104 protein-coding genes and 2 tRNA genes (2 of these 106 only partly in view) are annotated in these 111996 nt (G+C 72.2%); 51 read left to right on the top strand and 55 right to left on the bottom strand.

Translation table 11 applies throughout. The annotated features are described in order from the left end of the window. Positions 1-336, bottom strand: partial view of a flavin-containing monooxygenase gene (locus tag IF28_RS0108510; protein WP_030216205.1) — the 5' end (the start) only. The gene continues 1221 nt to the left of window position 1, outside the view; only the first 336 of its 1557 coding nucleotides appear in the window; its start codon is at positions 334-336; the stop codon falls past the left edge of the window. Positions 337-508: 172 nt separating this feature from the next. On the opposite strand from IF28_RS0108510, the gene IF28_RS0108505 reads away from it, so the two are divergent. Beyond that, positions 509-1129 (top strand): MerR family transcriptional regulator, encoded by a 621-nt coding sequence (locus IF28_RS0108505; protein WP_030216204.1) that lies wholly within the window; start codon positions 509-511, stop codon positions 1127-1129. A gap of 6 nt (positions 1130-1135) precedes the next feature. Here IF28_RS0108505 and IF28_RS0108500 read toward each other — a convergent pair whose 3' ends face one another. After that, positions 1136-1939, bottom strand: coding sequence for an exodeoxyribonuclease III (locus IF28_RS0108500; RefSeq protein ID WP_030216203.1), 804 nt, complete (start codon positions 1937-1939; stop codon positions 1136-1138). A 49-nt stretch (positions 1940-1988) separates the two neighbouring features. Between IF28_RS0108500 and IF28_RS0108495 the strand changes: the two genes are divergently transcribed. The 3 genes from IF28_RS0108495 (at position 1989) to IF28_RS0108485 (ending at position 3265) form a co-directional block, all read left to right on the top strand. Further along, entirely contained in the window at positions 1989-2465 is a 477-nt protein-coding gene (locus tag IF28_RS0108495; RefSeq protein WP_030216201.1) for a GNAT family N-acetyltransferase, read from the top strand. 102 nt (positions 2466-2567) lie between these two features. Beyond that, positions 2568-2666: an RICIN domain-containing protein gene (locus IF28_RS37600; protein ID WP_234325035.1), complete on the top strand. Its 99-nt coding sequence runs from the start codon at positions 2568-2570 to the stop codon at positions 2664-2666. A gap of 89 nt (positions 2667-2755) precedes the next feature. Then, positions 2756-3265, top strand: a complete 510-nt coding sequence (locus tag IF28_RS0108485; RefSeq protein ID WP_030216200.1) for a tetratricopeptide repeat protein — start codon at positions 2756-2758, stop codon at positions 3263-3265. A 117-nt stretch (positions 3266-3382) separates the two neighbouring features. Here the strand turns inward: IF28_RS0108485 and IF28_RS0108480 are convergent. The 7 genes from IF28_RS0108480 to galU all read right to left on the bottom strand — a co-directional run bounded on the left by IF28_RS0108480 (position 3383) and on the right by galU (position 8944). After that, a tRNA-Ala gene (locus IF28_RS0108480) sits at positions 3383-3456 on the bottom strand. Between the two features lie 60 nt (positions 3457-3516). Next, positions 3517-4722: a gephyrin-like molybdotransferase receptor GlpR gene (glpR, locus tag IF28_RS0108475; protein ID WP_030216199.1), complete on the bottom strand. Its 1206-nt coding sequence runs from the start codon at positions 4720-4722 to the stop codon at positions 3517-3519. Between the two features lie 173 nt (positions 4723-4895). Next, a complete protein-coding gene (locus tag IF28_RS0108470; RefSeq protein ID WP_037892843.1) occupies positions 4896-5555 on the bottom strand; it encodes a GNAT family N-acetyltransferase in 660 nt (219 codons plus the stop codon). A gap of 20 nt (positions 5556-5575) precedes the next feature. Beyond that, positions 5576-6118 (bottom strand): MogA/MoaB family molybdenum cofactor biosynthesis protein, encoded by a 543-nt coding sequence (locus IF28_RS0108465; RefSeq protein WP_051713679.1) that lies wholly within the window; start codon positions 6116-6118, stop codon positions 5576-5578. Continuing rightward, complete coding sequence (gene moaC, locus IF28_RS0108460) at positions 6115-6627, bottom strand: cyclic pyranopterin monophosphate synthase MoaC (RefSeq protein WP_030216192.1); 513 nt, start codon at positions 6625-6627, stop codon at positions 6115-6117. The genes IF28_RS0108465 and moaC overlap by 4 nt, the downstream gene beginning before the upstream one ends. A gap of 86 nt (positions 6628-6713) precedes the next feature. After that, entirely contained in the window at positions 6714-8036 is a 1323-nt protein-coding gene (gene glp / locus IF28_RS0108455; RefSeq protein WP_030216191.1) for a gephyrin-like molybdotransferase Glp, read from the bottom strand. Further along, positions 8033-8944 (bottom strand): UTP--glucose-1-phosphate uridylyltransferase GalU, encoded by a 912-nt coding sequence (gene galU / locus IF28_RS0108450; protein WP_030216190.1) that lies wholly within the window; start codon positions 8942-8944, stop codon positions 8033-8035. Before galU ends, glp begins: the two co-directional genes overlap by 4 nt. A gap of 92 nt (positions 8945-9036) precedes the next feature. On the opposite strand from galU, the gene IF28_RS0108445 reads away from it, so the two are divergent. Next, positions 9037-9651 (top strand): 5-formyltetrahydrofolate cyclo-ligase, encoded by a 615-nt coding sequence (locus IF28_RS0108445; protein ID WP_030216189.1) that lies wholly within the window; start codon positions 9037-9039, stop codon positions 9649-9651. A gap of 99 nt (positions 9652-9750) precedes the next feature. Here the strand turns inward: IF28_RS0108445 and IF28_RS0108440 are convergent, their stop codons facing one another. Then, a complete protein-coding gene (locus IF28_RS0108440; protein ID WP_030216188.1) occupies positions 9751-12576 on the bottom strand; it encodes a penicillin acylase family protein in 2826 nt (941 codons plus the stop codon). 237 nt (positions 12577-12813) lie between these two features. Between IF28_RS0108440 and IF28_RS0108435 the strand changes: the two genes are divergently transcribed. The 6 genes from IF28_RS0108435 to mscL all read left to right on the top strand — a co-directional run bounded on the left by IF28_RS0108435 (position 12814) and on the right by mscL (position 18518). Next, on the top strand, positions 12814-14346 hold the full coding sequence (locus IF28_RS0108435; RefSeq protein WP_030216187.1) for a potassium/proton antiporter: 1533 nt from the start codon (positions 12814-12816) through the stop codon (positions 14344-14346). A 226-nt stretch (positions 14347-14572) separates the two neighbouring features. Next, the gene (locus IF28_RS0108430) at positions 14573-15856 is read left to right on the top strand and encodes an MFS transporter (protein ID WP_030216184.1); all 1284 of its coding nucleotides are present in this window, start codon (positions 14573-14575) and stop codon (positions 15854-15856) included. A gap of 67 nt (positions 15857-15923) precedes the next feature. After that, a complete protein-coding gene (locus IF28_RS37595; protein ID WP_030216182.1) occupies positions 15924-16259 on the top strand; it encodes an FmdB family zinc ribbon protein in 336 nt (111 codons plus the stop codon). Positions 16260-16337: 78 nt separating this feature from the next. Beyond that, entirely contained in the window at positions 16338-17180 is an 843-nt protein-coding gene (locus IF28_RS0108420) for an S-methyl-5'-thioadenosine phosphorylase (RefSeq protein WP_030216181.1), read from the top strand. A gap of 144 nt (positions 17181-17324) precedes the next feature. After that, complete coding sequence (locus tag IF28_RS0108415; RefSeq protein ID WP_078621001.1) at positions 17325-17906, top strand: hypothetical protein; 582 nt, start codon at positions 17325-17327, stop codon at positions 17904-17906. 129 nt (positions 17907-18035) lie between these two features. After that, entirely contained in the window at positions 18036-18518 is a 483-nt protein-coding gene (gene mscL, locus IF28_RS0108410; protein ID WP_030216171.1) for a large conductance mechanosensitive channel protein MscL, read from the top strand. 22 nt (positions 18519-18540) lie between these two features. Here mscL and IF28_RS38540 read toward each other — a convergent pair whose 3' ends face one another. Next, the gene (locus IF28_RS38540; RefSeq protein WP_106982015.1) at positions 18541-18717 is read right to left on the bottom strand and encodes a hypothetical protein; all 177 of its coding nucleotides are present in this window, start codon (positions 18715-18717) and stop codon (positions 18541-18543) included. Between the two features lie 44 nt (positions 18718-18761). Here IF28_RS38540 and IF28_RS0108400 point away from each other — a divergent pair, with 44 nt between their 5' ends. Next, complete coding sequence (locus IF28_RS0108400; RefSeq protein ID WP_030216168.1) at positions 18762-19790, top strand: P1 family peptidase; 1029 nt, start codon at positions 18762-18764, stop codon at positions 19788-19790. Positions 19791-19997: 207 nt separating this feature from the next. Continuing rightward, positions 19998-20744: a DUF6227 family protein gene (locus IF28_RS0108395; RefSeq protein WP_030216166.1), complete on the top strand. Its 747-nt coding sequence runs from the start codon at positions 19998-20000 to the stop codon at positions 20742-20744. Between the two features lie 10 nt (positions 20745-20754). On the opposite strand, the gene IF28_RS0108390 is transcribed toward IF28_RS0108395, so the two are convergent. The 5 genes from IF28_RS0108390 to IF28_RS0108370 all read right to left on the bottom strand — a co-directional run bounded on the left by IF28_RS0108390 (position 20755) and on the right by IF28_RS0108370 (position 26682). Next, positions 20755-21036 (bottom strand): hypothetical protein, encoded by a 282-nt coding sequence (locus IF28_RS0108390; protein ID WP_030216164.1) that lies wholly within the window; start codon positions 21034-21036, stop codon positions 20755-20757. Between the two features lie 116 nt (positions 21037-21152). After that, positions 21153-23177, bottom strand: a complete 2025-nt coding sequence (locus tag IF28_RS0108385; RefSeq protein ID WP_030216162.1) for a PTS fructose transporter subunit IIABC — start codon at positions 23175-23177, stop codon at positions 21153-21155. A gap of 82 nt (positions 23178-23259) precedes the next feature. Then, positions 23260-24207: a 1-phosphofructokinase gene (gene pfkB, locus IF28_RS0108380; protein WP_030216160.1), complete on the bottom strand. Its 948-nt coding sequence runs from the start codon at positions 24205-24207 to the stop codon at positions 23260-23262. Beyond that, the gene (locus IF28_RS0108375) at positions 24204-24965 is read right to left on the bottom strand and encodes a DeoR/GlpR family DNA-binding transcription regulator (protein WP_030216158.1); all 762 of its coding nucleotides are present in this window, start codon (positions 24963-24965) and stop codon (positions 24204-24206) included. Before IF28_RS0108375 ends, pfkB begins: the two co-directional genes overlap by 4 nt. A gap of 202 nt (positions 24966-25167) precedes the next feature. Next, positions 25168-26682 carry an MFS transporter gene (locus IF28_RS0108370; RefSeq protein ID WP_030216153.1) on the bottom strand — a complete coding sequence of 505 codons (1515 nt, stop codon included), beginning with the start codon at positions 26680-26682 and terminating at the stop codon, positions 25168-25170. Between the two features lie 63 nt (positions 26683-26745). On the opposite strand from IF28_RS0108370, the gene IF28_RS0108365 reads away from it, so the two are divergent. Then, on the top strand, positions 26746-27732 hold the full coding sequence (locus IF28_RS0108365; RefSeq protein ID WP_030216152.1) for a helix-turn-helix transcriptional regulator: 987 nt from the start codon (positions 26746-26748) through the stop codon (positions 27730-27732). A 153-nt stretch (positions 27733-27885) separates the two neighbouring features. Here the strand turns inward: IF28_RS0108365 and IF28_RS0108360 are convergent, their stop codons facing one another. After that, positions 27886-28584 carry a TetR/AcrR family transcriptional regulator gene (locus IF28_RS0108360; protein WP_030216151.1) on the bottom strand — a complete coding sequence of 233 codons (699 nt, stop codon included), beginning with the start codon at positions 28582-28584 and terminating at the stop codon, positions 27886-27888. 565 nt (positions 28585-29149) lie between these two features. Further along, entirely contained in the window at positions 29150-30148 is a 999-nt protein-coding gene (locus IF28_RS0108355) for a sigma-70 family RNA polymerase sigma factor (protein WP_030216150.1), read from the bottom strand. 193 nt (positions 30149-30341) lie between these two features. Between IF28_RS0108355 and IF28_RS0108350 the strand changes: the two genes are divergently transcribed. After that, positions 30342-30860: a GNAT family N-acetyltransferase gene (locus IF28_RS0108350; RefSeq protein ID WP_030216146.1), complete on the top strand. Its 519-nt coding sequence runs from the start codon at positions 30342-30344 to the stop codon at positions 30858-30860. A gap of 16 nt (positions 30861-30876) precedes the next feature. On the opposite strand, the gene IF28_RS0108345 is transcribed toward IF28_RS0108350, so the two are convergent. After that, positions 30877-31638, bottom strand: coding sequence for a dioxygenase (locus tag IF28_RS0108345; RefSeq protein WP_037892891.1), 762 nt, complete (start codon positions 31636-31638; stop codon positions 30877-30879). Between the two features lie 132 nt (positions 31639-31770). On the opposite strand from IF28_RS0108345, the gene IF28_RS0108340 reads away from it, so the two are divergent. After that, positions 31771-32292: a MarR family winged helix-turn-helix transcriptional regulator gene (locus IF28_RS0108340; protein WP_030216142.1), complete on the top strand. Its 522-nt coding sequence runs from the start codon at positions 31771-31773 to the stop codon at positions 32290-32292. 88 nt (positions 32293-32380) lie between these two features. Here IF28_RS0108340 and IF28_RS0108335 read toward each other — a convergent pair whose 3' ends face one another. Further along, the gene (locus IF28_RS0108335) at positions 32381-33934 is read right to left on the bottom strand and encodes an MFS transporter (protein ID WP_030216140.1); all 1554 of its coding nucleotides are present in this window, start codon (positions 33932-33934) and stop codon (positions 32381-32383) included. 158 nt (positions 33935-34092) lie between these two features. Then, complete coding sequence (locus IF28_RS0108330; protein WP_030216139.1) at positions 34093-34734, bottom strand: TetR/AcrR family transcriptional regulator; 642 nt, start codon at positions 34732-34734, stop codon at positions 34093-34095. 325 nt (positions 34735-35059) lie between these two features. Here IF28_RS0108330 and IF28_RS0108325 point away from each other — a divergent pair, with 325 nt between their 5' ends. From IF28_RS0108325 to IF28_RS0108315, 3 genes are all read left to right on the top strand, one after another. Next, positions 35060-36334, top strand: coding sequence for a M6 family metalloprotease domain-containing protein (locus tag IF28_RS0108325; protein WP_030216138.1), 1275 nt, complete (start codon positions 35060-35062; stop codon positions 36332-36334). Between the two features lie 65 nt (positions 36335-36399). Beyond that, positions 36400-36531 carry a hypothetical protein gene (locus IF28_RS40150; RefSeq protein ID WP_267883052.1) on the top strand — a complete coding sequence of 44 codons (132 nt, stop codon included), beginning with the start codon at positions 36400-36402 and terminating at the stop codon, positions 36529-36531. Between the two features lie 70 nt (positions 36532-36601). Then, positions 36602-36677: transfer RNA gene (locus tag IF28_RS0108315), tRNA-Arg, on the top strand. A gap of 118 nt (positions 36678-36795) precedes the next feature. Here the strand turns inward: IF28_RS0108315 and IF28_RS0108310 are convergent. Next, positions 36796-37329 carry a CbrC family protein gene (locus IF28_RS0108310; RefSeq protein WP_030216136.1) on the bottom strand — a complete coding sequence of 178 codons (534 nt, stop codon included), beginning with the start codon at positions 37327-37329 and terminating at the stop codon, positions 36796-36798. Positions 37330-37403: 74 nt separating this feature from the next. On the opposite strand from IF28_RS0108310, the gene IF28_RS38530 reads away from it, so the two are divergent. The 3 genes from IF28_RS38530 (at position 37404) to IF28_RS0108295 (ending at position 39165) form a co-directional block, all read left to right on the top strand. Continuing rightward, positions 37404-37637 carry a hypothetical protein gene (locus tag IF28_RS38530; RefSeq protein ID WP_106982014.1) on the top strand — a complete coding sequence of 78 codons (234 nt, stop codon included), beginning with the start codon at positions 37404-37406 and terminating at the stop codon, positions 37635-37637. Between the two features lie 305 nt (positions 37638-37942). Then, positions 37943-38749 carry a hypothetical protein gene (locus IF28_RS0108300; RefSeq protein ID WP_030216133.1) on the top strand — a complete coding sequence of 269 codons (807 nt, stop codon included), beginning with the start codon at positions 37943-37945 and terminating at the stop codon, positions 38747-38749. 62 nt (positions 38750-38811) lie between these two features. Then, positions 38812-39165 carry a hypothetical protein gene (locus tag IF28_RS0108295; RefSeq protein WP_030216131.1) on the top strand — a complete coding sequence of 118 codons (354 nt, stop codon included), beginning with the start codon at positions 38812-38814 and terminating at the stop codon, positions 39163-39165. A 129-nt stretch (positions 39166-39294) separates the two neighbouring features. Here the strand turns inward: IF28_RS0108295 and IF28_RS0108290 are convergent, their stop codons facing one another. Further along, a complete protein-coding gene (locus IF28_RS0108290) occupies positions 39295-40104 on the bottom strand; it encodes a DUF1963 domain-containing protein (protein WP_030216130.1) in 810 nt (269 codons plus the stop codon). A 217-nt stretch (positions 40105-40321) separates the two neighbouring features. On the opposite strand from IF28_RS0108290, the gene IF28_RS0108285 reads away from it, so the two are divergent. From IF28_RS0108285 to IF28_RS0108275, 3 genes are all read left to right on the top strand, one after another. Further along, the gene (locus tag IF28_RS0108285) at positions 40322-40834 is read left to right on the top strand and encodes a DUF6584 family protein (RefSeq protein WP_030216129.1); all 513 of its coding nucleotides are present in this window, start codon (positions 40322-40324) and stop codon (positions 40832-40834) included. 419 nt (positions 40835-41253) lie between these two features. Further along, complete coding sequence (locus IF28_RS0108280; protein WP_006143946.1) at positions 41254-41457, top strand: cold-shock protein; 204 nt, start codon at positions 41254-41256, stop codon at positions 41455-41457. Positions 41458-41731: 274 nt separating this feature from the next. After that, on the top strand, positions 41732-43222 hold the full coding sequence (locus IF28_RS0108275) for a DEAD/DEAH box helicase (protein ID WP_030216128.1): 1491 nt from the start codon (positions 41732-41734) through the stop codon (positions 43220-43222). Between the two features lie 186 nt (positions 43223-43408). Here the strand turns inward: IF28_RS0108275 and IF28_RS0108270 are convergent, their stop codons facing one another. From IF28_RS0108270 to IF28_RS0108255, 4 genes are all read right to left on the bottom strand, one after another. Continuing rightward, positions 43409-43747, bottom strand: a complete 339-nt coding sequence (locus IF28_RS0108270) for a MerR family transcriptional regulator (RefSeq protein ID WP_030216127.1) — start codon at positions 43745-43747, stop codon at positions 43409-43411. A gap of 594 nt (positions 43748-44341) precedes the next feature. Beyond that, on the bottom strand, positions 44342-44785 hold the full coding sequence (locus IF28_RS0108265) for a nuclear transport factor 2 family protein (RefSeq protein ID WP_030216125.1): 444 nt from the start codon (positions 44783-44785) through the stop codon (positions 44342-44344). A gap of 208 nt (positions 44786-44993) precedes the next feature. Beyond that, positions 44994-45344: a hypothetical protein gene (locus IF28_RS0108260; protein WP_030216124.1), complete on the bottom strand. Its 351-nt coding sequence runs from the start codon at positions 45342-45344 to the stop codon at positions 44994-44996. Positions 45345-45348: 4 nt separating this feature from the next. After that, the gene (locus IF28_RS0108255) at positions 45349-46098 is read right to left on the bottom strand and encodes a TetR/AcrR family transcriptional regulator (protein ID WP_030216120.1); all 750 of its coding nucleotides are present in this window, start codon (positions 46096-46098) and stop codon (positions 45349-45351) included. A 226-nt stretch (positions 46099-46324) separates the two neighbouring features. Between IF28_RS0108255 and IF28_RS0108250 the strand changes: the two genes are divergently transcribed. Together IF28_RS0108250 and IF28_RS0108245 are read left to right on the top strand one after the other, a co-directional pair. Continuing rightward, positions 46325-48556, top strand: coding sequence for an MMPL family transporter (locus tag IF28_RS0108250; protein WP_030216118.1), 2232 nt, complete (start codon positions 46325-46327; stop codon positions 48554-48556). Between the two features lie 122 nt (positions 48557-48678). Then, positions 48679-48966 carry a DUF4190 domain-containing protein gene (locus IF28_RS0108245; protein ID WP_030216115.1) on the top strand — a complete coding sequence of 96 codons (288 nt, stop codon included), beginning with the start codon at positions 48679-48681 and terminating at the stop codon, positions 48964-48966. A 59-nt stretch (positions 48967-49025) separates the two neighbouring features. Here the strand turns inward: IF28_RS0108245 and IF28_RS0108240 are convergent, their stop codons facing one another. Genes IF28_RS0108240 through IF28_RS0108230 form a run of 3 tightly spaced genes read right to left on the bottom strand, consistent with a single transcriptional unit; the run spans position 49026 to position 52101 of the window. Continuing rightward, positions 49026-50018, bottom strand: coding sequence for a TAXI family TRAP transporter solute-binding subunit (locus tag IF28_RS0108240; protein ID WP_030216113.1), 993 nt, complete (start codon positions 50016-50018; stop codon positions 49026-49028). Further along, positions 50015-51427 carry a sensor histidine kinase gene (locus tag IF28_RS0108235; RefSeq protein WP_030216111.1) on the bottom strand — a complete coding sequence of 471 codons (1413 nt, stop codon included), beginning with the start codon at positions 51425-51427 and terminating at the stop codon, positions 50015-50017. Before IF28_RS0108235 ends, IF28_RS0108240 begins: the two co-directional genes overlap by 4 nt. A gap of 11 nt (positions 51428-51438) precedes the next feature. Further along, on the bottom strand, positions 51439-52101 hold the full coding sequence (locus tag IF28_RS0108230) for a response regulator transcription factor (protein ID WP_030216109.1): 663 nt from the start codon (positions 52099-52101) through the stop codon (positions 51439-51441). Positions 52102-52309: 208 nt separating this feature from the next. Between IF28_RS0108230 and IF28_RS0108225 the strand changes: the two genes are divergently transcribed. From IF28_RS0108225 to IF28_RS0108210, 4 genes are read left to right on the top strand one after another with little or no spacing between them, the layout of a single operon-like run. Next, the gene (locus tag IF28_RS0108225; protein WP_030216107.1) at positions 52310-53335 is read left to right on the top strand and encodes an amidohydrolase family protein; all 1026 of its coding nucleotides are present in this window, start codon (positions 52310-52312) and stop codon (positions 53333-53335) included. A 52-nt stretch (positions 53336-53387) separates the two neighbouring features. Next, entirely contained in the window at positions 53388-54308 is a 921-nt protein-coding gene (locus IF28_RS0108220; protein WP_030216105.1) for an amidohydrolase family protein, read from the top strand. A gap of 3 nt (positions 54309-54311) precedes the next feature. Then, on the top strand, positions 54312-55685 hold the full coding sequence (locus IF28_RS0108215) for an MFS transporter (protein WP_030216102.1): 1374 nt from the start codon (positions 54312-54314) through the stop codon (positions 55683-55685). A gap of 33 nt (positions 55686-55718) precedes the next feature. Then, positions 55719-56408, top strand: a complete 690-nt coding sequence (locus tag IF28_RS0108210) for a nucleotidyl transferase AbiEii/AbiGii toxin family protein (RefSeq protein WP_030216100.1) — start codon at positions 55719-55721, stop codon at positions 56406-56408. Between the two features lie 31 nt (positions 56409-56439). Here the strand turns inward: IF28_RS0108210 and IF28_RS0108205 are convergent, their stop codons facing one another. From IF28_RS0108205 to IF28_RS0108185, 5 genes are all read right to left on the bottom strand, one after another. Beyond that, positions 56440-57792, bottom strand: a complete 1353-nt coding sequence (locus IF28_RS0108205; protein ID WP_030216098.1) for a DUF4407 domain-containing protein — start codon at positions 57790-57792, stop codon at positions 56440-56442. Beyond that, positions 57779-59302, bottom strand: coding sequence for a hypothetical protein (locus tag IF28_RS0108200; RefSeq protein ID WP_030216096.1), 1524 nt, complete (start codon positions 59300-59302; stop codon positions 57779-57781). Before IF28_RS0108200 ends, IF28_RS0108205 begins: the two co-directional genes overlap by 14 nt. 7 nt (positions 59303-59309) lie before the next feature. Further along, positions 59310-61421, bottom strand: a complete 2112-nt coding sequence (locus tag IF28_RS0108195; RefSeq protein WP_051713678.1) for a hypothetical protein — start codon at positions 61419-61421, stop codon at positions 59310-59312. Between the two features lie 19 nt (positions 61422-61440). Beyond that, positions 61441-62184 (bottom strand): hypothetical protein, encoded by a 744-nt coding sequence (locus IF28_RS0108190; protein WP_030216092.1) that lies wholly within the window; start codon positions 62182-62184, stop codon positions 61441-61443. Positions 62185-62438: 254 nt separating this feature from the next. Further along, positions 62439-63146, bottom strand: coding sequence for a Crp/Fnr family transcriptional regulator (locus tag IF28_RS0108185; protein WP_030216090.1), 708 nt, complete (start codon positions 63144-63146; stop codon positions 62439-62441). A gap of 81 nt (positions 63147-63227) precedes the next feature. On the opposite strand from IF28_RS0108185, the gene IF28_RS0108180 reads away from it, so the two are divergent. Together IF28_RS0108180 and IF28_RS0108175 are read left to right on the top strand one after the other, a co-directional pair. Continuing rightward, a complete protein-coding gene (locus tag IF28_RS0108180; protein ID WP_030216088.1) occupies positions 63228-63737 on the top strand; it encodes a glutathione peroxidase in 510 nt (169 codons plus the stop codon). An 80-nt stretch (positions 63738-63817) separates the two neighbouring features. After that, the gene (locus IF28_RS0108175; RefSeq protein WP_030216086.1) at positions 63818-64693 is read left to right on the top strand and encodes a MerR family transcriptional regulator; all 876 of its coding nucleotides are present in this window, start codon (positions 63818-63820) and stop codon (positions 64691-64693) included. 127 nt (positions 64694-64820) lie between these two features. Here IF28_RS0108175 and IF28_RS0108170 read toward each other — a convergent pair whose 3' ends face one another. The 3 genes from IF28_RS0108170 to IF28_RS0108160 all read right to left on the bottom strand — a co-directional run bounded on the left by IF28_RS0108170 (position 64821) and on the right by IF28_RS0108160 (position 67121). Continuing rightward, on the bottom strand, positions 64821-65012 hold the full coding sequence (locus IF28_RS0108170) for a DUF397 domain-containing protein (protein ID WP_030216084.1): 192 nt from the start codon (positions 65010-65012) through the stop codon (positions 64821-64823). A gap of 225 nt (positions 65013-65237) precedes the next feature. Beyond that, positions 65238-66095, bottom strand: a complete 858-nt coding sequence (locus tag IF28_RS0108165; RefSeq protein ID WP_030216082.1) for a helix-turn-helix domain-containing protein — start codon at positions 66093-66095, stop codon at positions 65238-65240. A 270-nt stretch (positions 66096-66365) separates the two neighbouring features. Then, complete coding sequence (locus IF28_RS0108160) at positions 66366-67121, bottom strand: GOLPH3/VPS74 family protein (protein WP_030216080.1); 756 nt, start codon at positions 67119-67121, stop codon at positions 66366-66368. A 222-nt stretch (positions 67122-67343) separates the two neighbouring features. On the opposite strand from IF28_RS0108160, the gene IF28_RS39785 reads away from it, so the two are divergent. The 3 genes from IF28_RS39785 to IF28_RS0108145 all read left to right on the top strand — a co-directional run bounded on the left by IF28_RS39785 (position 67344) and on the right by IF28_RS0108145 (position 74095). Further along, positions 67344-70367 carry a serine hydrolase gene (locus IF28_RS39785; RefSeq protein ID WP_234325028.1) on the top strand — a complete coding sequence of 1008 codons (3024 nt, stop codon included), beginning with the start codon at positions 67344-67346 and terminating at the stop codon, positions 70365-70367. Positions 70368-70479: 112 nt separating this feature from the next. Next, positions 70480-72345, top strand: a complete 1866-nt coding sequence (locus IF28_RS0108150; protein WP_030216076.1) for an MFS transporter — start codon at positions 70480-70482, stop codon at positions 72343-72345. Between the two features lie 202 nt (positions 72346-72547). Next, the gene (locus IF28_RS0108145; protein ID WP_030216075.1) at positions 72548-74095 is read left to right on the top strand and encodes a sodium:solute symporter family protein; all 1548 of its coding nucleotides are present in this window, start codon (positions 72548-72550) and stop codon (positions 74093-74095) included. A 112-nt stretch (positions 74096-74207) separates the two neighbouring features. On the opposite strand, the gene IF28_RS0108140 is transcribed toward IF28_RS0108145, so the two are convergent. Beyond that, on the bottom strand, positions 74208-75329 hold the full coding sequence (locus IF28_RS0108140) for an ADP-ribosylglycohydrolase family protein (protein ID WP_030216073.1): 1122 nt from the start codon (positions 75327-75329) through the stop codon (positions 74208-74210). A gap of 140 nt (positions 75330-75469) precedes the next feature. Further along, on the bottom strand, positions 75470-77986 hold the full coding sequence (locus IF28_RS0108135) for a tetratricopeptide repeat protein (protein ID WP_234325027.1): 2517 nt from the start codon (positions 77984-77986) through the stop codon (positions 75470-75472). An 86-nt stretch (positions 77987-78072) separates the two neighbouring features. Here IF28_RS0108135 and IF28_RS0108130 point away from each other — a divergent pair, with 86 nt between their 5' ends. Next, entirely contained in the window at positions 78073-78585 is a 513-nt protein-coding gene (locus IF28_RS0108130) for a DUF2165 domain-containing protein (protein WP_030216069.1), read from the top strand. Between the two features lie 7 nt (positions 78586-78592). On the opposite strand, the gene IF28_RS0108125 is transcribed toward IF28_RS0108130, so the two are convergent. The 3 genes from IF28_RS0108125 to IF28_RS0108115 form a co-directional block, all read right to left on the bottom strand. Next, positions 78593-79165 (bottom strand): L,D-transpeptidase, encoded by a 573-nt coding sequence (locus IF28_RS0108125; protein WP_030216067.1) that lies wholly within the window; start codon positions 79163-79165, stop codon positions 78593-78595. 105 nt (positions 79166-79270) lie between these two features. Next, entirely contained in the window at positions 79271-81859 is a 2589-nt protein-coding gene (locus IF28_RS0108120) for a bifunctional FO biosynthesis protein CofGH (protein ID WP_030216065.1), read from the bottom strand. 46 nt (positions 81860-81905) lie between these two features. Further along, on the bottom strand, positions 81906-82766 hold the full coding sequence (locus IF28_RS0108115; protein ID WP_030216063.1) for an LLM class F420-dependent oxidoreductase: 861 nt from the start codon (positions 82764-82766) through the stop codon (positions 81906-81908). A 236-nt stretch (positions 82767-83002) separates the two neighbouring features. Between IF28_RS0108115 and IF28_RS0108110 the strand changes: the two genes are divergently transcribed. From IF28_RS0108110 to IF28_RS0108100, 3 genes are all read left to right on the top strand, one after another. Then, a complete protein-coding gene (locus IF28_RS0108110; protein ID WP_030216061.1) occupies positions 83003-83407 on the top strand; it encodes a nitroreductase/quinone reductase family protein in 405 nt (134 codons plus the stop codon). A gap of 126 nt (positions 83408-83533) precedes the next feature. Continuing rightward, a complete protein-coding gene (locus tag IF28_RS0108105) occupies positions 83534-86491 on the top strand; it encodes an AfsR/SARP family transcriptional regulator (protein ID WP_030216059.1) in 2958 nt (985 codons plus the stop codon). Positions 86492-86694: 203 nt separating this feature from the next. Further along, entirely contained in the window at positions 86695-86883 is a 189-nt protein-coding gene (locus tag IF28_RS0108100; RefSeq protein WP_030216057.1) for a hypothetical protein, read from the top strand. A 217-nt stretch (positions 86884-87100) separates the two neighbouring features. On the opposite strand, the gene IF28_RS0108095 is transcribed toward IF28_RS0108100, so the two are convergent. The 3 genes from IF28_RS0108095 to IF28_RS0108085 form a co-directional block, all read right to left on the bottom strand. Continuing rightward, complete coding sequence (locus IF28_RS0108095) at positions 87101-87640, bottom strand: hypothetical protein (protein ID WP_030216055.1); 540 nt, start codon at positions 87638-87640, stop codon at positions 87101-87103. Positions 87641-87744: 104 nt separating this feature from the next. Continuing rightward, the gene (locus IF28_RS0108090) at positions 87745-90120 is read right to left on the bottom strand and encodes a serine/threonine-protein kinase (RefSeq protein WP_030216053.1); all 2376 of its coding nucleotides are present in this window, start codon (positions 90118-90120) and stop codon (positions 87745-87747) included. A gap of 187 nt (positions 90121-90307) precedes the next feature. After that, the gene (locus tag IF28_RS0108085; protein WP_030216051.1) at positions 90308-91045 is read right to left on the bottom strand and encodes a VOC family protein; all 738 of its coding nucleotides are present in this window, start codon (positions 91043-91045) and stop codon (positions 90308-90310) included. Between the two features lie 134 nt (positions 91046-91179). Between IF28_RS0108085 and IF28_RS0108080 the strand changes: the two genes are divergently transcribed. The 4 genes from IF28_RS0108080 (at position 91180) to IF28_RS0108065 (ending at position 94387) form a co-directional block, all read left to right on the top strand. After that, the gene (locus tag IF28_RS0108080; RefSeq protein WP_030216049.1) at positions 91180-91815 is read left to right on the top strand and encodes a TetR family transcriptional regulator; all 636 of its coding nucleotides are present in this window, start codon (positions 91180-91182) and stop codon (positions 91813-91815) included. Between the two features lie 156 nt (positions 91816-91971). Beyond that, positions 91972-92397: a pyridoxamine 5'-phosphate oxidase family protein gene (locus tag IF28_RS0108075; protein ID WP_030216048.1), complete on the top strand. Its 426-nt coding sequence runs from the start codon at positions 91972-91974 to the stop codon at positions 92395-92397. A gap of 27 nt (positions 92398-92424) precedes the next feature. After that, entirely contained in the window at positions 92425-93090 is a 666-nt protein-coding gene (locus IF28_RS0108070) for a pyridoxine/pyridoxamine 5'-phosphate oxidase (RefSeq protein ID WP_030216043.1), read from the top strand. A 103-nt stretch (positions 93091-93193) separates the two neighbouring features. Next, complete coding sequence (locus tag IF28_RS0108065) at positions 93194-94387, top strand: flavin-containing monooxygenase (protein WP_030216042.1); 1194 nt, start codon at positions 93194-93196, stop codon at positions 94385-94387. 136 nt (positions 94388-94523) lie between these two features. Here IF28_RS0108065 and IF28_RS0108060 read toward each other — a convergent pair whose 3' ends face one another. Further along, complete coding sequence (locus IF28_RS0108060) at positions 94524-95846, bottom strand: MFS transporter (RefSeq protein WP_030216041.1); 1323 nt, start codon at positions 95844-95846, stop codon at positions 94524-94526. A gap of 71 nt (positions 95847-95917) precedes the next feature. Here IF28_RS0108060 and IF28_RS0108055 point away from each other — a divergent pair, with 71 nt between their 5' ends. Continuing rightward, a complete protein-coding gene (locus IF28_RS0108055) occupies positions 95918-96940 on the top strand; it encodes a GlxA family transcriptional regulator (RefSeq protein WP_051713676.1) in 1023 nt (340 codons plus the stop codon). Positions 96941-97302: 362 nt separating this feature from the next. Here the strand turns inward: IF28_RS0108055 and IF28_RS0108050 are convergent, their stop codons facing one another. The 3 genes from IF28_RS0108050 to IF28_RS0108040 all read right to left on the bottom strand — a co-directional run bounded on the left by IF28_RS0108050 (position 97303) and on the right by IF28_RS0108040 (position 99169). Further along, positions 97303-97839 (bottom strand): ATP-binding protein, encoded by a 537-nt coding sequence (locus tag IF28_RS0108050; protein ID WP_106982012.1) that lies wholly within the window; start codon positions 97837-97839, stop codon positions 97303-97305. A gap of 287 nt (positions 97840-98126) precedes the next feature. Beyond that, positions 98127-98639, bottom strand: coding sequence for an EF-hand domain-containing protein (locus IF28_RS0108045; RefSeq protein WP_030216027.1), 513 nt, complete (start codon positions 98637-98639; stop codon positions 98127-98129). Between the two features lie 149 nt (positions 98640-98788). Next, positions 98789-99169 carry an STAS domain-containing protein gene (locus IF28_RS0108040; RefSeq protein ID WP_030216024.1) on the bottom strand — a complete coding sequence of 127 codons (381 nt, stop codon included), beginning with the start codon at positions 99167-99169 and terminating at the stop codon, positions 98789-98791. Between the two features lie 359 nt (positions 99170-99528). Here IF28_RS0108040 and IF28_RS0108035 point away from each other — a divergent pair, with 359 nt between their 5' ends. Together IF28_RS0108035 and IF28_RS0108030 are read left to right on the top strand one after the other, a co-directional pair. Next, entirely contained in the window at positions 99529-100101 is a 573-nt protein-coding gene (locus tag IF28_RS0108035) for an RNA polymerase sigma factor (RefSeq protein ID WP_030216021.1), read from the top strand. Then, entirely contained in the window at positions 100098-101270 is a 1173-nt protein-coding gene (locus tag IF28_RS0108030) for a maleylpyruvate isomerase N-terminal domain-containing protein (RefSeq protein ID WP_030216018.1), read from the top strand. The genes IF28_RS0108035 and IF28_RS0108030 overlap by 4 nt, the downstream gene beginning before the upstream one ends. 189 nt (positions 101271-101459) lie before the next feature. Here the strand turns inward: IF28_RS0108030 and purU are convergent, their stop codons facing one another. Then, on the bottom strand, positions 101460-102341 hold the full coding sequence (purU, locus tag IF28_RS0108025; RefSeq protein ID WP_030216015.1) for a formyltetrahydrofolate deformylase: 882 nt from the start codon (positions 102339-102341) through the stop codon (positions 101460-101462). Between the two features lie 46 nt (positions 102342-102387). Then, positions 102388-102834: an SCO4402 family protein gene (locus IF28_RS0108020; RefSeq protein WP_030216012.1), complete on the bottom strand. Its 447-nt coding sequence runs from the start codon at positions 102832-102834 to the stop codon at positions 102388-102390. Between the two features lie 172 nt (positions 102835-103006). Between IF28_RS0108020 and IF28_RS0108015 the strand changes: the two genes are divergently transcribed. Continuing rightward, a complete protein-coding gene (locus IF28_RS0108015; protein WP_030216009.1) occupies positions 103007-104320 on the top strand; it encodes an ABC transporter substrate-binding protein in 1314 nt (437 codons plus the stop codon). Between the two features lie 57 nt (positions 104321-104377). On the opposite strand, the gene IF28_RS0108010 is transcribed toward IF28_RS0108015, so the two are convergent. Together IF28_RS0108010 and IF28_RS0108005 are read right to left on the bottom strand one after the other, a co-directional pair. Then, on the bottom strand, positions 104378-106069 hold the full coding sequence (locus IF28_RS0108010; RefSeq protein ID WP_030216006.1) for a hypothetical protein: 1692 nt from the start codon (positions 106067-106069) through the stop codon (positions 104378-104380). Positions 106070-106246: 177 nt separating this feature from the next. After that, positions 106247-107632 carry a hypothetical protein gene (locus IF28_RS0108005; RefSeq protein ID WP_030216004.1) on the bottom strand — a complete coding sequence of 462 codons (1386 nt, stop codon included), beginning with the start codon at positions 107630-107632 and terminating at the stop codon, positions 106247-106249. Between the two features lie 307 nt (positions 107633-107939). Between IF28_RS0108005 and IF28_RS0108000 the strand changes: the two genes are divergently transcribed. The 3 genes from IF28_RS0108000 to IF28_RS0107990 all read left to right on the top strand — a co-directional run bounded on the left by IF28_RS0108000 (position 107940) and on the right by IF28_RS0107990 (position 111131). Then, positions 107940-108602: a bifunctional DNA primase/polymerase gene (locus IF28_RS0108000; RefSeq protein ID WP_030216001.1), complete on the top strand. Its 663-nt coding sequence runs from the start codon at positions 107940-107942 to the stop codon at positions 108600-108602. Between the two features lie 154 nt (positions 108603-108756). Then, positions 108757-109533 (top strand): ABC transporter ATP-binding protein, encoded by a 777-nt coding sequence (locus IF28_RS0107995; protein ID WP_406710521.1) that lies wholly within the window; start codon positions 108757-108759, stop codon positions 109531-109533. Next, positions 109530-111131 (top strand): hypothetical protein, encoded by a 1602-nt coding sequence (locus IF28_RS0107990; protein ID WP_030215996.1) that lies wholly within the window; start codon positions 109530-109532, stop codon positions 111129-111131. The genes IF28_RS0107995 and IF28_RS0107990 overlap by 4 nt, the downstream gene beginning before the upstream one ends. Before the next feature lie 18 nt (positions 111132-111149). On the opposite strand, the gene IF28_RS0107985 is transcribed toward IF28_RS0107990, so the two are convergent. Next, a protein-coding gene (locus IF28_RS0107985) for an alpha/beta fold hydrolase (protein ID WP_030215993.1) crosses the window boundary here: on the bottom strand, positions 111150-111996 show its 3' portion. Its footprint extends 32 nt past the window's final position; only the last 847 of its 879 coding nucleotides appear in the window; the start codon falls outside the window, past its right edge; the stop codon is at positions 111150-111152.

The following is a 111996-nucleotide window of genomic DNA, read 5'->3' as shown; positions in this document are numbered from 1 at the left end:
CACCTCCGAGTCGAAGCGCAGGTGCGGGCGCAGACCGAAGGTGTCGGTGACGTGCTCCAGGTAGGCGCGGATGTGCTCCTGCCCGGAGAAGGAGCGGGGCCAGTCGGGGTTGGGCGCGAAGGAGAAGGAGTACAGGTGCGACGGTACGTCGCAGGCGCAGCCGGGATAGCTGTTGTCGCGCCAGGTGCCGCCGACGCTGCTCGCCCGTTCCAGGACGACGAAGTCGGTGATTCCCTCGCGCCGCAGCCGTACGGCGGCCCCGAGCCCGCCGAATCCCGACCCCACCACCGCCACCCGGACGTGTTCGTGCCCTTGTGCCTGCTCGTGCTCGGCCATCCCTAAAGCCTCCACGCATCGCTCAGAACTCCGCCAGTGAACACTGGCGCAATGGGGAGAGTAGAGCAGCGCCGTACTCATGGGTAGGGGTGACGCGAGGAAAGTTACCGACGGTACGCCCTAGGCTGCAGTCGTGGCAGAGGACACTTCGGGACCGCGACGCGAGTACCGCATGGACGAGCTGGCCCGGCTGGCCGGCATCACGGTGCGCACCCTGCGGTTCTACCGCGAACGCAAACTGATCCCGCCACCGCGCCGTGAGGGCCGCATCGCCTGGTACGACGACCAGCATCTGGCCCGGCTGCGCACCATCACGGCGCTGCTGGAACGCGGCCACACCCTGAACGGGATAGCCGAGCTCGCCGAGGCCTTCGACCACGGCCGGGACGTGGGCGACCTCCTCGGCATGGACACCCCGACCGAGGAGACCCCGGTCCGCCTCACCCCCGAGGAGCTCGCCGACCACTTCTCGGGCGAGGTCACCCCGGAGAACCTGGCGGCGGCGATGGACCTCGGTTATGTCGGTGTCGACGGCGAGGAGATCGTCCACATCAGCCGACGCCTGCTGGAGGTGTCGTCGGCGCTGGTTCGTGAGGGCATCCCGCTCGCGGAGGTGCTGCGCACCGGCGCGGAGGTCCGCACCCACGCCGACACCCTGGCCGACCTCTTCGCGGACCTCATCCTCCGCCACGCCCCGGAGGAGGCGGTGCACCGCCTGCGCCCGCTGGCCCGCAGCGTGGTGGACGCGGAACTCTCCCTGGCGCTGGACCGACGGCTGCGCAAGGGGGACTGACCCGCGTCAGCGGTCGAAGACCACCGTCACCGGAGCGTGGTCCGACCACCGCTCGGCGTGCGTGGCGGCCCGCTCGACGTAGGCCTTCACCGCGCGGGCGGCGAGCCCGGGGGTCGCGACGGCGAGGTCGATCCGCCAGCCGGTGTCGTTGTCGAAGGCCCGCCCCCGGTACGACCACCAGGAGTACGGCCCCTCCACGTCCGGATGCAGCGCCCGTACGACATCGACGTACCCGCCGTCGTCCGCGGCGAGGACCCGGGACAGCCACTGCCGCTCCTCGGGCAGGAACCCGGAGCTCTTGGTGTTGCCGCGCCAGTTCTTCAGGTCGGCCTTCTCATGGGCGATGTTCCAGTCGCCGCACACGACGACCTCGCGCCCCTCGGCGGCGGCCCGCACCCGCAGCTCCTTGAGATGGGCGAGGAACTCGTCCATGAACCGGACCTTCTCGTCCTGCCGCTCGGTCCCGACCTCCCCCGAGGGCAGATACAGGGACGCGACGGTCACCCCGGGCAGGTCGATCTCCGCATACCGCCCGCTGTCGTCGAACTCGTCCGACCCGAACCCGATCCGCGTGCGCTCGGGCGCACGCCGCGAGTACAGGGACACCCCCGCACGCCCCTTGGCGGCGGCGGGAGCGTGCACCACATGCCACCCCTCGGGCTCCCGCACGCCCTCCGGCAACTGCTTCGCCTCCGCCCGCACCTCCTGCAGACAGATCACATCGGCGGAGGTCCCGGCCAGCCACTCCACGAAGCCCTTCTTGGCGGCGGCCCGCAGACCATTGACGTTGACGGAGGTCACAGTGAGCATCAGGGCACGATACGACATCGGCCTCCGGGCGTGTTTTACGGTATTCGGCATGGAAATCCGCCCGGTCCCCTACGACCACCCCGACGCCGTGAAGCTCGACGCCGAAGTCCAGGCCGAGTACGAGGTCCGCTACGGCGACGGCGGCGACGCGACCCACATGGACCCGGCGGACTTCCGCCCCCCGAACGGCGTCTACCTGATCGCGTACGACGACGCCGGCGTCCCCGTGGCCTCCGGCGGCTGGCGCGTCCAGGACGCCAACGAGGAGGGCAACCAGGACGGCGACGCGGAGCTGAAGCGCATGTACGTCATCGAGCAGATGCGGGGCCGCGGGCTGGCCCGCCGCATCCTGGCGGCCCTGGAGGAGGACGCCCGCGCGGCCGGCCGCGTCCGTATGGTCCTGGAGACCGGCACCAAGCAGCCGGAGGCCATAGCCCTGTACGCCTCCAGCGGCTACGACCCCTGCGGGAAGTTCGGCTACTACCGCTTCCACGAGGACAGCCTCTGCTACGCGAAGCCGCTCTGAGGCCGGTCACCGCCGTAGGAGCGCACCCGGCGCGGCACCTTCTCAAGTCGGCCTCAACCGCTCATCAAGCGATCGGCCGGGCGCTTTATGGGCATCGGCGGCATGTGCGCGGACGTCGCCGGCGGTTCCGCCGCCGACGGCACGCCGCCGCAGATCTGGACCTGCACAGGCGCCACCAACCAGAAGTGGACCCTCGCCTGACCCCCACTCACAGATGCCCCGGCCGGTGCTCGCGGCCGGGGCTTTCGTGCTCCGTTCCGGCGGCCCGCCCCGTCTGCGAAGCTACGACGATGACCATGAAGATCACGGCGGAGTGGGAACGACGGTGCGCCGCCCTGTGGGACGCCTTCGACGACCACGACGCGGCGGAGTTCCGCTCGATGATGAGGACGCTGACCGGCGAACTACCGCACGGGCACGCCGTCGCCGCGTTCGAGCTCGCGTCCGCCTACGACGCCACCGACCTGGGCGAGCAAGCCGTCGCCCTCTACCGGCAGGCCCTGGACCGCGGCCTGGACGGCGGCCGCCGACGGCAGGCGGTCATCCAGCTCGCGAGTACGCTGCGCGCCCTCGGCCGACCGCAGGCCGGCGCCGACCTGCTCCTCGCGGAGCGCGGGAGGACGTCGGACCACCTCGACGACGCGGTCACCGCGTTCCTCGCCCTGACCCTCGTCGACCTCGGACGCGAACGGGAGGCCGCGGCGCTGGCCCTCGGCGCGCTCTCCCGCCATCTGCCCAGCTACGGCAGATCCCTCGCCCACTACACCGCGGCCATCACCGACCCGCTTCCGAACGGCTGAGCAGCCCGCCCGCCGCTCCGCGCCACAGCCCCGGAAACGACGAAGATCCCAACCGATCAGGAAGATCGGTCGGGATCTTGTCAACCGCTCCCGAGCTGACTCGAGAACAGTCGTGCGTGGACCTGTGGGGATTTGAACCCCAGACCCCCTCGATGCGAACGAGGTGCGCTACCAGACTGCGCCACAGGCCCTTGCAACGAGTGAAACTTTAGCATCCCGATCGGGGTGCTCGGTAATCCGTTGGCCTGGCGCTACTCGTTGGCGGCCTTCGGCCGGTCGCCGTCCTCGTACTGGTCGAAGAGGGGGGTGCGGCCGCGTTCGCGGGAGCGGCGGGCGGAGGCCGCGCGCCGGGCGTCGGTGCGGGTGTCGTCGGCGGGGGCCGCCGGGTCCGGTTCCGCCTCGTCCGCCGCGGGCTGCGCCTCGTCCGCCGGCACGGCGCTGGAGCGGGCCGAGCTCCAGGCGTCCGGGGCGCCCAGGTCCACGTCGCCGCTCGCGCGCGGGGCGACCGGGGCCGTCACATACGTGGGCAGCGGCACCGGGACCGGGTCCCAGCTGTCGCCTCCCTGGTCGGGGCGCCGGCGGCGCTCACGCTGCTGGTCGACCCACTCGGCGTGGTCCGTCTGTTCGACGAGCGCACGCCGGTCCGCGGCGAGCGCGGTGAGGTCCGGGTCGGTGACGACACCGGCTTCCGGGCCCTCCGGTTCGTCCGCGTCGGCGTCCTCGACGGACGGGCGGCGGCGCGGCTGGCGCTCCCGCTCACGCAGCCGCTGCGCCGCGACCTCGGCCTGACGGCGGTCCATCTGGTAGGCGAAGCGGCGTCGCTCCTGGGAGCGGAGGTAGGCGATGTACGCGCTCAGCAGTACGGCCGGCACGGCGGGCGCCCACAGGAAGGCCAGTCCGCCGACCGCCGCGACGACCGCGCCGAGCGTGAACGCGGCGAACAGCATCGTGGTGGTGCGCCGACGGCGGGCGAGCGCCTTGGAACGCTGGGCGCGCGCGGCGGCGGCCTGCGCCGCCCGGGCCCGCTGGGCGTCCGATCCGGGGCGGGCGGCCGGAACGCGCTCGCGCGCGGGAGCCGGTTCGGGAACCCGCCGCTCCGCGCGTTCACGCGGGGGCCGCGCGGGCGCCGGTTCGGGCCGCTCCGCGGGAGCCGGCGGTACCGGTGCCTGAGCCTGCGGACGGGTCCGGGTCACGGCGAAGGCCCGGACGTCCACCGAGTCGGTGACCGCGTCCGGGTCGTGGACGTCGTACTCCCCCTCGTCGGCGGAGCGCGCCCGCAGGTCCTTGGCGTACCGGCGCTCCATCCCCGCCCGTCCGGACAGCAATCGGATGGCGGTGCTGAAGCGTTCCGTCGGACGGGCCTCGTTCAGCTCGTCCTGCCTACGGAGCCACATCGGCACCAAGTAGGCGGCCCAGGCCCCGACGATGACTGCGTAGATGAGGCCGCTGCTGCTCACGTCTCACACGGTAGAGGGGTTTGCACGGGGCCATCCGCCAATTGGGCCGGTGTGTCGCACGATCTGGCTGATATTTCTAACTTTTCTTGTGATCGATGCGATCAGACATCCGTTTGAACCCGGAAATTCCGCGCCCGGAGACGGTCATCCCCATAAAAAATTCGAACGTTTATTCAATTTCCCGGTCCGTGCGGGATTCCCGGGTTGCGTCGCTCGCGTCCGGGCAGCTCATGGCCGGGCCGCCCCTGGGAGCGTGCCCGGTGCCAGCGGGCGAGCAAACCGTCGGCCGCCTCCTCCGCCGTGAGCGCGAAGACGAGATGGTCGCGCCAGGCTCCGTCGATGTGGAGATACCGGGGCCGCAGCCCCTCCTCGCGGAATCCGAGTTTCTCCACGACCCGGCGGCTCGGCGCGTTCTCGGGGCGAATGCAGACCTCGATGCGGTGCAGTCCGACCGTGCGGAAACAGTGGTCCACGACCATCGCCACGGCCGTCGGCACCACGCCCCGGCCGGCCACCGCCTGGTCCACCCAGTAGCCGACGTGGCCCGAGCACATCGAGCCCCAGGTGATCCCGGCGACCGTCAACTGGCCGACGAGACGGCCCTGGTACTCGATGACGAACGGCAGCATCCGGCCCGCGTTCGCCTCCGAGCGCAGATGGCGGACCATCTGACGGTAGGTCGGCCGGTGGGTGACCGGGCCGCTGGGCGTGGGCGGCGGGATCGTCGCCTCCCAGGGCCGCAGCCAGTCCCGGTTGCGCCGGTTGACCTCGCGCCATGCCTTCTGGTCGCGCAGCCTTATCGGCCGGAGGACGATGTCGCCGTCCACCAGCACGGCCGGCCAGTGTGGGCTGTTCAGCTCGCACCCCCACCGGTGGCGGCCGGTCTCGGGTGGTCCCCGCCGCGCAGCTGGTCGACGGCGTGCCTCAGCAGCGGCTCCAGCACGGCCAGTCCGTCCTTCACCCCGCCGCTGGACCCCGGCAGGTTGACGATGAGCGTGCCGTTCGCGACGCCCGCGAGGCCCCGGGAGAGGGCGGCGGTGGGCACCTTGTCACGGCCGTACGCGCGGATGGCCTCCGCGATCCCGGGGACCTCGTGGTCGATGACCCGGCGGGTCGCCTCGGGGGTGCGGTCGGTGGGTGAGATGCCGGTGCCGCCGGTGGTGACGATCACGTCGTAACCGGCGTCCACGCCCGCGCGGAGGGCGGCCTCCACGGGGTCGCCGTCGGGGACCACCCGGGGCCCGTCGGCCGCGAAGCCGAAGCGCCGCAGCCCGTCCGCGATCAGCGGGCCGCCCTTGTCCTCGTAGACGCCCGCGGCGGCCCGGTTGGAGGCGGTGACGACCAGCGCGCTGTACGGCGCGAGCGGCGCGCCGCCGACGGTCGCGTCGAGTGTCATGACCGGCTCCAGTCGCCCGACCTGCCGCCCGTCTTCGCCTCGACCCGTACGTCCGTGATGACCGCCTCCTTGTCGACCGCCTTGACCATGTCGATCACGGTGAGCGCGGCGACGGAGACCGCGGTGAGCGCCTCCATCTCGACACCCGTACGGTCCGTCGTCCGGACGGTCGCCGCGATCTCCACGGCGTCGTCCGCGACCGACACGTCCAGTTTCACACCGGACACCGACAGCGGGTGACACAGCGGGATCAGATCGGGGGTGCGTTTGGCTCCCATGATGCCCGCGATGCGCGCGGTGGCCAGGGCGTCGCCCTTGGGTACGCCCTCACCGCGCAGCAGCTCGATCACGCGCGGGGAGACGAGAACGCGGCCGGTCGCCCGCGCGGTGCGCGCGGTCACGTCCTTGCCGGACACGTCGACCATACGGGCGGCGCCCGCCTCGTCGATGTGGGTCAGGCGGGACTGGTCGGAGGGTCCGGGGGTGTCCCCCCGGGAAGGCACGGTCATGATCGTGTGGCGCTCCCGGTCCTGGCCCGGCGCGGTGCGGCGCGCGGGCCTGCTGTGCGCGACACGGTACCGCCAACCGCGCGTGCTCAGCCGAGCAGGACCACGTCGACCTCCGCGCCGGGTGCGACGGACCGGGCGTCCTCGGGGACGACGATCAGGGCGTTCGCCTGCGCGAGGGCGGCGACGAGGTGGGAGCCGGCGCCGCCGACCGGGGTCACGGCGCCGTCGGCGTACCGGCCGCGCAGGAACTGGCGGCGGCCGCGCGGCGAGGTCAGTTCCCGGTCCCCGGTGAGCTGCGCGCGCACCCTCGGCCGGTGGATGTCCGTGAGCCCCATCAGGGTGCGGATGGCGGGGCGGACGAACATCTCGAAGGAGACGTAACTGGAGACCGGGTTGCCCGGAAGGGCCAGCAGCGGGGTGTGGTCGGGACCGATGGAGCCGAAGCCCTGGGGCTTGCCCGGCTGCATGGCGAGCTTGCGGAACTCGACGCCGCTGCCGGGCTCGTCCTCGTCCCCGGCGTGCGACAGCGCCTCCTTGACGACGTCGTACGCCCCGACGCTCACACCGCCGGTGGTGACCATCAGGTCGGCGCGCACCAGTTGGTCCTCGATGGTGTCCCGCAGGGTCGCCGCGTCGTCGGCGACGGCGCCCACCCGGTAGGCGATCGCGCCGGCGTCCCGCGCGGCGGCGGTGAGGGCGAAGCTGTTGGAGTCGTAGATCTGACCGGACCGCAGTTCCTCGTCGGGCTGGACGAGTTCGCTGCCGGTGGAGAGCACCACCACGCGCGGGCGCGGACGCACCCGTACGGTGCCCCGGCCGATCGCGGCGAGCAGGGAGATCTGCGGCGGGCCGAGCACGGTGCCGGCGTCCAGGGCGCGGTCGCCGGCCCTGACGTCGCTGCCCATCGCGCGCACGTGTGCGCGTGCCTCGGCCGGGCGGTACACGTTCACCTGCCCGGTGGCGCCCTCGGGGGCCAGGCTGCGGGCGCGCATCCCGGCTGCCGGGCCCTCGCCGAGCCCGCCGTCGGTCCACTCGACGGGGACGACGGTCTCGGCGCCGGGCGGGAGCGGGGCGCCGGTCATGATGCGGGCGGCCTGGCCGGGGCCGACGTGGAGGAGGTCGGCCGCGCCGGCGGCGACGTCCCCGACGACCTCGAGGGCCGCCGGGTACTGCTCGCTCGCGCCGGCGACGTCCGCGACCCGCACCGCGTACCCGTCCATGGAGCTGTTGTCGAACGGGGGCAGGGAGACCGCCACCGTGATGTCCTCGACGAGGACGCAGCCCTGGGCGTCGAGGAGGTTCAGCTCGATGGGCTCGAGCGGCCGGACGGTCGCGAGGATGTCGTCCAGGTGCTCGTCGACCGACCAGAGGTGGTCCGGGCCTGCGGTGCGGGGCGCGGCGGTGCTCAACGTTCCTGCATCTCCTCGGTGACGTATCGCTGGAGCCAGGTCCGGAAGTCCGGGCCCAGGTCCTCACGTTCGCACGCGAGCCGGACAATGGCACGCAGGTAGTCACCGCGGTCGCCGGTGTCATAGCGGCGGCCCTTGAAGACGACGCCGTGCACCGGGCCGCCTGCCTTCTCGTCGTCCGCGAGCTGCTGGAGGGCGTCGGTGAGCTGGATCTCGCCGCCGCGGCCGGGCTCGGTCCGGCGCAATATGCCGAAGACGGCCGGGTCGAGGACGTAGCGGCCGATGATGGCGTAGTTGGACGGCGCGTCCTCGGCGGCGGGCTTCTCGACGAGGCCGCTGACCTTGACGACGTCGGAGTCCTCGGTGATCTCGACGGCGGCGGAGCCGTAGAGGTGGATCTGCTCGGGGGCCACCTCCATGAGCGCGACGACGCTGCCGCCGTGCTGCTGCTGGACGTCGATCATGCGCTGGAGCAGGGGGTCGCGCGGGTCGATCAGGTCGTCGCCGAGGAGGACGGCGAAGGGCTCGTCGCCCACGTGCGGGGCGGCGCACAGCACGGCGTGGCCGAGACCCTTGGGGTCGCCCTGGCGGACGTAGTGCATGGTGGCCAGGTCGCTGGATTCCTGGACCTTGGCGAGACGGCCGGCGTCGCCCTTCTTCTGGAGGGCCGACTCCAGTTCGTAATTGCGGTCGAAATGGTCCTCCAGAGGGCGCTTGTTGCGGCCGGTGACCATGAGGACGTCGTCCAGGCCGGCGGAAACGGCCTCTTCGACCACGTACTGGATCGCCGGCTTGTCGACGACCGGCAGCATCTCCTTGGGAGTGGCCTTGGTGGCCGGCAGGAACCGGGTGCCGAGGCCGGCTGCGGGGATGACAGCCTTGCTGATCCGAGGGTGTGACTGAGACATGCCCGCCACCATATCGGGCCCCTTTGCAGGGAATCTGAGGCTCCGATGAATAACGGCTCATATGAGCACATTGCAACGGTACGGGGACGGACTTGAGACACGACGAGCGCGCGAACGACCCCGACAAGCGTGTACGGCGCCGGGGAATCCTCGCGGCGAGGAACGGGCTGTCGGCCGATGACGTGCGGGAGTCCGCGGCCGCGCTGGCCCGGCGGGCCCTCGCCCTGCCCGAACTGGCGCACGCGCGCACGGTCGTGGCGTACGTCTCCGTGGGCGGTGAACCCGGCACCCTCACGCTCCTCGACACGCTCCACGCGCGGGGCACACGCGTCCTGCTGCCCGTGCTGCTGCCCGACAACGACCTGGACTGGGGCGTGTACGAGGGCGAGGGCTCGCTCACGCGCGTGCGACATGGCGGGAAAATGGCCCTCCTCGAGCCCGGGGGGCCGCGTCTGGGGCCCGACGCCGTCACGGAGGCGGACGTGGTGCTGCTGCCGGGCCTCGCCGTCGACACGCGCGGCATGCGCCTGGGCCGCGGCGGCGGCTCGTACGACCGTGTCCTCGCCCGCCTCGACCGCGCGGGCGTACACCCGGCCCTGGTGGTGCTGCTGTACGACACCGAGGTGGTCGAGCGGGTTCCGGAGGAGCCCCACGACCGGCCGGTGCACGCGGTGGTCACCCCGTCGGGGGTACGGCGCTTCCGCTGAGCCCGCGCACGCGGAAGCGGATCGCCGAGCCCGCCCGCGCACGCGGAAGCGGCCCCCACGCGTGTGCGTGGGGGCCGCTTCCGGCAGGCGGGGCGGGGGTCAGGGCTTCAGCTGCAGCGTGTCGCTGGTGCTGTCCTCGACCGCCTTCTGCGAGTACGACCACTCCAGCAGCTCGCCCTCGGCCCACTTCTCCGTCTGGTCGACGTAGTGGGCGCTGTAGGCGTGCCCGGAGGCGCCGGTGAGGTTGATCCAGCGGGACTTGTCGAGGTCGCCGAGGTTGACCACCATCCGCATGGACGGCACCCACACGACGCCGTAGCCGCCGGCGGCGTTCCAGCCGGTCGCGTTGACGGTGGCCTCGCCGCCGCCGAGCTTCCACGGGCCGCGGTTGAGCATGTACTGCAGGAAGCCCGGGCCCTCGGTGCCGAGCGTCTGGTTCTTCAGGAACAGGCGGTGCAGCCGGCCCCAGCTCCAGGTGTCGATGTCCTTGCCGAGCTTGGCGGTCAGCTCCCAGCGGGCGTCGATCAGGGCACGCTTGAACAGCTCGTCACGGTTGTCCGCGGCGGGACGCGTGCCCGCCTTGGGCGTCTTCCACCAGGAGCTGTCCTCCTTGTCCATCAGCTGGCGCACCACCTCGAACCAGCGGTCGCCGCCGTCGGGCTGCGCCTGGTCGGCGGCGCGCTGGCCGCATTCGCGGACCTTGTCCGCCTGGTCGGCGGGCCCGGTGTTGTTGACCGGGTCGACCCACAGGCACTGGCCCTTGACCCGCAGCTCCTTGGGCAGCTTGTGGCCGAAGGCGAGCTTGAGGATGTTGCGCCACACGGAGTTGAAGTACGCGGCGGCCGCGGAGTCGGCGTCCTGGGTGTAGTCCCAGCCCTCCAGCAGCTTCTGGGCCTCGCGGACGTCCTTGTCCTCGGTGTCGATCTTGATCAGCTCGGGCACCAGCGTCTGCGCGATGGAGCTGAAGTTGTCCAGCTGCATCTGGCGCATGTCGTCGGTGGAGATCTTGCCGCCGTCCTTGATCTTCGACTTGATCAGGTCGGTGATCCGCTGGCTGCGGGCGCCGTAACCCCAGTCGGTGGTCAGCGTGTACGGGTAGTCCTTGCCGACGACGGCCTGGTTGGCGGTGACGATGTAGCCCCGGTCCGGGTTGTACTCGTAGGGCAGCGCGTCCTGCTCGATCCAGCCGGTCCACTCGTAGTCGGGGTCCCAGCCGGGGGCGGGGACGGAACCGTCGTGGTTCTCCGCGCGGGTGGGGATCTTCCCGGGGAGGGTGTAGCCGATGTCGCCCTCGGTGTCCGCGAAGACCAGGTTCTGCGAGGGCACCTCGAAGAGGGTGGCCGCCTCACGGAAGTCGTCCCAGTCCTTCGCGCGGTTGATCGCGAAGACGGAGTCCATGGTGCGGCCGGCGTCCAGGGCGGTCCAGCGCAGCGCGACGCCGTAGCCGTCGCCCCGGTCGGGGGCGGCGCTGTCCACGGTGGCCTTCTTGCCGGTCTTGACGAGATCGCCGGAACGGTCGGAGAGCAGAGGACCGTTGCCGGTCTCCCGTACGACGATCTTCCGCGCCTTGCCGCCGGCGACCTCGATGGTCTCCTCGCGCGTCTTGAACGGCACCACCTTGCCGTCGTACTGGTAGCCGTCGCCGGTGATCTTCTCCAGGTAGAGGTCGGTGACGTCGACGCCGGAGTTGGTCAGGCCCCAGGCGATCTCCTGGTTGTGGCCGATGATCACGCCGGGCATGCCCGCGAAGGTGTAGCCGGTGACGTCGTACTGGCAGTCGGCGGAGACCTCGCGGCAGTGCAGGCCCATCTGGTACCAGACGGACGGCAGCGAGGCCGACAGGTGCGGGTCGTTGGCGAGCAGCGGCTTGCCGGTGATGGTGTGCCGCCCGGCGACCACCCAGGAGTTGGAGCCGATCCCGTCGCCGTTGACGCCGACGGCGGTGGGGAGGTCCTGGAGGACCTGCTGGAGACCGGTGAGCTGGCTCTCCAGACCGGTCCCGGTGCCGGTGCCCGTGCCCGTCCCGGTGCCGGTGCCCGTCCCGGTGCCCGTCTCCGTACCGGTCCCGGTCCCTGTGCCCGTCCCTGTGCCCGTTCCCGTTCCGCCCGTGCTCTCGCCCTGCTCGTACGCCCCGGTGATCTGGTCGTACTGGCCCTCCTGGACCACCGGCTTGTTCCGGCTGTACGGGTAGGCCGGGTACAGGTCGGCGATCTGCTTCGGGCCGAGGCGGCTGGTCATCAGCGCGCGGTCGATCTCGTCCTGCATGTTGCCGCGCAGGTCCCAGGCCATCGCCTTCAGCCAGGCCACGGAGTCGACCGGGGTCCACTCGCCGGGCTTGTAGTCGTTCTCGAAGCCCAGCGCCGCGTACTCCAGCGAGATCTCCTTGCCCTCCTTGCCCTCCAGATAGGCGTTGACCCCCTTGGCGTACGCCTGGAGGTACTCCTTCGTGGCGGGGGAGAGCTTCTTGTCGTACTCCTCCTTCGCGACCCGGTCCCAGCCCAGGGTGCGCAGGAACTCGTCGTTGTCGACCTGGCCCGCGCCGAACATCTCCGAGAGCCGGCCGGCGGTCATGTGCCGGCGCACGTCCATCTCGTAGAACCGGTCCTGCGCCTGGACATAGCCCTGCGCCATGAACAGGTCCTCGTCGGAGGACGCGTAGATCTGCGGGATGCCGTAGCCGTCCCGTTTGACGTCGACGGGTCCGGCCAGTCCCGGCAGGGTGATCGAACCGCTGGTCTGCGGGAAGGAGGCGCGCACGGTACTGACCGTCCAGTAGCCCCCATAGGCGAGACCGCCGATCAGGGCCAGCACCAGGACGATCAGAAACAGTCTGCCTCTGCGCCCCTTCTTCCTGCCGGACGTGCCGGGCTGCTCCGCGGAGGCGCCGGCCTGCTGACCCGTGGAGGCGGTGGTGTCGGTGGGCATCGCTGTCCTTGCTGTCCTAACGCGAGCGGCAGGTCGGGCTGTGCTTTTAACTGAGCGCTGGAGCAACGATAGGCGCAGGACCCCGCGGCACTTGACGCGGAGTAGGGAACCAGCCCGGACGGACGTTCGATCTTGCCGTCTCGAGCGTCAAGAACGCGTCAAGAGTTAGGTAAGGTAACGAAGTAGTTTGCCGCGGAAGCGGTGGATCGCACGCGCGGTACGTGAGCTCACGCGCGAGTGCGCCTGAGACAGGGAAGGGAACGGCCGCTGACTGTCCACCACCTCAACCAGCTCCTGCTCGTCTGCTCGATCGTCCTGCTCGTCGCCGTCGCAGCGGTCCGGATCTCCTCGCGCAGCGGGCTCCCCAGCCTGCTCGTCTATCTGGGCATCGGCATCGCCATGGGCCAGGACGGCATCGGCGACATCCAGTTCGACAGCGCCGAACTGACCCAGGTCATCGGCTACGCGGCCCTGGTCGTGATCCTCGCCGAGGGCGGTCTGGGCACGAAGTGGAAAGAGGTGAGACCGGTCCTGCCGGCCGCCTCCGCGCTCGCGCTGACCGGTGTCGCGGTGAGCGTCGGCGTGACGGCGTCGGCCGCGCACTTCCTGGTCGGGCTGGAGTGGCGGCAGGCGCTGATCATCGGCGCGGTGGTGTCGTCGACGGACGCGGCTGCCGTCTTCTCGGTGCTGCGGAGGATCCCGCTCCCCACGCGGGTGACCGGCGCGCTGGAGGCGGAGTCCGGTTTCAACGACGCTCCCGTCGTCATCCTCGTCGTCGCCTTCTCCTCGGCCGGACCGATCGAGCACTGGTACGTGCTGCTCGGCGAGATAGTCCTGGAGCTGGCCATCGGCGCCGCCATCGGGCTCGCCGTCGGCTGGCTCGGCTCCTGGGGCCTGCGGCACGTGGCGCTGCCCGCGTCCGGCCTCTACCCGATCGCCGTCATGGCCATCGCCGTCACCGCCTACGCCGCCGGCGCCCTCGCCCACGGCAGCGGCTTCCTCGCCGTCTACCTCGCCTCCATGGTGCTCGGCAACGCCAAACTGCCGCACTGGCCCGCCACACGCGGCTTCGCCGAAGGGCTCGGCTGGCTCGCCCAGATCGGCATGTTCGTCCTGCTCGGCCTGCTCGTCACCCCGCACGAACTGGGCGACGACATCGTGCCCGCCCTGGTCATCGGGCTGGCGCTCACCATGGTGGCCCGCCCGCTCAGCGTCGTGGTGTGCCTGATGCCGTTCCGGGTGCCCTGGCAGGAGCAGACGCTGATGTCCTGGGCGGGGCTGCGCGGCGCCGTGCCCATCATCCTCGCGACGATCCCCATGGTGCAGGGCGTCGACGGCAGCGAGAAGATCTTCAACATCGTCTTCGTGCTGGTCGTCGTCTACACCCTCATCCAGGGCCCGACACTGCCCTGGCTGGCCCGCAAGCTGCGCCTCGGCCGGGACACCGCCGCCGACCTCGGCATCGAGTCGGCGCCCCTGGAGCGGCTGCGCGGCCATCTGCTGTCGGTCGCCATCCCGGCCGGGTCCCGGATGCACGGCGTGGAGGTCGGCGAGCTGCGGCTGCCCGCGGGCGCCGCCGTCACCCTCGTCGTCCGCGAGGGCACGTCGTTCGTGCCGCAGCCGGCGACGGTGCTGCGCCGCGGGGACGAACTGCTCGTCGTCGCCACCGACCCGGTGCGGGACGCCGCCGAACGGCGTCTGCGCGCGGTGGGCCAGGGCGGCAAGCTGGCGGGCTGGCTGGGCACCGAGGAGTCCCCCGACGGACGCTGAGGGCGTGCCCGTCCTCACACCGGACCGGCGGGGTGATCCCTGTACGATGCAGACGACCCCCAGATCGAACCAACTCTGCCTGACGCAGAGCTGGCGCGACCGTATGGCGGCCGGCACGCCCTGAGCTGTGGCACCGGTATCTACCGCAGTCAGCGCAAGAGGACAGCTCTCGGCGCCCCCGCGTCTCCCGCGCGGGTTGCTACCAGGTGGCAGAAAGGCACGGGCCGTGGCATCCACGGTCACCACGTCGAAGGACTCGGCCGCCTCCCGCCCGGGATACGGCCGGCTGCTGCGCACACGCGGCGCGTGGACGTTCCTCCTCCCCGGCTTCGCGGCACGCCAGCCGTTCGCGATGCTCACCCTCTCCATCGTGCTGCTGGTGCGGCACACCACCGGCTCGTACGGCGCGGCCGGCGCCGTGGCCGCCGCCACCGGTGTCTCCATGGCGCTGTTCGCGCCGTACAGCGGCCGTCTCGCCGACCGGCACGGTCAGCGTGCCGTCCTCGTGCCCGGCGTCCTGGTGCACACGGCGGCCGGACTGGCCCTCACGGCGCTGGCGCTGACCGACGCGCCGCTGTGGGCGCTGTTCGCCGCCGCGGTGCCGACGGGTGCCTCGGTGCCGCAGGTCGGACCCATGGTGCGGGCCCGCTGGGGCGTGCGGCTGAAGGGTTCCCCGCTGCTGACCACGGCGGCGGCCTTCGAGTCCGTCACCGACGAGTTCACGTTCGTCGTCGGCCCCCTGCTGGCCACGGCCCTGTGCACGACGGTCGACCCGGCCGCGGGTCTGCTCACCGAGGCCGCGCTGACCCTGGTCGGCGGTCTGCTGTTCGCCGCGCAGAAGGGCACCCAGCCCGCATCGGGCCGGGACGGGCACACGCGCGTGGAGCACGTTTCCGCGCTGCGCGTCCCCGGGGTGCGGGTGCTGATCGTGACGTTCCTCGGCATCGGTTCCGTCTTCGGCGGCATGCAGGTCTCGCTGGCCGCGTTCACCCAGTCGATCGGCGAGCCCGGACTGAACGGCGTCCTGTACGGCGTCTTCGCCGCGGGGAACATGATCTCCGGCATCGTCTGCGGTGCCATCGCCTGGAAAACCTCCCCGCAGCGGCGCCTGGTGATCGGTTACGCGGCGCTCGCGCTGACCGCGTCCGCCCTGTGGACGGCCCATTCGGCCCTGCTGCTGGCCGTGCTCGGCCTCCTGGTCGGCATGTGCATCGCGCCGGCCCTGATCACCGGCTACACGCTGGTGGAGAGCCTGGTCGCGGCGGGCGCCCGCACCGAGGCGTTCACCTGGCTGACCGGTGCGGTCGCGCTCGGGCAGGCGGCGGCCGTCACGGTCGCCGGGCAGCTGGAGGACCGCCTGTGGGGCGGCGCCGGTTTCCTGGTCCCGATGGCCGGTACGGTGCTGGCTCTGGTGACCCTGCTGGCGTCGCGTTCGCGGCTGGCGGCGCACCCGCGCGGGCGCACCGTCGCGCGTGGCGTCGGTCACCGCGATCCCGTGGCAGTGGACTGATCCGACGGAATACGTCACTATGGACCGTCGTTAGCACTCATCGAGTGAGAGTGCCAGGAGGAAGACAGTGCCGACGTACCAGTACCAGTGCACCGAGTGCGGCGAGGGCCTCGAGGCGGTGCAGAAGTTCACCGACGACGCCCTGACCGAGTGCCCCAACTGCCAGGGCCGCCTGAAGAAGGTGTTCTCGGCGGTCGGCATCGTCTTCAAGGGCTCCGGCTTCTACCGCAACGACAGCCGCGGCTCCTCGTCGAGCAGCTCGCCGGCGTCGAAGTCGTCGAGCACCTCGTCGACGTCCTCCTCCTCGGACTCGGGCTCCGGCTCTTCGGCCGGCTCGAGCTCTTCGGCCGCCTCGTCCGGCTCGTCCGGTTCGGGCAGTTCCACCAGCACCACCGCCGCGTAGGGCCACTCTCTTACGGGACCCTGTCGTCTTCCGACGACGGGGTCTTCGGCGTTTCCGGGTGCGGTTAGGGTGCGGGACATGGCGAACAAGGCGAACGCCCGGATCGGCGTGATCGGCGGCTCCGGTTTCTACTCCTTCCTCGACGACGTGACCGAGGTCCAGGTGGACACCCCGTACGGGGCTCCCAGCGACTCCCTGTTCCTCGGCGAGGTGGCCGGCCGGCGGGTCGCCTTCCTCCCCCGGCACGGGCGCGGCCACCATCTGCCGCCGCACCGGATCAACTACCGGGCCAACCTGTGGGCGCTCCGTTCGGTCGGCGTGCGCCAGGTCCTCGGGCCGTGCGCGGTAGGCGGTCTGCGGCCCGAGTACGGGCCGGGCACCCTGCTCGTGCCGGACCAGTTCGTGGACCGTACGAAGTCCAGGACGGCCACCTACTTCGACGGGCTGCCGCTGCCCGACGGCACGGTGCCGAACGTGGTGCACGTGTCGCTGGCCGACCCCTACTGCCCCACCGGGCGGGCCGCCGCGCTGAAGGCGGCGCGGGGCCGGGACTGGGAGGCGGTGGACGGCGGCACGCTGGTCGTGGTCGAGGGGCCGCGCTTCTCCACCCGCGCCGAATCGCTGTGGCACCAGGCGCAGGGCTGGTCGGTGGTGGGCATGACCGGGCATCCGGAGGCGGCGCTCGCCCGTGAGATGGAGCTCTGCTACACCTCCCTGACCCTGGTCACCGACCTGGACGCGGGCGCGGAGACCGGTGAGGGCGTCTCCCACGAAGAGGTGCTGCGGGTGTTCGCGGCCAACGTGGACCGGTTGCGGGACGTGCTCTTCGACGCGGTCGCCGGGCTGCCGGAGACGGCGGAACGGGACTGCCCGTGCGCGTCGGCGCTGGCCGGGACGGACCCGGGGTTCGCGCTGCCGTAGCCGGTGACGGCGGGACGGAACGTCCCGTTCGGGCGGGGGAGTTCTCCACAGGGCCGTGGTGCGTCCACAGGGCCCGGCGGGCGGCGCCGTGAGGCGTCATCGTGGGAGCCGCAAGCCGGTCCCTCGTCCCAGGTGGTGGTACCCGTGTCCCGTCCTCCCTCCCCTCTCCCCCCTCTCTCCCGCGTTCCGCGCCCGCCGGGCGCCGAGGTGCCTCCGCCGTGCGAGGTCCCGCACTTCGCCCCGGTGCGGGTGCGCGGCGGTCTGCCGCTTCCGGACCGGCTCGTACGGCACCGGAGGCGGGCCATGGCGGTCGGTCTCGCGGTCACGGCGGCGGCGCTGGTGGCGGCGGGGCCCCGGGACGCGGACCGCTCCCGCGGGCATCCCGGCGGGGTCCCGGCGGCCCGTACCGCGCCGGTGCCCGCCGGGGACCGCCCGGCACGGGAGCGCCCCGGCGCGGAGGTCACGACGGCGGTGCGGATCGCCGACGCGGCCACGGTCCGGCTGCTGCGGCCGGGCGACCGGGTGGACGTGATCGCCGCCGAGGAGTCGGTGTCCGGGGGCGGGGCCCGTGTGGTCGCGCGCGGGGCTCGGGTGACCGAGGTGCCGGAGCCGGCGCGGGACGCGGGCGACGCCGGTGCGCTGGTCGTGCTGTCGGTGCCGCGCGGCGCCGCGTCCGGTCTGGCGGGGGCGGGTGTCACGGCCCGGCTGGCGGTGACGATGTGGTGACCGTGTCGCGTTTCTCACAGGCGTCGGCCTCCTGCTCGGGACGATCCGACTGGACACGTCCGCCGGGGGGTGACGTATGTTGCGGAACGTTTTGTTCCACAGCCTGTGCACAAGAGATGAGGGTCCGCGGTGAGCGACAACGGAAAGACGAGCGTGTGGCAGGGCTTCAAGGCCTTCCTGATGCGCGGGAACGTCGTCGATCTGGCTGTTGCGGTGGTCATCGGTGCCGCCTTCACGAACATCGTCAACGCGGTCGTGAAGGGCGTCATCAATCCGCTGGTGGGCGCCTTCGGCACCAAGAACCTGGACAGCTACAGCTCGTGTCTGAAGGGCCCCTGCGAGGGCACCGGCGACACCGCGACGGGCGTCACGATCATGTGGGGCTCGGTCCTCGGGGCGACGCTGCAGTTCGTGATCACGGCGGCGGTCGTCTACTTCCTGATGGTGCTGCCCATGGCGAAGTACCTGGCCCGCGTGGAGGCCCGCCGGAAGGCGAAGGAGGGCACGCAGGAGATCGTCGAGATCAGCGAGCTGGAAGTACTCAAGGAGATCCGCGACACCCTCGTCGCCCAGCGCGGCCAGGGCCAGGGCCAGGGCCCGGGCGAGCGGTAGAAGCGGCGCGCCCGCGGGCGGGTCAGATGTGGTGGGGCGGCTTCTCGTCGAGGAAGCGCTTGAGATCGGCGGCGCTGTCGCCGGACGGGCGGTCGCCCCACCCGCGGTCCGTGTCGTCCGCGGACTGCTGGTCCAGCGGGTCGTCGAAGACCAGCGCCGGCTCGGTCTCACGCGGGCGGGGATCGGGGGCGATGCTCATACCGTCCAGGGTACGGCCGCCCCCGACCGGGCAGTACTGGCCCCATGACAGCTGACGCTCTGACGGATGTGGCCGGCCTGCGTGTGGGACACGCGACGCGTACCGGCGGCGGATGGCTCACCGGCACCACGGTGGTGCTCGCGCCCGAGGGCGGGGCCGTGGCCGCGGTGGACGTACGCGGCGGCGGGCCCGGCACGAAGGAGACCGACGCGCTCGATCCGCGCAACCTGGTGCAGAGGGCCGAGGCGATCGTGCTGACCGGGGGCAGCGCGTACGGGCTCGACGCGGCCTCCGGGGTGATGGCCTGGCTGGAGGAGCGCGGACGCGGCGTGCGGGTCGGACCGGATCCGGCCCATGTGGTGCCGGTGGTGCCGGCCGCCTGTGTCTTCGATCTGGGCCGCGGCGGCGACTTCCGGGCCAGGCCCGACGCCGCCACCGGCCGGGCCGCGGTGGAGGCCGCGGCGGCGAGCGAGCACGGCGGCCCGGTGCCGCAGGGCTGTGTGGGCGCCGGCACGGGCGCGGTGGCCGGGCAGCTGAAGGGCGGCATCGGCACCGCGAGCACGGTGCTGGAGTCGGGGATCACGGTGGCCGCGCTGGTGGTGGCGAACGCGGCGGGGTCCGTGACGGATCCGGAAACGGGGGTGCTGTACGGGGAGTTGTTCCAGGGAAGGGTGCGCCATCCGGAGCCGGAGGTGCACGAGGCCGCGCTGCGACGGCTGGCACGCACGGCGGAGCGCAACGGGGTGCCGCCGCTGAACACCACGCTCGCGGTGGTCGCCACCGACGCCGGCCTGTCCAAGGCGCAGGCGCAGAAGCTGGCCGGCACCGCGCACGACGGGATCGCGCGGGCGGTACGGCCGGTGCATCTGCTCAGCGACGGAGACACCGTGTTCACCCTGGCCACGGGCGCCCGCCCGCTGGACGCGGCGAACCCCCTCGCGCTGAACGAGGTCCTGGCGGCGGGCGCGGACCTGGTGACCCGCGCGATCGTCCGGGCGGTCCGTGCCGCCGCCCCGGTGGACGGTCCGGGCGGGGCATGGCCGTCGTACGGGGAGCTGTACGGCGAACACTGAAGGAGAAACGGAGAAAGAACCGTCGATCGGCTGCCGAAGTGCCGTCCGATCAGGAACTATTGACGTCCTGCCGGGCCGGGCCGGGAACTTCTCGCGTCACCCGCGCGTTTTCCGGCCATACGTTTCCTCGGTTCCCGGACACGATGTCCGGCCGAGGGGCTACGGTATGCACCCACAAGGTGACATGCAGCAACGCCGGGAGAAACCTTGAGCGTTCCGTACGACACTCCAGCGTACGAACCACCCGACTCACCCGAGACTCCGGAGGAACACCTCGCGCGTTTCCTCGGACGTGCGCTGAACTCCTTCGAGTTGCCCGACGAGACGATCAGCCGGCTGGACTGCGCGCTGGCGCACGACGGTTCGCTGCACTCCGCGCACCACAGCGCGGGGCTGCACCGGGAGACGTACCGGCACACCTGGCTGCTCGCCGACGGTTCGGCGCTGACGCTCTGGGAGCTCGTGCACAACACGGCCCCCGGGGCGGAGCCGCAGCACGAGGTGTATGTGGACGAGGAGGAGCTGCGCACGGCCACGGCGCGGCTGCCGTTGCCGCCGGACACCCCGGACTTCGAACTGCCGGTGACGATACGGCTGTCGCCGCCGCCCGCCCTGCGACAGGTGTATGTGCCGGACCGGTCGGCGGATCACGCGCGGCGCTTACTGCGCCGGGCGGAGAACACGGACCGGCCGGGCGGGGAGACGGCCGCGCGGCTGGCCACGGCGCGCGCCCACCGGATCACCCAGGCCTTCGGCCGCCCGTCCCGCGCGGGCCGCCCGGGACTGTCCTTCTCGCTCTACGAGCACGCGTTCCTGCTCGGTGACGGCGGTGAGCTCTCCCTGTGGGAGGTCGAGCACACGGTCACGCCCGACGGACGGCACATGTGCGAGGTGTACGGCAGCGAGGACGCGGCGCGGGACGCGATGGAGCGCCGGGCGGCCCAGGTCTTCTGACGCGGCCGGCTCAGTCCCCTTCGCTGAGGTGCCGCACCAGCACGGCGAACGCGTCGCGCTCCGCCGGGGTGAGCCGTACGGCCTCCCCGTCGGGGCCCGTCCGCCGCTGGCGTGGGATCACCGGGACGCCGTGGGGCGTGTGCTGCCGTGGGACCGTTTCGACGGGCCGGTGTGCGCGCGGCCGCCCGCGTCGACGTCGCAGGACATCGGCCAGACCCGCCGCGCAGGCCACGGCCACCAGCGTGAGGACGGTGGCGCCCGTCGTCCGCGAGAGTGTCTTGTACTCAGGCATGCGGCCCAGTACACACCACGATCCGGGGCTTTGACCCCGGATCGTGATGATGGTGATCTATATCGCAGTAGGCATGAAATGCCCACACCTACCCAAACGGACGCACCGCCGTATCGTTACGCGGCCACCGGCTCCCTGGCCTCGGCGGACGGCGCCGGAGCACCCGCTCCCGCCGTCCCCGCACCGGCCCCGGCGGCCGGCTTGCGCAGTCCCTTGAGGACGACCACCAGGGCGGTGGTGACGCCGACGCCCGCGGCGATGGCGACCAGGTAGAGGAAGGGGTTGCCGATCAGCGGGACCACGAAGATGCCGCCGTGCGGGGCGCGCAAGGTGGCGCCGAAGGCCATCGACAGGGCGCCGGTGACCGCGCCGCCCGCCATCGACGCGGGGATCACCCGCAGCGGGTCGGCGGCGGCGAACGGGATCGCGCCCTCGGAGATGAAGGAGGCGCCCAGCACCCAGGCGGCCTTGCCGTTCTCGCGCTCGGTCCGGTTGAAGAGCTTGCCGCGGACCGTGGTGGCCAGGGCCATCGCCAGCGGCGGCACCATGCCGGCCGCCATCACCGCGGCCATGATCTTCATCGCGGAGTCGCTGGGGCTCGCGACGGCGATCCCGGCGGTGGCGAAGGTGTAGGCGACCTTGTTGACCGGGCCGCCGAGGTCGAAGCACATCATCAGGCCGAGGAGGGCGCCGAGGAGGACGGCGTTGGTGCCGGTGAGGCCGTTCAGCCAGTCCGTCATGCCCTTCTGGGCCTCGGCGATCGGCTTGCCGATGACGACGAACATCAGGAACCCGACGACAGCGGCGGAGATCAGCGGGATCACCACCACGGGCATGATGCCGCGCAGTGCCGCCGGGATGCGCACCTTCTGGATCGCGATCACCACGCCACCGGCGATCAGACCGGCCGCGAGGCCGCCGAGGAAGCCGGCGTTGATGGTGAGGGAGATCGCGCCGCCGACGAAGCCGGGCACGAGGCCGGGCCGGTCGGCCATGCCGTAGGCGATGTAGCCGGCCAGGACCGGGACGAGGAAGCCGAAGGCGACGCCGCCGATCTGGAAGAGCAGGGCACCCCAGCTGGCGGCCTGGGTCCACACGAAGTGGTCCATCACCGAGGGCGCCTCGTTGATGTCGTAGCCGCCGATCGCGAAGCCGAGGGCGATCAGCAGACCGCCCGCCGCGACGAACGGCACCATGTAACTGACGCCGGACATGAGCCACTTGCGCAGCTTGGTGCCGTAGCCCTCGCCGCTGTCGCCGGTCCGCTCGACGGGCGTACCGCCGGACGCGGCCGCGGTGGCCTCGCCCCGCTCCGCCTTGCCGCGCACCTCGCCGATCAGCTCGGCGGGGCGGTTGATGGCCGCCTTGACGCCGGTGTCGACGGTGGGCTTGCCCGCGAAGCGGTCCTTCTCCCGTACGGGCACGTCGTGGGCGAAGATCACGCCGTCGGCCGCCGCGATCACGGCCGGGTCGAGCCGGGTGAACCCGGCGGAGCCCTGGGTCTCGACGGTGATCTCGATGCCGGCGTCCCGGCCGGCGTTCTCCAGGGACTCGGCCGCCATGTAGGTGTGGGCGATGCCGGTGGGGCAGGAGGTGACGGCGACGACCCGGAAGGGGCGGTCCGCCTCGGGAGCGGTGGTGCCCGTGGCGGCGCCGGCGGAGGCCGCCGCCGGCGCCGTCACGGAGTCCTCGGAGCCGGCCTCTTCGCCCCGGATCAGCGCGGCCGCCGCGTCCGCGCCGGTCACGGACCGCAGCGCGTCGGTGAACCCGGTGTCCATGAGCTGCCGGGCCAGCGACGACAGGATCGTCAGATGGGCGTCGTCCGCGCCGGCCGGAGCGGCGATGAGGAAGATCAGGTCGGCGGGTCCGTCCGCCGCCCCGAAGTCGATCCCGGCGGTGCTGCGTCCGAAGGCGAGCGTGGGCTCGGTGACGTGCTCACTGCGGCAGTGCGGGATGCCGATGCCGCCGTCGAGGCCGGTCGGCATCTGCGCCTCGCGGGCGGCGACGTGGGCGAGGAAGCCGTCCAGGTCGGTCACCCGGCCCAGGGCCACCATGCGCTCGGCGAGGGCACGCGCCGCCGCCTCCTTGGTCTCGGCGGACAGGTCGAGGTCGACCAGTTCCGCGGTGATCAGGTCACTCATCGCGGGCTCCTTCGCACGCATAGCGCCCGTACAGCGGGGTGGGCGGGAGAGGGGGACGGGGGTGAGAAGGGGAAGAGGTGGTTCATGACACCGGCTCCCGCAGGACGCGGTCGCCGGGGATGTCGGCCGTGACGGTCACCGCGGCCGGGTCCAGGTCGCCCGGCGCCGGCATCACGCTGCCGGGCAGCTGGACGGCCGCCGCGCCGTGGGCGACGGCGGAGACGAGGGCCTCACGGCCGCGCCCGCCGGCGACGAGGAACCCGGCGAGCGAGGAGTCACCGGCGCCCACGTTGCTGCGGACGGCGGCCACCGGAGCGGTGCCGAACAGGGCGCCGTCGTCGTCCACGAGCAGCTGCCCGTCGGCGCCGAGGCTCGCGAGGACGGCGCGGGCGCCCATCCCCCGCAGTTCCTCGGCCGCCTTCAGCGCGTCGCCGACGGTGACCAGGGGCCGCCCGACGGCTTCGGCGAGCTCGGCGGCGTTCGGCTTCACCACGTCGGGCCGCTCGCGCAGGGCCGCGAGGAGCGCGGGTCCGGAGGTGTCCAGGGCGATGCGTACCCCGGCGGCGTGCACACGGGCGACGAGGTCCGCGTACCAGGACGGGGCCAGTCCGCGCGGCAGGCTGCCGCAGCAGGCGATCCAGTCGGCGCCCGGGGCCTGCCGGCGCACGGTGTCCAGGAGCAGTTCCCGTTCGTCCGACGTCAGTTCCGGACCGGGTGCGTTGATCTTCGTCAGTACGCCGTCGGTCTCGGCGAGCGCGATGTTGGAGCGGGTGGCTCCGGCGACCGGGACCGGGGCGACCTCGATGCCCTGCGCGTCCAGCAGATCGGCGACCAGGGCGCCGGGGGCGCCGCCCAGGGGCAGTACGGCGACGGTGCGGCGGCCGGCCGCGGCGACGGCGCGGGAGACGTTGACGCCCTTGCCGCCGGGGTCGACGCGTTCGCCGGTGGCCCGGACGACCTCGCCGCGGTCCAGCGAGGGGACCTCGTAGGTGCGGTCCAGGGACGGGTTGGGGGTGATGGTGAGGATCATGCGCGTACTACTTCCGTGCCGCCGCGCTCGATCGCGGCGGCGTCGTCCGGGCCGAGCCCGCTGTCGGTGATCAGCAGGTCCACGTCGGCGAGGCCGCCGAAGCGGGCGAAGTGCTCCTGGCCGTGCTTGGAGGAGTCGGCCAGCAGCACCACACGGCGGGCCGCGGCCATGGCGGCGCGCTTCACGGCGGCCTCGGCGAGGTCGGGGGTGGTGAGTCCGTGTTCGGCGGAGAACCCGTTGGCGGCCACGAACAGGACGTCCGCGCGGATCTCGGCGTACGCCCGCAGCGCCCAGGCGTCCACGGCGGCGCGCGTACGGTGCCGTACACGCCCCCCGACCAGGTGGAGCTGGATGCCGGGGTGGTCGGCGAGCCGGGCCGCGATGGGCAGGCTGTGGGTGACGACGGTGAGGGAGGCCTCCGCCGGCAGGATGCCGGTGAGCCGCGCGACCGTCGAACCGGCGTCCACGATCAGGGTGCCGTCGGCGGGGAGTTCGGCGAGGGCGGCCCGGGCGATGCGGTCCTTCTCGTCGGCCGCGGTCGTCTCCCGCTCGGCGAGGTCCGGCTCGAAGTCGAGGCGTCCGGCGGGGATGGCCCCGCCGTGCACCCTGCGGACCAGACCCGCGCGGTCCATGGCCTTCAGGTCCCGGCGGATGGTCTCGGCGGTCACCTGGAACTCCTCGGCCAGCGAGACCACGTCCACCCGGCCGCCGTCACGGGCGAGCCGCAGGATCTCCTGCTGGCGCTCCGGTGCGTACATGTCCGTCTGCCTCCGAGTCCGTTCATGCCCGAACGTGTGGTTTCGCTCGCACCGTACGTCCGAATGTCCGGAAAGTAAACAGGAGCAGGCCGAAAACAGGCATGAGCGGACTTCCGTTTGTGTCCGGATGCCCTCGAGGAGGCGGACGACGGGAAGGGCCCGGCACCTTCGAGGTACCGGGCCCTTCCCTCGTCCGCGCCGTTCAGGACACCAGTTCCCGCTCCTTCTCCACCACCGCCGGAGCCTCCCCCGCGCCCTCCACATGCTGGGCCGGGCGCTTCGGCAGGGCGAACATCAGCAGGAAGATCACGCCCAGTACCGCCGCCACATAGCCCAGCGCGTGCTGGAAGCCCTCCGCGAACGCCGGCCCCACCTCGGCCGGGGCGAGCCGTTCGTCGATCACCCCGAAGAACACCACCGACACCAGGCCGAGCCCCAGCGCGTTCCCCATCTGCTGCACGGTGTTGATCAGCCCCGACGCCGACCCGGCGTGCTCGCGCGGCACCTCGGACAGCACCGCGTCCGTCAGCGGCGCCACGATCAGCCCCATGCCGGCGCCCATGACCACCAGGGGGAGCGCCATCTGCCAGGACGCGATGTCCATGCCGTACCGCTCGGACTCCCCCATATAGAGGAGAACGCCCGCCGCCATCACCAGCGCGCCCGCCTGGAGCACCTTGCGCCCGAAGCGCGGCACCAGCAGCTGCACCGACATCCCGGCCGCGGCGGAGACCGCGATGGAGAACGGCACCCCGGTCAGTCCGGCCCGCAGCGCGCTCCAGCCCAGGCCGATCTGCATGTACAGCGTCCACACCAGGAAGAAGATCCCGAGTCCGATCCCGAACACCGTCTGCACCGCGATGCCCGCCGCGAAGCTCTTCACCCGGAACAGCGACAGCTCGATCAGCGGGGAGCCGTCCCGCGCGCCCTTGACCCGCTCGTACGCCACCAGCGCCCCGAAGACCAGCAGCGCGCCGGCCATCGACACGTATCCCCACAGCGGCCAGCCCAGCTCACGGCCGCGGGTCAGCGGGTAGAGCAGCATCAGCAGGCCCAGCGTCACCAGCGCGACGCCCACCAGGTCCAGTTTCAGGGCGCGCGGCGCCTTCGACTCGCTGATGAAGCGCCGGCCGAGGATCAGCCCCGCGATGCCGACCGGCAGGTTGATCAGGAAGATCGGCCGCCATGCGAGGCCGAACAGGTTCCATTCGGTCAGCAGCGCGCCCAGCAGCGGTCCGGACACCGCGCCCAGGCCGACGATGGCGCCGAACAGCCCGAACACCTTGCCGCGTTCGTGCGGCGGGAAGGTCGCGTGCACGATCGACAGCACCTGCGGCACCATCAGCGCCGCCATGGCTCCTTGCAGGATGCGGGAGGCGACCAGCATCTCGGGGTTCACGGCGAACCCGCACAGCGCGGAGGCGAGGGTGAAGCCGCCGATGCCGACGAGGAAGATCCGCTTGCGGCCGTGGATGTCGCCGAGCCGCCCGCCGGTGACGAGTCCGGCGGCGAAGGCCAGCGCGTAGCCGGCGGTGATCCACTGGATCTGGCTGAAGGTGGCGCCCTCGTCGCGCTGGATGGCCGGGATCGCGATGTTGACGATGGTGACGTCCACGAGGTCCATGAAGGCCGCGGTCATCACGATCGCCAGCGCGAACCAGCGGCGACGGTCGCCCGCCCCGGTCCGTGCCGTGTACGGGGTGTCGGTGGAGTTCATGTCGCTGAAGCTAGAAGCCATCTAGGACGGATCAGGTCCTAGATCTGCGGCATCCTCGTTTCCATGACGACGGACACTCCGGCACGGCTCCTGACTCTCCTCTCCCTCCTCCAGACACCCCGCGAATGGCCCGGCGGCGAACTGGCCGACCGGCTCGGCGTCTCCCGGCGCACGGTCCGGCGGGACATCGACCGGCTGCGCGAACTCGGCTATCCCGTGCAGGCGACGCTCGGCACGGACGGCGGCTACCGGCTGGTCGCCGGGAAGGCGATGCCTCCGCTGGTGCTCGACGACGAGGAGGCGGTGGCCATCGCGGTCGGCCTGCGGGCCGGCGCCGGGCACGCGCTGGAGGGCGTGGACGAGGCGTCGGTGCGCGCTCTGGCGAAGCTGGAGCAGGTGCTGCCCGGCAGGCTGCGTCACCGCGTGAGCACGCTCCAGGCCGCGACCACCCCGCTGACCAGCGGCGACGGTGCGACGATCGCACCCGAGACGCTCACCGTGATGGCCTCCACGGTGGCCGGGCGGGAGCGGCTGCGGTTCGCCTACCGGGCGGCCGACGGCACCGGGTCCCGGCGGGTGACGGAGCCGTACCGGCTGGTGTCGACCGGTCGCCGCTGGTACCTCGTGGCGTACGACCTCGACCGCGCGGACTGGCGCACGTTCCGCGTCGACCGGGTGAGCGACCCCTTCGCGACGGGCGCGCGATTCACCCCGAGGGAGCTGCCGACGGGAAGCGCGGCGGAGTTCCTGCGCCGCTCCATGCGCCGGGCACACGAGTCGTACGACATGACCGTCACCTTCGCCGCACCGGCGGAGTCGGTCGCGTCCCGCCTCCCGGCCTGGCTGGGCCCGCCCGAGCCCCTGACCGACACCAGCTGCCGCCTGCGCGTGACGGTGTCGGACGCCAAGGAGTGGATGGCGGTACGCCTGGGGATGCTCGGCTACGACTTCACGGTGCAGGAGCCCCCGGAACTGGTGGAGGCGGTACGGGAGTTGGGGGCGAGGTTGAGCCGGGCGGCGGGTGACGCCACGCCGTCGGCACCCTCGTGACGGTCCGCGCGACGGGCCGTCCCCGGGCCGGGCCGGCACGAGGATCAGGGCCGGCACGAGGATCAGGGCCGGCACGAGGGTCGGGGCCGGCACGAGGGTCGGGGCCGGCACGAGGGTCGGGGCCGGCGCGGCGGACGACGCCCAGGCGTGGCGTCAGTCCCCTTCCGGCGCCGCCGCCTCCCCCCACGGAAAGTCCCGCAGCGCCCTGAGGTTGGCGACCGTCAGCTCCACCGGGCCCCCCGGTCCTTCGGAGGGCCCCTCCCCCGCCGCCCAGTTCTCCATGGCCGTGCGTACGGCCGCGCTCGCGACGGCGGCGGCGAAGGCCAGCCGGGTGCGGGCGGCAACGTTGTCGCCGTCGTACGGGGGGTGAGCCGCCGTCAGGCGTTCCGCCAGCGCCTGCGCCAGCCGGCGTTCCGACGCCTGGCACGTCTCCGCCCACACCCGGCGCAGCGCGGGGTCCGCCTGGGCCAGCCGGATCAGGGTGCGCACCCAGTTCCAGGAGGCCGCCGACACCCCGAGCCCGGGTGTGAGCGTGTGGCGTGCGGCGTCCTCCAGCACGCGGGGCAGCGGTACGTCGGCGGGGGCGGTGCGCACCGCCTCCACCCATCGCTGCGCGCCCATCGCGTAGAGGGGCCCGATGGCCTCTTCCTTGCTGGCGAAGTAGCGGTAGAAGGTGCGCGGGGCGACACCGGCCGCCTGCGCGATGTCCTCCGCGCGGGTGGCCCGCAGGCCCTGCCGGACGAAGAGACCGGCCGCCGCGCGGGCGATGTGCATACGGGTCTCGGCCTTGCGCCGTTCGGTCAGCGAGACCGCGGAAGGCGAAGGGGGCGGCGTCGGGGTGGTGCTGCTCACGCCCGGCAGGCTATGCCCATGTGACACAATCTGCCATCTGGCGGGCCACCCCGGGGTTCAGGTTCGGGGTGACCCGCCGGGCCGGACCGCGCGCATGAGGAAGCCGGGCCCGGCGCCCGGGGGGAGGGCGCCGAACCCGGCTCTGGGAAGTCCCGGCGCCGGGGGGGGTTGTGCGTCGGGACGTGGCTCTGTGGTTCAAGGATCTCAGAGGCCCCGGAATGCGAACTCCCGGGCCTGGCATTCTTGTTCCCTGGGTCCCCTGGGTTGAAGCGGCGGGGAACGGCCATGTTTCGCGCGGCCTTTCGCCACCCGGCGTACGCGGCCGAGCCCCTGCCCGGACCCCGTCACGCCCCGGGTTCCACGCGCGGGCATCGCACCCTCGCGCCGGACCCGGCGGTCACACCGCCCCGTTCACCTCCGGGGACCCGCCCGTCACGCTACCGTGCCGACGGGGCCGCACGGGGACGGGGCCGGTTGACACGCCGCCCCGCCCGGGACCGGGGCCCGGCGGCCGCACGCCCCGACCGGAAACCGGCCATCGCGCCACCGCCTCCCCCGGCCGTCCTCACGCCGCCGCGTCGAACCCGGTGTCGCGGGCCAGCTTCTTCAGCTCCAGCAGCGCGTGCTTCTCGATCTGCCGGATGCGCTCGCGGGTCAGGCCGTGCTCCTTGCCGACCTCGGTCAGCGTGCGCTCGCGGCCGTCGTCGATGCCGTACCGCATCTTGATGATGGAGGCCGTGCGCTGGTCGAGGCGGCCGATCAGGTCGTCCAGCTCCTCGCTGCGCAGCAGCGTCAGCACCGACTGCTCCGGGGACACCGCCGAGGTGTCCTCCAGCAGGTCGCCGAACTGGGTCTCGCCCTCGTCGTCCACCGACATGTTCAGCGAGACCGGGTCGCGGGCCCAGTCGAGCACGTCGGTGACGCGCTCCGGCGTGGAGCCGAGCTCGGCGGCGATCTCCGCAGGCTCGGGGTCACGGCCGTGCTCGCGGTTGAACTCGCGCTGCACGCGCCGTATCCGGCCCAGCTCCTCCACCAGGTGGACGGGGAGGCGGATGGTGCGCGACTGGTCGGCTATCGACCGGGTGATGGCCTGACGGATCCACCAGGTCGCGTACGTCGAGAACTTGAAGCCCTTGCGGTAGTCGAACTTCTCGACCGCGCGGACCAGGCCGGCGTTGCCCTCCTGGATCAGGTCGAGCAGCGGCAGACCGCTCCTCGGATACCGGCGGGCCACGGCGACGACCAGGCGCAGGTTGGACCGGATGAAGACGTCCTTGGCCCGCTCACTGGCGTCGTAGAGGGCTTCGAGCTCCTCGGTACTCGCCCCGGCCTTGTTCTCCTCGATGCCGTCGAGGATCTGCCGCGCGAACACACCCGCTTCGATGATCTGTGACAGCTCGACCTCCTTGGCGGCGTCGAGCAGCGGCGTGCGCGCGATCTCGTCCAGGTACATACCGACCAGGTCGCGGTCGGCGATCTCGCCGCCATGGGCGCGGACACTGCGTGCCGAGTCGGCCGTCTCGCCTTGGGCGGACCGACGACGGGCGACGGCGCGGGTTGCCATGCGTGCTCCCTTGCGATGATGAGGTCAGCGGGTGGTCCTGTGGACGCCCGACACGCCTCCCAGGTCCCTCCGGACTCTGGTCGAGTGCCCTGCATCCGATGGAAACAACGACTGGAATCCGGACAGAATTCCCAACCTGCCCCCCGATTTTTCTGACCATGCAGTACCCTGTGCGGCCATGCGAGGAGACGCGATGCCGCCGGAACCCGAAGAGGTCCAGGTCAGGCCGGGCGTGGAGGACGATCTGACGGACCTCACCGATCTGTACAACCACTACGTACGTGAGACCGCGATCACATTCGACACGGCGCCCTTCACTCCTCAGGAGCGTCTCCCCTGGCTGCTCTCCCACCCTGTAGACGGCCCGTACCGCCTGATGGTTGCCACGGACACGGGCTCACGGCGGATCCTCGGGTACGCCACCTCCAGCCCCTTCCGCCCCAAGCCCGCGTACGCGACCTCGGTGGAGACGACGGTCTACGTCGCCCCCGACGCGGGCGGGCGCGGTATCGGCACACTCCTCTACAAGGCCCTCTTCGAGGCCCTGGCGGGGGAGGGGCTGCACCGCGCCTGCGCCGGCGTCACCCAGCCGAACGACGCGTCGACGCGGCTGCACGAGCGCTTCGGTTTCCGGTACGTCGGCACGTACCGGGAGGTGGGCCGCAAGTTCGGCCGCTGGTGGGACGTGGCCTGGTACGAGAAGGAGCTCTAGCCCCGTCGCCGGGGGGTCAGCCGAACTGCACCGAACGCTTCGCCAGCCCCATCCAGAACCCGTCGATCACGGACTTCTGTTCCCCGAGCTCCCCGGCGGCGTCCGCGGCACCCATGGTCACGAAGAGCGGGGCGAAGTGCTCGGTGCGCGGGTGGGCGAGCAGGCCGGCCGGGGACTTGCGGGTGAAGTCCAGCAGCGCGTCCACGTCCCGCGCCTGAAGCGCCTCGCGGCCCCACGCGTCGAACTCGGCCGACCAGGCGGGGATGCCGCCCTGGCGCAGTGCGGCGAGGTTGTGGGTGAAGAAGCCGGAGCCGATGATCAGCACGCCCTCGTCACGCAGCGGGGCGAGCTTGCGCCCGATCTCCATCAGCTTCACGGGGTCGAGGGTCGGCATGGAGATCTGCAGCACCGGGATGTCGGCGCCGGGGTACATCTCGACCAGCGGAACGTAGGCACCGTGGTCCAGGCCCCGGTCCGGGACGTCCTGTACGGGCATGCCCGGGGCGCGCAGCAGCCCCCGCACCGAGTCGGCGAGCGCCGGTGCGCCGGGGGCGCCGTAGGTGACCTGGTAGTAGTGCTCGGGGAAGCCCCAGAAGTCGTAGACCAGGGGGACGGTCTCGGTGGCGCCGAGGGCGAGCGGGGCCTCCTCCCAGTGGGCGGAGACGACGAGGATCGCCTTCGGGCGGGGCAGGCCGGCGGACCAGGCGGCCAGCTCGCCGGGCCATACGGGGTCGTCAGCCAGGGGCGGGGCACCGTGGCTGAGGTAGAGAGCGGGCATGCGCTCCTGGGTGGCGGCGGTCATGACGTCGGCTCCCTTCCGGGTCGATTCTGCTTGAACTCTCAACTTCCATCACCGACAGTACGCCGAGTTTGTTTAACATTCAAGGAGAGCGCCCGTACAGTGGAGTACATGAACACGGCACCCGTAGCATCGTCGGCGTCCGCCGGCGGACCCCGCTGGCTCACCGACGAGGAACAGCGCGTCTGGCGCTCGTACATCGAGGCCGCCACCCTCCTGGAGGACCACCTCGACCGCCAGCTCCAGCGCGACGCGGGCATGCCGCACGTCTACTACGGCCTGCTGGTCAAGCTCGCCGAGGCCCCGCAGCGCCGGCTGCGGATGACGGAGCTGGCGATGTCCGCGAAGATCACCCGCTCCCGCCTCTCGCACGCCGTCGCCCGCCTGGAGAAGAGCGGCTGGGTACGGCGCGAGGACTGTCCCTCCGACAAGCGGGGCCAGTTCGCCGTACTGACCGAGGAGGGCCAGGAGGTGCTGCGCAAGCACGCGCCCGGCCATGTCAGCGCCGTACGCCAGGCCGTCTTCGACCGGCTCACCCCGGAACAGCAGAAGTCCCTCGGCGAGATCATGCGGATCGTCGCCGAGGGACTTCAGCCGCGCGAAGCGGGTGCGGACCTGCCCTGGCTCCGCTGACGAGGCGGAGCCGGGGCAGGTCCGGGGAGCCGTACGAAGGAGGCGTCCCCTCCTCCTGCCGTACGGGTGGTACGGGGCGGACCGGCCGTCAGTGCATGGCCACCGGCACGGCCGGCTCGTCCGCGGCGCTCTCCTCGGCGGACCCGGCGACCGCGGTGCCGCTGCCCGGCCGTCCGGCGTTGATCAGGGTCAGGGCGATGGCCGCGGCCGCCACCAGGATCCCGACGGCGAACCAGATCGCGCTGGTGTAGCCCTGCACCTGTCCCTGGAGCTGGACCAGCTGCTGCTGGGACCGGCTCGAGGCACCGCCGATGTGGTCGGCGACGTACGACGTGGTGGCCGAGGCGGCGATCGTGTTCAGCAGGGCCGTACCGATCGCGCCGCCCACCTGCTGCGAGGTGTTGACCATCGCGGAGGCGACACCGGAGTCACGCGGCTCGACACCCAGCGTGGCCAGCGACATGGCCGGCATGAACGCCGTACCCATACCGAGGCCGAGCAGCAGCATGCCGGGCAGCAGGACGGCCGCGTACGACGAGTCGATCTCCAGCTGGGTCAGGAACAGCATGCCCAGCGCGGCGACCAGGAAGCCGGGGCCCATCAGCAGCCGCGGCGCGACGCGGGTCATCAGCCGGGTGCCGATCTGGGTGGACCCCGTGATCATGCCCGCGATCATCGGCAGGAAGGCGAAGCCGGTCTTGACCGGCGAGTACCCCTTCACGACCTGCAGGTAGTAGGTGAGGAAGAGGAACAGGCCGAACATCGCGATGATCGCCAGGCCCAGGGACAGGTAGACCCCGCCGCGGTTGCGCTCGGTGATCACGCGCAGCGGCAGCAGCGGCGCCTTGACCTTCGCCTCGACCGCCACGAACGCGGCGAGCAGCACGGCGGAGGCGACGAACATGGCGACCGTCACCGAGTCGCTCCAGCCCTCGGACTCCGCGCGGGTGAAGCCGTAGACCAGCGCGACCAGACCCAGGGTGGACAGCACCACGCCGGGGATGTCGAGCGCCGAGCGGTTGCGGCCGCCGGCGGGCTCACGGATGACGAAGTACGCGCCGGCCGCGGCGACCACGGCGAACGGGATGTTGACGAAGAACGTCCAGCGCCAGTCCAGGTACTCGGTGAGGAACCCGCCGAGGATCAGGCCCACGGCACCACCGCCACCGGCGATCGCGCCGTAGATGCCGAACGCCTTGGCGCGCTCCTTGCCGTCGGTGAACATCACCGCGAGCAGGGACAGCGCGGCGGGCGCCAGCAGCGCGCCGAACGCACCCTGGAGGGCGCGGGCGCCGAACATCATGGCCTCGTTGGTGGCCGCGCCACCGAGCGCGGACGCCAGGGCGAAGCCGCCCAGACCGAGCACGAAGGCCCGCTTGCGCCCCCACAGGTCGGCTATCCGGCCGCCGAACAGCAGGAGTCCGCCGAAGGCGAGGGCATAGGCGGTGACCACCCACTGGCGGTTGCCGTCCGAGATGCCGAGGTCCTGCTGGGCGGAGGGCAGGGCGATGTTCACGATGGTGGCGTCCAGGACGACCATCAGCTGGGCGAGCGCGATGAAGACGAGCGCTTTCCAGCGGTTGGCGTCCGGGACACCGGGAGCGCTCCGGGCCTTGCCGGCCGTCGGGGCTGTTTCAGACATGGGGGTACCCACTTCGAAAGTTCGTGACGGAAATGTTCGCGACGGAAATGTTCGTGAAAAGGCTGAAAAAACGATGTCTTGAGGGAACGACTCGCCCCTGGGCGGCCGCTGGAAAGGGGATGTACGGACGCGGAAGTCCCGCTCGCGTCAGAGATCGCTCAGCAGCGCAGATCCTCCACGGTGACGGCCGCGCCCGGCAGTACGGTCGGGGCCGGGGCCCGCATCCCGTCCAGGAACAGCTGCAGATGGCGGTGGACGAAACGGTCGGCGCTCATACAGCCGGTACCGGCCGGGGGCCGGCTCAGCTGGGCGACGCCCACCATCAGATCGCCGTACTCCACGTCCTCGCGGAGCTGACCGGCCGCCTTGGCGCGGTCCATCAACTGCGCGACGAGGCCCTCGGCGCGCCGGCGTGCGTCCTCCAGGTCGGGGTGATGCTGGTCGAAGGTGCTGGAGACCATCGGGCACAGCGCGCTGATCCGCTCGTCGGCGGCCGTGTGCGCGAAGCGCTCCAACGCCTCGAAGGCGTCCCCGGTCTCGCTGAGCGCCTGCTCGGCGGCCCGCACCGTACGGTCCATCACGGAGCAGACGACCTCGCGCACCAGCGCGTCGCGGTCGGGGAAGTTGCGGTACACCGTGGCATTGCCGACACCGGCCCGGCGGGCGACGTCGTCGAGCGGCACCTCGGGCCCGAACTCGACGAACATCTCCCGGGCGGCGGTGACGATCCGCTCCCGGTTGCGCAGAGCGTCGGCGCGGGGCCGGGGCACCTTGCGCACTGCGGGGTCGGCGGTCTGCACGGCGTACTCCTCGGGTCCTGGCTCTTGTGGTCGCGTCCTGGCGATCCGGGGAGCGTTTCCCCGTTTCGGTCGGACACAGGTCTAAACGGGGAGAGGCTCCCCGCTTATTTCCCGCCCCGGCATCAATTTCCTGTGACCCACACCACACCTCGCACGTAAGCAGGCCCCACGATCGGCCCTCCCAGCGCGCGTCCGCCCATCCGGCGACAGAGGGTGATCACAAGGGTGCAGTCGGAGACCGGCGGCTGCCAGGTGCGGTCGAAGACCGGCGGCTGCCAGGCGCAGCCGAAGACCGGCGGCTGCCGTGTGGAGCGGAGGTCCCCGCATGCAGCCGCAGCCGCGCCGACGCCGGATATCCCCGCGCCGACTGGCCGCCCTGGCATCGGTGACCGCCCTGACCCTCGCCGTCAGCACCTCCGCCGGCAACGGCGACCTCACCCCGGGCACCTCCACCGCCGGCGTCGGCGCCGGCACCCTGTCCCGCACCTCCGCGCACGGCCCCTGCATGATCACCGGGGGCGAGGGCGTCCAGATGTCCGAGGGCATCCCGACCTCCGCCGGCTACACCCGCTCCACCGGCACGGTCCGCGCCCTCACCCTGATGGTCGACTTCTCGGACGCGCCCGGCGAGGGCGACGCCCTGGACCGCTACCGGGAGTTCTTCCCGAAGACCCGCGAGTGGTTCGCCACCAGTTCCTACGGCCGCCTCGACTACCGCCCCGAACTCCCGGTCCCCGACTGGCTCCGGATGCCCAAGTCCTTCCGCGCGTACGGCATAGAGCGCGGCGCCCCCTTCGACCCCGGCTACCGGGAACTGGTCCGCGACATCGTGGCCGAGGCCGATCCCGAGGTGGACTTCCAGTCGTACGACCTGCTGAACGTGCTGGTGACTCCCAACGCGGGCCCCGCCGCCCTCGACACGGTCCTCTCCGTCACCTTCGCCGGCAACAAGGAGGCGCCAAGCGCGGACGGCGTCCCCGTCTCCAACGCGTCCTTCGTCTACTCCCGCCAGGACGACGGCTCCGGTTCCTACGACCGCACCGGCTACCGCGTGCTCCCCCACGAGAACGGCCACGTCTTCGGCCTGCCCGACCTCTACACCGCCGAGGGCGGCGGCGCGGTCGGCCACTGGGACATCATGAGCGAGGACTGGGGCGCCAACAACGACTTCCTCGCCTGGCACAAGTGGAAACTGGGCTGGCTGGACGCGTCCCAGGTCGGCTGCGCGTCGGCCCCCGGCACACGGGAGTACCCCCTCACCCCCCTGGCCCGCGCGGGCGGCCCGAAACTCGTCTTCATCCCCCTGAACGGCCACTCCGGCTACGCCCTCGAACTGCGCACCCCCGCCGGCAATGACGAGGCCGTGTGCCGCCCCGGCGTCCTCGTCTACCGCGTCGACGCGAAGGTCGACACCGGCATGGGCCCGATCACCGTCTACGACTCCCACCGCGACAGCGGCGGCTGCACCCGCTCCCCCAACGTCCACGCGGAACTCTCCGACGCCACGTTCACCCCCGGCGAATCCTTCACGGACCGCCGGGCGGGAATCCGCGTGACGATCCTCCCCACGCACCGGGTACGGGTGACCCGCGGAAGCTGATCGCTGCGGCCCCCGGCCCCCAACTGACAGACTGCACCCACATGTTCCCGACCGAAGGCGGACCGATGACGAACCCCCACCCCGCGCCGGGCCGCACCCGCTGGGGCGTGCTCGCCGCGATCCTGGGCCTCCCGGCACTGGCCCTGACCGCCCTCCTCACCCTCCTGGCCCTCTGGATCCTCCTAGCCGATTCCTGACCCACGGGCCCCATCCCCGATCCGGTACCCTGTGGACCGAGCGGGCGTGAAAACACCCACGCCCGGCCCAGCCTTCGTAGCTCAGGGGATAGAGCACCGCTCTCCTAAAGCGGGTGTCGCAGGTTCGAATCCTGCCGGGGGCACCAGTTCGGAAGGGGGCCACCTCCGAATTTTCGGAGGTGGCCCCCTTCCGACATCCACGCGGGCGGTTGCTGGCGCCTGCTTACTCATCTGATGCCGCAGACTCGCCGCGGCAGAAGGTCTTCAGGATGCGTCGGCGTAGGCGAGGTGGGCGCCACAGACCACGCAGCGGAAGAGCATGGCGGTCATCCCCTTGCCCAAACGGGTCAGGAGGCCCTCGAGCCGGCTTTCGTCGTGGTGGCCGTCGATGCGCAGGTCGGCGCGCAGCTGGTCGAGGGCTTCGGGATGTTCCGCCAATTCGGTGTATCCGACTTCACCCACGAAGGCACCCGCGTCGTGGCAGTGGACGAGCCAGTGCGGGTCCTGCCAAGCGTGGAACCCAGGTGTGCGCCGGGTGACCTCGTGCAACACGTCTTCACTCACGCCGTCGAGCCCGTAGGAGTCGGCGAATTCACCCGCGAAGCGTTCAGCCGCGCTCCCGTCTGCGATGCACCAGGGGCAGAAGCGTCCGCTGACCTCGTGGGCGGAGTAGAAGGTTGCTGTGTAGATCCAGCCCCTGCTGCGGCCGCAGCAGGCGCACGATTCGGCGGACGCGAGGATGGACCCGCTTGCCAGGGGGTCCGGGTGATACCGGAAGAAGGGCAGGTCGGCGCTCATCGCAGCGTCTTGATCTGCGCGTCGGTGGCCATACCTACTGATCCCATGAAGGGCAGTCTGTCCGCAAGGGAAGTATGGGATCAAGCGGCGTCACCGAACTGCTGCCGAAGATCAGCGAGGTCCTGCCCCTGCTCCACCTGCACGGACTGCCGTCCGGTGACTTCGTGCCCGCCTGGACGGCACCAGGAACTGATCGCGCCCGCCGAGGGTCTGCGCGAGTCGGCCACCCCGGCAAGTGCGCGGTTGCCCAAGCGGACCTGCTCGACCAGGCATCGCGGGCACGGATCGGCAGTGTGTGCGCCTACTGATCGCGACATCGTTCGATCTTGCGGTACAGCGGCGGAGCGCAGCAACCGCCGGTGCCCGCCATCGACTGGCGCGGCCCCTCCGACGCGGCCGGCATGACCTCCGATGCCCCCTCTACGTCCACCTCCTGGTGGGCTCGGTCGAACTCCTGAAGCAGGGCCCGAGCCGGCGCCAAGCCCCCACTCGGCTGTCCTTGGGTGGCCGGGCCCAACTCTGTGCCCCAAGGGTGGGAAGTGGCACGACGACAGCGCAGCAGCCCGGAGAACTGGAGAGGGACATGCCTCGGTCTGCGCGCCAATCCTCACGGATGGCCGCCTCCCCCTCGGGCACGGAACGGGTATCGACCTGGGCCGGAGTCATCATTGCGCTCATCGCCACCGTGACATCCTTCGTTTCGGCCGTTGCCGCCGTCGACGCGTCGCAAGGCATTGCCGATGCGCAGAGACAGGACGCCGCCCGCACCGAGGTATCCCGCTACGTGGTGCAGATGAGTGAACTCGACCGCACCGGCGGATCCACGCACCGCAACGAGATCGTCACGCTGGCGAGGCAAGCGGACAGCCTGATCGCCCGGCACGGCCAGAGAAGTCTCAATCTGAGTGCATCGACCTACCGGCTCATAAGCCTGTTTCTGGCACTTTCGACGACGGACCTTGAACTTGCGGTGCGCATGGCTCACCGGGCGCTGGAACTGGCCGCCCGGACGGAGTCCCAGGGCGTCGGCGGTCCCCGTATGGCAGATCCACTCGAGGCGCTCCAAGCGCACCGAGTGCTCGCCGACGTGGCGGCGCAGAACCTGGATTTCGACACGATGTCGAAGGAGTTCCAGGCAGCGCTCCACATCTCCGAGACGGAAGGTGGGCGTAACCGGTACATCGACAAGGAAGCACGTCAATTCACGCGCGCCTATTGGGCATTGGACGCGATGATGCTGGTTGACGACCAGGAGAGCCCCACCGCAGGTGCATGTGCCGAAGTGCGACGTCGGGCGGACGCGGCGCGCAAGGACCTCGAGGCTCTGGGTAAGAACCCCGAGATCGTTCGCCGGGCGAAGCGGATCGAAGAGAACGTATGCGCCACGTGGGTTGATCTGCACGCCCTGCAGCAGGACTGACACCCCGGACCGTGGAGCAATCGCGTACGGCAACCGCTCCCGGGCCTGGCAGCATGCCCGCCATGGACCTGGCTTTGAAGACCCTGGAGCGCGAGTTCCGTTCCGAGCCCGGAAGCTTCCTACTTGGACTGCGAAGTGATCTGGTCTGGGACCGAGGCGCCTTCTCCAAGCTGGAGAAAGCCATGCGCACGGTCTGCGAACACTTGCAGGACGCCGAGGAGCTTCCTCGATGGTTGGCAGAGGGGTACTACCACGTCGTCACCGATGTCCCCTCATGGACGGCGCACCCCAACTTCCCTCGGCCACAGCCGGAGGAGTACTACAACGCGTGCATAGAGCGGCTGACTGATCTGGCGGACTGGTTCTTCCGAGGAGATCACGCCTACATGGAGCCCCACACCTGGTCGGAGCTGTAGGAGTCCCGGCTGCGCGCTCCGCCCGCGCCGCGCCGACGCGCCCACCCACGGGGAACGTCGGATGAGCGTGGCGCCCGATCACGCGAAGCGACCCCTGCCCGGATCTCCGGGTTCCACCGAGCTCAGTTGTCAGTGGCAGTCGAAGCGCCAGTCCCACGGCAGGCCGGGGCACCGGCGGCAATGGAAGAAGTAGACGCCGCCGCAGTCGCCCAGCTGTATGTCGCCGGTGATGGTCAGCAGGTGCTCCATGCGGTGTCCGCTCTCGCAGTCCGGCCAGTCGGCAGGCTGGGTCCAGGCGGGCCAGCCGCCGACCTTCGTCCCGATGAGGTTGGAGTCGGGTGGCCACACCGTGTGGCCCGCCGGCGACCGGAGACGAGGTTCCCAGATCTCCCGCATGTCCTTGGGCAGATCGAGCCACCTCGGACAGTCCTCCGCGGTCGTCGGGGACAACGTGGACGGTTCCGGCATGTTGTCCTCGTCGTACTCCCCCTCGCTCACCTCGGGGACCTCGGACAGGAGCCCTCCGGCCACGGTCTCCGCCTCGTTGCGCCAGTACAGTCGCGGCATCACCAGCAGCCTGGGGTCCTGCTCGTGCATCAGTGCGCACCACACCAGCTGGAGCAGGTCCTTCCCCTCCGGGAACTCCAGCCCCGGCACATCCCGGGCGAACAGCTGGAGGATCGGCACCATCGGCACCGCGCCCGGGACGATCTCGGTCCTGTTGGACGGGTCGGAGCCGAACGTCCAGTGGTCTTCCTGCGCGCAGTACGGCCACGGCTCGTCCGCGGGCCACAGCAGCTTGCCTCCCAGCGAACTCTCCCGCACGCCAGGGTCGCCGGGCTCCGGGTTGAGGAGGATGGTGTCCCGGGCAAGGTCCGCGTACTCCGGTATCAGGGTGCGCAGATTCTTCGCGGGCAGTTCGGGTGCGTCTCCGGGCATCATGGCTCCTCAGGCGTACACACATCGACGAATTCCGTGGGCACGTTAGTGCGTGCCACCGACAACCCCACCCGTGGACCTCGTCACGGCAGTGGCCCCTTCCCGGGGGAGATCGGCCTCGGCCGGATCCGACCCACGCGCTGCTAGCACCGGCAGCGCGTGAGCGATGCGCGAAAAGGGGTCGAGGCGTTCCACCCTCCTGGACGATCATGCGGCCATGCCACTGACAGCCACCCTCGCCCGAGTCGACGCGGATCTGGCGGCCGGCCGCGTGCCCCTGGCACGTCAGCGTCTACGCGGACTGGTCTCCTCCTACCCCACCGACCTGACGCTCCGCCGTCGCCTTGCGGAGGTGTACCGGCTGTACGGGGAGCCCGCGGAGGCGGGGCGCTGGATGTACCTCGAGGAGGACCGGGACGCGGACGAGACCTCCGCCTTCGAAGCGAGGTACCCGACGGCCCAGGAGCGTATGAGGGCACTCGCGTGGCATGGTCCCGAGTCCCTTGCCCACTCCGCGTTCGCCGTGGAGCGGCTGACGGCGGTACGAACCGACTGCTCCGAAGTCCTGGGGCGCCCGGTCGACTGGGACTCGACACCTTCCGCCCCGGACGGCGAACCGGACGCCGGGACGGGGAGGTTCAGTGGCTTCCTGGCAGGAGCCGGCTGCCTGGGGGTGGTCCTGGCGATGCTGGGGATCTGGGTGAACGGACTGATCGCCCTGTTCCGGTGACCCGCTCACCGGCAGACGCTCCGACATGGGGTTGCGGGGCACCGCTCGGTCCGGAACTCGACCAGCGGGTGATCGGATCGTCGCCCCTCGCGGCCGGAGCCGGGTAGCTGCCGGGCAGCGGTGTGAGGACAGCATTATATCTGCATCCGCCGGGTGAGAATTTCACGGAACCGTGCCGGAAGATTCCTCGCAGGAACGATCGGGGCAGCATTATCCAATGCGCACGGGTCGCCGCAACGTGCTACTCTCGACATCAGTTGCAGTTGTGGTTCCCGAATTCTGAGATCTTCCCAGTCGGCTTCAGTGCCACTGGAAGCGCCTTTTGGCATCGGTCTTCTTTCGGGCGGGGTGATCATCGCGGCGACACGGCGTCCGCGCAGTGCGGATGCCGACTCACTGCCCCGAAGGAGAATAAAGACATGGCTACTGGCACCGTGAAGTGGTTCAACTCGGAAAAGGGCTTCGGCTTCATCGAGCAGGACGGTGGCGGCCCCGACGTGTTCGCCCACTACTCGAACATCGCCGCCCAGGGCTTCCGCGAGCTGCTCGAAGGCCAGAAGGTGAGCTTCGACATCGCGCAGGGCCAGAAGGGCCCGACGGCCGAGAACATCGTTCCCGCCTGACGTCGGCACGCACTTCGCGGCTGGGGCCCGCACCCTTCGGGGTGCGGGCTTCCGTCGTGCGCACTTCCCGTAGTCGTTTCGTCTGCGGGACGACCGGGAGGGATGCGCGGAATTAATTACACGGATTCCCTTTCGGCGACACCAGAACATATCCTCCCGTTCACATTTTTGCGTACGATTTATTTTCGTTTCCCATTCGGCCCGTTCTCGCAATTCTCCATGCTGCACCTGCTCGGGAATTCCTTGATATGTGCCGCATCAAGGAAGGTTCCGCATGAACCGCAGCACACGCACGAACGACCGCTCCGCCCGCACTCGGAACGGCGGAGCCGCCACCGGGAAGAACGGCAAACGGTTCGGCTCGTCGTCCTCAAGCCGCTCCGGCGGACCGGTTCGTTCCCAGGGGCACAGCCGCCGCCCCGCGCCGCAGGGTGAGTTCGCCCTCCCGAAGACGATCACCCCGGCGCTGCCCGCCGCGGAGAGCTTCGCCGATCTCGCCATGCCCTCGGAGCTGCTGGCCACGCTCGGCTCACAGGGCGTGACCGCCCCGTTCCCGATCCAGGCCGCGACGCTGCCGAACTCCCTCGCCGGCCGGGACGTTCTGGGCCGGGGACGCACCGGTTCCGGCAAGACCCTCGCCTTCGGGCTGGCCCTGCTGGCCCGTACGGCCGGGCAGCGCGCCGAGGCCCGGCAGCCCCTGGGGCTGATCCTCGTACCGACGCGCGAGCTGGCGCAGCAGGTCACCGACGCGCTCACGCCGTACGCCCGCTCCGTGAAGCTGCGCCTGGCGACGGTCGTGGGAGGGATGTCGATCAGCAAGCAGGCCGGCGCGCTGCGTCGCGGCGTCGAGATCGTCGTCGCCACCCCCGGACGCCTCAAAGACCTCATCGAACGCGGCGACTGCCGACTGGACCAGGTCCTGGTGACCGTCCTCGACGAGGCCGACCAGATGGCCGACATGGGCTTCATGCCGCAGGTCACCGCCCTGCTCGACCAGGTTCGCCCCGACGGTCAGCGCATGCTGTTCTCCGCCACTCTCGACCGCAACGTCGACCTGCTCGTACGCCGCTACCTGAGCGACCCCGTCGTGCACTCCGTCGATCCGTCGGCCGGCGCGGTCACGACGATGGAACACCATGTGCTCCTCGTCCACGGCGCCGACAAACACGAGGCAGTCACCGAGATCGCCGCCCGCGACGGCCGGGTGATCATGTTCCTGGACACCAAGCACGCCGTCGACCGCCTCACCACTCACCTCCTGAACAGCGGGGTGCGGGCCGCCTCCCTCCACGGGGGCAAGTCGCAGCCGCAGCGCACCCGTACGCTGACGCAGTTCAAGAACGGACACGTCAACGTGCTGGTGGCGACCAATGTCGCCGCGCGCGGCATTCACGTGGACAGCCTCGACCTCGTCGTCAACGTCGACCCTCCGACCGACCACAAGGACTACCTCCACCGCGGTGGCCGCACGGCCCGCGCCGGCGAGTCCGGCAGCGTCGTGACCCTGGTCACCCCGAACCAGCGCCGTGCCATGACCCGTCTCATGACGATGGCCGGCATCGTCCCGCAGACCACCCAGGTCCGCGCGGGCGCGGAGGACCTGCACCGCATCACCGGTGCCCAGGCTCCCTCCGGCGTCCCGGTCGTCATCACCGCACCGGTGGCCGAGCGCCCCAAGCGCGGCACCACCTCACGCGGCCGGCGCCGCTCCGCTTCGGCGACGCGGCGCGCACCCGCACGACGGTCCGTCTCCGACGCGGCCTAGGACCGGGCGGCCTGCGCGCCCGGTGTCTCGCGTGCGTGCGGGCCGTACGGTCCCGATTCGGTGACTCGTCCACGGGGCCATCCACCCAGGTCTCCACGAGCCGCCCACCCGGGCCGGATGCGATGGCCGGCCCGACCGGCCGCGGCCGGGGGCCGGGTGGGCCTCCGTCCGTCGTACGCGTGGGGGTCAGGCGTCCGCCTTGTGGCTGGACCCGGCCTCACGGCGTCGCAGCTCGTCGTTGATGCGCCGGGCCTCTTCCAGCTGGTCTTCCAGGATGATGATGCGGCAGGCCGCCTCGATGGCGGTGCCCTGGTCGACCATCTCCCGGGCGCGGGCGGCGATGCGCAGCTGATAGCGGGAGTAGCGGCGGTGGCCGCCCTCGGAGCGCAGGGGCGTGATCAACCGGGCCTCACCGAGCGCCCGCAGGAAGGCGGGCGTGGTACCGAGCATCTCCGCTGCCCGTCCCATGGTGTACGCGGGGTAGTCGTCGTCGTCGATTCGGTCGAGCGGTGTGTCTGTGGTCATCTGCACCTCTGATGGGGAATGCGTCGAGGGGCCTTGGTGCCGTACGGCACCAAGGCCCCGAGGGATTTGTAACACCATCGACCGGCCTACTGCGATGCCGGCCTTCTGTTTCCGCACCGGCCCCCGGCGGGGGGCGGAGAGTGCGGGGATCGCGGATGCGTGACCGTGGGACCACCTTCCGTTCCGGGACCTGCGGCACCCAGGCGGACCGTTCCCGCCCGGGGGATCCTGATGGCGTCCTCCTCCTTCTCTCTTTCCGACGAACTTCTCGCTCCTGCGTACTACCGGCGGCCCTCCTGCGGCCACCAGGCCCGGCGGTCAGCGAGGGAGCCCTTCACCTTCCGGCTCCACCACTCCACCGCCGTGCCAGAACCTCTGTCTCCATGCGGGCAGTTCGTGTCTGCCACGCCTCTGCGACTTCCTGGCTACAACAGAGACGATAACCTCACCGCGCACGCATGTCTACATCAGCCACGACAGGTTTCGGCCCATGCGAGTGAAAGGTTTTACCCCGGCGCGTCGCCGTCGAGCCGGACGACCACGGGCCCGGCCGCTCGTACGACGGCCGGGCCCGTGGTACGAGCGGCCGGGCGTTCACCGATCGTCCGCCTCGAATGCCCGGGCGACGGCGAGGCTGTCCTCGTAGACGTGGTGCCGGGTGACGAGGCCGTCTTCGACGGTGAGGTGCAGGGCGAACCGCGCGCGATACGCACGTCCGGTGGACCGGGCGGTCTGGCGGATCTCGCCGAGCACGACCGCGTCGTCCCCGTCGATGAGAACGCGCTCGACCTCGGTCGCCACATGCTCCGGCAGGTGGTGCTCGGCAAGCTCGCGATAGTGGGCGGCCGCGTCGGCCCGGGTGGACCGGTGACGGATCCACGGCGTCGCGGCACGGCCGTGCTCGGCCTCCGGCCAGTCCAGCTTCCAGTCGCCCTGCTCGGCATACAGCTCGGCGATGCGCTCCGGGTCGCCCTCACCGATTCTGCGCAGCAGCTCTTCGATGACGGTGCGCGTGTCCGTGGATGCGGTGCTGGACATGGCTGACCTCTCCCTCCCGGCCCGCGTCCTGTCGTCGCGGGGAGATCACCCAGCTTGCCAACGCCGACGGGCTGAGGCCATTACCCCCGAGGTAGGGCGGGCACGTCATCCGCACGCACAGCGGCGTCGGGCGCCGGCCGGCAGGGCCCGGCCGAGGGACGCGGGACGCGGCCGGCATGGGCCGCGTCCCGGAGGGACGGATCCGCGGTCAGCGGCCCGCCGACGCGCGCAGTGTCCGGGTGAGGAGCAGAGCGGCGCCCACCGTGCCCACCGCCCCCGCTGCCAGGAACGCTCCGTTGGAGCGCCAGGACAGGACCGACCAGCGGGACTGGGCCGAGAGCAGTGAGCCCGTGCTCAGCCATGAGCCCGCCGAGATCAGGGACAGGGACGACCCGATCGAGCCGGCCGACAGGGCGCTGCCGATCGAGGCGACCGAGAGGGCCGAGCCGACCGAGCCCACGGACAGCACCGAGCCCACCGAGCCGATGGACAGGATCGAGTCCTGGGACCACAGCGACAGCACCGAACCGGAATTCTTCTGTAAGGGCAGCTTCGTCATGAGGTCATCCTGCCCGTCCGGCCGGGGTCGCGGTATCCGGGATGCGGCGGTGGATGTCCGCGAGGAGGTCGCGCATAGCGGTGCGGAAGATCTCGGCCGTGTGGCCGGCCATGAAGGAGGTGTGGCCGAACACCTCCAGGACGACGAGGCCGTGCATATGGCCCCATCCGCTGAGCATCAGCACCGTCGCGGGGGCGGGCAGCGCCGGCGCGCCGTCCGCGGGCAGGGCCTCCAGGTGCGCCCGGAGCGCGGGCGAGAGGGAGCGCGTGTCGGCGGCCGCGAGCTGCGCCTCGGTGAAACCGGAGAACAGCAGGCGCTGGAAGACCGCGCTCATGCGGCGCATCGCGTGGGTGGTGGGGCCCTCGGCGGGGGCCGCGTAGTCGCGCAGCGGTGTGCCGTAGAGGAGCTGGAAGAGTTCGGGGTGGGCGATGGCCCAGCCGCGGTATGCCTCGGCCGCGGTCACGAAGGGCGGGAGGGACGGGTCGTCCGGGGCGGTGCCGGCCGCCCGCTGGACGGCGTCGGCCAGGTCGTCGTACGCCTTGGTGATGAGCACGGTGACGAGGGCGTCCCGGTTCGGGAAGTAGTGGTAGAGCGCCTGGACGGTCATGCCGAGGCTGCGGGCGACCGCCCTCAGGGACAGGGCGTCGGGGCCGTTCCCGGCTATGTGGCGTTCGGCGGCTTCCACGATCTCGCGCGTGGCGACCGCCCTGCGGCGCTGGCGGAGGGTGAGCGGCGGGGCTGCGGCTGCGGGCATGGACGGACCCTACGACAGGGCGCCAGGAAATTCTGACACTGTCAGAAAAACTTCCTTCTGCTCAACAAGTCATCACCTCACTAACGTCGTTCGCGGCGACGAGGAGTGCGACACCGCCTCCGCCCGCACACGGGGACACACCTGCGCGGGGCACCACGCCGGTTCATCCGCGCATCCGGCCGACACGCGTCGTCTTCACCTTGTTCAGCTCCTAAGGAGACCTCACGTGTTCGAACGTTTGGCCGAATTCACGATACGGCGATCAAAACTGGTCCTCGTCGTCGCCGTACTGGCGGTGGCCCTCATGGGCGTGCTCGGCGCCGGCGCCTTCGACAAACTGCTGGGCGGCGGCTTCGAAGACCCCTCCTCCGAGTCCACGCGGGCGGCGGAGGTCATCGACGAGAAGTTCGGCGGTGAGACGAACCTCGTTCTGCTGGTCCGGGCCGACGACGGCCGGATCGACGCTCCCGCCGCCGAACGCAGCGGGAACGCCCTCACGGACGAGCTCTCGGCGGACGAGCGGCTCACCAACGTCGTCTCGTACTGGGAGACCGGCAGCGAAGACCTCCGCTCGCGCGACGGCAGCGAGGCCATGGTGCTCGCCCATGTGAAGGGCGACGAGACCGAGCAGCGGGAGAACGCCAAGGAGCTCCTCGACGCCTACACGGGGTCGTACGAGGACGTCCTCACGGTGCGGGCGGGCGGCGGGGCCGCCGTGGGCGGCGACATGTCCACGCAGGTGGTCGAGGATCTGGTGCTGGCCGAGGCCATCGCCATCCCGCTCACCCTCCTGCTGCTCCTGTTCGTCTTCGGCAGCGTGGTCGCGGCCCTGCTGCCCCTGGTCATCGCGCTCATCGCCGTCATCGGCTCGTTCGCCCAACTGTCCCTGCTCGCGAGCGTCACCGACGTCGCCGACACCGCGACGAACCTCACCACCGCCCTCGGCCTCGGCCTCGGCATCGACTACGCCCTGCTGATGGTCAGCCGCTTCCGGGAGCAGCTCGCGGCGGGCGCGAGCGTGGACGACGCCGTACGGCGCACGGTGAACACGGCGGGCCGTACGGTCGCGTTCTCGGCCGCGACCGTGGCGGCGGCGCTCGGAGCGCTGCTGGTGTTCCCGCAGTACTTCCTGCGCTCGTGCGGCTTCGCCGGGGTGGGGGTCGTCGCGATCGCGGCGATCGGCACCCTGCTCGTCATGCCGGCGCTGCTGGCCGTCCTGGGTCACCGGGTCAACGGCGGGCGGCTGCCGTGGGCGAAGCCGGAGCGTTCCGGTACGCGCGCGCCGATGTGGGGGCGGCTGGCGCGGACCGTCATGCGGCGGCCGGTGCTCACCGCGCTGCCCGTGCTCGCGGTCCTGGTGCTGGCGGCGAGCCCGCTGCTGGGCATCACCTTCGGTACGCCGGACGAGCGGGTGCTGCCCGAGGACGCCGGGAGCCGTCAGGTCGCCACCGCCCTGCGGGAGAACTTCGACGGCAGCGAGGAAGCGGCCCTGCACATCGTCATCGACGCGCGGGTGGACAAGGCGCCGCTGGAGGCGTACGCCACCGAACTGTCGCGACTCGAGGGCGTGTTGCGGGTCGAGGCCGGTACGGGCGGGTACGCCGGCGGGCAGGCCACGGCGGCCGGTCCCACAAACGCCTCGCTCGGTCGTGACGACGCTCAGCGGATCACCGTGGTGAGCGGCCTCGTGCCCAGGTCCGACGCGGCACAGGAGCTGGTGGCGGACATCAGGGCGGTCGATCCGCCCGCGGGGACGCATCCCCTGGTGGGCGGTGTCGACGCCCAGCTGGTCGACTCCAAGGACTCCATCGGCGGGCGGCTCCCGATCGCCGCCGCGCTGGTCGCGCTCACCACCTTCGTGCTGCTGTTCCTGTTCACCGGGAGTGTGGTGCAGCCGCTGCGCGCACTGGTCCTCAACCTGATCAGCCTGGGCGCCACCCTCGGTGTCATGACGTGGATCTTCCAGGACGGCAACCTCTCCTCCCTGCTCGGCTTCACCGCGCAGCCGATGGAGGTGGCGATGACGGTGCTGATGTTCTGCATCGCCTTCGGACTGTCCATGGACTACGAGGTGTTCGTCACCAGCCGTATCAAGGAACTCCACGACGCGGGGCAGGACAACGAGGACGCCGTCGCCAACGGCCTCGGCCACACCGGACGTATCGTCAGCGCGGCGGCCTTCCTGCTCGCGGTGAGCTTCTTCGCGTTCGGCACCGCGAAGATCAGTTTCATGCAGATGTTCGGCCTGGGCAGCGGGCTGGCGATCCTCATCGACGCCCTCGCCGTACGCGGTGTCCTCGTCCCGGCGGCGATGCGGATGCTGGGCCGGTCGGCCTGGTACGCGCCGCCGTTCCTGCGCAGGTTCCACGACCGGTTCGGGCTCAGTGAGGGCGGCCCCGGGGGCACCCCGGTGCCGGTGGCGCAAGCGCCGTACGCGAAGGACTCGACGACGGTCTGACGCATCCGCTTCAGGGGCCGGCCGACATGGGTGCGCGGTAACGGGGCATTCGGAACAGGCAAGTCAAGAAAAGGAAAACTGCGGTCCGTTCGTTCCGTGCAACCGACAACCGGGAGTATCCAATGACGAGTTACGGCAGCTCATCCGCCGCGTCCTCCGGCTCGCGCACCAACGGCCTGGCGATCGCGAGCCTGTGCTGCGGCATCATCGGCCTGTTCTTCCTGAACATCGTCCTCGGCCCCCTCGCGATCGTCTTCGGCGCCGTCGCCCGGCGCCAGGCGGCGGCCAAGAGCGGCGACGGGATGGCGAAGGCCGGCATCGTCCTGGGCATCGTCGGCATCGTCCTGTGGCTCGTGCTCCTGGCGGTCGCCGCCAGCAGTGGCGGGTTCAGCTGGTACGTGGGGGGTTAGACCCCCGTGGAGGCGCGAGCGGGCCGGTTCCGGAGCGGGGCCGGCCCGCTTCGGCGTGCTCAGCCGTGCAGCGAGCGGTAGGCCGAGACCGCGCCGGGGTGCAGGGGGACGCTGCCGGTGCCGATCAGGGTGCGGACGTCGAGGAACTGGGCGCCGACGGCGCGGGCGGGCACGAGGGCGCTCGCGCGCAGGACCAGCAGGCGGGTGACCGCGTCGGCGATCGCGGGGTCCAGGCCGGGGCGGCACACGAGCAGGTTGGACACGCCGATGGTGGCGACACCGCCCGCGCCCCGGTAGGCGCCCTGCGGGAACGGCACCTCCTCCAGTCCCGAGCCGGCCAGTCCGTCGTGGCCGCCGAGCCGGGGCAGCAGTCCGGCCAGCGGCAGGAACCGCAGTCCGGGGTCGGCGTCGAGGCCGGTGAGGGTGGTCAGGGGGACACCGCCGGCCACCAGCAGCCCCTCGACGGCGCCGGTCCGTACCGCCTCGGCCGCCTCCGCGAGACGCAGGTGCAGTACGGGGACGTCGGTGCCGGGCGACAGACCGGCGGCGTCGAGGACGCGTTCGCCGAGGAGGGCCGCTCCCGATCCGACGGCACCGAGGGACACCTTGTGCCCGGCGAGGTCGGCCACCGTCCGCACGGAGGAGTCCGCGCGGACGGCGAACTGGAGGTAGGTCTCGTAGAGCCTGCCGAGCGCGCGCACCGGCACCGGGCGCTCGAAGAGGCCGTCGCCCCGGGCGGCGCGCGCGGTGTCGGTGAGGACGAGCGCGAGGTCGGCCCGGCCGTCCCGGAGCAGTTCGATGTTGGCGATGCTGCCCGCCGTGGTGCGGACACGGCAGCTCAGCCGGGGGTGGGCGCGTTCGATCTCGGCGGCGAGGAGCCGGCCGAAGGCCGCGTAGAACGCCGTGGGTTCACCGGTCGCCAGGCGCAGCACGCCACCCGGTCCGGGGTCCTGCCGGGAGGCGTCGGCGGCGAGTGCGCCGCCGAGGGCGACGGCGGCCGCCGAGCCCACGGCCGTACGCAGTACGGTACGGCGGCCGGGGAGCCCGGTCACGGCGTGCCGCCCGTCTCCGAGGGGCGTGGTACGACCGCCCTCGCCCGCAGTCCCCGGGGGAGCGCGGGCCCGAGTTCCAGCCGGCCGCCGCGTCCGGTGAGGAGTTGCTCGGCGATCGCCAGCCCCAGTCCCGTACCGGTCGTCGTACCGGTCCGCCGGGTCGAGCGCCAGAAGCGGGTGGTGGCCTGGGCGAGCTCGTCCGGGTCCAGGCCGAGGCCGTCGTCCGTGACCGTGAGCACCACGCGGGGGCCCTCGACAGCACAGTCGAGCCTGACGCTCCCGCCGGGGCCGTCCGCGTACTTGATGGCGTTGTCCAGGAGGATGTCCGTGATCTGGGCGAGTTCGTGGCCGGTGCAGGCGGCCGGGAGCGGGCCGGCGGGGACGTCGGTGGTGAGGCGGAGTCCGGCGCGGTGGGCGACCGGCTGCCACCGCCGGTGCTGGGCGAGGGCGACCTCGGCCGCGTCGCACCGGGCGTCCGTGCCGTCGGTCACCGTCAGCTCCCCGGCCCGGTGCTCCGCGGTGGCGAGGGCCAGCATGTCGTCGAGGAGGGTCTCCAGCCGGTCGAGCTCGCCGGTGACGCCGTTGTACGTGCGGTCGGCGGAGGGGGGCAGATGGGTGTGCAGGGCGTCCACACGGAGCCGGAGGGCGGCCATGGGGTTGCGCATCTGGTGGGAGGTGTCGGCGACGAGCCTGCGCTGCTGCTCCAGGGCCGCCGTGACGGTGCCCGCCATCCGGTTGAAGCCGGTGGCCAGCTGGCGCAGCTCCGGCGGGCCCCCGGCGCTGGTCTGCTCGGGCGGCAGCCCGGCGGCGAGCTGGCCCACGGCCCGGTCGAGCCGGCGCAGCGGGCTGACCACCCAGCGGGTGGCGGTGCGGGCGAGGGCCGTGCAGGCGAGGGCGACCAGGGCCGTGCCGGCCAGTACGGCGGCCCAGCGGCGGGCGATGTCCCGGGCGGCGGTCTCCACCGACGCGCGCATGACGACGGCCCCGGTGACCCGGGTGCCGGTGCCCGCGGGCTCGGCGAACGTGCGGTGACCGTGCGACCAGGGGCGCAGGGGGCCCTGGGGATGGGCGGTCTGGTTGCGCAGGGCCGCGTCGATCAGCGGGGCGACGCCGGGGTCGGCGGCCCGCATGCCGCCGGTCTGGACCACGGGGACCCGGCGGACGTCGGTGACGACCAGCGGTTCGCCGTAGAGCTCGGTGTAGCGGCGGGCCTCGGCGACGACCGCGGAGGTGTCGCCGGTCGCCGCGGCCTGGTCCATGAGGGAGGCGAAGCGGTCGAGGGCGGAGCTGCGGGCGAGGACGAGCTGCTGGGTGCGGTCGGAGGCGGTGAACAGCAGCAGCGGCACGGCGAACGCGGCGACCACGAGGATGCCGAACACCAGCAGCACGGTCTGGACCCGGGTACGCACGCGCCGGTCCCTCAGTCCCCGAAGCGGTAGCCGAAGCCGCGGATCGTGGTGAGCGGGCCGGGGCGGCCCAGCTTGGCGCGCAGCTGGGTGAGGTGGACGTCGAGGGAGCGGGACACGGCGTGGTGGGCGTCGCCCCACACCTCGTCCAGGAGCTGCTCCCGGCTGACGGCCGTACCGGCCCGTGCGGCCAGGGCGGCGAGGACGTCGAACTCCTTCGCGGTCAGATCGACCTCGGCGCCGTCCACCCGGACCCGGCGGGCGTCGAGGTCGACCTCGACGTCACCGGCGCGGACCGTGCGCGCGGCGGGGGCGGCGGGGCGGGGCGCGGTGCGCCGGGTGACGGCCTCGATACGGGCCAGCAGCTCGGTGAGGCGTACCGGCTTGACCAGGTAGTCGTCGGCCCCGAGGCGCAGGCCGCGCACCACGGAGCGCTCGTCGCCGCGCGCGGTGAGGATCAGCACGGAGAGGTCGCTCACCGCGCGCAGTCCGCGCAGCACGTCCAGGCCGTCGGCATCGGGCAGGCCGAGGTCGAGAAGGAGCAGGTCGGCGCTGCGGTGGTAGGTCAGGACGTCCCTGCCGTGGCGGACCCGGCGGGTGTCGTGGCCGTGGTCGTAGAGGACCTCGACGAGGGCCGCGGCCACCCCGTCGTCGTCCTCGGCCAGCAGTATCTGCATCCCCGCTCACCTCCCTGCGGCCTCGTCGCGGAGTCTCCGGTTCCGAATGTAGACCACGCCCGGCGGTGGTCCCGGCGGGCGGCCGGGGCGCCCGGGGCCGGAATGTTAAGGGGAGGTTAGTTCTGTGCCCGGTCGTCTCCCCGCGCCCCGACCGGCGGATCCAGGCTGCAGCGGTCGAGGACGACGTACCGGAGCAGAGGAAGCAGCCATGATCATCGACTGTCACGGCCACTACACGACCGCCCCGCCGGCCCTGGCCGCCTGGCGGGACCGGCAGATCGCCGGGCTCGCCGACCCCGCACTCGCCCCGTCCCGCTCCGGCCTGCGGATCGGCGACGACGAACTGCGCGAGACGATCGAGGCGAACCAGCTGCGGCTGATGGACGAACGCGGCATCGACCTGACGGTCTTCTCACCCCGCGCCTCCTTCATGGCGCACCACGTCGGCGACTTCCGGACCTCCGCCGAGTGGGCCGCGATCTGCAACGAACTCTGCCACCGCGTCAGCCTGTTGTACCCGGAGCGCTTCGTCACCGCCGCGATGCTCCCGCAGTCGCCCGGAGTCGACCCCGCCACCTGCATCCCCGAACTGGTGCGCTGTGTCGAGGAGTACGGCGCCGTCGCGGTCAACCTGAACCCCGACCCGTCCGGCGGCCACTGGACCGCCCCGCCGCTCACCGACCACTCCTGGTACCCGGTCTGCGAGAAGATGGCCGAGTACGGCATCCCGGCGATGATCCACGTCAGCACCAGCGTGAACCCCGCCTTCCACACCACCGGCGCGCACTACCTCAACGCCGACACCACGGCGTTCATGCAGCTCGTCCAGGGTGATCTGTTCGCCGACTTCCCGGACCTGCGCCTGGTGATCCCGCACGGCGGCGGCGCGGTGCCCTACCACTGGGGCCGGTTCCGGGGCCTGGCGATGGCGCTCGGCAAGCCGCCGCTGGAGGAGCACGTCCTGGGCAACGTCTTCTTCGACACCTGCGTGTACCACCAGCCGGGCGCGGACCTCCTGTTCGACGTCCTGCCGGCCCGGAACATCCTCTTCGCGTCGGAGATGGTCGGCGCCGTCCGCGACATCGACCCGTGCAGCGGCCACCACTTCGACGACACCCGCCGCTACACCGAGGCGGCCGGGCTGTCCGCCGCCGACCTGGCCGCCGTCCAGGAGCACAACGCCCGCGCCGTGTACCCGCGCCTGGACGCGCTGTTGAAGCGCCAGGGCCGCTGAGCGGCACCAAGGCCCTCGTCCCCGCCCCGTTTCCCCTTCCCCGAGGAGACCCATGCCCACCGCCTCCCCCAAGACCCCGGGCTGGCTCGACTGGCACCCCGGCCCGTCCGAGCCCGTCTTCCGGCTCCCGGCCGGCACCGTCGACGCCCACTGTCATGTCTTCGGCCCCCAGGCCGAGTTCCCCTTCGCCCCGCAGCGCAAGTACACGCCCTGCGACGCCGGAAAGGACCAACTGTTCCGTCTGCGTGACCACTTGGGCATCGCCCGCACGGTGATCGTGCAGGCCACCTGCCACGGCACCGACAACTCCGCGATGGTGGACGCCGTACGGGCGGCCGGCGGCCGGGCGCGCGGGGTCGCCTCCGTCCGGCCGGACGTCACCGAGGGCGAGTTGCTCGATCTGCACGCGGCGGGTGTGCGCGGGGTGCGGTTCAACTTCGTACGGCGGCTGGTGGACGCCTCGCCCCGAGACGGCCTGCGGACCGTCGCGGAGAAGGTCGCCCCGCTGGGCTGGCACGTCGTCCTCTACTTCGAGAGCGCCGATCTGCCGGACCTGGAGGACTTCTTCACCTCGCTGCCTACCCCCCTGGTGGTGGACCACATGGGCCGCCCCGATGTGACCCGTCCGGCGGACGGCCCGGAGTTCTCCCGCTTCCTGCGCTTCGTCGGCACCGGTGACGTCTGGGTCAAGGTGACGTGCCCCGAACGCCTCAGCGTGACCGGGCCCGCCGCCCTGGACGGCGAACCGCACCCGTACGCGGACGTCGTCCCCTTCGGCCACCGCGTCGTGGAGGAGTTCCCCGACCGGGTGCTGTGGGGCACCGACTGGCCCCACCCCAACCTCACCGACCACATGCCCGACGACGGCCTCCTGGTCGACTACGTGCCGCGGATCGCGGTCACGGCGGACCAGCGGCACAAGTTGCTGGTCGACAACCCGATGAAGCTGTACTGGCCCGGCGAGGAGATCTGAACCATGGGGCAACTCACCCACGCCAACGCGCTGAACCGGCTCGACCGGCTGCCGATCGGCCGCTTCCACAAGGTCACCCTGGTGGCCGTGTCCTTCGCCTACTTCTTCGAGTTCGCGGACATCAACACCTTCGCGACGACCGCGCCCAAGCTGATCCGGCTGTGGGGCGTCACCATCGACCAGATCGCCTACGTGACCTCGCTGTCGTTCGTCGGCATGTTCCTCGGCTCGGTCGTCGCCGGTGCGATGGCCGACCGGTGGGGCCGCAAACGGACGCTGATGCTGACCACCGTGTGGTTCGGCGCCTTCTCGTTCGCGTCGGTGTTCTCCTGGGACATCGTGTCGCTGGGCGTGCTCCGCGTACTGACCTCGGCGGGTCTGGCGGCGATGACCGTCGTCGCCGTCATCTACGTCAACGAGATGTACCCGGCCGCCGTGCGCGGCAAGTTCCAGGCGTACGCCATCGTCATCGGCATCTGCGGCACCCCGGCCACCAACCTCATCGCCAGCGCGGTCGTGCCCCTGAGCGACTGGTCGTGGCGGCTGGTCTACCTGTGGGGCTCGCTCGGCATCCTGCTGGTGTTCTTCACCAAGCGGCTGAAGGAGTCGCCGCGCTGGTACGAGAGCCGGGGCGAGCACGGCAAGGCCGACGAGGTGCTGCGGGAGATCGAGGCGAGCGTCGCCGCGGAGAAGGGCCCGCTGCCCGAGCCGGCGCCCCCGGTGGAGGAGACCCCGTCGACCCGCACGCCGGTACGCCTGCTGCTGCAGAAGAAGTACCTGCTCCCCACCCTGCTGCTCACGGTGCTGTGGGTGACGCAGACCGTCGGCTTCTTCGGCTACTCCAGCTGGGCGCCCACGCTGCTCGCCAAGGAGGGCTTCAGCGTCGAGAAGTCCGTGTTCTACGTGGCGCTCACCACCGTCGGCGCGCCCCTGGGCTCGTATCTCGCGTCGCTGGTCACCGACCGTTTCGAACGCAAGTGGAGCCTGGCCGTGTTCGGCACGGTCATCGCGCTGTGCGGACTGCTGTACGGGCTGACCTTCAACCCGGTGCTGATCATCGTCTTCGGCTTCCTGGTCAACATGTTCGAGCGCGGCTACACGGCCCTCGCCTACGCCTACTCCCCCGAGCTGTTCGACACCCGCGCCCGCTCGCTGGGAACCGGCGTCTCCTACGGTCTGGGCCGGCTGTCGAACGCCGCCGGTCCGCTGATCGTCGCGGCGCTCTACCAGAGCAACGGCTACCGCAGTGTCTTCTTCTTCATCGCCGGGACCTGGCTGGCCGGGGCGATCGTCCTGGCCGTCTTCGGGCCGCGCACCCGGCGGGCCCGGGTGGCGGCCCTCTCGGAGGAGAAGCAGCGGACCGTGACGGCGCGGTGACCTCCGGACGGCTCCCGGCGCGATAATCGGGGCATGGGATCACCCTCCGCCGGCGAGGACGCCGTACACGAGCGGCTGGTGGCCGGGCTGCTCTCCGCCGGGGAGCCGTACGGCCTGCTGCTGGCCGGAGGTGACGCCGTACGGGCGCACGGGCTGGTGGCGGCCCGGCGCAGCGGGGGTGTGGACCTGGTCACCGAGCATCCCGCGGCCATGGCGGAGATCGCCGGCGCGGTGGGGGCCGGTCTGGCGGAGCGCGGGTGGGCGGTCGACGGGCCCGACGCGGATCCGCTGGCCGCCCGGCTGGTCGTCGGTGATCCCGCGTCCGGCGCGCGGTGGCGGGTCGACCTGCGCAAGGAGGCGCTGTGGCGTCCGGCGGTCCGCACGGACGCCGGTCCGGTGCTGTCCCTGGAGGACCTCGTCGGGACGACGGTACGGGCGCTGGCCGATCGCGGACTGCCCCGTGACCTGGTCGACGTACACGCCGCCGCCCACCGCTGGAGCCACCCGGAGCTGGAGGAACTCGGGCGCCGTCACGCCCCCGACACCTTCGACCTCACCGAGCTGCAGTCCCGGCTGGCCGGTACGGAGTGGCTCGACGACTCGGGGTTCCGGGTGCACGGGCTGGACGGCCCCGGGATCGCGGAGCTCCGCCGCTGGGCCCAGGCGTGGGCCGACGACATCGCGGAACGGCTGGTGGAGGGGGAGGACCCGGAGCAGGACTGACCCGGACCCCGCCGTCTCCTGCCGGTGCCGGTCAGGCCCTCCTCGTGCGCATGAGCAGGGCCATCCGTTCCTCCAGTTCCAGCCGCTCGCGTGCCGCGCGCTGGGACCGGGCGGTCCGGTGCCGCTCCTCCGCGCGGCGCATGCGTTCGTTCGTCTCCTGTTCCACCGCGTGCCGGCGGACCTCGTGCTCCATCCGCACGCACGCCTGCTGGACCTGGAGTTCCTCCGTGTGCAGGCGGCGGCTGGTGTCGTAGCGGGTGCCGAGGAGGCGGTCGTACTGGGTGGCGCCGCTCATGAACTTGGCGAGGACCGGGAGGGCGTCCAGGGAGAGCAGCAGCAGGTGCAGGACGACGGTGATGAAGAGGGCGAAGCCGTCGGAGTCCGCGATCGTGCGCAGGCCGTGCGCCCGGGTGAGGATGCCTTCCGAGTCGAGGCCCTCGGCCCGCTGCCGGGTCTTGTCGTCGACGGCCTTCTGCAGCAGCGGCTGGTAGGCGTCGGCGGCCCGGTTCTTGCGGGCCTCCAGGGTCTGTGCCTTGTCCCGCATGCCGGCGAGCTGCTTCTCGTACGTGTCGATCTTGCTGGTCGTGCGGTAGGAGGAGGAGTCCTTGCGGGCCCGTTCGCAGGTGATGGTGACGTCCAGGCCGCCGCCCTTGCGGATCCAGTGGTCCCGGCCGCACTCCCGCTGCTCGGTGGCCATCTTGCCGTCGAGGGTCCTGTTGATCTCGGTGACCTGGGTCCGCAGGGCCGCCATGCCGGTCTTGTTGCTCTTGATCTGCGCCGCCAGCTCCGCGGGGGAGCCGGCCACCTTGAGCTGGTAGGGGGCGCACTCCGGGCGGCCCGCCGTGGACTCGCCGCCGGTGGGGTTGCAGGCGACGAGCATGCCCCGGTAGTCGGCCACCTTCCGCTCGTTGCCGACGGCTATCTCCTGGCGGATCTCCTTGTCGAAGATCTGGAAGAGGATCGGCTCGGCGATGAACAGGCCGAGCAGCACGGACAGGAACAGCCGCAGCACCAGCGACCACTTCTTCACGGTGGTGCCGTGGGTGCTGGACACCAGCCAGCTGTCCATGGCCAGCACCACCCAGAACCAGACCACCGCGACCCCGAGCACCGCGATCAGCGGCAGATCGGAACGGAAGCTGCCGAGCGCCAGCGACATGGAAAGGGCGCCCATCAGCGCGGTGTTGAGGACGAGCGCGCCGTACCAGGTGTAGCGGGTGCGCTCCTCCGGCACCCAGGCGAGCAGCGACTCGTCGACGCCGATCAGGCGGCGCAGCCGCGCGCCGGGGCCCGCGGTCTCCATGGGCGCCGGGCGGCCGGCGGGCGGGACGTCGTCGTGGGGCCCGCTCCGGGCGAGGCGGGGCGACGTGTCAGTGGTGGCCAAGGTTCGCCTCCGAGTCGGTGCCTCCGAGGTCGAGTTCGGCGTCGTCGGCGTCGAGAGTGGTCTCCCCCGCCGGGATGCTCCGCGCGGTCCCGCCCGGCACCTCCCGGCCGGGGTCCGGGCTCTGCCCGTCCTGGTCGCGCGTGATGTCCCGCACCCGGTTGATATGGGCGCCGGGATCGGTCAACTGGCCGTCGAACAGCCCCCGGTCGAAGGCCTTCGTGGTCAGCGTGGTCCAGGCGGCGAGCTCTTCCCTGCGCTGCTCCTGCCGGTCCCGCTCGCGCATCTGCGCCTCCTGCCGGTCGGCGTCGCGGGCGCGTACGTCCTCCTGGTGCTCCAGGTTCCAGCGGCGGTTGTCCTCCTGTTGCAGCCTCGCCGCCTCCTCCAGCGCGGACTGGCGTTCGAGGGATGTGCTCCGCTCCTCCTGCTCCACCTGCCAGCGTGTCTCGTCCCGGTCGAAGCCGCGCCGGGTCAGATCGTCCTCCAGCGCCGTCCGCCTGCGCCGGTCGGCGAGCCCGGCCCGGCGCTCCTCGTCCGCGTGCAGCCGCTGGGACAGCTCCTCGGCCGTGATGTCGCCCTGCCGCCAGGCCTGGAGATCGGCGAGGATCGGGTCACTGCCGATCAGCTGGGCGTCCTGCCTGAGCTGATCCCGCTCATACCGGTTCCGCTCGAACTGCCTCGTGAGGTCCTGCCGTTGGTCCTCGGAGCTGGTCTCGTGCCGGAAACTGGAGATCCGCTTTTCCAGGCTCTGGCGGCCGAACTCCTCCTCCAGCGCCTCCTCCTGCCGGTTGCGCTCCCGGTGCAGGGCGGTGGTGTTGCGCAACTCCTCGCGCTTCAGCTCCAGTTCGGTCTCCAGCAGGGAGCGCTTGAGGGCGGTCTCCTGTTCCCACTCCCGCCTCACCCGGTCCCGTTCCAGCTGCCGGCGTTCCTCCTGCAGCTTGGCGATGTCCTCGGCGAGTTCCGCCGGGGTGAGGACCTCGACCATGCCGTGCCGGGCCTCCAGCCCGGACACCGGGGCGGGCCGCATCTCGTGGTACGCGGTCAGCCGCGCGTCGATCCGTTCCCGTACGGCGTCCGCGTCGACGACCGGCAGATCGCTGCCGTCCTCGGTGAGCCCCGGGACCGCGCGCAGATGCCCGAGGAGCAGGGCCTCGAGGTCGGTGACGCCGTCGCGCACGACGGCGCAGGCGTCCGTCACCGTGCAGTAGAAGGTGGTCCGTACGGTGAAGTCGCCGGCCTCGGCGGACGGGATGCGGGTCTCCACCACGACCGGGACCTCGACCCGCCGGTCCACGACGGTGACGGAACTCGCACCGGTCACCAGGGGGTCGTCGGGGCGCAGGTTCCCGGAATCCTCGACATAGTCGTCGCCGACCCGGAAGACCCGTACGTGATGGGCGGCGATCAGGGGCAGTTCGTCCTCGTCGCGCACCGTGCGCCGGTTCAGCCAGCCGACGCGCTTCTCCGGCCGCCGGTACTCCCGTTGCCGGACGAGGGGATAGTTCTCGGCCATACCTGTGTCAGTCCTCCGTGCTCAGTACGGCGATAAGGAAGGTCTCCATGAGGGCGGCGGTCTCCGGGGCGGAACGGACGGCGGTCCGCCGCAGGGCGGTGGAGAGGTGCCACCGTTCGCGGTCGGTCAGGACGGCGCCCAGGGATCGGCCGAAGCGGACGGCCGCCGGGTCCGGTTCGGCCGTCACGGCGGTCAGGTCGCGCAGGGTGGCGTGCAGCAGGCGCAGCGCCCAGGCCCGGCGCGGGCGGCTCTCCAGCACGCCCGCCCACAGTTCGGCGAACCGGTCGCTCTGCCCGGGGTCGCCGTCGAGGAGCGAGGCACCCACCAGCCGGCCCGTCCGGGGATCGCGGGCGCCGAGCACGGTCTGCACGGTGCCGAGGACGGTCTCCTTGTGGTGTCCGGTCAGGGTGGTGCGCAGCGCCCGCAGCCGGTAGGCGAGCGGGCGCAGCACCGCGCCGGTGTCCTCGCCGCACTCCAGGAGCAGGGCGACCAGCCCGGCCAGGGCGGGCGCGGCCTCCTCGGAGCGGCCGGTCAGCCGCAGCAGCACGTTCACGGCGTCGGTGGGGAACCGGACGCCGAGCGCCCCGCTGAACGCCGCCGCGGCCGCCGACCGTACCGCCGGGTCCGGTGAGTGGGCCCAGCCTCGGCCCACGGCGAGGGCGGTGGAGGCGAGTCCCTCGTCCAGGCACATGAACTGCAGCACCAGTGTGGCCGTGGACTGCCCCGCCGGTCCGGCCGCGCCCGCCGCCCACGGGTGCAGATAGTTCTCGTCGACCTCGTCGAAAGCGGGCCGGGTGAGCAGGGCGAGCCCCGAGGCGACGGACAGCTGTACCCCGAGGCCGGGGCGGGTGCCGACGAGTTCGGTCAGCCAGTCGCGGACGCCGTTCCAGTACGCCGTGGAGCGCTTCGCCCACAGTTCCTGGAGCACCCACTGCCGGTACTGGGGGTGGGCGAAGACCAGTGCGCCCCGGGTGAGGGCGCCGTCCTTGCGCTTCTCCACGGTGACCAGGACGTTGCGGCCCAGCGAGAGCCGGCGGTCGGCGTCGCGGCGGTGGGCGGCGGCCGTCTCCTCGTCGTTCGCGAGCAGCGGGAAGGTGGGGGCGACCCATTCCTCCAGGCGTTCCTGCCAGGTCTCGAAGTCGCGGTAGCCGGCGCCGGTGATGAAGGCCAGCGTGGTGACCTCGGCCCACTCCCGCGGTTCGCGCCCGGCCGCGAACCACTCGCGTACGGGCTCCGCCGCGCCGCTGCCGTAGTCCTGCCAGACCTCGTCGGGGTCGCCGCCCCGGGCGATCCGGCCCGCCGCCTCGGCGACCTCCGCCACCCCGCAGCCGTCGGGCAGGCCGGCCACGGCCCGCTCGACGGTGTCCGCGTCGCACCGCTCCCGCAGCAGCCGTACCCGCAGTACCGCGGCCAGATCCGGCAGCTCCCAGCTCACATGGCGTACGGAGCCGGGGGCGTCGCCGTCCACCGGGTGCACGGTGGTGATCACCAGGTGGGCGCCGTGGTCGCGGACGGTGTCCCGTACGCGCCGCCAGTCGAAGTCCGCGGTGCCGGAGGCGGTCTCCCGCATCCGGTCGATCAGCACATAGCCGACGCCCTTCCCGAACGCCACCCGTCCCTCGGCGAGATCCTCCAGGCTGCGGCCGGGTGAGAGCACCACGTACTCGGTGCCCTCCGCCGCCTTGGCGACGAGCGCGACCGCGGCGGACCGCTTGCCGATGCCGGGCGGGCCGACGAGCACCACCACACCGTCCTGCGCCAGGGCGGCGGCGGCCTCCTCGAAGCAGCCGGGCTCGACGTACGGGGCGAGGAGGGCGTCCGCCTCGCCCGCGTCCAGCCGGCCCACGGCGCGGCGGCGGACGCTCGCGGAGTCACCGGCGCCGATGCCGAAGTGGGCGCCGGGGGCGTCGAGGGCTCCGTAGAAGTACTGGTTGACGCGGTTGTGGTGCACGGGAGCCGCCGCGGGAGTGTCCGGGGCGGGCGGCTCGGGCTCACCGGACGGCTCGGGCCGCTCGGGCCGGTCCGGGGCGCTCCGCCCGGCCCGGGGCTCGTCGGTCTCCTCGGCCCCCTGAGCCTCTTCGGGCCTCTCGGCTCCCGGCTCGCTCTGTTCCTCGTCCATCCTCAGTCATCACTCCGTGTCACTTGGAGATCCCGAAGACGGCCCCCGGCGCGTGCACGGTTCCGGAAATGACCTGAACTACCGTGTCACCGGAGGGAGTAGAAGCATTCGAGGGGCGCACGTCCGGTGGTTCACCACCCTTCGCACGCCCCTGCGCGGGCTCGGCGGTGCCGGGCCGGCTCACCGGCCCGTCGTGTCCGGGCACCCGGATCCATATCCGTCCCGCGTACTCCTTCTCCTCGATCGCCACCTCGTGGAACTCCCGCGCCCGGATCGTCGTATACGCCTCGCGGATCACGTCGTTGAAGACCGTCGAGGACACCGCCAGTGCCATGCAGGCGTCGGGCGCCGCGTCCAGGGCGGCGCGCAGCGGGGCGCTGTCCAGCATCCGGCCGATCTCGACCGGGGCCCGCCCCTCGAAGCCGTTGGCGGCCCGCGCGGCGGTGCCGAAGTGCACGGCCACCCGCAGCCGCAGCCACGCCTCGCGCACCCTGACGTGGTTGAACTCCCGCAGCCCCGCGTCCAGATGGCGCATGAACGGGTCGACGAGGTGCGGCTCGGAGGCTCCTTCGGGCAGTACGGCGAGCACCGAGTCGCCGCCCACCTGTGTCTCCCAGCGCTCGCGTTCCAGCCCGGACGCGTCGGCCGACACCGCCAGCAGCTCCTGGATGGCCCCCTGCAACTGCCGCTGCGTCACGACGTCGACGCGGCCGTACCCCTTGGCGTCGACCGCCAGCAGCAGCCTGCGACGGAAGGTACCCATGTTCGAACTCCCCGCTCTTTCATTGGAGTCACACCCTGGGACGTAGTCACCGGGGACTCCGTGGGACACCGGCGCCCGCTCCCCCGAGCCGTGCGGACGCCGGTACGCCAGTGGTACACGCCGGGCGCGGGGGAAACCCCGTCGAAATACGGGATGCGGAAGGGTGCGAAACATACAGCGGGCCACGCGTGTGAAGGACGGGTTCCGGTGGGCGGGGGCGAGAACCGGTCATGCGCGGTTGCGGGCGCCCCCGTTCATTCGCCGGGGGCGAGGTCCGCGATGTGCCGCAGCCGGGGCAGGTCGCGGATGACCGTCGAGCCGTAGCCGGTCTCCAGCAGTCCCTCGTCGCGCAGTTCGCGCAGCCCCTTGTGCACGGTGGTCTCGGCGGCCCCGGTGAGCGCGGCGAGGTCGGGCTGGGTGAGCCGGCAGCCGAGGACCGCTCCGCCGTCCACCGGATGCCCGTACGTCGTCGCCAGCTCCACCAGCAGCCGGGCGAGCCGCACCTTGACCTGGTAGCCGCGGAAGTCCAGGCGCCGGCGGTTGGCCCAGCGCAGCCGGTCGGCGACGATGCCGGTGAGCGTGATGGCGACCTCGGGGCGGCGCATCAGCAGGGCCCGCAGCGTGCCCGGCTGAAGCACCCGCGCGGTCATGGGGCCGCAGGCGGTCACCGTGGCCGAGCGGGGCGCCCCGTCCATGGCGGCCATCTCGCCGACGGTGTCACCGCCGACCCGTACGGCGAGCAGTGACTCCTCCCCGTTCTCGACCCGCGCGGTGACCTTGGCGAAGCCGGACAGCAGCAGCAGGACGTGCCGGTCGTCGGCGCCCTCCCTGAGCAGCACCTCTCCCGCCTCGAACCGGGTCCGCACCCCGAGGCCGAGCAGTTCCTCCCGGTCCCCGGGCGGCAGTTTCCCCAGCAGGCTGCGGGCGGGCCACTCGGCGGAGCTGTTCTTCGGCGACGGCACGGCGGTTCCCCCGACCTGACGGTGACCCCACCGATCCTGCCCGCCCGTGGGCTTCCGCGTCAGGGGGTTAGGCTCGCGCCCATGACGACTGCGAAGAACAACGGTGCCTCTCCCCTCGATGTCGAGATCGACGCGCTGAACGGTGGCCCCGCCGGGCTCGGCCAGTACGCGGGGCGGGCCGTGCTCGTCGTGAACGTGGCCTCCAAGTGCGGGCTGACCCCGCAGTACGCCGGTCTGGAGCGGCTGCACGAGCGGTACGCGGAGCAGGGCTTCACCGTGCTCGGTGTGCCCTGCAACCAGTTCCTCGGGCAGGAGCCCGGCAGCGCCGGCGAGATCGCCGAGTTCTGTTCGGCGACGTACGGCGTGACCTTCCCGATGACCGAGAAGGTCGAGGTGAACGGGGACGGGCGGCACCCGCTGTACGAGCGGCTGACCGGGTTCGCGGACGCCGAGGGGCACAGCGGCGACATCCGCTGGAACTTCGAGAAGTTCCTGATCGGGCGGGACGGCGAGATCGTGGCCCGGTTCTCGCCGCAGACCGAGCCGGAGTCCGCGGAGGTCGTGTCGGCGGTGGAGAAGGCGGTCGGCTGACCGTTGACCTTGCCCCTGGGGCAGGGGTGAGCGTGTCCGTCGTCGGGCGGAGAGGCCGTCCGGCGACGGAGGATGTCGGCGTGGACGAGGAACTGCTGGGCATCGGGGCGTTCGCGGCGCGGGCACGGCTGTCGGCGAAGGCGCTGCGGCTGTACGACCGGCTGGGGCTGCTGGCCCCGGCGCGGGTCGACGAGGCCACCGGCTACCGGTACTACCGGGCCGGGCAGGTGGAGGCGGCCCGGCTGGTGGCGCTGCTGCGGCAGCTGGACATGCCGCTGGCCCGGATCGCCGGGGTCGTCGACACGGCCGACGGCGCCGTGGCGGCCGAGCGGCTCGCCGCGTACTGGACGGACGTCGAGACGCGGCACGCCGGGCAGCGGACGCTCGCCGAGTACCTCCGTGGACGGTTGTCGGGAAGGAACTCCGAGATGTACGGGAAGTTCGAGGTCGACACGGTGGACGTGCCGGCGCAGGTGCTGATCACCGAGTCACGGCATGTGCTGGCGGACGAGCTGCCGGCGTGGATCGGGGCCGCGCTGGGCCGGCTGGAGGAAGCGGCCGGGGAGTGCGGGGGCGCTGCGGGGACGCCGTTCGTGGCGTATCACGCGGAGGTGTCCATGGAGAGCGACGGCCCCGCGGAGGCCTGTGTGCCGGTCGCCGACGAGGCGGCGGCGCGTGCCTGGGCCGAGGGCCGGGGCCGGGCCAGGGGGACGGTCGTACGGGTGGAGCCGGCCCAGCGGCTGGCCCGGACCCGGATCACCAAGGCGCAGGTGGCGCATCCGCAGATCCTGGCCGCGTTCGAGGCGGTGGAGGAGTGGGTGAGGGCGAAGGGGCTGACACCGGCCGGCCCCTGCCGGGAGGTGTACTTCGCCGACTGGGAGGCCGCGGGCCCCGAGGACCCGGTGTGTGACGTGGCCTTCCCGGTGACCGGCGCGGCGGCCGGCTCGGCGGGCTGAGCAGAACGGGTCCGAGCCGGGAGGGCGCGGCCGAGCCCTCTCGGCTAGGACGGCGGACTGGTCGAGAGGGCCCTGTCGGTGTGCGCCCACGGGGTCCGGTGACGCCCGGAGGCGTTCGCCGGACCGGTCAGTTCCTGACCGAGGCCACGAAGGTGTTCCACGCGTCCGCGGGGAAGGCCAGCTTCGGACCCTCCGGGACCTTGGTGTCCCCGAGTTCCAGCGCCGCCTCGGTGGTCGACCTGACCATCACGCACGCGCCGTTGTTGTTGGTGTAGGAGGACGTCGTCCACGTTTCCGTGGCGCCCAGACGAATTGCCATGTTCGCTCCGTAGCCAGATGCTGAGTCGCTGTCACCGGCCCGCGTGCCCCGGCATGGACCCGGGGCCGGATTTCGCCAACCCTCACTGGTGGTTGGCGTGATCGACGCTACTCGCCAACATCCTCTTTCGGAGGAGCCGTTCACTCGACCGAGTGGCATATACCAGGGGATACTTCCATCCCTGCCTGCCCACGGTGTACCATCCCGCCGCCGTACGGCCGGTGTTCAGCGCGCGTACTCCTTCGCGAGGCGCTCGACGCGCTGCCGGGACGCCTCCACGTTCAGCGACTGGGCCCGCAGATGCTCGTACATCACCGTGTACTTCTGCACATCGTGCGGCTTCTCCAGATACAGGTCGCTGGTGACGCCCTCGATGTAGACCACGCTCGAGTCGGCCGCGTCGGCGAACTCCAGGATGGAGTACTGCCCGTTGATCCCGGCGTGCGCGCCGACCTCGAACGGCAGCACCTGCACGGTGATGTGCGGCAGCTGGGACAACTCCATGACGTGCTCCAGCTGTTCCCGCATCACCTGTCGGCTCCCGACGACGCGGTGCAGCGACGCCTCGTCCAGCACCACCCACAGCCGCAGCGGGTCCCGGTCCGCGGTGATCCGGCTCTGCCGGCGCAGCCGCACCTCGACCCGCTTGTCGTTGTCCTGCTCCGACGACTCGGGCGAGCCGCCCTGCACGATCGCCTCCGCGTACGCGCGGGTCTGCAGCAGCCCGGTGATGATCTGCGGCTCGTAGACGCGCAGCGACTCCGCGTCCGTCTCCAGCCCGATGTAGACGCTGTACGGGATGTCGCCGAAGGCGTGCCACCAGCCCTGCTGGCGCGAGTCCTTGGCCATCTGCATCAGCGACTCGACGATCCGCTGGTCCTCCACCTCGTAGACCCCGCACAGATCGCGGACGTCACGCTGGCTGATGCTGCGCCGCCCGTTCTCCAGGCGGCTGATCTTCGACTGCGACACCAGCAGCCGCTCCGCCACCTCCTCCGCGGTCATGCCCTTGACCTCGCGGAGCCGGCGCAGCTCCTGGCCCAGCCGGCGCCGCCTGACGGTGGGATTGACATTGGACGCCACGGGACGTGCACCTCCGGCTGCGTGCCTAGTACTACTTGCCACTTTGCGTGTCTGCTGTTGAGCAGACTGCCACCAAGGTGCTTCCTACCGCTGGGAAACGGTGGATATACGACAAGCACACGCCACGTCCCGGTGAACTCCCGGGTGTTGACGCGTGCCGCTGCCGGACACGGGTGCGCCGAGCGGGGCGGGGAGAACCCGTGTGTTCTCCCCGCCCCGCTCGGACTGCGGCTCCCGTGACCGGGTCTGGCCCGCCCTGGATCCGTACGGCTAGTGCACCGCGGCGCGTGCCATGGATCCGCGGTGCGGTTGCGCCGGAACACCACGGGCGGGTTCCGGTGCTCCCCGGCCGCCGGCGGGGGCCTGCCGGCCTGCCGGGGCGGGGCTGCGGCGCGGCTGGGCCGCGGCGCCGTTCTGGACGTCCATCACGGCGTGCGCCACGAGTCCGCCCATCGGGTCGTGCCGGATCAGATCCCGCAACCGGGAACGCGAGGAGCGTCCCTCGTTCCCCGGGTACAGGTGCTTGCCGAGTCCCACCGCGTGCGCCAGTGCGGCGAGCGCCGCGGTCCGCGGGTCCGGCGGGACGCCGGTGCGGATCGCGGAGTCCAGCCGGGCCCTGATCTCCCGGCTGATCTCGGTGTCCGTCGCCTGGTAGCGAGTCGTCGGCAGCACCCCGCACATCTGTCCGGCCACGGCGTGCACCATGCCGCACCGCTCCAGATGCGAGAGGTAGGTCTGGCGCAGCCCGAGTCGCGGCCCGCCGATCCAGTTGACCGCCCGTACGGGAGCGCCGCGCCTTCGCAGCAACTCCAACGCGCAGTCCAGTGTTGGGTCTCCAGTCGGCCGTGGCACCACCACGGCGATACGATCCCCGTCAGGGGCTATCCGTCCGGCCAGCGCCAGCTCCACTAGCTGTGCTCCGGCCAGACCGAGGTCGAGCGACTGCGGCTGTGCAGTGGTACCCGTGGTCGGGTCCAATGCCAGCAGCAGAAGCTCTTCCGGAAGTGTTCTGCGGCTCCTGCCCATCCATGCCTCCCCGCGTGGATGTCTGACAGGGTGACCCCTCTCACATTGGTCTGTCGAGGGTGCGTGACCACTTCGTAGTGGAACCAGTAGGTATGTCGTTCTCGTCTACCACGTGGGGGAAGTCCGCACACAGGACACTGGTACATGGTTCGGACAGCGCTGTGGAGCGTTGTCACGGGCGGCGGTTCACGGTTCGGTTGGCGCACGCGGGGCGTGCGGCGCATGGAGGAGGCATCGGTGGCGGGCGAGTCCCCCGACAGGTCGAAGCAGCGCGAGTCGTCGGCAGAACCGACGTCGGGGAGCGCGGGTCCGGTTCCCGGGAAGCGGGACCCCCGGTTGGCGGTGAGCCGCGAGGCGGCACCGGACACGGCGACGCGCGTGCTGTCGGTGCGCGAGGAGCCGCCCTCGGGCGGCGGGAACGGGGAGTCGGGCCGCCTGCGCGAGGCGGTGGCGACGTGGGTCCGCCCGGCGGACGACGAGACGACGGACAGCCCGGCTGCCCCGGGTGCCCCGGGTGCCCCGGCTGACGCCGGGGACGCTTCGGAGGGTCCGGCCGACACCGAGGGCACCTCGGGAGGTTCAGCCGACACCGAGGGCACCTCGGGAGGTTCAGCCGACACCGGGGGCACCTCGGGAGGTTCAGCCGACACCGGGGGCACCTCGGGAGACTCGGCCGACGCCCAGGGCACCTCCGGAGGTTCAGCCGACACCGAGGGCACCTCGGAAGGCTCGGCCGACGCCCAGGGCACCTCCGGAGGTTCGGCCGACACCGGGAACGACTCGGGAGGTTCCGCCGACACCGGGGAGCGGGAAATCGGTACGGTCGCGGGTGATGTCTCCGGCGACCGGGGTACGGCAGAGGCGGCGTCCGGCGCGGAGCGCGCGAGCACGGCCGAGGCGGGTTCGGTCGCGGGTGCCTCCGGCGAGGAGGGCGAGGGCGGGTCGGACCCGGCGGGCGAGGACGCCTCCGGGCGGGCGGTTGCCGCCGCGAAGTCGGAGAGCGCGGGGGACTCCCCCGAGGGCGCGTCCCGCAGCGAGGGCGAGCAGGAGAACGCCGGGGCCGGCACGGGGACGGGCGCCGACGATGCGTCCGGCACCGAAGACGGCCCCGAGACCGCCGCGCACGACGACGCGTCCCGTGCCGAGGGCCGGCGCGGGAGCGGCGCCGCACAGACCGCCGCCCCGGCCGACACGGACGCGCCCACGGCCACCGCCGAGGACGAGCCCGCCGCACGGAAGACCGGCGCGGACGCGCCGATGGCCGCAGCCGACGCGTCCGGCGCCGAGGACGAGCACGGGAACGTCCAGGCCGACTCGGACGACACCCCCGACGCCACCGCCTCCCGAGCCGACGCAGACTCCAAGAGCGCCGCGAAGGGCACCGCCGTACGGGCCGGGACGGGCGCGAGCGCGCCGGAGCCCGCGGCCGGGGCGTCCCGCGACGAGGCCGCCGGTGAGACCGGCACGGGTGCGGACGCGGCGGAGTCCGCCACGGACGCGTCCCGCGACGAGGGCGAGCGTGAGGACGCCACCCGGCCCGGCGCCTCCGGCGCCGAGGACAAGCGCGGGGGCGCCGCCTCCGAGGGCGCCGCGCAGGCCGACGACTCCGCGAAGGACGCTTCCCGCGCCGACGGCGAGGGGGGCGGCGGGGTTCCCGGGGCCCGGGGGTCCGACGACGCGGGCGCGCGGCCGAAGGGCAAGGGGCCCGTCGATCAGCCCACCGCCGTGTTCCGGACCGGGCGGGCCCCCGCGCCGGCCGTGGATCAGCCCACCACCATGCTCAAGCTGGGCGACGCGGCCCGCCGGGCGGATGCCGAGGCCGAGCGGACCAGCAGGTTCGTGGCGCTGAAGCGGGACGAGGACCTCGGTGCCCGCAAGCCGCCCGCCGCGCCCGTCCAGCCCACCGGCCCCACCACCTCGCTCCCCCAGGTCGGTCCCGAGCGGACCACGCAGCAGCCGCTGCCGCCCCGCCCGCCGCTGGATCTGCTGGCGGAGCTGACCAACACCCCGCCGCCCCCGCAGACCCCGCTGCGGACCGCGGTGCGGCGGCTCAAGATCTGGACGCCACTGGTTCTGCTGCTGGTGATCGTCTTCGGCGTCGTACAGAACTTCCGCCCGCTCCCGACGCCCACCCTGGAGCTGACCGCCGAGGACAGCTTCACCTTCGAGGGCGGCAAGGTCGACATCCCGTGGCCGGAGAAGGGGCAGGCCGCGCTGGACGTCGACGGCATCGGCACCTTCGGCTCGTCCGGCGAGCAGAAGCCCGTACCGATCGCCAGTGTCGCCAAGGTCATGACGGCGTACGTGATCCTGCGCGACCACGACCTGAAGAGCGGCGCCGACGGTCCGAAGATCAAGGTCGACGAGCTCGCCGAGAAGCAGTCCGACGCCGGTGACGAGTCCACCGTCAACGTCACGGCGGGCGACGAGATCTCCCAGCGGGAGGCGCTCGAGGCCATCCTGATCGCGTCCGCGAACAACGTGGCGCGGCTGCTGGCCCGCTGGGACGCCGGTTCGGAGAAGGCGTTCGTCGACAAGATGAACGCCGCCGCGAAGGACCTCGGCATGACGAACACGACGTACACGGACCCCTCGGGTCTGAACAACACCACCGTGAGCACCGCCGTGGACCAGGTGAAGCTGGCCAAGGCCGCGATGAAGCAGCCCGCCTTCCGCGAGGTCGCCGCGATGATGGAGTACATCGACTACAAGGGCACGAAGCACGGCAACTGGAACCGTCTGGTCGGCCACAACGACGTGGTCGGGATCAAGACCGGTACGACCACCTCCGCGCTCGGCAACCTCTCCTTCGCGGCGAAGAAGGACGTCGACGGCGAGACCCACCGGATCATCGGCGCGGTGGTGCGCCAGCCCGAGGGCGGCGTGGACAACACCATCCTGTCCGGCGCCCTGTCCGCGGGCGACCAGCTGATCCGGGCCGCGCAGGACGTACTGGAGTCGGCGACGATCCTGAAGAAGGGCACCGTCGTCGGTTACGCGGACGACGGCCTCGGCGGCCGTACGCCCGTCGCCGTCACCGAGGACGTCAAGGCCGTCGGCTGGGCGGGTCTGTCGGTGAAGCTGACGTTCACCGGCGGGGAGCTGCCGCACACGGCGAAGGCCGGCACGAAGGTCGGCACGCTCACGGTCGGCGACGGCACGAGCGGTGCCGTCAAGGTGCCGGTCGCGCTGCAGGAAGACCTCGTCGAGCCCGGTTTCGGGGACAGGCTGACGCGTCTGACCTGATCCGGGCACCGCACGGAGCCGGCGGCCGCCGCCCACCACGGGCGACGGCCGCCGGACCGCGTGCTAGCGTCACGAAACGGGCAAGCAGACGGGATACGGGGAGTGCCTTCAGGTGGCCACAGCGGAGCCGACACGCGCCGACGACGCCGAACCGGACCCGGGCTCCGGCCCGCGAATACCGCCGCCCGCGAGCGGGCGGTCCGGGACACCGCGGCCGCCCGAGGCCGCTGACCGCGCTTCCGGCCGCCTCATGACCGCCGTCCTCGCCGTCCGCGCCCGCATGCTGCGGCACCCGGTGCTGTCCGTGACCGCGCTCTCCGGTGTCCTCCACATCGTCTGGTTCTTCACGTTCGCGAACAGTGGCGGCGATCTCGCCGCGCAGGACGCGTGGGCCGAGTTCGTCGGCCGGCACCCGGACTCCGCGTACAACCTCGCCTGGTACGGCGGTATGCACCCGGTGTCGTACAGCGTGGTGTCGCCGTATCTGATGTCGGTCCTCGGGGTGCGGACCACGATGATGATCGCGGGCACCGTGTCGGCGGGCCTGCTGACCCTGGTGCTGATGCGCAGCCGGTCGGTGCGCAACCCCCTGTGGGCGGCCCTCGCGGGCGTCTTCGCGCTGCTGTGCAACGCGGCCTCGGGCCGGGTGACGTACGGACTCGGCACGATGTTCGCGCTCGGCGCGGTCGCCGTCGTCTTCTGCTGGCCCTACCGCTGGCGCTACAAGCGCTGGGCGAAGGCCCTGTGCGCGGCCCCGCTGGCGGCGCTCGCCACCATGGCCTCGCCGGTCGCCGGTCTGTTCGTGGGCCTGATCGCGGTGGCGCTGTTCCTGCAGAAGCGGCGGCCGGGCGCGTGGGCGCTGGGCCTCGCGCCCACCGCCGTGGTGGCGGTCTCGGCGTGGCTCTTCCCGTTCTCGGGGACCCAGCCGATGGGCATCGGCTCGGTGATCCTGCCGCTGCTGTACTCGATCCTGGTGTACGTCCTGGTCCCCGCGGACTGGAAGACCGTACGGATCACGTCCGCCGTGTACGGGCTGGGGATCGTGCTGGTCTGGCTGATCAGCTCGCAGATCGGGTCGAACATGACCCGGCTGTCGATGCTGTTCGGCGGGGTGGCGCTGGTGGCGGCGCTGCCGTTCACCGTGCCGAAGTCCCGCAAGTGGTACGCGGTCGTCGTCGCGATCGTCGGCTTCACCGTGTGGATCGGCTTCAAGTCGGTCGACGACGTCGTGCACACCACGCCCCGCGCGTCCTGGGCGCGCGAGCTGGCGCCGCTGGTGAACGAGCTCCAGGGGGTCGGCGCCGAGCGGGGCCGGGTGGAGGTCGTCCCCGCCGCCTCGCACCGTGAGGCCTCCGCCCTCGCCCCGTACGTCAACCTCGCCCGGGGCTGGAACCGGCAGGCCGACATGCAGCGCAACCCGCTCTTCTACGACGACACCCTCAACTCGGCGAACTACAACGAGTGGCTGAAGCGCTGGGGCGTGCACTTCGTGGTGCTGCCGAAGGACGAGCCGGACGGTGACGGCGGCCAGCGGGAGCGGGAGCTGGTGCAGCGCGGGCTGCCGTATCTGGAGCAGATCTGGGGCGACGCCAACTGGCAGCTCTTCGCGGTGAAGGACCCGACGCCGCTGGCGGAGCCGAACACGGTCGTGGAGCGGGCCGAGCAGGGCGAGTGGACGCTGCGGGTGGAGAAGGCGGGCCGGATCCTGATCCGGGTCCCGTACTCGCCGTGGCTGGGCCTCGTCGACGCCGACGGCAAACCGCTGGATCCTCCGCGGGAGACGCAGGAGTCCGAGGACCGGCCGGAGGGCGAGCCGAAGACGTACGAGAACGTCCACGGCTGTCTGCTGGAGACGGAGGAGGACACGGACGGCGACACCTGGACGACGCTGCTCGCGCCCGAGCCGGGGACATACCGCCTGGCGGCTCCGTACAAGTGGGGGGAGCGGGGCACTCCCTGCCCCGACGAGCTGCGCTGACCCCGCCTCCGTTCATGTCGATGAACGGAGGTCAGCTAGCCGAACATCTTTACTTCCCCTTGACCTTCCGCTTTCTTGTCATGATCACGCCACCGCCCCCACGATGAGCGGGCACTTCGCGGACTTCCTCGTCCCTACCCCGCTCAGGCGAAGTGCCAACCAGCTGAGTGGAGTTCACAAGGCGGACCCTGGAAGGGGGGCCATGAACGGTCTCGACTGGGCGGTGCTCATCGGCTACTTCGCCGTGATGGTCGGCATCGGTGTCTGGTCGCACAAGCGGGTGGACAACGTCAGCGACTTCTTCACGGCCGGCGGCAAGATGCCCTGGTGGCTCTCCGGCATCTCCCACCACATGTCGGGGTACAGCGCGGTGATGTTCACCGGCTACGCCGGCATCGCCTACACCTACGGCGTGACGTCCTTCGTCACCTGGTCGTTCCCCATCGCCTTCGGCATCGCCATCGGGTCGAAGCTGTTCGCCCCGCGGATCAACCGGCTGCGCTCCCGGCTCCATGTGGCCTCACCGCTGGAGTACCTGAAGAACCGCTACGACCTGAAGACGCAGCAGGCGCTGGCCTGGTCCGGCATGCTGCTGAAGATCGTGGACGTGGGCGCGAAGTGGGCGGCCATCGCCACCCTGCTGTCGGTGTTCACCGGCGTCTCCCTCAACCAGGGCATCCTCATCACCGGTGTCGTCACGGCGATCTACTGCACCATCGGCGGCCTGTGGGCCGACGCGCTGACCGAGCTGGGCCAGTTCATCATCCAACTGCTGGCCGGTATCGCGATGTTCGTCGCGGTGGTGGCCGAACTCGGCGACCACGGCGGCTTCTTCGGCGCCTGGGACGAGCCCGAACTCCAGGGACACGGGGAGCCGCTGGTCGGGCCGTACGGCACGATCTTCCTGCTGGCGTTCCTGTTCATCAAGCTGTTCGAGTACAACGGCGGCATGCTCAACCAGGCCCAGCGCTACATGGCCACCCCCAACGCCCGCGAGGCGGAGCGCTCGGCACGGCTGTCGGCGGTGCTGTGGCTGGTCTGGCCGGTGATCCTGTTCTTCCCGATGTGGATGTCACCCCTGCTGGTGGAGTCCCAGAAGCCGGACGGCTCCGACTCCTACGCCCTGATGACCGAGCAGCTGCTGCCGCACGGTCTGCTGGGGCTCGTCATCGTCGGCTTCTTCTCCCACACGATGGCCATGTGCTCCTCCGACGCCAACGCCATCGCGGCCGTCTTCACCCGTGATGTGGCGCCGGTGCTGTCGCAGAAGGCGCGGCTGTGGGGCGACCGGTCGGGGCTGATCGCGGCGCGCGTGACGACGGTGGTCTTCCTCGGCCTGTCCATGGCGGTGGCCACGCAGGTCAACTCGCCGGCCTTCAAGGACATCATCACGGTCGTCATCAAGTGGGTGGCCGGGCTGATGGGGCCGATCGCCATCCCGATGATGCTGGGGCTGCTGCGGCCGTTCCGCCGCTCCGGGCCCACGGCGGCGCTGACGAGCTGGGGGCTGGGGCTGCTGGCCTTCTGGCTGGTGAACTACCCGATCAACTGGGCGGTGGACGGCGGGGTGCCGCTGGAGTACCAGGTGTCCATTCCGCTGGCGGTGTCGTTGATGCTGTACGTGGTGATCGGGTATGTGAAGCCGGAGGACACACCGGAGCGGATGGCGATCATCGAGCGGGTGAACACGGACGACGATTCGGCCGCGGCGGCGGTTCCTTCGTCGGCGCCGGTGGGGGATCAGGGGTAGTTCTTCGCCCCCGCCGCCCCTTCCCGTTCCCGTCCCCCGGGGGCGCTGCCCCCGGACCCCCGCTCCTCAAACGCCGGAGGGGCTGGTTCTGGCCCCTCCGGCGTGGGACGGCTCACGCGCCACCCCGCGGATACCGTGCCAGCCACGCCGCCGACGCCCCCGCGGGGCCGTGCAGCGCGGCGCCCTGCGTCATCTCCATCGCGAAGTCGTCGGCCAGCTCCAGCACCGTCGGCCGGCCCTCCAGCTCCGCCAGCCACCCCGGAGGCAGAGCCGTCTCCCCGTGCAACGCCCCCAGCAGCCCGCCGGTCAACGCCCCCGTCACCGCACTCGGCCCGTCGTGGTTCACCGCCAGACACAACCCCTGCCGCACGTCCTCCCCCACCAGCGCGCAGTACACGGCGGCGGCGAGCACCCCCTCCGCCGTCGCGTTCCCGACCAGCTCCGTGACCCGTTCCGGCGTCGGCATCCCCTGCCGTACCGCCCCCAGCGCACGCTGCAGCGCGTCCGACACCGGCTGGTGCCCCGGCCGTGAGGCCAGCAGCGCGAGCGCCCGCTGCACCGCCGTGTCCAGGGTCTCGCCCCGCGCCAGGGTGTGCACGATCACCGCGTACGCGCCCGCCGCCACGTACGCCACCGGATGCCCGTGCGTCTGCGCCGCGCACTCCACGGCGAGCTGGACGACGAGCTGCGGCTCCCAGCCGACGAGCAGCCCGAACGGCGCGGACCGGGCGGTGGCCTCCGGCCCGGCCTCACCGGGGTTCTTGGGCGCCGAAGGCGTCCCCATGGTGTCGTCGCCGAGCCCGAGCAGGAGGGTGCGGACGGGCTCCCGGCGGGCGTACAGCCACTCCTCGCGGGCCAGCCAGCCGTCGTCCTTGCGCCGCTCGTCCGGTCGCCAGTCCCGCTGGGTGGCGGCCCAGCGCAGATACGCCCGGTGCAGATCGGTCGGCGGATGCCAGGCGCCGGTGTCGCGCCGTACCTGGGCGCGGATCAGACCGTCCACGGTGAAGAGGGTGAGCTGGGTGTGGTGGGTGACGGCGCCGCGCCGGCCGTAGGCGGGGGCGAGCTCGGTGAGGCCCTCCCGGCCGTGCGCCTCCCGTATCGCGGCGGTCGTCAGGGTGTCGACGGGCGCGCCCAGCGCGTCCCCCAGGGCGACCCCGAGCAGCGTTCCGCGCACCCGGCTGCGGAAGTCCTGCTGCTCGCCGCGCCCCCACACGGCCCCGGCGCCACCGCTCACCACGACCTCCCGGCACACCGTCCGCACGTACGACGCCCAGCACTGTAATCGAACGGGGACGGTCGGTTCAGGGGGTGATTCGGTACGCGGAGTGTAAGGAATGTGAACCGGGTGACCGAAAAGAACCGGTCGGTGGGATTTCAGCCGTCGTGGTGCCGTACGACGATGTCCCGCTGGGTGCGTGCCCAGGTGTAGGAGGGGTCGAGTTCCAGGGCGCGGTCCAGGTCGGACAGGGCGTCGGCGGGGCGGCCGAGGTTGAAGCGGGACACGCCCCGGCTCGCGTACGCCGACCGGTACCCGGGGTCGAGGGCGAGGGCGAGGTCGTAGGCGCCGAGTGCCTCCTCGTCGCGTCCGGCGGCACGGAGCGCGTCGCCGCGTTCGCAGTGCGCCCAGGGCGAGTCGGGCTGGAGGGCGACAGCCCGGTCCAGGTCGGCGAGCCGGCGTCCGGCCTCGCCGAGTTCCCGCCAGACGCGGGCGCGGCGGATGAGGGCCCAGCCGTAGTCGGGGTCGAGTTCCAGGGCGCGGTCGAGGGCGATGAGCGCGGCGGCGGGGGCGCCGAGGGCGAGGCGGGTGGCGCCGAGGGAGGCCCAGGCGTAGGCGTGTCCGGGGGCGAGCGTGACGGCCTCGCGCAGGTCCCGGATCGCCGCCGAGTGCAGCCCGAGGACGCGGTGGTACTCGCCGCTCAGGGCGCGGAAGCCGGCATTGCGGGGAGCCAGGCGGATCGCCTGCCGCAGGTGGGTGACGGCGGCCCGGTAGTCGCCGCGGGTGGCGGCGAGGACGGCCCGGTCCCGGTGCAGCCGGGCCGCGAGCGAGGGGGAGAGCACGGCGCCGAGGCCGATGTCGCCGGTCACCGGGACCGGCGGCTCCTCGAGGGCGACCCGCTCGTCCGCCGTGACCGGGTGGGCGCCCTGGTCCACACCCGTGACGGCCCCCGGCCACGGGCTCCCCAGCAGATCGGCGTCGTCGTGGCTGACCGCCCGCGGCCCGGGGCGGAGCCTGGACGTGAGGCCACCCGGTGCCCGGTGGCCGGCGGACGGCACGGGCACCTGGTCCAGCATCCGGTCCAGTACGGCTCCCGGGCCGCCCTGCGCGAGCGCCTCGGACAGCTCCCGCCACCAGCCGGTCACCATCGCCCAGTCCGCGTCCCGGCCCGCGTCCCCGAGCAGCCGCACCCACCGCTCGGCCACGGGCCCGCCCTGCTCGCACGCCTCCGCCAGGTCCCGGATCACCGTCCCCGGCGCCCCTGTGTCACGGGCGCACAGCAGGTGGTACGACTCGGCCAGCCGCAGTTCCCGCCACTCCTGGTCGGCCCACAGCTCACCGGAGTCCCGGCCGCCCTCGCTCTCCTCACGCCAGCGCCGGAACGTCCGGGCCAGCCGCAGATGCCGTTCGGCCCAGCCGCGCGGTGATCGGGTGCGCTGCCAGCGCAGCATCGGGGCGCGGACGACGTCGTGGTAGCGCAGTCGCGCCGCGCGCCCGTCGGTGAACGCCAGTCCGCCCAGCCAGTCGTACAGTTCGTCGCGCTGGTCCTCCGGGCAGTCGGCGGCCGCGTGGAACACGTCCGCGTCCAGCCAGCGCGGCAGCGCGCCCCAGACGGCGGCGGCCCGGCGTGCGGGGTCCCGCTCCCACTTCAGGAACCGGTCCAGCGCCGTCGCGCTCGGGTCGGGGATCTCGTCGGGTGCGGTGGGCCGGGTGCCGGCGAGGGTGGAGAGCAGGACCGGGAGGCCGCCGGTGAGCCGCAGGACCTCGGTGACGACCGGCTCGGCGGTGACGCCCCGGTCGGCGAGCAGACCGCGTGCCTCCGCGTCGGTGAAGGGGGCGAGCGGTACGACGGTCACGAGGTCGGAGAGGCCGCCCCACACGGCGGTGTCGAAGGGGTGCTGGCCGGCGGTCACGACCACGACGTTGGCGGGCAGGGCGCCGTAGCGGTCGGTCGTCATGAGGTCGTGCAGCCAGCGGTCGAGGAACGGGCCGGTGCGCTCGTACGTGTCGAAGAACAGGACGATCCACGGCACGGAGGAGGCGGCACCCGCGAGCTCCTCCGTCAGCGCCGGGGTGAGGACGCTCTCCGGGGAGACGACGAGCCGCACGTCCTCGTGGCTGCGGAAGCGTGCGCCGAGGCCGGCCCGCAACCGGTCGGCTCCCTGGGCGAGCTGGGCGGGGTCGACGGCGGTGGTGAACACGCCGACGCCCGGGATCAGCCCCAGCCCGGCCAACCCGGCCCGCGCGAGCGCCAGGCCGCCGGCCGAGGGCCCGCCCTCCGGCTCCGGGTCGAGCGCGGCGAGCGCGGCCAGTTCCGCCTCGTGCCGCCGCTCGCGGTGGGCGAGCAGCAGCTTCTCCAACTCCTTGAAACGCACGCCCTGATCGGCGGCCTGACGGCAGATCGCGGCCAGCACCTCCGGCACCCCGTCCGCGCTCTCGTCGACGTACGCCGTCAACGCGCCCCGCTCACGCGCCAACTGCTCGAACTCCCGGACCAGGAAGGTCTTCCCGACGCCCGCGTCGCCGTGCACATGGAACAGGAACCGGTGCCGGTCGTCCTCGGGCGGAAGGTCGAAGTTGCCCCGGAACACCTCGCGTTCGGCACTGCGGGCCACCAGTCCGGCGCGCCGGCGCGCCTGGACGATCTGCTGCATCGACAGCCGTGCCTGCGCCACGCGTACGTCCCCTCACCGAGTCCCGACGCCCTCATTCTGGCCCAACTCCCCCGGGTAGGGGCCGTCGTACGGGGAATGGAACCGCCATGCCCACCACAACCACACGCGGCGCACTGCCCCTCACCGCCACGCTGCTCACCGCCTCGGTCGCCCTCTACATGGCGCTGGTCGCCTTCGGCAACATCACGGACTTCGGGACGAACCAGGACTTCGTACGCCATGTCCTCGCGATGGACACCACGTTCAAGGACGACGACCTGATGTGGCGCGCGATCACGAACGAGGCCTTGCAGGACACCGCGTACGTGCTGATCATCATCTGGGAGACCGCCTCCGCCCTGCTCCTGATCTACGGCACCTGGCTCTGGACCCGCCCCCACCACGCGCACGCCCGCCGCGTCTCCACCTACGGCCTGCTGATGGTCATGCTCCTGTTCGGCGCCGGCTTCATGGCGATCGGCGGCGAATGGTTCGCGATGTGGCAGTCGGAGAACTGGAACGGCCTGGACGCGGCCCTCCGCGTCTTCGTCCTCAGCGGAGTGGTCCTCCTGATCAACCACCTGCCGGTGACACCGGCCGGCCGGGCGGATCCCTCCTGACCGGCCGCTACTCGACGACCCGGACCGTCGTGCCCGCTGAGCCGAAGGTCCACAGGGCGCGGCCGTCGGGCTTGCCCACGCGTATGCCGCCCGTCTGTGTGTCCGGGGCGGCGGGGGCGGGAGAGGTGCCGTCGACCGCGTTGGAGAAGGCGACCCAGACGCCGGACTTCTGGGCGAAGTACATGATGTGCTCGACCGGGACGCCGTCGCTGCCGGTGGTGGCCTCGGTGCGGTTGCCGATCGTGTACGTGCCGGGGTCCGGGGAGACCGTGCCCGGCCAGACCGCGAAGGAGCGGCGGGCGGCGTCGCTGTCGTCCACCAGCCAGACCCGCTTGTCGCCGAGGGAGTAGACGATCCGGCGGCCCGTGCCCGAGTCGGCGGGTACGGCCACCGGCTTCTTCTCCGTCTCCGGCGGCTTGGCGGACGGCTTCGCGTCCGCCGGCGCGGAGGCACCGGGCGGGGTCGTGGCGGCGGTGGGTTTCGTCCCCTGGTCCGCCTGGACGGCCAGGACCACGACCGCGGCGATCGCCGCCGTGGTCAGCCCGGTCACCCAGGCCCACGAAGGAAGACGGGCAGGCACCGGTACGCATCTCCTCAGCTACAGGTCCCGACCGAAGGCCACGGCACCCGATCGAACGCGGTTCGGATCATCCTACTGCCGCGCCGGTGGTGCCCCCCGCCCGATTCAGTCCAGTACCGGCAGCAGCTCCGGCAGGTGCCCGTCCGAGGCCCGGGCCGCCCGGCGGCGCTCCTCCGGGACCTCGCCGTACAGGGTCGTACGGGGCCTGGCGGGGCGTCCGGCGGCCTCCGCCACCGCGATCAGGTCCTTGACCGACTTGTAGGAGCCGTAGGAGGAACCCGCCATCCGGGAGATCGTCTCCTCCATGAGCGTGCCGCCGAGGTCGTTGGCCCCGGAGCGGAGCATCTCCGCCGCCCCCTGCGAACCGAGTTTCACCCAGCTCGTCTGGATGTTGGGGATGTACGGGTGGAGGAGGAGGCGGGCCATCGCCGTCACCGCGCGGTTGTCCCGCGACGTGGGGCCGGGGCGGGCGATCCCGGCGAGGTAGACCGGGGCGTTGGTGTGGATGAAGGGGAGCGTCACGAACTCCGTGAAGCCGCCCGTGCGCCGCTGGATCCCGGCGAGGGTGCGCAGATGGCCGAGCCAGTGACGGGGCTGGTCGACATGGCCGTACATCATGGTGGACGAGGAGCGCAGGCCCAGTTCGTGGGCCGTCTCGATCACCTCGATCCAGGTCGCCGCCGGCAGTTTGCCCTTGGTGAGGATCCAGCGGACCTCGTCGTCGAGGATCTCGGCCGCCGTGCCGGGGATGGAGTCGAGGCCGGCCTCCTTCGCCGCCGTGAGCCACTCGCGGATCGACAGGCCGGTGCGGCTCGCCCCGTTGACGACCTCCATCGGGGAGAAGGCGTGCACATGCATGCCGGGGACGCGTTCCTTCACCGCCCGCGCGATGTCGAAGTACGCCGTGCCCGGCAGGTCGGGGTGGATGCCGCCCTGCATGCAGACCTCGACCGCGCCCACGTCCCACGCCTGCGCGGCCCGGTCGGCGACCTGGTCGAGGGAGAGCGTGTACGCGTCCGCGTCCGTACGGCGCTGGGCGAAGGCGCAGAAGCGGCAGCCGGTGTAGCAGACGTTGGTGAAGTTGATGTTGCGGGTGACGATGTACGTCACCTCGTCACCGACCGCGGACTTGCGCACGTCGTCCGCCACCCGGCACAGCGCGTCCAGCGCGGGCCCGTCCGCGTGCAGCAGCGCCAGCGCCTCGGCGTCGGTGAGCTTCACCGGGTCGTCGGCGGCCGTGCGCAGCGCCTCGCGTACGTCGGTGTCGATGCGCTCCGGCACCATGCCGGGGGCGGCGGCCTCCCGCAGGGCGTCCCAGTCGCCGTACACCTCGTCGAAGTCGTCGCGGCGGTCGGCCGTACGGCCCTCGGTGTCGATGGTGCGGTGCAGATCGGTGCGGCCGCTCGCGGTGAACGCCTCGTCCGGCTCCTGCCACGGCAGCCCCTCCGGAAGCGCTCCGGGGCGGGCGAGACCCGTCTCCGGGTCGGCGAGCGCGGCCACGTGCGGGCGCAGCCGCGGGTCCAGCCAGGGCTCGCCGCGCCGTACGAACTCCGGGTAGACGCAGAGACGTTCCCGCAGGGTGAAGCCGGCGGCCTCCGAGTGGGCGGCCAGTTCCTCGATCCGCGGCCAGGGCCGTTCCGGGTTGACGTGGTCGATGGTGAGCGGGGAGACCCCGCCCCAGTCGTCGATGCCGGCCGCGATCAGCCGCCCGTACTCGGAGTCGACCAGGTTCGGCGGTGCCTGGAGGCAGGCGGAGGGGCCGAGGACCAGCCGGGCGACGGCGACCGTGGCGACGAGTTCGTCCAGCTCCGCGTCCGGCATGCCGCGCATCGCGGTGTCCGGCTTGGCGCGGAAGTTCTGGATGATCAGTTCCTGGATGCCGTGGTGCGCGCGGGCCGTCTTGCGCAGCGCGAACAGGGACTGGGCCCGCTCCTCGTACGTCTCGCCGATCCCGATGAGGATCCCGGAGGTGAAGGGGACCGAGGAGCGGCCCGCGTCCTCCAGCACCCGCAGCCGTACGGCCGGTTCCTTGTCCGGGGAGCCGTGGTGCGGGCCGCCGGGCTCGGACCACAGACGGGTCGCCGTGGTCTCCAGCATCATGCCCATGGACGGGGCGACGGGCTTGAGCCGCTGGAAGTCCGTCCACGTCATGACGCCCGGGTTGAGGTGCGGGAGGAGTCCCGTCTCCTCCAGGATCCGGATGGAGACGGCCCGTACGTAGGCGATCGTGTCGTCGTAGCCGTGCGCGTCGAGCCACTCGCGTGCCTCGGGCCAGCGGTCCTCGGGCTTGTCGCCGAGGGTGATGAGGGCTTCCTTGCAGCCGGCGGCGGCGCCCTTGCGGGCGATGTCCAGCACCTCGTCCGGCGACATGAACATCCCGTGCCCGGCCCGGCGCAGCTTGCCGGGCACGGTGACGAACGTGCAGTAGTGGCACTTGTCCCGGCACAGCCGGGTCAGCGGGATGAAGACGCTCTTCGAGTACGTGATGACACCGGGCCGCCCCGCCGCCTCGAGCCCCGCGTCCCGCACCCGGCCGGCCGTCGCGGAGAGGTCCTCCAGGTGCGCGCCGCGCGCCTGGAGGAGGACCGCCGCCTCGGAGACGTCCAGGGAGACGCCGTCCCGGGCGCGTCGGAGCGCGCGCCGCAGCGCGTTCTCGGTGGGGCCGCCGGTTCCGGTGGTCACGGAAGTCGTCATTCTTTGAGCATACGTTCGCGGTGATCAGAGCCCTCGGGCGTCCGCATCAGGCCCCCTGTGCCACCACGAACGGCTGCACCTCGTCCAGCGCGCGCAGCACCCCCGCCTCCCCCTCCGGCGGCAGCTGCACCACGACCTCCTCGACGCCCAGCTCCGCGAAGTGCGCCAGCTTGCCCGCGCTGGGACGCACGGCGTACGGCACGACCTGGAGGGCGCCGGGCTCGCGGCCCGCGTCGGCCCAGGCCGCCCGCAGCACGGGCAGCGCCTCCGTGAGCCCGCGCCCGCCGATCGGCAGCCAGCCGTCGGCGTACTCGCAGATGTGCGCGAACAGCTTCGGTCCCGCCGCCCCGCCGACCAGGGTGCGCGGTCCGGCCACCGGCCCGCGCGGCTTCCGCACCGGCTTCGGGTACGCGAGGCTGGCCCGTACGCTCCCGAACTTCCCCTCGTACGCCGTCGGTTCCTCCGACCACAGCGCCCGCATCAGCGCCATCCGGTCCCGCACCAGCTCGCGCCGGGTGCGCCACTCGACGCCGTGGTCGGCGGCCTCCTCCACGTTCCAGCCGTAGCCGAGGCCGAGCGTGAGCCGGCCCCCGGAGAGGTGGTCCAGGGTCGCGGCCTGCTTGGCAAGATCGATCGGGTCGTGCTGCGCGACGAGCGTGATGCCCGTGCCGAGCCCCAGCCGCTCGGTGACGGCGGCGGCCTGGCCGAGCGCGACGAAGGGGTCCAGCGTCCTGCCGTACTCGCGCGGCAGCTCCCCGCCCGCCGGGTACGGGGTGGTCCGGTCGACGGGGATGTGCGTGTGCTCCGGCAGATACAGCCCGGCGAACCCGCGCTGCTCCAGCTCCCGGGCGAGCCGGACCGGGGTGATCGTCTCGTCGGTGAGGAAGATCGTGACGGCGATGCGCATGAGCGGCCTTTCGTACGCGGACGACGTCCCCATCAATACCCGCGCCGACCCGGCCTGTCCATACCGACCGGTCGGCATCAGCCGGTCGCGCGGGCCCTGAAATCTCCCGATCCCCTCGCCTTCCGGGGGGTTTCACTCCCCGATACCGGCACGAGACCTCCGCCGCGCCGATGCCCGGAGCCCTGGCCGGTTTCACCGACCCGGTCCTCCTCGGCCGCCGGTAGGCTCGACGCACGATGACACCTCGGACCTCTCGCGCCGAACGCAAGTACCGGGCGGCCACGGCCTTTCAGCGCCGCATCGGGAATCCCGTCCTGCGCCGGCTGCCCTTCCAGACCCTGCTGGAGACCACCGGCCGGGTCTCCGGCCTGCCCCGCCGCACCCCGGTGGGCGGGCGGCGAGCCGGTGGCTCGTTCTGGCTGGTGTCGGAGTTCGGCGAACGGTCGCAGTACATCCGCAACATCAAGGCGGACCCCCGGGTGCGGGTGCGCGTCCGGGGCCGCTGGCACACCGGCACCGCCCGACTGCTCCCCGACGACGACCCGGTGGCACGGCTGCGTACCCTGCCCCGCTTCAACAGCGTCGCCGTACGCGCCTTCGGGGCCGGGCTGCTGACGGTACGGGTCGATCTGGACGACTGAGGACGAACGTGTGTGGGCTCGGTGATGGCCGGCCGCTCCCCGTGTGATCGCCGTCTCCCACGGCTGACGCATCTGCCATGAACAAGGCAAACTGACCTAGTCGCACAGGACGCATAGGGGGAACGCATGGACGGTGTGCCGCGAGGACCGGAGCAGCGGCGTCCGGACACCTCGGCGGAGCCCGACGCGCTGCGCTTCAGCGTGCTCGGCCCGGTGCGCGCCTGGCGCGGCGGCGACCCCGTCGCCACCGGCAGCCCCCAGCAACGCGCCCTGCTCGCGGCTCTGTTGCTGCGCGAGGGCCGTACGGCCACGGCGGCCGAACTCATCGACGCCCTGTGGGGCGAGGAACCCCCGTCGCAGGCACTGGCGGCGGTGCGCACCTACGCCTCCCGGCTGCGGAAGGTCCTGGATCCCGGGGTGCTGGTCAGCGAGTCCGGCGGATACGCGGTGCGCGGGCTCGGCGAGGGCGCGCTGGACCTCGCGGCCGCCCAGGAACTCTCGGCGGAGGCGGAGAAGGCCCGCAACACCGGGGGCCTGTCCCTCGCGCGGGACGTGCTGAACCGGGCCCTGTCCCTCTGGGCCGGCGAGACCCTGGCCGGGGTGCCGGGCCCGTACGCGGAGGCCCAGCGGGTCCGCCTGGAGGAATGGCGGCTCCAACTCCTCGAGACCCGCCTCGACATGGACCTGGAACAGGGCTGCCACGCGGAGGCCGTCTCCGAGCTCACCGCCCTCACCGCGGCGCACCCGCTCCGGGAACGCCTGCGCGAACTGCTGATGCTCGCCCTCTACCGCAGCGGCCGCCAGGCCGAGGCCCTCGCGGTGTACGCGGACACCCGCCGCCTTCTCTCCGACGAACTCGGCGTCGACCCGCGCCCCGGCCTGCAGGAACTCCAGCAGCGCATTCTCCGGGCCGACCCGGTGCTGGCGGAACCGTCGGTCCCCGTGGCGGAACCGGTTTCCGTCGCCGTCCGCCCGGCCCAACTCCCGGCCACGGTGCCCGACTTCACGGGCCGCTCGTCCTTCGTGCGGGAGCTGAGCGGCGTACTCGCGTCGGCGTCCGGCGACGAGTCCCAGGTCATGGCGGTGTCCGCGCTGGCCGGCATCGGCGGCGTCGGCAAGACGACCCTCGCGGTGCACATCGCCCACACCGCCCGCGCCTCCTTCCCGGACGGCCAGCTGTACGTCGACCTCCAGGGCGCGGGCTCCCGCTCCGCGGAACCGGAGACCGTCCTCGGCTCCTTCCTCCGCGCCCTCGGCACGGCGGACTCCGCGGTTCCCGACTCCCTCGAGGAGCGCGCCGCCCTGTACCGCTCGGTCCTGGACGGCCGCAAGGTCCTGGTCCTGCTGGACAACGCCCGCGACGCGGCACAGGTACGGCCGCTGCTCCCGGGCACGGCCGGCTGCGCGGCCCTGGTGACCTCCCGGGTCCGGATGGTCGACCTGGCCGGCGCCCACCTCGTGGACCTGGACGTGATGTCACCGGAGGAGGCCCTGGCCCTCTTCACGAAGATCGTGGGCGAGGAGCGGGTGGGGTCGGAGCGCGAGGCGGCCCTGGACGTGGTGGCGGCGTGCGGCTTCCTGCCGCTGGCGATCAGGATCGCGGCGTCGCGGCTGGCGGCGCGGAGGACGTGGACGGTCTCCGCCCTCGCCGCCAAGCTGGCCGACAGCCGCCGCCGGCTGGACGAACTCCAGGCCGGGGACCTCGCGGTCAAGGCCACCTTCGAACTGGGATACGGCGCACTGGACGCGCACCAGGCCCGCGCGTTCCGCCTGCTCGGCCTGGCGGACGGCCCCGACATCGCCCTGTCCGCCGCGGCAGCCGTGCTCGACCTCCCGGTCGACGACACGGAGGACCTGCTGGAGTCCCTGGTCGACACGTCCCTGCTGGAGTCGGCGGCTCCTGGGCGCTACCGCTTCCACGACCTGGTCCGCCTCTACGCGCGTGCTTGTGCGGAGAGGGACGAGCAGCCGCCCGCGGAACGGAAGGCGGCCATGTCGCGGCTGCTGGACTTCTACCTGGCGACGGCGGCACAGGTGTACGCCATCGAGCGGCCGGGCGACCGGACCATCACGCACCTGGAGAAGGGCCGTCTCAGGAGCGAGGGGTTCGCCGACGCCTCGAAGGCTCTGGACTGGCTGCACGCGGAAGCCGGCTCCGTCCTGGCCTGCGTGCAGCAGTCACTCGAGGCCCCCACGCTCCGTCGGGCGGTCGATCTGCTCGTGGTCACCATCGACCTGGCGGAATCCGGGGCCGACTCACGTCAGTACCGGAAGACGGCGATCGCCGCGCGTGACGCCGCCGCCGCTCTGGGAGAAGCACAGGCCGAGATGCGGGCAAGGGTCACCCTGGCCCAAGTGCTCAGTCAGGCAGGCCGGTTCGAGGAGGCCGAGAAGGAGGCCCGGCGCGCCGACGCACTGCTGAGCGGCGAAGACGACCCATGGGCGAGGAGCACCGCACCCAACCAGTTGGGCATCATCGCCCTGTGCACGGGCCGCTACGCGGACGCCGAGGGATACTTCCTCAGGGCGATCGACGCCTTCCGCGCCGACGCCAACACACCGGGTGAGGCCAGCGCGGTCTGCAACCTTTCCCGCACCCTGGCCTCGATGGACCGCAGCGCCGAAGCCGTCGAGCTGGTGCAACGAGGGATCGACATCTACGACGAGCTGGGGCTGTCCGTCCGGCTGGCGAACGCCAGATACGCCTCCGGCATCGTGCTCGCACAGGCGGGGGAGCCGGCCGAGGCGCTTGTCCAACTCGACGAAGCGCTGCGCATCTTCGCGGAGAACAGGCAGTCCCTGTGGGAGGGCACGACCCACTACCGCATCGCGGAGGTCCACTTGAGGGCCGACCGCCCGGCGAGCGCCGCCCAGCACGCCGAACAGGCCCTGGCGTCCGGCTGCATCGGAGGCGACTGGATGCGGGCCAACGCTCTGACCGTGCTCGGCAGGGCACTGGACGCACTCGGCCAGGCGGACCGAGCGCGTGCGTGCTGGCGTGAGGCCCTGGTCCTCTACGACGAGGCGGGCTCCGCCGAAGCGGTCCAGGTGCGCCGCCTGCTCGCTCCGCTGTCCGCGGCCTGACATCGGGAACCGCGTTCATCGAATGTTTATGCCTGACTGGGACTCTTGTGAGACGGATCCGGCGCGTCGGGGGGCAGGCGGATTCGCAGGGTCTCACTTCTCGTCGGAGACCCGCCGAACCGCCCGTCCGGCAGACTTCGGGGGAGTCGCCGGACGGGCGGTTCGGACCGCAAAGCCCTGTCTACCTCTTGGGGGTACATGTCATGAGCGAAGCCAAGAAGGACCCGGAGATCACCACGCTCGACCAGCACGCGCCTGCTCCGCCGAGCGAGGGCCCCGAGGTCACCACGCTCGACCAGCACGCACCCGCGCCGCCGAGCATCGGCGAGGTCACCACGCTCGACCAGCACGCACCGGCCCCGCCCGCGCTGGACCTCGGCGGCGGCAAGTAGCTTCCACCGCACACGGGGGATCGGCCGCGGCGGCGCGGAGGGGGAGCCGTCGCGGCCGGCGTGTGTCCGCGGGCTTACGGTCGCGACGACGGGGCCGAGGGAAACCTCGGCCCCGTCGTCGTACGTCCCGCGCCCTGGTCCGCGTACCGTCCAGCTCGCACCACACCGTCCTGCCCTCGCCCTCGTGCTGCACTCCCCACCGGTGAGCCCCGCGGCGTCAGCCGGCCACCGGCGCGTACAGCCCCGGGTCGCATTCCGCCACCTTCGTCACGTCCACGTCGGTGCCGACGTTCACGCGGATCGGTACCGTCTCGTTCGCGGGGACGGCGACGTCCTGGGAGCGGGTGACGACCTCCGCGCCGGCCGTGTCCTCGAACCTCACGGTGACGGTGAAGACGCCGTCCACGGCGTTCTGGTTGGTGACCTGGACCGTGGCGTACGGGGTCGCCTTCGAGGCACAGTCCACCAGGTCCACACTGGCGTCCAGTTCGGACGCGGAAGCGCTCTCACCGCTGTCCGCACCAGCACCGGACCCGTAGTCGTCGCCGTCGGCACCGTAGTCATCGTCGTCGTCGTAGTCGCGGTGCGATCCGCCCGACGTCGACGAGTCGTGGTTCTGACCCGAGCTGCTGCAGCCGCCCCCGCCCCCGTCGCCGTGACCGCTTCCGTGGCCCCGGCCGGTGGAGAAGCCGGTGAGGGTGAGGACGACGAGTGCCGAGACCGCCGTGAGCTTGAGTGTGTGCCCCCGAGAATTCATGGCCGTCAGGCTATCGATCTTCGTGTCACGAGCATGTCACCGTCCGGCGACCGTCGCGTACCCGGTGTGAGGGGGTGGTCCGCCGCCCCCTCACACCACACGCCTCACGCCGTCCGCGTCGTCCCGGTCCCCTTCTCCGCGTCCAGCGCGTACACGCAGCGGTCCTTGCTGCACGCGTACACCACGCCGTCCCGCACCACCGGCGAGCCGGTGATCTCGCCGCCGGTCGCGAGCTTCCATCTCAGGCGGCCGTCGTCGGCCTTCAGGGTGTACAGCAGATGGTCGCTGGAGCCGAAGTGGATACGGCCCTCGGCGACCGCGGGCGCGCCCACGATCTCGCCGCCGGACTGGAAGCGCCACTTGGGCGTGCCCGTGACCGCGTCCAGCGTGTACAGCCCCTTGCCGCTGCCCACATGGACGTGGCCGGCGGCCACCAGGACCGGTTCGACCGAGGCACGGGACTCGGTGGCGATGCGCCAGCGGTCGCGGCCGTCGGTGGCGTCGAGGGCGTAGACCGTGCCGAGGTAGTCGGCGAGGTAGACACCGCCGCCGGTGACGGCGGGCCCGGCGACGAAGGCGGGCGGGGCCAGGAAGACCGCCGGGGCCTCGAAGTGCCAGCGGACATGGCCGGAGGCCACCTCCAGGGCGAGGACGCGGGTGCCGGCGCTGACGTAGGCGTAGCCGTCCGGCGCGTGTGTCACCCGGACCGGTACGCCGCCGCAGGAGGCCGCGTCGCCGATGGGGTACGACCAGCGCTCCTCGCCGGTGCGGGCGTCCAGGGCGCGCAGGCGGGCGTCCTGCCAGACGAAGACCGTGCCCTCGTGCAGGGCGGGCCCGGCCTCCGGGGACTCGAAGTCGGTCTGGCAGCCGCCGATCTCCCACAGCTTCTGCCCGGTGGACGCCTCCCACGCCTGGACGCCGCCGCCGCGCGTGCCGGTGACCACGGTGCCGCGCTCGGCCTTGAGGGCGTACACCCAGGCGTCCGTGGACTGCCGCCACAGATCGCCGCCCTCACGGGCGTCCAGGGCGAACAGGGTGGGCCCGTCGGAGGCGTGGATACGGCCGTCGGCGACCGCCATCGACCAGGCGACGTCGCGGGTCTTGAAGCGGCGCCGGCCGGTGGCGACGTCGAGGGCGTGCACCTCGAAGGAGGTGACGTAGACGAGGTCGCCGTCGACGGCGGGGGTGCCCCAGACGTCGTTGGACATGCGGAAGCGCCACGGCCGCCAGCCGCCGGGCTGCTCCGGCGGTACGGCGGTGGGCGCGGTCGGGGCCGGTACGGCGGGGTCGGCGCCGTTGACACCGGGGCGCGGCTTGGACCAGACGGCGGCCAGGGCGGCCTCCGGCGGGGGTGCCTTGACGGCGGCCGCGCGCGCGTCGGCGACGCGCGGGCCGGGTCCGATGGGCACGGCGGCGCCCGCGAGCCGTACGGGGCCGGTGTCGGGGGCACCCGCGGGTGCGCCGACCGGGGCGGGCAGGGGCGGGGGCGCCGGCACGACCGGGTCGTGCGAGGGCGGCGGGGGCACGTGCGGGCGGGCGCCGCCGGCGCTGCGGCCGGAGCCGTGCGCGGGCCGCGGGGCGGGACGGCCGCCCCGGCGGGACTCGATGAGGCCCACCGCCCGCTCGGGCAGCCACGCCGACGCCGTACCGCTGTCGTCGGAGCCGGAGCCGAACAGGTGCGGGGCGAGCTGGGCCTGGAGGTCGGCCGGGTTGGGCCGGCCCGTGGCCTCCATCTGCATACAGGCTTCGATGAGCGGGCGCAGCTCGTCCGGGAGGCCCTCCAGGTCCGGGCCCTCGCGCAGCAGCATGAAGACGGTCTCAACGGGATTGGCGCCGTGGAACGGCGGATGTCCCGTGGCGGCGAAGACCAGCATCGAGCCGAGCGAGAACACGTCGCTCGCGCCGGTGACGCTGCGGGAGTCCTTCGCCTGCTCCGGGGACATGTAGGCGGGCGTGCCCACGGCGACGTTCGTCATCGTCAGACGGGTGTTCGAGACGCCGGAGGCGATGCCGAAGTCGATCACCCGGGGGCCGTCCTCGACGACGAGGACGTTGGAGGGCTTCAGGTCACGGTGGACCAGTCCGGCGCCGTGGATCGACTGGAGCGCCTCCGCGACGCCCGCCGCGAGCCAGCGCACCGCCTGGGCCGGCATCGGCCCGCACTCGTTCACTATCTCCTCGAGGGAGGGCGCCGGAACGTACGCGGTGGCCAGCCACGGCACGGCGGCGCGCGGGTCGGCGTCCACGACGGCCGCCGTGTAGAAACCGGAGACCGCGCGGGCCGCCTCGACCTCGCGCGTGAAACGGACCCGGAACAGCTGGTCCTCGGCCAGTTCCGTCCGGACCGTCTTGATCGCCACCCGCCGGCCCGACGCCGAGCGCGCGAGATAGACCAGCCCCATGCCGCCGGCTCCCAGCCGTCCCAGCACCTCGAACGGCCCGATACGCCGCGGATCGTGCTGCGTCAGCTGATCCACCACTTGCCTGCCACCTCCCCGTACGAGTCGCGCCACCACCTGTGCACGACCGAAGTGCAGCGTCTCACCACCGCACCGCCATGGCGGCACGCACCCCGATTGTTCCTGTCCGGAGCCCCGGTTGCGAACCGGCCGACAAATAGGGTGTCAGGGTTTACATATGACACAAGGGGGCGGACCGGCCCATGAGTCAGCGGCGCAGCAGTGCGAAGGACGCTCCCTGATTGTCCGTGACGACGGCCGCGGTGCCGTACGACGTCTCGAAGGGCGGGACCTGGACCCGGCCGCCGAGCCGGACCGCCTCCGCCATGGCGGCCGCGGGGTCGTCGACGGCGAAGTGGACGAGGAAGTGCGGCGGCATCTCGGCGGCGAAGACGTCGGAGACCGGCGCGCGCCCGAAGTCGGGGGCGGCGTCCGGACCGAACAGGGCGTCGTGGAAGAGGCCGCCGTAGAAGGTGTTGGCCGTCGCGGTGTCCCGTGTGTACAGCTGGACCCAGGCGAAGGTGCCCGGCTCGTGCCGGCGCCCGAAGCCGGGGGTCCCGGTGCCCTGCCAGAGGGAGAACACCGCGCCCTCGGGGTCGGTGACGAGGGCGGTGACACCCAGGTCGCCGAAGGGCCGCGGCGGGGCGACGACCTGCCCGCCGCCCGTGAGGATGCGCCGGCACAGCGCCGCCGCGTCCGGGGTGGCGAAGGAGACCGTCCATACGGTGGGCAGCCGGCCGTCGGTCTTGCGGACGAGAGAGGCGACGGGTTCGCCGTCCTTCAGCGCCCGTACGGTCCCCTGGGGCTGGTCCTCGAAGGTCCAGCCGAAGAGTTCACCGTAGAACCGCCGGCCCGCCTCCACGTCGGGCAGCTGCGCGTCCACCCAGCAGGGGGTGCCCTCCGGGTACGCCGGCGCGCTGTGCCCTGATGCCCTGTTTTCGGCCATGCCGCCAACGTAACCGTGTCGCCCGCAGGCCGCAGACCAGGCACACCGGACCCGCCGATCCCCCGCACCCCATTTGCAGTCGGCCGAATAGCGCTCAGATCACCCGTCGGTAAGCTGACGTCATGACAGGACAAGTGCGTACCGTCGACGGCCGCGTGGCCGGCCGGCGTGGGCAGGCGACCCGGCAGAAGCTGCTCGACTGCCTCAGCGAGATGCTCAGCTCCTCCCCGTACCGGGACGTCAAAGTCATCGATGTCGCACGGAAGGCGGGCACCTCGCCCGCCACCTTCTACCAGTACTTCCCGGACGTCGAGGGCGCCGTCCTGGAGCTCGCCGAGCACATGGCCGCCGAGAGCGCCGGGCTGAGCGAACTGCTGGAGGGCCGCTCCTGGGCGGGGAAGGCCGGCTGGCAGACGGCACAGGAACTCGTCGACGGCTTCCTGGAGTTCTGGCGCAGCAACGACGCGATCCTGCGGGTCGTGGACCTCGGCGCGGCCGAGGGCGACAAGCGCTTCTACAAGATCCGGATGAAGATCCTGAACACGGTGAACAGTTCGCTGGCGGACTCCGTCGCCGAACTGCAGGCCAAGGGGCGGATCGACAAGGACGTGAATCCCGCGGCGGTCGCGGGCTCCCTGGTGGCGATGCTGGCGGCTGTCGCCTCCCACCAGAAAGGTTTCTCCTCTTGGGGCGTCAAGCAGGCCGAACTCAGGCCGAACCTGGCGCTGTTGGTGCATCTGGGGGTCACGGGCAAGAAGCCGACCAGGTAGGAAGCCGGGCTCGTCCCTCATGTCCTGTCAGGCGGGCGGTGGTTCACTCCGGTGGGCCACCGCCTGTCGTTCTCCCGGGGGGAACACCGGCCGGTACGGGCGGTGTTGCAGTGCAGCGAACCGTCCCGCACCCCTATGTCGCAGGAGGAACCCGTCATGGCCCTGACCCGCGAAGAGCGCGAACAGTTCCTGGCCCAGCCGCACGTCGCGGCACTCGCGGTCGACGCGGAGGACGGCCGCGCGCCGCTCAGCGTCCCGATCTGGTACCAGTACGCGCCCGGCGGCGACGTATGGATCATGACCGGCCGTGACTCGCGCAAGAACCGGCTGATCGGCACGGCGGGACGGTTCTCGCTGCTGGTCGACGTCCTCGAACCCACCATCCGCTACGTCTCCGTCGAGGGGCCGGTGCTCGACACCGCCCCCGCCACCATCGAGCGGCTGCGGGAGCTCTCCGCGCGCTATCTGCCGGCCGACAAGGTCGACGGGTACGTCGACTTCGCCTGGAAGAACCACGGCGAGCAGGTCGTCGTACGGATGCGGCCCGAGCGGTGGGTGTCCTCGGACCTCGGGTCGCTGTGAGCGGGCCGGACACCCGACAATCGGCGCATGGAACCCGACCTCCATGAACTGCTGAGGTCGCTGCGGGTGTGGGACCCGGAGGTCACCGCCCTGCCGCCGTTCGACCCGGCCACCGCGCCCGCCGCGCCGCTGCCGCTGTTCACGCGCTGGTTCGCCGAGGCGGTGGCGGCCGGGCAGACCGAGCCGCACACCATGTCCCTGGCCACGGCCGACGCGGAGGGGCTGGCGGACGTACGGATCGTGATGCTGCACGGCGCGGACGACGACGGCTGGTCCTTCGCCACGCACGCGCACAGCCGCAAGGGCGGCCACCTCGCCGCGCGCCCGTATGCCGCGCTGGCCTTCTACTGGCCGGTGCTGGGCCGCCAGGTGCGGGTGCGCGGGCCCGTCGGGGCGGCTCCGGCGCGGGAGGGGCAGGCGGATCTGCACGCCCGCTCCACCGGGGCACTGGCGGCGGCGCTGACCGGCAGGCAGAGCGAGGCCCTCGGCTCGGCGGAGGAACTGGCGCGGGCCTCGGAGACGGCCTGGGAGCGGGCGCGGCGGGCGCCGGACGCCCCGGTGCCGTCCTGGACGCTGTACCGGCTGCGGCCGGACGAGGTGGAGTTCTTCCAGGGGGACGCGCGGCGGCGGCACGTACGGCTGCGGTACCGGCGGGGCGCGGAGGGGTGGGGCAGGGAGCTGCTGTGGCCGTGAGGTGGACATCCGTACCCGCGATCCCCGCACACGTGATCAATCCGCAACCAATTCCGGTCTTGACCGATACCCATCAACCTGGTGCGTGATTACGCTCGCGCTCATGGCCGACACCTCCGACTTCTCCACTCCCGCGCCGAACCGGGCGGACCGACCCGTGTACGTCATCGGCGGCGGCCCCGGCGGGCTCGCCGTCGCGTACGCCCTGCGTGCCCGGGGGGTGCGGGCCGTGGTCCTGGAGCGCTCCGAGCGCGTGGGCGACTCCTGGCGGCGCCACTACGACCGGCTGCATCTGCACACCACCCGGCGGCTGTCCGCGCTGCCGGGGCTGCCGATGCCGCGCCGGTTCGGGCGGTGGGTGGCCCGGGACGACATGGTCCGGTACCTGGAGAAGTACGCCGAGCACCACCGCCTCGAGATCGTCACCGGTGTGGAGGTCTCCCGGGTCGAGCGCACGCCCGACGGCACGGGCTGGCTGCTGCACGCCACCGGGGGCCGTGAGCTGACCGGCGCGGCCGTCGTGGTCGCCACGGGCTTCAACCACACGCCCCGCGTGCCCGACTGGCCGGGCCGGGACGCGTACGGCGGTGAGCTGCTGCACGCGTCCGAGTACCGCAACGCCAAGCCCTTCGCGGGCCGGGACGTGCTGGTGGTGGGCATCGGCAACACGGGGGCGGAGATCGCCGTGGACCTGGTGGAGGGCGGCGCGTCCCGGGTGCGGCTGGCGGTGCGTACACCTCCGCACATCGTGCGCCGCTCCACGGCGGGCTGGCCGGCGCAGTACTCGGGGGTGCTGGTGCGGCGGCTGCCGGTGGGCCTCGTCGACCGGCTGTGCCGGGTGCAGGCGCGGGTGGCGCTGCCGGATCTGTCGGACCGGGGGCTTCCGCTGCCCGGCTCCGGGCTGTACAGCCGGGTGCGGGAAGGGGCCATTCCGGTGCAGGACGTCGGTCTGATCGACGCGGTGCGCAAGGGGACTGTGGAGATCGTGGGGGCGGTCGAGGGGTTCGAGGAGGGGGAGGTCGTGCTGGCGGACGGGTCCCGGATCGGGCCGGACGCGGTGGTGGCGGCGACGGGGTACGCGCGGGGGCTGGAGGGGCTGGTGGGCGGGCTCGGCGTGCTCGACGCGCGGGGGCGGCCGGTGGCACACGGCGGGCGCACGCCCGAGGCCGCCCCCGGCCTCTACTTCACCGGCTTCACGAACCCGATCAGCGGCAACCTTCGTGAACTGGCCCTGGACGCGCAACGGATAGCCCGAGCGGCCGCGCGGTCGGCCAACGCCTCCCGCCTCCCCGCCTAGCCTGCCGGCCCGCCCATAACTCCCCGCAGACGGCGCGGGGCGGCACGCATGCCCGCGGGATCGCGGAGGCGGCGGGGCGGCTGCGGCTACAGCGGGGCGCTGCGGGTGCGGCGGGGCGGCGTGGGGGCGGCGGGCGTCAGGTCGTCGTGGGTGTGAGCGGCGGCTCCGGGCGGCGGCGGATCACCAGCGCCATCAGCGCCGCCGCCGCGCACAGCGCTCCCGACGCGTACCAGACCACGTCGTACGAGCCGAACGCATCCCGTGCCGCACCCCCCGCGAAGGCGACGACCGCCGCCCCCACCTGGTGCGACGCGAGGACCCAGCCGAAGACGATCGGGCTGTCGTCCCCGTAGTGCTCCCGGCACAGCGCCAGCGTCGGCGGCACGGTGGCGACCCAGTCCAGCCCGTAGAAGACGATGAAGAACAGCATCGGCGGATGCACACTCGGCGCCAGCAGGATCGGCAGGAACAGCAGCGATATCCCCCGCAGCGCGTAATACACCGCGAGCAGCCGCCGCGAGTCGAAGCGGTCAGTGAACCACCCGGACGCCACCGTCCCGACGACGTCGAAGACACCGATGACCGCGAGCAGCGACGCCGCCGTGGTGACCGGCATGCCGTGGTCGTGGGAGGCCGGCACGAAGTGGGTCTGGACCAGCCCGTTGGTGGAGGCGCCGCAGATCGCGAAGGTCCCGGCGAGCAGCCAGAACGGCCCCGTGCGCACCGCCGAGGACAGTACGGTCAACGCCCGCCGCGCGGCCCCCGGAACGGGCGCCGGCTTCGGCACGAACTCCGCGGCGCCGTACGGCTTCTGGCCGACGTCCGCCGGATGGTCGTGCAGCAGCAGCCAGACGAACGGGACCACCGCGAGCGCGGCGAGCGCCACGGTGACGGCCGCCGGGCGCCACTCGTACCGGGTGACGATCCACGACAGCAGCGGCAGGAAGATCAGCTGCCCGGAGGCGGACGCGGCGGTGAGGATGCCGCTGACCAGGCCCCGCCGTTCGGTGAACCAGCGGTTGGTGACGGTCGCCGCGAAGGCCAGCGCCATGGAACCCGAGCCGAGCCCCACCAGCAGGCCCCAGCAGAGCAGCAGTTGCCAGGCCGCCGTCATCCACACCGTCAGTCCCGAACCGAGCGCGATCACGCCGAGGGCGACCGCGACGACCTTCCGGATGCCGTAGCGGTCCATCAGCGCGGCGGCGAACGGCGCGGTGAGCCCGTACAGCGCGAGGTTCACGGAGACCGCCGCGCCGATGGTCCCGCGCGACCAGCCGAACTCGTCGTGCAGCGGGTCGATGAACAGGCCCGGTACGGAGCGGAAGGCGGCCGCACCGATGATCGTCACGAAGGTGACGGCGGCGACGAACCACGCGCGGTGCACACGGACACGGCTCGGCTTCGGGCCACCGCCCGCGGTCGGCTCCACGACGGCGGCGGACTGACTTGTCTGGGTCACGCCATAGAGCTTCCGTGACGGAACAGGAGGCAACGAGTGGCCCGAGGGACAGCATTCGCTAGGATCGGGCCATGGCTCCCGGTTTCCGGCCCCACCGCGTCGTCGTCCTCGCCCTCGACGGGCTGCTCCCGTTCGAGCTGGGCATCCCGCACCGCATCTTCGGCCGCCCGAAGGACGAGCGGGGCCGGCACCTGTACGAGGTGATCACCTGCTCGGTCCGGCCGCCCGGACCGGTGGAGACCGACGCCGACTTCGCCATCCACGTCGCCCACGGCCCCGAGGCGCTCGCCACCGCCGACACCGTGATCGTCCCGGCGTCGTACGAGCTCGGCCCGGTGTTCGAGCGGGGGGAGCTGACCGACGAGCTGGCCGCCGCCCTGGCCCGTATCCGCCCCGGCACCCGGCTCGCCTCCATCTGCACGGGCGTGTACGTCCTCGCCGCCGCCGGGTATCTCGACGGCCGGCCCGCGACCACGCACTGGGCGGACGCCGAGCGTCTCCAGCGGCTGTTCCCGCGGGTCGAGGTCGACCCGAACGTGCTGTTCGTCGACGACGGCTCGATCCTGACGTCGGCGGGCGTGGCGGCCGGGATCGACCTGTGCCTGCACATGGTGCGGCGCGATCACGGCGCCGTCGTCGCCAACGAGGTGGCCCGCCGTACGGTCGTACCGCCGCACCGGGACGGCGGGCAGGCCCAGTACATCCGGCGGCCGGTGCCCGATCCGCAGCAGGCCTCCACGAGCGGCGCACGCGCGTGGGCGCTGGACCGGCTGCACGAGCCGATCCAGCTGCGTGACCTGGCCGCGCGGGAGTCGATGTCGGTACGCACCTTCACCCGCCGTTTCCGGGAGGAGTCGGGTGTCAGTCCGGGGCAGTGGCTGACACAGCAGCGGGTGGAGCGGGTGCGGCATCTGCTCGAGTCCACGGAGCTGTCCGTGGACCAGGTGGCGCGCGACGCCGGTTTCGGCACGGCGCAGTCGATGCGGCAGCACCTCCAGGCGGCGCTGGGGGTGACACCGACGGCGTACCGGCGGACCTTCCGGGCGGGAGCGGCCGACTGTCCACAGCCTGTGGACAACTCCGCGGCACCCTGACCGCCGGCGGCGGTGCGGCGCCGTCCGCCCCGAGCACGTCAGCGCCGCACCGCTCTTCGTCACGACCCACACTCGTCGAGGGCTCCCGTCGCCGCCCTCGCCGTCCCCTCGCGGCGAATCGCTGACGAACAGCGTGATCAGACGGCCACGACACGTCAACACCGATTCGCTCGCAAATACCCCACTTGCCGCATACACCCTTTTCCCCGCCGCGGCGCACGGAAGCACACCCGGCGCACCACTCCGCCCCACCTCTTCAGGGGGGCGCGGGCAATCCCGTCAGGGGCGCGGGGAACCGCGCGAGAAACCACCACGAACCCGCACCCGCCGCACAGCCGGACGCCCCGAGCGCTCCCGCGTCCTCACACCGCCTGGTACGCCGCCCCGCCGTACACGGCGGTGCCCCGCTCACAACCCCCGCCCAGGCGATCCAGCTCGCACCAGATCCGCTTCCCGGCCCCCTCCGCGCTCCACCCCCACCGATCGGCCAGCCCGTCCACCAGAGCGAGCCCCCGCCCCCCGGTGGCCTCACCGTCCACACACCGCGGCACCGGCGCCCGCCCGCTACGGTCGGCGACCTCCAGACGCACGACGCCCTCCTCGCCCGAGCCCGAGCCCGCGCCCGCGCCCGAAGCCGAGTCCGCGCCCGAAGCCGAGCCCGCGCCCGAGGCCTCCGCATCCGGGCCCACCCCCGGCAGGGACAGCCGCACCACGGCCGCACACCCCGTGTGCACCACCGCGTTGGTGACCAGCTCCGACACCAGCAGGATCAGCGTCTCGGCGAGCGGCCCGTCCGCCGCTATGCCCGAACCGGCCAGCCGTGAGCGGGCCCACCTCCGGGCCCTTCCCACCTCAGCGGGGTCGGGCCGGATCTCCAGCTGCACTTGAAGCACCTGCACCGCTCACACCATCCGAACCGGCGGACACTTGGCCTCGCGCCTCACGAGGGCCACGATCGTAGCCATTTTCTGCATGGCCGGAACAACGCCCCGGACAGGTGTCACGGAACGTGATTCCCTTGCACACCAGCATGGTTGACACACAGTCACGCCAACAAGCGCTTCGGGCATATTCCAGCGCCAAGGAGCACACGTGCGGCATACTGTGCGACGCGAGCCACGCGCCGGCACCAACGCTCCGTGATCATGGCGATGCCACGATCCGTGACATCCGCGCGGGAGGCGGCCTACTCGGGAACGGTGAAGTACCGGGCGAAGGACCGTACGGTCTCGTCCTCGCCGATCCTGCCGTCGCCGTCGGAGTCCAGCGCGGCGGCGGACGTACGGGCGAGGTCCTCGGGGACGCCGAGCACCCTCAGGACACGCGCGGCGTCCTCGACGGTGGCCGCACCGTCGCCGTCGGTGTCCGCGACGGCGAGCGCCGCGTGCAGGAAGGGGCGGGCGATCTCGGCGAACCGGTCCGGGTTGTCGTGCAGTCGCTTGACCGCTCCGTTGACGAACTCCTCGCGCGTGATGCGCTGGTCGCCGTCGCGGTCCGCGATGCCCGCCATGCCCTGCCAGAACGCCTCGGCACCGATGTACAGGGCCTGGCCCCTGTCGGAGCGGGCCGCGACGGCGAACTCGGCGAGCAGCGCCTTGGCCGCCGCGCTGAAGTCCTCGCGGTCGATGTAGCCGTTGCCGTCCTGGTCGAAGCCGGCGAACCGGGCCGCGATCCTGCGCTCGTTCTCGCTGGTGACCATGTCTCTCTCAGGCCGCCTTAGGTCGGTGGGTCGTCTCGCTGGGAGCGTACGTCGTGAAGGGCCTTCGGGGTGCGCGAAAACGACGCCCGGACCAAGACCGGGGGAATAACGGGACACGCGTGTGACACGTGCAAGCGCCCGCACACGGCTCAGGCGGACAGCGGACGGGGGTCCTCCTCGACCGCGGAGAGCACGTCCGGGTGGATCTCGAAGAGGCGGCGGACCCCGAGGGCGCCGAGCACCTTGTTGACGTGACTGCCGTCGGCGGCGCCCCGCGCGGGGAGGATCAGCCGCAGACTGCCCTGGCAGGACCGGAGCAGCCGACGGGAGCCTATGAGCACACCGACGCCGCTGGAGTCGCAGAACCACACCTCGGACAGATCGAGGACGAGGCTGTGCCTGCCCTCGGCCACCACGTCGTGCACCCGCTGGCGCAGCACCGGGGACGTCACCAGGTCCAGCTCGCCCGACACCCGGAGCACGGCCCATTCGCCGTGCTCCCCGTCGGTCACTTTGAAGGTCACCACCATGCCCCTCGCTCGCCGAAACGGAAGCAGTCCCTACGCTTCCTTGCAGCGCGGCTGCCCACCGGCCGTTCCCCGAAACGCGAGCCGAGAAACGAATACCGAACAGAAAGGGCTTATTTTAGTCGCCTTCGATCCGATTCGATCGGTTCCGATCGATACGGGGGTGGGTAGATGCGGCGCGAGCAGTGTCCGACATGGGCGGGCGGCCCTTTACCACCTGCGGCTCCTCCGGGGGCGCACATTGCCATAAAGGGGCGTGCGCCCTGCTACGTGCCGACTACATTCTTGTGGTCGCCGACCACAACGCCGGCCCCGGGAACCGACCAGCCCGGGACCAGGAGGAACAGGGGGTGAGGGGCCGCATGCCGACATCGGACACACCGCCCCGCTGGGACCGCAGGATGCAGCAGCGGCTCGCGCGCGGGGAGGCCGCCGCGCTCGGCGAGCTCTACGACCGTTTCGCCTCGCTGGTGCACGGCCTCGCCCACCGCGTGGTCGGCGACGAGCACGCCGCCGACGCCGTCACCCGTGACGTCTTCGCGCACGTGTGGGAGCACCCGGACTCCTACGACCCCCGGCAGGAGCCCCTGCGCACCTGGCTCGCCACGCTGACCAGCCGGCTGGCCGTACGGCGGCTGCGCACGACGGAGACCGCGGCGCTCGCCCGCGGCGGCCCCGGCACGCCGGAGGACCTGGAACGCACGGTGCGGCACGCCTCGGTGGCCGCCCGCGCGGACTACATCGTCCAGTCCATGCCGGCGCCGCTGCGCGCCGCCCTGGAGCTGGCGTACTTCCAGCGCCGGGACTACCGGCAGACCGCCCTCGACCTGGGTGTCACCGACGACGAGGCGCGCCGCCGGCTCCGCCTGGGCCTGCAGTTGCTGGCCACCGCCGGCGACACCGGGGCCCCGCCCGGTTTCGGGGGTGCCGCGTGAGCGAACGGCACGCCGGGCCGGCCGGTCCGTACGACGACCCCAAGGAAGACACCGGACCGCTCGTACTGGAGCACCACGTGCTGAAGTCGTTGCTGGGCGCCTGGGCGCTGGCCGCCTGCGCGCCGGCGGAGGCGGGCGCCGTCGAGGAGCACCTCGGCGGCTGCGCGGCCTGCGCGGACGAGGCGCTGCGGCTGCGTGAGGCGGTCGGACTGCTCCAGCGGCCCGAGAGCCTCGACCTCGACCCCGGACTGCGCACCCGCGTGCTGGAATCCTGCCTGGAGGTACGGCCGCCCCGTATACCGGTACCGGAGTGGGCGGCCGCGTACGACGCGGAGACCGCGCGGCTGGACGCGCTGCTCCAGGACTTCGGCGACGCCGAGTGGCACGCGCCGGTGCGGCTGCGCTGGTACGAGTCGGACGAGGCGAGCAGCCGCCGTACGACCGTCGCCGGGGTCATCGCGCATCTGCTGACGGTCGACGGGCTGGTCGCGCTCGCCCTCGGCATGGACGACCCGCTCGGCGACGCCGCCCACGCCGGACGTACGCCGTCGGACCGCACGGAGGCGTACTGGCGGGCGGCCCGCTTCCCGCCCACCCGCTCGGTGCGGACGCCCTGGCGGGAGCAGAGCCACGCACTCGTGCGGACGGTGTCGTTCACGGACGGCGGCACCGGCCGGCTGCCCGTGTCGTACGGCGACTACGAACTGCCGCTGCACGACGCGATGCTGGACCGGGCGTTCGAGTGCTGGGTGCACGCGGAGGACATCGCCGTGGCGGTGGACTACCCGTACGAGCCGCCCTCCGGACGGCATCTGCACCGCATCGTCGACCTGGCCGCCCGGATGCTCCCCGCCGTGCTGGAACACCGCCGGGAGCACGGGCTGGCCGCCCCCGGGGAGCGGCGCCTGGTCGCCGCCGGGGAGCCGGGACGCAGCCTGCGGCTGGAGATCGAGGGGTCGGGCGGCGGGGAGTGGCTGATCCCGCTGGACTCCCCCGCGGCGAAGGGCTCCGCCGAGCACGAGGTGGCGCACGTGGCGCTGGACGGCGCGGAGTTCTGCAGGCTCGCGGCGGGACATGTCCCGCCGCGAGAGGCGGCGGTGGGGCAGGTCGGCGACCGCGAGGCGATCAGGGACGTCCTGTTCGCCGCGGCGAGCATGAGCAGGATGTAGTCGGCGGGGTGCGTATCGCGGGCGGCCGCGGGCCGGTGCGGCTTGGCTCGCGCAGTTCCCCGCGCCCCTGAGGGGGATCCGGTTCGTGGTCCCGTGCGGGGCCGTGGGGGTTGGCCGCGCAGTTCCCCGCGCCCCTGGGGAGCTGCGGGCACCGCCCGCTGCCACCCCTCAGGGCGAAGCCCCGAGCCGTCAGGCGAAGACCACCGTCCGCCGGCCGTTGGGCAGAATGCGCCGCTCCGCATGCCACTTCACCGCCCGCGCCAGCGCCCTGCACTCCACGTCACGGCCGATCGCCACCAGTCCCTCGGGCGTGACGTCGTGCCCCACCCGCTCGACCTCCTGCTCGATGATCGGCCCCTCGTCGAGATCGGCCGTCACATAGTGCGCCGTCGCGCCGATCAGCTTCACACCCCGCGCGTGCGCCTGGTGATACGGCTTCGCGCCCTTGAAGCTCGGCAGGAAGGAGTGGTGGATGTTGATGATCCGCCCGGACAGCTGCTTGCACAGGTCGTCCGAGAGGACCTGCATGTAACGGGCGAGGACGACGAGCTCGACGTCGTCCTCCCGCACGATCTCCAGCACCCGGGCCTCGGCCTCCGGCTTGGTGTCCCTCGTCACCGGAATGTGGTGGAACGGAATGTTGTACGAAGCCACCAGTTCGGCGAAGTCGGTGTGATTGGACACCACCCCGGCGATCTCCACGGGCAGCGCACCGGTACGCGCGCGGAACAGCAGGTCGTTCAGACAGTGACCGAACCTGCTGACCATGAGCAGGATGCGCATCTTCCGGTCGGCCCGGTTGAGCTGCCAGTCCATCTGGAACGCGTCACCGATCGCGGTGAAGCTCGCCCGCAGCTTCTCCACGGTCACCGGGGCGTCCGCCGAGAAGTGGACGCGCATGAAGAACAGTCCCGTGTCGTGGTCGCCGAACTGCTGGCTGTCCTCGATGTTGCAGCCGGTCATGAAGAGGTAGCTCGACACGGCGTGGACGATGCCCTGCTTGTCGGGGCAGGACAGCGTGAGGACGTACTGGTCGGCGGGGGCCGCGGCTCGGGTGGACTGCTCGCTCATGGGGAAAAGGGTCCCACACGTGCGCTCACGGCCCGCCCGCGTTCCGCTACGCGGACCGCGTGACGATCCGCAGCACCTCGAGGGTCTTCGGCCGGGTGTCGGGGTCCTCGCCGTCGCTCGTCGCCATCCGCACGTGGGCGTCCCGTGCGGCCCGCACCGCGTCCGGCCATCCCTCGTTCTCGAGATAGGCGGTCACCGGCGCGTCGGGGCCGACCTGGTGCATGATCCGCAGCACCCGCAGCACCGCCGTGTCGACGAGTGCCGCCTCCTGGGAGTCGCGGAAGATCGTGCCGACGTACTTCTCGGCGGACCAGTTGTCCAGCCAGGTGTCCTCGACCAGCCGGTAGACGGCGTCGGTCACGTCCCCGTAGCCGTCGACGCCGGCCAGCCAGACGTCCCGCTGGAAGGCGGGGTCGGAGAGCATGTGCAGCGCGGAGCGCACATTGCTGCGCCAGCGCCACCACGGCATGTCGTTGAGTGGCATGCCGCCCATGGTGGAGGAGCGACGGCCACGACGGGAAGAGTTCTCCGAACCTTGCACGGTCGTCGATCGTACGTTTCCGCCTCACCCGCCGCCGAAGGGGCCCCGTAATTCACCTCGGCGTCACCCTCCGTCGACCAAGGGTCACTCGAGGGTTGGCCATGTGGCGGAATCGTGCGTGAGCATGACCGGCAGGCGACGCATCCGCAGTACGTTCCTCCCCCGCCACCTCACCCGGCGGGTCAGAGCCGGTGCCCTGGCCACGGGCGCGCTGGCGGCGTGCGTGTCGCTCGCCGCGGGGTGCGGGGCCGTCCCCGGTGCCACGGGGGGCTCCGGGGACGACGGCCCGATCACGGTGATGACCTGGGCCCCCGAGGACACCAAAACCTCCAACAAGCCCGGAATGCCCGCGTTCGCCGAAGCGTACGCCCGCTGGGTGAACGGTCAGGGCGGTATCAACGGCCGCCCGCTCAACGTACTGACCTGCAACGACAGGAACGACACCGTGACCGCCGCGCGGTGCGCCCGGCGCGCGGTCGAGGAGGGCGCCGTCGCGGTCGTCGGCTCCTACAGCCAGTACGCCGACTCCTTCATGCCCGCCCTGGAGGGCGCCGGCATCCCGTACATCGGCGGCTACGGCATCACCAACAACGAGTTCACCAGCCCGCTGTCCTATCCGGTGAACGGCGGCCAGCCGACGCTGCTGGCCGGTCTGGGACGCACCCTCGCCGACACCTGCGGCCCGGTCACCCTGATACGGCCCGACACGATCGCGGGCGACCAGCTGCCGCCGCTGCTGAACTCCGGCCTGAAGGCCGGGGGGCACGAGCGGGCCGGTGACCAGCGGGCGGCCGAGGATGCCACCTCGTACGACGGCCAGGCCGGGCGGGCCCTGGAGGTCGCCACGGCGAAGACGGGCGAGCGGGGCTGTGTGGTGCCGGCCCTGGGCGACCGTACGAACACCTTCATGGACTCCTTCCGGCGGGCCCGCGCCGACTACCCCGAGGTGCGCACGGCGACCGTGCTGGGCAGCGTCGACCAGTCGACGATCGACGCGTCGGGCGGGGCGTCGGGGCCGTACGAGGGGTCGTACGTCACCGGCTGGTACCCGGCGGCGAGCGACCCCCGCTGGGACCCGATGAAGAAGGTGATCAAGGAGGAGGCGTTCGGTGACAACCGGATCGACCCCGCGGACGCCGGGGTGCAGACCACCTGGATCGCCTACACCGTGTTCAAGCAGGTCGTGGAGTCGCTGGGGGACGGCGAGATCAGCGCCGACACGGTGAGCGAGGAGCTGGACAGCGGGCTGAAGGTGACCACCGGCGGGCTCACGCCGACCCTGCGGTGGACGTTCCAGGCGGAGCTCGCCGCCGTCGGCTTCCCCCGCCTGGTCAACGCGAACGTGACCCTCCAGGTGGTCGAGGACGGCCGGCTGGTCGCGGCCCGCAAGGGCTTCACCGATGTGACGAGGACGCTGCGGGACGCGGAACTGGGCTGATCCGTCCGGTTCCGCCCGGTCGCCCGGACGGAACGGCGGCATCCGCTCAGTGCCCGGTCACAGCTGGGTCGGCTGGCGTTCGGTCAGGCCGTACCGCTTGGCGATCGCGTTCCACAGCTCGGCGGCCTTCTGCTTCTGGACGGTCGCGGTGCCGCTGGCCTGGTTGCCGGCCTGGGTCTGGCCGGTGGACCGGGCCTGGCCCTTCTTGCAGCCCTTCTTGCCCGCGGTCTGGTCGGCCCAGGCGGCGTAGTGGTTGTCGGCCGAGGCCGACGCCTGCCACGCCTTGGTGAGCGCGGTGGTCAGCGCCTCGTGGTCCGGCAGCTTGTCCACGGACAGCCCGGACAGGTCGGTCACCAGCTGGGTGCGCTGCCCGGCCGCCTCGCGCAGGTCCGCGGCCGCCTGGCCGAGGTTGTTGCAGCTCTTCACATCGGCGACCGCGTTGATCACGGTGGTGCGGCTGTCGCCGCTGTCGGCCAGCAGCTTGTCCAGCTCGACGGCCTGCGCACGGGCCGGGTCGGCGGCCGGCGAGGCGGAGGTGTCCTCGGTCGCGGGAGAGGTGGCGGACACGTTCTGGTTGTCGCCGCCTTCGTCGTCGCCGCCCCCGCTTCCGATGAGCGCGCCCGCGCCGACGCCGAAGACGACGATCCCGACGCCGACCGCGGCGATCAGCGGCACACGTGAGCCCGTACGGCCGCCGCCGCGACCGCCACCACGGCCGCCGGTCGGGCCGGCGGGCGGTGCGGGCGGACCGGGCGGGGTGTGCGCGGCCCGGCCGGGCGGGACGTGGTCCACGCGCGGCATCTGCTGGGTTCCGGCCGCGCCCCCGTTGTCGTTGCGGAAGAGGTTGTCGAACTCGGCGGGCGGCTGCCGGTTGCCGTCACCCGCGTCCGGGACGCCGTACGACTGCGCGGGGGGCTGGTCGCTGACGGGGGCGATGAACTGGGTGGCCTCCGCGTCGGGGTGGCCCGCGCTGTGCGGGGCCGCGCCCGGGTAGCCGCCGGCGTCGGTGCCGTGGGCGGGCACCTCGGGCGGCAGTGCGCCCGGGCCCACCGGGGGTATGAGCTGGGTCGCGCCCTCGTCGCCGCCCGGGGCGGGCACCGGGGGTATGAACTGGGTGACGCCCTCGTCGCCGCCCGGGGCGGGCACCGGGGACATGTACTGGGTGACGCCCTCCGTGCCGTCGGGCGCGGCGGCCGGCGGGTACTGGGGGGCGCCGTAGCCGTTCTGGGCGCCGTAGGTGCCGTCGTGCGCGGGCGGCAGCGGGGCGCCGGCGGTCCCACCGCCGTACGAGCCGTACGCGTCGGGGGCGCCGTAGGCGTCGGGAGCGCCGTGCGCGCCGTAGCCGGTGCCGTACGCGTCGCCGCCGTATCCGGCGCCCTGTTGCGCGCCCTCCGGGGGCAGTGGGCCGGGGCCCTGCCCTCCCTGGCTCTGCGCGCCCCATGCGGGCGTCTCGGGGGCGCCCCACTGGCCGTCGGACGGGGGCTGCGCGGTCTGCCAGCCGCCCTGGCCGGACTGCGGCGGGGCCGCGTCCTGCTGCCCGGGGCCCCACGGAGTGCCCCAGGTCTGGCCGCCGGACGGGGCCGAGGCGGGGTAGCCGCCGCCGGGATGCCGGCCGTCCGCTCTGCCGCCGGGGGCGACCGGTCCGGTCGTCATGCCCGGCAACAGGGGTTCACCACCGTCGGAGGGCAGCACGATGCCTTCGCGCGCGGGGCGCGCCGAGGGCTCCTCGCCCTGTCCACTCTGCGTCACCGGGACTCCTACCAATGGGGGACCTTGTGAATCGTCGGCTCACGCTACCGGGTCCCCGGAGCCCGGTGCCACGCAGCACAGGACCTGACCGCCCGCCCTGTGAGCGCGGTAACAAAACCGGGTCACCGCACGCTGATCACGTCACCCCTTTCCCACCCGCCCGTCCCGTCGCCCCTGTCACGCGGCCGTCTGGAGTTCCATCCGCGCCCCGAACTCCCGTACCACGGACTCCTCCCGGTACGGCTCGAGCCGCTGCTGGAGATCGTCCAGATACTCGGCGCCCCGGTTGGAGCGCAGCCCGTCGAGCAGTTCGACCGCCTTCAGGCCCGTACTGCAGGCCAGTTCGATCTCGCGCTGCTGCACCTGCGCGGTGGCCAGCAGCACATAGCCGATCGCCCGCCGACGTGCCCGCGAGGCGGGATGCCCGTCCAGCGACTCCCGCGCGCACCGGGCGGCGGCCTCGGCCTGCCCGAGGTCCCGGTGACAGTGCGCCAACTCGTCGGCCAGATAGGCCTCGTCGAAGTGCGCGATCCACGCCGGGTCGTCACCGGATGCCGGTTCGGCCGCGTCCATGGCGGTCACCGCGCGCCCTGCCGCCGTGTGCGCCGCGTGCACGTCGCCCATCAGCGCGTGCCCGCGCGCCTCCGCCGCGAGGAACATCGACTCCGCGCGGGGGGTCACGCGCCCCCGCGCGCCCTCCTGCGCCGCGCGCGCCAACTGGGCGATCTCACGGGGGTTTCCGAGCTGGGCGGCCAGATGACTCATGGAGGCGGCGAGCACGTATCCGCCGTATCCGCGGTCCCCGGCCGCCTGGGCGAGGCGCAGCGCCTGGATGTAGTAGCGCTGGGCGAGGCCCGGCTGGCCGGTGTCGACGGCCATGTACCCGGCGAGTTCGGTCAGCCGCGCGACCGCCGCGAACAGGTCGCGGCCCACGGCCTCCCTGTACGAGCCCGCCAGCAGCCCCGAGACGACGCTGTTGAGGTAGTGGACCACGACCGGGCGCACATGCCCGCTGCCGTACTGGTGGTCCAGGTCCACCAGCGCCTGCGTCATGGACCGTACGGCCCCCACGTCGGACTGGCCCACGCGCGGTCCGGCGGAGCGCGCCACCTGGCCGTCGGGCGCGGTGATCAGCCAGTCGCGGCTCGGCTCGACGAGCGCGGACGCGGCGACGGAGGAACCGGACAGGAAGTCCCGCCGGCCCACGTCGCTGCGCCACAGCTCGCAGACCTGCTCGATGGCCCCCAGTACCGTCGGCGAGAACTGGAGGCCGACACCGGACGCGAGGTTCTTGCCGTTGGCCATGCCGATCTCGTCGATCGTGACCGTACGGCCCAGTTTGCGGCCCAGCGCCTCCGCGATGATCGCCGGTGCCCGGCCCCGCGGCTGCTGGCCGCGCAGCCAGCGGGCCACCGACGTCTTGTCGTAGCGCAGATCGAGGCCGTGCTCCGCGCCGCACATGTTGACCCTGCGGGCCAGCCCGGCGTTGGAGCATCCGGCTTCCTGGATGAGCGCCTGCAGCCGTTCGTTCGGCTGCCGCGCGACGAGAGGCCTTGCGGCCATGGCGTACCCCCTGAGGCTGCGGTGCCCTGCCCACGCACCGAGTTGACGTGTCTTCCGCGGCCGTGCTTCTCGCGTCCCGGCGAGTACATCCGGCCGGGAAGATCAATGCCCCGTCGAGGTGCCGACAATGCGAGGCATGTGAGGATTGCCGGGGTAACGGCGGTTGCCGGCCCTCCTCCTGGTTACCCACCAGCGGAGCGGATCCTCCCGCGCGCCCCCATGGATGCACCCATGCGCCCCGAACACGGGCCCGATGCTCCTCCCCCGCGCATCCGGGCGGGCGTAACCCCTGGTGACGGCCGTAGTTGTGTTCATCGTGGAAGAGACGATCGCGGGCGCCGACGCCGTACAGATCCCGAAGCAGCGCGGGGAATCGCTGCTGGACACCGCAGTGCGGTATGCCGGGGAGCGGCACTGGGACGTGTTTCCGGGCACCTGGCTGGAGTCCGTGGACGGGACGCAGCGCTGCTCGTGCGGTGACGCCGCGTGCCCGGTACCCGGCGCACATCCGGCCGGCCCGGACTGGGCGACGCAGGCGACCGGGAGCGCCACCGTCGCGCGCCGGCTGTGGGAGCGGCAGCCGGCCGCCTCGGTGCTGCTGCCCACCGGGCGGACCTTCGACGCGGTGTCCGTGTCGGAGACGGCGGGGTTTCTCGCCCTCGCGCGGATGGAGCGGCTGGGTCTGCGGCTGGGGCCGGTGACCGTTTCGCCGGACCGGCGGATGGAGTTCTTCGTGCTGCCGGGGGCGTCGGCGAAGGTGCCGGGGTTGCTGCGCGGGCTGGGGTGGTCGGTGGCCTCGCTCGACCTGACGGTGCGGGGGGAGGGTGACTTCGTCGCCGGGCCTCCCACGCGGGTGGGGGGCCGGGGAGCCGTGCAATGGGCCTGCCGGCCCACCGCGGAGAACCGGTGGTTGCCGGATGTGGGGGAGCTGGTGTCGCCGTTGGCTTATGCGTGTGGCCGGGATCGATAGGGGAGGTCCGTTCCGCGGGGTTTGTGTTGTTGCGAGACCGCGGGTTCGTCGTGGCTGGTCGCGCCCGCGCGGCGGAGCCGCATGTCGGCACAGCCCCGCGCCCCCTGGAGGGACGCTCTGCTCCCCGTAGCCTTCATTGCTGACGGAGGGAGACATCGTGGGTGGCAGTGCCGTGAGTGTGCGGGGGCTCTGGAAGCGGTTCGGGGAGCAGGTCGCCGTCGGGGGGATCGATCTGGAGCTGCCCGCGGGGCGGTTCATCGGGCTGGTCGGGCCCAACGGGGCCGGGAAGACCACCACGCTGTCCATGGTGACCGGGCTGCTGCGGCCGGATCAGGGGAGCGTCGAGGTCGTCGGGCACGATGTGTGGCGGGATCCGGTGGAGGTGAAGGCCCGGATCGGGGTGCTGCCGGAGGGGCTGCGGCTGTTCGAGCGGCTGTCGGGGCGTGAACTGCTCGCGTACACGGGCCGGTTGCGGGGGCTGCCCGGTGCCGAGGTGGACAGGCGGGCGACGCAGTTGCTCGACGTCCTCGATCTGGCCGGGGCCCAGCACAAGCTCGTCGTCGACTACTCGACCGGCATGCGCAAGAAGACCGGGCTCGCCGCCGCCCTGCTGCACAATCCCGAAGTGCTGTTCCTGGACGAGCCGTTCGAGGGCGTCGACCCGGTCTCCGCGCAGACCATCCGGGGTGTGCTGGAGCGGTACACGGCGTCCGGCGCCACGGTCGTGTTCTCCTCCCACGTCATGGAGCTGGTCGAGTCGCTGTGCGACTGGGTGGCCGTGATGGCCGCCGGCCGGATCCGCGCCCACGGCCCGATCGCCGAGGTGCGCGGGGAGGCGCCCTCGCTGCAGCGGGCGTTCCTGGAGCTGGTCGGCGCGGACAGCCGTGACGTCGGCTCGGATCTGGACTGGCTGGGCGGCGGTTCCCGGTGAGCGCCCCCGCCGCCCTCACCCCCGTCTTCGTCCGGCTGAAACTGTCCCTGCTGCGCAACGGGCTGCGGCAGTCCGGCGGGCGGAAGGCCGCGTACATCGCCTCCGCCGTCGTCGCCCTGCTGTTCGCCGCGCTGCAGTTGCTCGGGCTGATCGCGTTGCGCGGCTCGGATCACGTGGAGTCGCTGGTGGTCCTGCTCGTGGCGGTGCTGGGGCTGGGCTGGGCGGTGATGCCGCTGTTCTTCCCCGGTGGCGACGAGACCCTCGACCCGACCCGGCTGGTGATGCTGCCGCTGCGGCCGGGGCCGCTGGTGCGGGCGCTGCTCGCGGCCTCGCTGGTCGGTATCGGGCCGCTGTTCACGCTGTGTCTGCTCGCGGGTTCGGTGATCGCGGTCGCGCACGGCGGGGCGGCGTTCGCGGTGGGCGTGCTCGCCGTTGTGCTGGCGCTGCTGGTGTGCGTGGCGCTCGCGCGGGCGGTCGCCGCCGCCAACGTACGGCTGCTGACCAGCCGCAAGGGCCGGGATCTCGCCGTACTCAGCGGGCTGGTGATCGCCGTCGGGGCGCAGCTCGTCAACTTCGGTGCGCAGCGGCTGGGTTCGTCCGGTCTGGAGCAGCTGGACCCGGCGGCGGACGTGGTGCGGTGGATTCCGCCGGCGTCGGCGGTCGGGGCGGTGCACTCGGCGGGCGAGGGGGCGTACGGCGTCGCGCTGGCGCAACTGGCGTTGAGCGCGGCCGCGCTGGCGGGGCTGGTGGCGTGGTGGTCGCGGCTGCTGACCCGGCTGATGACGTCGCCGGACGGTTCCACCCTCCAGGCGGCCGGGGACTCGGCGGCGGTCCGTGACCGTACGTCGACGGGTCTCGCCCGGCTGCTGCCGCCGGGCCGTACGGGTACGGCCATGGAGCGCAGCCTGCGCTACATCCGGCGCGATCCGAAGACGAAGGCGGCGTGGGTGACGTCCCTGGCGATCGGGCTGATCGTGCCGCTGTTCAACGCCTGGCAGGGCACCGGCTCGGTGTACTTCGCCTGCTTCGCCGCGGGGATGCTCGGCATCCAGATGTACAACCAGTTCGGGCAGGACACGTCCGCGTTCTGGATGGTCGCGATGACGATCTCCTCCGGCCGGGACGCGTACGTCGAACTGCGCGCCCGCGCGCTGGCGCTGCTGCTGATCACCCTGCCGTACGTCGCCCTGGTCACCGTGCTGACGGCGGCGGTGCTGGGCGACTGGCACCGGCTGGCGGAGGCGCTGGGTCTGTCGTTCGCGCTGCTCGGCGCGATGCTGGCGACGGGCGCGTGGACGTCGGCGCGTTTCCCGTACTCCATCCCGCAGGAGGGCTACAAGAACGTCGCGCCCGGGCAGGTCGGGCTGGCGTGGATCTCCATCTTCGGCGGGATGGTCGCGGCGGCGGTGCTGTGCGTGCCGGTGATCGCGCTCACGATCTGGCTGAATGTCAGCGCGGGCGGCGAGGGCCGGCTGTGGCTGCTGCTACCGGCGGGCACGGCGTACGGCGCCGCCCTGACCCACCTCGGCCTGCGCCTGGCGGCACCGCGGACGGCCCGCCGGCTGCCGGAGATCCTGGCGGCGGTCAGCAAGGGGTGAGCGGACGCGTGCAGCGGGTCAGGGGCCGCCCAGTGAGTCCAGGAAGGGTTCGATCGCGGTGAGCCAGGTCTCCGGCTGGTCGTAGTGGACCAGGTGGCCGGCGTCGGCCACCTCCGCGTACTGGCCGTGCGGGAGGACGCGGACCATCTCCTGGGCTTCCGCGCGGCCGAGTTCGCCGTCGAGGCCGCGGACCACCAGGGCGGGGCAGCGCACCTGGGCCAGCTCCTCCCAGTGCGCGTCGAAGACCCAGGTCTCACGGGAGCGGAGCATCTGGTCGGGTTCGAAGACGGGCCGCCAGCCGTCCGGGGACTCGGCCATCACCTCGGCGTAGAAGGCGCCGCGGGCCGGGTTGGGCCGCTCCACCCAGGGATCGTCCTCGCCGAACCACTTGCGTACGTCGGCGAGGGTGGCGAACGGGACCGGCCAGGTCTTGAACCACTCCGCCCACTCGCGCTGCGAGGCCGCCCCGAGGGCGGAGGCCCGCATGTCGCAGATGATCAGGCCGCGCACCAGGTCGGGCCGTTTGGCGGCCAGCTGCCAGGCGGTCAGCGCGCCCATCGCGTGGCCGACGAGAACGGTGGGGCCGAGGCCGAGCTGCTCCAGGGCGGCCTCGGCGTCGTCGACGTAGGCGTCGCGGGTGAAGGCGGCCTGCGCGGGCTTGTCGCTGCGGCCGTGGCCGCGCTGGTCGAGGGCGATCGCCCGGTACCGCGCGGAGAGCCGCCGGGCGGTGGACGCCCAGTGCGAGGCGCGGCCCATCAGACCGTGCAGTAACAGCACACCGGGCGCGTGCTGTGCGGCGCTCTCCGCCGGCTCCGTCCCGTTCTTGGGCGGGTCGCCGAACTCCCAGGCGGCGAGTCGTACGCCG

This window comes from Streptomyces sp. NRRL WC-3626 (genome assembly GCF_000718785.1).
In the GTDB taxonomy this organism is placed as follows: domain Bacteria; phylum Actinomycetota; class Actinomycetes; order Streptomycetales; family Streptomycetaceae; genus Streptomyces; species Streptomyces edwardsiae.
Note: the sequence above shows the minus strand (reverse complement) of the source record. Positions and strands in the feature narration are given on the sequence as shown.

Bases quoted from the DNA above. Each gene is read 5' to 3' on its own strand.
- IF28_RS0108505 (WP_030216204.1), top strand. From the start codon at position 509: ATGGACGAGCTGGCCCGGCTGGCCGGCATCACGGTGCGCACCCTGCGG.
- IF28_RS0108500 (WP_030216203.1), bottom strand. From the start codon at position 1,939: ATGCTCACTGTGACCTCCGTCAACGTCAATGGTCTGCGGGCCGCCGCC.
- IF28_RS0108495 (WP_030216201.1), top strand. From the start codon at position 1,989: ATGGAAATCCGCCCGGTCCCCTACGACCACCCCGACGCCGTGAAGCTC.
- IF28_RS37600 (WP_234325035.1), top strand. From the start codon at position 2,568: ATGTGCGCGGACGTCGCCGGCGGTTCCGCCGCCGACGGCACGCCGCCG.
- IF28_RS0108485 (WP_030216200.1), top strand. From the start codon at position 2,756: ATGACCATGAAGATCACGGCGGAGTGGGAACGACGGTGCGCCGCCCTG.
- IF28_RS0108465 (WP_051713679.1), bottom strand. From the start codon at position 6,118: ATGACACTCGACGCGACCGTCGGCGGCGCGCCGCTCGCGCCGTACAGC.
- moaC (WP_030216192.1), bottom strand. From the start codon at position 6,627: ATGACCGTGCCTTCCCGGGGGGACACCCCCGGACCCTCCGACCAGTCC.
- galU (WP_030216190.1), bottom strand. From the start codon at position 8,944: ATGTCTCAGTCACACCCTCGGATCAGCAAGGCTGTCATCCCCGCAGCC.
- IF28_RS0108440 (WP_030216188.1), bottom strand. From the start codon at position 12,576: ATGCCCACCGACACCACCGCCTCCACGGGTCAGCAGGCCGGCGCCTCC.
- IF28_RS0108420 (WP_030216181.1), top strand. From the start codon at position 16,338: ATGGCGAACAAGGCGAACGCCCGGATCGGCGTGATCGGCGGCTCCGGT.
- IF28_RS38540 (WP_106982015.1), bottom strand. From the start codon at position 18,717: ATGAGCATCGCCCCCGATCCCCGCCCGCGTGAGACCGAGCCGGCGCTG.
- IF28_RS0108400 (WP_030216168.1), top strand. From the start codon at position 18,762: ATGACAGCTGACGCTCTGACGGATGTGGCCGGCCTGCGTGTGGGACAC.
- IF28_RS0108390 (WP_030216164.1), bottom strand. From the start codon at position 21,036: ATGCCTGAGTACAAGACACTCTCGCGGACGACGGGCGCCACCGTCCTC.
- IF28_RS0108385 (WP_030216162.1), bottom strand. From the start codon at position 23,177: ATGAGTGACCTGATCACCGCGGAACTGGTCGACCTCGACCTGTCCGCC.
- pfkB (WP_030216160.1), bottom strand. From the start codon at position 24,207: ATGATCCTCACCATCACCCCCAACCCGTCCCTGGACCGCACCTACGAG.
- IF28_RS0108375 (WP_030216158.1), bottom strand. From the start codon at position 24,965: ATGTACGCACCGGAGCGCCAGCAGGAGATCCTGCGGCTCGCCCGTGAC.
- IF28_RS0108370 (WP_030216153.1), bottom strand. From the start codon at position 26,682: ATGAACTCCACCGACACCCCGTACACGGCACGGACCGGGGCGGGCGAC.
- IF28_RS0108365 (WP_030216152.1), top strand. From the start codon at position 26,746: ATGACGACGGACACTCCGGCACGGCTCCTGACTCTCCTCTCCCTCCTC.
- IF28_RS0108355 (WP_030216150.1), bottom strand. From the start codon at position 30,148: ATGGCAACCCGCGCCGTCGCCCGTCGTCGGTCCGCCCAAGGCGAGACG.
- IF28_RS0108350 (WP_030216146.1), top strand. From the start codon at position 30,342: ATGCCGCCGGAACCCGAAGAGGTCCAGGTCAGGCCGGGCGTGGAGGAC.
- IF28_RS0108345 (WP_037892891.1), bottom strand. From the start codon at position 31,638: ATGCCCGCTCTCTACCTCAGCCACGGTGCCCCGCCCCTGGCTGACGAC.
- IF28_RS0108340 (WP_030216142.1), top strand. From the start codon at position 31,771: ATGAACACGGCACCCGTAGCATCGTCGGCGTCCGCCGGCGGACCCCGC.
- IF28_RS0108335 (WP_030216140.1), bottom strand. From the start codon at position 33,934: ATGTCTGAAACAGCCCCGACGGCCGGCAAGGCCCGGAGCGCTCCCGGT.
- IF28_RS0108325 (WP_030216138.1), top strand. From the start codon at position 35,060: ATGCAGCCGCAGCCGCGCCGACGCCGGATATCCCCGCGCCGACTGGCC.
- IF28_RS40150 (WP_267883052.1), top strand. From the start codon at position 36,400: ATGACGAACCCCCACCCCGCGCCGGGCCGCACCCGCTGGGGCGTGCTC.
- IF28_RS0108310 (WP_030216136.1), bottom strand. From the start codon at position 37,329: ATGAGCGCCGACCTGCCCTTCTTCCGGTATCACCCGGACCCCCTGGCA.
- IF28_RS38530 (WP_106982014.1), top strand. From the start codon at position 37,404: ATGGGATCAAGCGGCGTCACCGAACTGCTGCCGAAGATCAGCGAGGTC.
- IF28_RS0108300 (WP_030216133.1), top strand. From the start codon at position 37,943: ATGGCCGCCTCCCCCTCGGGCACGGAACGGGTATCGACCTGGGCCGGA.
- IF28_RS0108295 (WP_030216131.1), top strand. From the start codon at position 38,812: ATGGACCTGGCTTTGAAGACCCTGGAGCGCGAGTTCCGTTCCGAGCCC.
- IF28_RS0108290 (WP_030216130.1), bottom strand. From the start codon at position 40,104: ATGCCCGGAGACGCACCCGAACTGCCCGCGAAGAATCTGCGCACCCTG.
- IF28_RS0108285 (WP_030216129.1), top strand. From the start codon at position 40,322: ATGCCACTGACAGCCACCCTCGCCCGAGTCGACGCGGATCTGGCGGCC.
- IF28_RS0108280 (WP_006143946.1), top strand. From the start codon at position 41,254: ATGGCTACTGGCACCGTGAAGTGGTTCAACTCGGAAAAGGGCTTCGGC.
- IF28_RS0108275 (WP_030216128.1), top strand. From the start codon at position 41,732: ATGAACCGCAGCACACGCACGAACGACCGCTCCGCCCGCACTCGGAAC.
- IF28_RS0108270 (WP_030216127.1), bottom strand. From the start codon at position 43,747: ATGACCACAGACACACCGCTCGACCGAATCGACGACGACGACTACCCC.
- IF28_RS0108265 (WP_030216125.1), bottom strand. From the start codon at position 44,785: ATGTCCAGCACCGCATCCACGGACACGCGCACCGTCATCGAAGAGCTG.
- IF28_RS0108260 (WP_030216124.1), bottom strand. From the start codon at position 45,344: ATGACGAAGCTGCCCTTACAGAAGAATTCCGGTTCGGTGCTGTCGCTG.
- IF28_RS0108255 (WP_030216120.1), bottom strand. From the start codon at position 46,098: ATGCCCGCAGCCGCAGCCCCGCCGCTCACCCTCCGCCAGCGCCGCAGG.
- IF28_RS0108245 (WP_030216115.1), top strand. From the start codon at position 48,679: ATGACGAGTTACGGCAGCTCATCCGCCGCGTCCTCCGGCTCGCGCACC.
- IF28_RS0108230 (WP_030216109.1), bottom strand. From the start codon at position 52,101: ATGCAGATACTGCTGGCCGAGGACGACGACGGGGTGGCCGCGGCCCTC.
- IF28_RS0108225 (WP_030216107.1), top strand. From the start codon at position 52,310: ATGATCATCGACTGTCACGGCCACTACACGACCGCCCCGCCGGCCCTG.
- IF28_RS0108220 (WP_030216105.1), top strand. From the start codon at position 53,388: ATGCCCACCGCCTCCCCCAAGACCCCGGGCTGGCTCGACTGGCACCCC.
- IF28_RS0108215 (WP_030216102.1), top strand. From the start codon at position 54,312: ATGGGGCAACTCACCCACGCCAACGCGCTGAACCGGCTCGACCGGCTG.
- IF28_RS0108210 (WP_030216100.1), top strand. From the start codon at position 55,719: ATGGGATCACCCTCCGCCGGCGAGGACGCCGTACACGAGCGGCTGGTG.
- IF28_RS0108200 (WP_030216096.1), bottom strand. From the start codon at position 59,302: ATGGCCGAGAACTATCCCCTCGTCCGGCAACGGGAGTACCGGCGGCCG.
- IF28_RS0108195 (WP_051713678.1), bottom strand. From the start codon at position 61,421: ATGGACGAGGAACAGAGCGAGCCGGGAGCCGAGAGGCCCGAAGAGGCT.
- IF28_RS0108190 (WP_030216092.1), bottom strand. From the start codon at position 62,184: ATGGGTACCTTCCGTCGCAGGCTGCTGCTGGCGGTCGACGCCAAGGGG.
- IF28_RS0108180 (WP_030216088.1), top strand. From the start codon at position 63,228: ATGACGACTGCGAAGAACAACGGTGCCTCTCCCCTCGATGTCGAGATC.
- IF28_RS0108170 (WP_030216084.1), bottom strand. From the start codon at position 65,012: ATGGCAATTCGTCTGGGCGCCACGGAAACGTGGACGACGTCCTCCTAC.
- IF28_RS0108160 (WP_030216080.1), bottom strand. From the start codon at position 67,121: ATGGGCAGGAGCCGCAGAACACTTCCGGAAGAGCTTCTGCTGCTGGCA.
- IF28_RS39785 (WP_234325028.1), top strand. From the start codon at position 67,344: ATGGAGGAGGCATCGGTGGCGGGCGAGTCCCCCGACAGGTCGAAGCAG.
- IF28_RS0108145 (WP_030216075.1), top strand. From the start codon at position 72,548: ATGAACGGTCTCGACTGGGCGGTGCTCATCGGCTACTTCGCCGTGATG.
- IF28_RS0108130 (WP_030216069.1), top strand. From the start codon at position 78,073: ATGCCCACCACAACCACACGCGGCGCACTGCCCCTCACCGCCACGCTG.
- IF28_RS0108120 (WP_030216065.1), bottom strand. From the start codon at position 81,859: ATGACGACTTCCGTGACCACCGGAACCGGCGGCCCCACCGAGAACGCG.
- IF28_RS0108115 (WP_030216063.1), bottom strand. From the start codon at position 82,766: ATGCGCATCGCCGTCACGATCTTCCTCACCGACGAGACGATCACCCCG.
- IF28_RS0108110 (WP_030216061.1), top strand. From the start codon at position 83,003: ATGACACCTCGGACCTCTCGCGCCGAACGCAAGTACCGGGCGGCCACG.
- IF28_RS0108105 (WP_030216059.1), top strand. From the start codon at position 83,534: ATGGACGGTGTGCCGCGAGGACCGGAGCAGCGGCGTCCGGACACCTCG.
- IF28_RS0108100 (WP_030216057.1), top strand. From the start codon at position 86,695: ATGAGCGAAGCCAAGAAGGACCCGGAGATCACCACGCTCGACCAGCAC.
- IF28_RS0108095 (WP_030216055.1), bottom strand. From the start codon at position 87,640: ATGAATTCTCGGGGGCACACACTCAAGCTCACGGCGGTCTCGGCACTC.
- IF28_RS0108085 (WP_030216051.1), bottom strand. From the start codon at position 91,045: ATGGCCGAAAACAGGGCATCAGGGCACAGCGCGCCGGCGTACCCGGAG.
- IF28_RS0108075 (WP_030216048.1), top strand. From the start codon at position 91,972: ATGGCCCTGACCCGCGAAGAGCGCGAACAGTTCCTGGCCCAGCCGCAC.
- IF28_RS0108070 (WP_030216043.1), top strand. From the start codon at position 92,425: ATGGAACCCGACCTCCATGAACTGCTGAGGTCGCTGCGGGTGTGGGAC.
- IF28_RS0108065 (WP_030216042.1), top strand. From the start codon at position 93,194: ATGGCCGACACCTCCGACTTCTCCACTCCCGCGCCGAACCGGGCGGAC.
- IF28_RS0108055 (WP_051713676.1), top strand. From the start codon at position 95,918: ATGGCTCCCGGTTTCCGGCCCCACCGCGTCGTCGTCCTCGCCCTCGAC.
- IF28_RS0108045 (WP_030216027.1), bottom strand. From the start codon at position 98,639: ATGGTCACCAGCGAGAACGAGCGCAGGATCGCGGCCCGGTTCGCCGGC.
- IF28_RS0108040 (WP_030216024.1), bottom strand. From the start codon at position 99,169: ATGGTGGTGACCTTCAAAGTGACCGACGGGGAGCACGGCGAATGGGCC.
- IF28_RS0108035 (WP_030216021.1), top strand. From the start codon at position 99,529: ATGCCGACATCGGACACACCGCCCCGCTGGGACCGCAGGATGCAGCAG.
- purU (WP_030216015.1), bottom strand. From the start codon at position 102,341: ATGAGCGAGCAGTCCACCCGAGCCGCGGCCCCCGCCGACCAGTACGTC.
- IF28_RS0108020 (WP_030216012.1), bottom strand. From the start codon at position 102,834: ATGGGCGGCATGCCACTCAACGACATGCCGTGGTGGCGCTGGCGCAGC.
- IF28_RS0108015 (WP_030216009.1), top strand. From the start codon at position 103,007: ATGACCGGCAGGCGACGCATCCGCAGTACGTTCCTCCCCCGCCACCTC.
- IF28_RS0108005 (WP_030216004.1), bottom strand. From the start codon at position 107,632: ATGGCCGCAAGGCCTCTCGTCGCGCGGCAGCCGAACGAACGGCTGCAG.